At 64.9% G+C, this 115,343-nt stretch carries 90 protein-coding genes and 9 tRNA genes (1 of these 99 running past the window's edge); 60 read left to right on the top strand and 39 right to left on the bottom strand.

All coding sequences use genetic code 11. The features are described from left to right. The 10 genes from hisB to EPB08_RS06550 all read left to right on the top strand — a co-directional run. Positions 1 to 495: the 3' end of a bifunctional histidinol-phosphatase/imidazoleglycerol-phosphate dehydratase HisB gene (gene hisB / locus EPB08_RS06595; RefSeq protein WP_130618268.1), read on the top strand. It extends 570 nt beyond the left edge of the window; 495 of the gene's 1,065 nt are visible here — the last part of the coding sequence; its start codon lies beyond the left edge, outside the window; the stop codon is at positions 493 to 495. After that, the gene (gene hisH, locus EPB08_RS06590) at positions 495 to 1,085 is read left to right on the top strand and encodes an imidazole glycerol phosphate synthase subunit HisH (RefSeq protein ID WP_130618267.1); all 591 of its coding nucleotides are present in this window, start codon (positions 495 to 497) and stop codon (positions 1,083 to 1,085) included. The genes hisB and hisH overlap by 1 nt, the downstream gene beginning before the upstream one ends. Continuing rightward, the gene (hisA, locus tag EPB08_RS06585; protein WP_130618266.1) at positions 1,082 to 1,810 is read left to right on the top strand and encodes a 1-(5-phosphoribosyl)-5-[(5-phosphoribosylamino)methylideneamino]imidazole-4-carboxamide isomerase; all 729 of its coding nucleotides are present in this window, start codon (positions 1,082 to 1,084) and stop codon (positions 1,808 to 1,810) included. Before hisH ends, hisA begins: the two co-directional genes overlap by 4 nt. Continuing rightward, positions 1,804 to 2,574, top strand: coding sequence for an imidazole glycerol phosphate synthase subunit HisF (gene hisF, locus EPB08_RS06580; protein ID WP_130618265.1), 771 nt, complete (start codon positions 1,804 to 1,806; stop codon positions 2,572 to 2,574). Before hisA ends, hisF begins: the two co-directional genes overlap by 7 nt. Positions 2,575 to 2,637: 63 nt before the next feature. Continuing rightward, on the top strand, positions 2,638 to 3,270 hold the full coding sequence (hisIE, locus tag EPB08_RS06575) for a bifunctional phosphoribosyl-AMP cyclohydrolase/phosphoribosyl-ATP diphosphatase HisIE (protein WP_130618264.1): 633 nt from the start codon (positions 2,638 to 2,640) through the stop codon (positions 3,268 to 3,270). Between the two features lie 297 nt (positions 3,271 to 3,567). Beyond that, positions 3,568 to 4,971 carry an FAD/NAD(P)-binding protein gene (locus tag EPB08_RS06570; RefSeq protein WP_130618263.1) on the top strand — a complete coding sequence of 468 codons (1,404 nt, stop codon included), beginning with the start codon at positions 3,568 to 3,570 and terminating at the stop codon, positions 4,969 to 4,971. 125 nt (positions 4,972 to 5,096) lie between these two features. Next, positions 5,097 to 6,098 (top strand): sulfate ABC transporter substrate-binding protein, encoded by a 1,002-nt coding sequence (locus tag EPB08_RS06565; protein WP_130618262.1) that lies wholly within the window; start codon positions 5,097 to 5,099, stop codon positions 6,096 to 6,098. A 4-nt stretch (positions 6,099 to 6,102) separates the two neighbouring features. After that, positions 6,103 to 6,927, top strand: coding sequence for a sulfate ABC transporter permease subunit CysT (gene cysT / locus EPB08_RS06560; protein WP_130618261.1), 825 nt, complete (start codon positions 6,103 to 6,105; stop codon positions 6,925 to 6,927). Beyond that, positions 6,924 to 7,787: a sulfate ABC transporter permease subunit CysW gene (cysW, locus tag EPB08_RS06555; protein WP_130618260.1), complete on the top strand. Its 864-nt coding sequence runs from the start codon at positions 6,924 to 6,926 to the stop codon at positions 7,785 to 7,787. The genes cysT and cysW overlap by 4 nt, the downstream gene beginning before the upstream one ends. A 9-nt stretch (positions 7,788 to 7,796) precedes the next feature. After that, positions 7,797 to 8,915, top strand: coding sequence for a sulfate/molybdate ABC transporter ATP-binding protein (locus EPB08_RS06550; RefSeq protein WP_130618259.1), 1,119 nt, complete (start codon positions 7,797 to 7,799; stop codon positions 8,913 to 8,915). A 12-nt stretch (positions 8,916 to 8,927) separates the two neighbouring features. On the opposite strand, the gene EPB08_RS06545 is transcribed toward EPB08_RS06550, so the two are convergent. From EPB08_RS06545 to EPB08_RS06530, 4 genes are all read right to left on the bottom strand, one after another. After that, positions 8,928 to 9,950, bottom strand: a complete 1,023-nt coding sequence (locus EPB08_RS06545; protein ID WP_130618258.1) for a C13 family peptidase — start codon at positions 9,948 to 9,950, stop codon at positions 8,928 to 8,930. Positions 9,951 to 9,968: 18 nt separating this feature from the next. Next, on the bottom strand, positions 9,969 to 10,655 hold the full coding sequence (mtnC, locus tag EPB08_RS06540; protein WP_130618257.1) for an acireductone synthase: 687 nt from the start codon (positions 10,653 to 10,655) through the stop codon (positions 9,969 to 9,971). Positions 10,656 to 10,818: 163 nt separating this feature from the next. Continuing rightward, positions 10,819 to 11,385 (bottom strand): 1,2-dihydroxy-3-keto-5-methylthiopentene dioxygenase, encoded by a 567-nt coding sequence (locus tag EPB08_RS06535; RefSeq protein WP_130618256.1) that lies wholly within the window; start codon positions 11,383 to 11,385, stop codon positions 10,819 to 10,821. After that, the gene (locus EPB08_RS06530; protein ID WP_130618255.1) at positions 11,382 to 12,029 is read right to left on the bottom strand and encodes a methylthioribulose 1-phosphate dehydratase; all 648 of its coding nucleotides are present in this window, start codon (positions 12,027 to 12,029) and stop codon (positions 11,382 to 11,384) included. The genes EPB08_RS06535 and EPB08_RS06530 overlap by 4 nt, the downstream gene beginning before the upstream one ends. 158 nt (positions 12,030 to 12,187) lie before the next feature. Here EPB08_RS06530 and EPB08_RS06525 point away from each other — a divergent pair, with 158 nt between their 5' ends. After that, positions 12,188 to 12,523 carry a high-potential iron-sulfur protein gene (locus EPB08_RS06525; RefSeq protein WP_130618254.1) on the top strand — a complete coding sequence of 112 codons (336 nt, stop codon included), beginning with the start codon at positions 12,188 to 12,190 and terminating at the stop codon, positions 12,521 to 12,523. A 532-nt stretch (positions 12,524 to 13,055) separates the two neighbouring features. Here EPB08_RS06525 and EPB08_RS06520 read toward each other — a convergent pair. Beyond that, a complete protein-coding gene (locus EPB08_RS06520; protein ID WP_130618253.1) occupies positions 13,056 to 14,513 on the bottom strand; it encodes an amino acid permease in 1,458 nt (485 codons plus the stop codon). An 84-nt stretch (positions 14,514 to 14,597) separates the two neighbouring features. Continuing rightward, a complete protein-coding gene (locus EPB08_RS06515; RefSeq protein WP_130618252.1) occupies positions 14,598 to 16,148 on the bottom strand; it encodes an amino acid permease in 1,551 nt (516 codons plus the stop codon). Between the two features lie 244 nt (positions 16,149 to 16,392). Here EPB08_RS06515 and EPB08_RS06510 point away from each other — a divergent pair, with 244 nt between their 5' ends. Further along, positions 16,393 to 16,923 carry an NUDIX hydrolase gene (locus EPB08_RS06510; RefSeq protein WP_130618251.1) on the top strand — a complete coding sequence of 177 codons (531 nt, stop codon included), beginning with the start codon at positions 16,393 to 16,395 and terminating at the stop codon, positions 16,921 to 16,923. Between the two features lie 249 nt (positions 16,924 to 17,172). On the opposite strand, the gene EPB08_RS06505 is transcribed toward EPB08_RS06510, so the two are convergent. From EPB08_RS06505 to EPB08_RS06490, 4 genes are all read right to left on the bottom strand, one after another. Next, positions 17,173 to 17,694 (bottom strand): 3-hydroxyanthranilate 3,4-dioxygenase, encoded by a 522-nt coding sequence (locus tag EPB08_RS06505; RefSeq protein WP_130618250.1) that lies wholly within the window; start codon positions 17,692 to 17,694, stop codon positions 17,173 to 17,175. A gap of 62 nt (positions 17,695 to 17,756) precedes the next feature. Next, on the bottom strand, positions 17,757 to 18,827 hold the full coding sequence (locus EPB08_RS06500) for a PLP-dependent cysteine synthase family protein (protein ID WP_130618249.1): 1,071 nt from the start codon (positions 18,825 to 18,827) through the stop codon (positions 17,757 to 17,759). Between the two features lie 209 nt (positions 18,828 to 19,036). Then, positions 19,037 to 20,926 carry a DNA topoisomerase IV subunit B gene (gene parE, locus EPB08_RS06495; RefSeq protein ID WP_130618248.1) on the bottom strand — a complete coding sequence of 630 codons (1,890 nt, stop codon included), beginning with the start codon at positions 20,924 to 20,926 and terminating at the stop codon, positions 19,037 to 19,039. 186 nt (positions 20,927 to 21,112) lie between these two features. Beyond that, positions 21,113 to 22,915 (bottom strand): aminopeptidase P family protein, encoded by a 1,803-nt coding sequence (locus tag EPB08_RS06490; protein WP_130618247.1) that lies wholly within the window; start codon positions 22,913 to 22,915, stop codon positions 21,113 to 21,115. Between the two features lie 224 nt (positions 22,916 to 23,139). Here EPB08_RS06490 and cyoA point away from each other — a divergent pair, with 224 nt between their 5' ends. The 12 genes from cyoA to truD all read left to right on the top strand — a co-directional run bounded on the left by cyoA (position 23,140) and on the right by truD (position 35,472). Then, positions 23,140 to 24,123, top strand: a complete 984-nt coding sequence (gene cyoA, locus EPB08_RS06485; protein WP_130618246.1) for a ubiquinol oxidase subunit II — start codon at positions 23,140 to 23,142, stop codon at positions 24,121 to 24,123. A gap of 3 nt (positions 24,124 to 24,126) precedes the next feature. Continuing rightward, a complete protein-coding gene (gene cyoB, locus EPB08_RS06480) occupies positions 24,127 to 26,151 on the top strand; it encodes a cytochrome o ubiquinol oxidase subunit I (RefSeq protein ID WP_130618245.1) in 2,025 nt (674 codons plus the stop codon). Between the two features lie 3 nt (positions 26,152 to 26,154). Beyond that, the gene (gene cyoC / locus EPB08_RS06475; protein WP_130618244.1) at positions 26,155 to 26,790 is read left to right on the top strand and encodes a cytochrome o ubiquinol oxidase subunit III; all 636 of its coding nucleotides are present in this window, start codon (positions 26,155 to 26,157) and stop codon (positions 26,788 to 26,790) included. Continuing rightward, positions 26,790 to 27,167: a cytochrome o ubiquinol oxidase subunit IV gene (gene cyoD / locus EPB08_RS06470; RefSeq protein WP_130618243.1), complete on the top strand. Its 378-nt coding sequence runs from the start codon at positions 26,790 to 26,792 to the stop codon at positions 27,165 to 27,167. Before cyoC ends, cyoD begins: the two co-directional genes overlap by 1 nt. Positions 27,168 to 27,556: 389 nt before the next feature. Next, on the top strand, positions 27,557 to 29,227 hold the full coding sequence (gene pyrG / locus EPB08_RS06465; protein WP_130618242.1) for a CTP synthase: 1,671 nt from the start codon (positions 27,557 to 27,559) through the stop codon (positions 29,225 to 29,227). Next, the gene (gene kdsA, locus EPB08_RS06460; RefSeq protein ID WP_130618241.1) at positions 29,224 to 30,057 is read left to right on the top strand and encodes a 3-deoxy-8-phosphooctulonate synthase; all 834 of its coding nucleotides are present in this window, start codon (positions 29,224 to 29,226) and stop codon (positions 30,055 to 30,057) included. The genes pyrG and kdsA overlap by 4 nt, the downstream gene beginning before the upstream one ends. Before the next feature lie 94 nt (positions 30,058 to 30,151). Further along, positions 30,152 to 31,465: a phosphopyruvate hydratase gene (gene eno, locus EPB08_RS06455; protein WP_130618240.1), complete on the top strand. Its 1,314-nt coding sequence runs from the start codon at positions 30,152 to 30,154 to the stop codon at positions 31,463 to 31,465. Positions 31,466 to 31,484: 19 nt separating this feature from the next. Further along, positions 31,485 to 31,808: a cell division protein FtsB gene (ftsB, locus tag EPB08_RS06450; RefSeq protein ID WP_130618239.1), complete on the top strand. Its 324-nt coding sequence runs from the start codon at positions 31,485 to 31,487 to the stop codon at positions 31,806 to 31,808. A 2-nt stretch (positions 31,809 to 31,810) separates the two neighbouring features. Then, positions 31,811 to 32,500, top strand: coding sequence for a 2-C-methyl-D-erythritol 4-phosphate cytidylyltransferase (gene ispD / locus EPB08_RS06445; RefSeq protein WP_425598241.1), 690 nt, complete (start codon positions 31,811 to 31,813; stop codon positions 32,498 to 32,500). A gap of 14 nt (positions 32,501 to 32,514) precedes the next feature. Then, on the top strand, positions 32,515 to 32,988 hold the full coding sequence (ispF, locus tag EPB08_RS06440) for a 2-C-methyl-D-erythritol 2,4-cyclodiphosphate synthase (RefSeq protein WP_130618636.1): 474 nt from the start codon (positions 32,515 to 32,517) through the stop codon (positions 32,986 to 32,988). Continuing rightward, entirely contained in the window at positions 32,985 to 34,403 is a 1,419-nt protein-coding gene (mgtE, locus tag EPB08_RS06435; protein WP_130618237.1) for a magnesium transporter, read from the top strand. The genes ispF and mgtE overlap by 4 nt, the downstream gene beginning before the upstream one ends. Positions 34,404 to 34,458: 55 nt before the next feature. Continuing rightward, positions 34,459 to 35,472, top strand: a complete 1,014-nt coding sequence (gene truD, locus EPB08_RS06430; protein ID WP_130618236.1) for a tRNA pseudouridine(13) synthase TruD — start codon at positions 34,459 to 34,461, stop codon at positions 35,470 to 35,472. Positions 35,473 to 36,071: 599 nt separating this feature from the next. On the opposite strand, the gene EPB08_RS06425 is transcribed toward truD, so the two are convergent. Beyond that, positions 36,072 to 36,617, bottom strand: coding sequence for a Smr/MutS family protein (locus EPB08_RS06425; protein WP_130618235.1), 546 nt, complete (start codon positions 36,615 to 36,617; stop codon positions 36,072 to 36,074). 187 nt (positions 36,618 to 36,804) lie between these two features. On the opposite strand from EPB08_RS06425, the gene surE reads away from it, so the two are divergent. From surE to EPB08_RS06405, 4 genes are all read left to right on the top strand, one after another. Then, entirely contained in the window at positions 36,805 to 37,596 is a 792-nt protein-coding gene (surE, locus tag EPB08_RS06420; protein ID WP_130618234.1) for a 5'/3'-nucleotidase SurE, read from the top strand. 4 nt (positions 37,597 to 37,600) lie between these two features. Beyond that, the gene (locus EPB08_RS06415) at positions 37,601 to 38,281 is read left to right on the top strand and encodes a protein-L-isoaspartate(D-aspartate) O-methyltransferase (RefSeq protein ID WP_130618233.1); all 681 of its coding nucleotides are present in this window, start codon (positions 37,601 to 37,603) and stop codon (positions 38,279 to 38,281) included. Between the two features lie 190 nt (positions 38,282 to 38,471). Continuing rightward, positions 38,472 to 39,080, top strand: a complete 609-nt coding sequence (locus tag EPB08_RS06410) for a YqaA family protein (protein ID WP_130618232.1) — start codon at positions 38,472 to 38,474, stop codon at positions 39,078 to 39,080. Positions 39,081 to 39,145: 65 nt separating this feature from the next. Continuing rightward, the gene (locus EPB08_RS06405; protein ID WP_130618635.1) at positions 39,146 to 40,132 is read left to right on the top strand and encodes a peptidoglycan DD-metalloendopeptidase family protein; all 987 of its coding nucleotides are present in this window, start codon (positions 39,146 to 39,148) and stop codon (positions 40,130 to 40,132) included. 117 nt (positions 40,133 to 40,249) lie between these two features. Here EPB08_RS06405 and EPB08_RS06400 read toward each other — a convergent pair whose 3' ends face one another. Together EPB08_RS06400 and yhbY are read right to left on the bottom strand one after the other, a co-directional pair. Further along, positions 40,250 to 40,624 (bottom strand): Mth938-like domain-containing protein, encoded by a 375-nt coding sequence (locus EPB08_RS06400; RefSeq protein WP_130618231.1) that lies wholly within the window; start codon positions 40,622 to 40,624, stop codon positions 40,250 to 40,252. Further along, positions 40,624 to 40,920, bottom strand: coding sequence for a ribosome assembly RNA-binding protein YhbY (gene yhbY, locus EPB08_RS06395; RefSeq protein WP_130618230.1), 297 nt, complete (start codon positions 40,918 to 40,920; stop codon positions 40,624 to 40,626). Before yhbY ends, EPB08_RS06400 begins: the two co-directional genes overlap by 1 nt. An 84-nt stretch (positions 40,921 to 41,004) precedes the next feature. Here yhbY and rlmE point away from each other — a divergent pair, with 84 nt between their 5' ends. The 7 genes from rlmE (at position 41,005) to EPB08_RS06360 (ending at position 44,616) form a co-directional block, all read left to right on the top strand. Continuing rightward, positions 41,005 to 41,655 carry a 23S rRNA (uridine(2552)-2'-O)-methyltransferase RlmE gene (gene rlmE / locus EPB08_RS06390; protein ID WP_130618229.1) on the top strand — a complete coding sequence of 217 codons (651 nt, stop codon included), beginning with the start codon at positions 41,005 to 41,007 and terminating at the stop codon, positions 41,653 to 41,655. Beyond that, positions 41,652 to 43,598: an ATP-dependent zinc metalloprotease FtsH gene (gene ftsH / locus EPB08_RS06385; RefSeq protein WP_205746295.1), complete on the top strand. Its 1,947-nt coding sequence runs from the start codon at positions 41,652 to 41,654 to the stop codon at positions 43,596 to 43,598. The genes rlmE and ftsH overlap by 4 nt, the downstream gene beginning before the upstream one ends. A gap of 390 nt (positions 43,599 to 43,988) precedes the next feature. Beyond that, positions 43,989 to 44,065: transfer RNA gene (locus EPB08_RS06380), tRNA-Arg, on the top strand. A 173-nt stretch (positions 44,066 to 44,238) separates the two neighbouring features. Further along, positions 44,239 to 44,315: transfer RNA gene (locus tag EPB08_RS06375), tRNA-Pro, on the top strand. A 26-nt stretch (positions 44,316 to 44,341) separates the two neighbouring features. Continuing rightward, positions 44,342 to 44,418: transfer RNA gene (locus tag EPB08_RS06370), tRNA-Arg, on the top strand. A 15-nt stretch (positions 44,419 to 44,433) separates the two neighbouring features. Next, a tRNA-His gene (locus EPB08_RS06365) sits at positions 44,434 to 44,510 on the top strand. Between the two features lie 30 nt (positions 44,511 to 44,540). Then, a tRNA-Lys gene (locus tag EPB08_RS06360) sits at positions 44,541 to 44,616 on the top strand. 114 nt (positions 44,617 to 44,730) lie between these two features. On the opposite strand, the gene EPB08_RS06355 is transcribed toward EPB08_RS06360, so the two are convergent. Further along, positions 44,731 to 45,033, bottom strand: coding sequence for a hypothetical protein (locus EPB08_RS06355; protein ID WP_130618228.1), 303 nt, complete (start codon positions 45,031 to 45,033; stop codon positions 44,731 to 44,733). Positions 45,034 to 45,257: 224 nt separating this feature from the next. Continuing rightward, on the bottom strand, positions 45,258 to 46,058 hold the full coding sequence (locus EPB08_RS06350) for a glucose 1-dehydrogenase (RefSeq protein ID WP_130618227.1): 801 nt from the start codon (positions 46,056 to 46,058) through the stop codon (positions 45,258 to 45,260). 360 nt (positions 46,059 to 46,418) lie between these two features. Between EPB08_RS06350 and EPB08_RS06345 the strand changes: the two genes are divergently transcribed. The 9 genes from EPB08_RS06345 (at position 46,419) to EPB08_RS06305 (ending at position 56,768) form a co-directional block, all read left to right on the top strand. After that, positions 46,419 to 47,042 (top strand): XrtA/PEP-CTERM system exopolysaccharide export protein, encoded by a 624-nt coding sequence (locus EPB08_RS06345; protein WP_130618226.1) that lies wholly within the window; start codon positions 46,419 to 46,421, stop codon positions 47,040 to 47,042. 37 nt (positions 47,043 to 47,079) lie between these two features. Continuing rightward, positions 47,080 to 48,624, top strand: coding sequence for an XrtA system polysaccharide chain length determinant (locus EPB08_RS06340; protein ID WP_229238237.1), 1,545 nt, complete (start codon positions 47,080 to 47,082; stop codon positions 48,622 to 48,624). 2 nt (positions 48,625 to 48,626) lie between these two features. After that, positions 48,627 to 49,406, top strand: a complete 780-nt coding sequence (locus EPB08_RS06335; RefSeq protein WP_229238236.1) for a P-loop NTPase family protein — start codon at positions 48,627 to 48,629, stop codon at positions 49,404 to 49,406. Between the two features lie 63 nt (positions 49,407 to 49,469). Next, the gene (locus EPB08_RS06330) at positions 49,470 to 50,813 is read left to right on the top strand and encodes an outer membrane beta-barrel protein (RefSeq protein WP_130618224.1); all 1,344 of its coding nucleotides are present in this window, start codon (positions 49,470 to 49,472) and stop codon (positions 50,811 to 50,813) included. Beyond that, positions 50,810 to 51,583: a serine aminopeptidase domain-containing protein gene (locus EPB08_RS06325; protein ID WP_165418423.1), complete on the top strand. Its 774-nt coding sequence runs from the start codon at positions 50,810 to 50,812 to the stop codon at positions 51,581 to 51,583. The genes EPB08_RS06330 and EPB08_RS06325 overlap by 4 nt, the downstream gene beginning before the upstream one ends. Continuing rightward, complete coding sequence (locus EPB08_RS06320; RefSeq protein ID WP_130618222.1) at positions 51,583 to 52,401, top strand: alpha/beta hydrolase family protein; 819 nt, start codon at positions 51,583 to 51,585, stop codon at positions 52,399 to 52,401. The genes EPB08_RS06325 and EPB08_RS06320 overlap by 1 nt, the downstream gene beginning before the upstream one ends. 5 nt (positions 52,402 to 52,406) lie before the next feature. Next, complete coding sequence (gene galE, locus EPB08_RS06315) at positions 52,407 to 53,411, top strand: UDP-glucose 4-epimerase GalE (RefSeq protein ID WP_130618221.1); 1,005 nt, start codon at positions 52,407 to 52,409, stop codon at positions 53,409 to 53,411. A gap of 62 nt (positions 53,412 to 53,473) precedes the next feature. Beyond that, the gene (locus EPB08_RS06310; protein WP_205746294.1) at positions 53,474 to 55,174 is read left to right on the top strand and encodes an AGE family epimerase/isomerase; all 1,701 of its coding nucleotides are present in this window, start codon (positions 53,474 to 53,476) and stop codon (positions 55,172 to 55,174) included. Positions 55,175 to 55,220: 46 nt separating this feature from the next. Next, on the top strand, positions 55,221 to 56,768 hold the full coding sequence (locus tag EPB08_RS06305) for an oligosaccharide flippase family protein (protein WP_130618220.1): 1,548 nt from the start codon (positions 55,221 to 55,223) through the stop codon (positions 56,766 to 56,768). Here EPB08_RS06305 and EPB08_RS06300 read toward each other — a convergent pair. Genes EPB08_RS06300 through EPB08_RS06285 form a run of 4 tightly spaced genes read right to left on the bottom strand, consistent with a single transcriptional unit; the run spans position 56,765 to position 60,363 of the window. Continuing rightward, positions 56,765 to 57,517: a glycosyltransferase family 2 protein gene (locus tag EPB08_RS06300; protein WP_130618219.1), complete on the bottom strand. Its 753-nt coding sequence runs from the start codon at positions 57,515 to 57,517 to the stop codon at positions 56,765 to 56,767. The genes EPB08_RS06305 and EPB08_RS06300 overlap by 4 nt on opposite strands. After that, positions 57,514 to 58,455 (bottom strand): class I SAM-dependent methyltransferase, encoded by a 942-nt coding sequence (locus tag EPB08_RS06295; protein ID WP_130618218.1) that lies wholly within the window; start codon positions 58,453 to 58,455, stop codon positions 57,514 to 57,516. The genes EPB08_RS06300 and EPB08_RS06295 overlap by 4 nt, the downstream gene beginning before the upstream one ends. A gap of 5 nt (positions 58,456 to 58,460) precedes the next feature. Then, positions 58,461 to 59,702, bottom strand: coding sequence for a hypothetical protein (locus tag EPB08_RS06290; RefSeq protein ID WP_229238235.1), 1,242 nt, complete (start codon positions 59,700 to 59,702; stop codon positions 58,461 to 58,463). Positions 59,703 to 59,730: 28 nt separating this feature from the next. Beyond that, positions 59,731 to 60,363, bottom strand: a complete 633-nt coding sequence (locus EPB08_RS06285; RefSeq protein WP_130618217.1) for a polysaccharide deacetylase family protein — start codon at positions 60,361 to 60,363, stop codon at positions 59,731 to 59,733. A 448-nt stretch (positions 60,364 to 60,811) separates the two neighbouring features. On the opposite strand from EPB08_RS06285, the gene EPB08_RS06280 reads away from it, so the two are divergent. Both EPB08_RS06280 and EPB08_RS06275 read left to right on the top strand, forming a co-directional pair. Next, positions 60,812 to 62,002 carry a glycosyltransferase gene (locus tag EPB08_RS06280; RefSeq protein WP_130618216.1) on the top strand — a complete coding sequence of 397 codons (1,191 nt, stop codon included), beginning with the start codon at positions 60,812 to 60,814 and terminating at the stop codon, positions 62,000 to 62,002. Then, entirely contained in the window at positions 61,999 to 64,104 is a 2,106-nt protein-coding gene (locus tag EPB08_RS06275) for an NAD-dependent epimerase/dehydratase family protein (RefSeq protein ID WP_130618215.1), read from the top strand. The genes EPB08_RS06280 and EPB08_RS06275 overlap by 4 nt, the downstream gene beginning before the upstream one ends. Before the next feature lie 7 nt (positions 64,105 to 64,111). Here the strand turns inward: EPB08_RS06275 and EPB08_RS06270 are convergent, their stop codons facing one another. The 10 genes from EPB08_RS06270 to EPB08_RS06225 form a co-directional block, all read right to left on the bottom strand. Continuing rightward, the gene (locus EPB08_RS06270) at positions 64,112 to 65,293 is read right to left on the bottom strand and encodes a glycosyltransferase family 4 protein (RefSeq protein ID WP_130618214.1); all 1,182 of its coding nucleotides are present in this window, start codon (positions 65,291 to 65,293) and stop codon (positions 64,112 to 64,114) included. Continuing rightward, positions 65,284 to 66,405, bottom strand: a complete 1,122-nt coding sequence (gene pelF, locus EPB08_RS06265; protein WP_130618213.1) for a GT4 family glycosyltransferase PelF — start codon at positions 66,403 to 66,405, stop codon at positions 65,284 to 65,286. The genes EPB08_RS06270 and pelF overlap by 10 nt, the downstream gene beginning before the upstream one ends. Further along, positions 66,405 to 67,763 carry a phenylacetate--CoA ligase family protein gene (locus EPB08_RS06260; protein ID WP_130618212.1) on the bottom strand — a complete coding sequence of 453 codons (1,359 nt, stop codon included), beginning with the start codon at positions 67,761 to 67,763 and terminating at the stop codon, positions 66,405 to 66,407. Before EPB08_RS06260 ends, pelF begins: the two co-directional genes overlap by 1 nt. A gap of 58 nt (positions 67,764 to 67,821) precedes the next feature. Further along, positions 67,822 to 69,087, bottom strand: a complete 1,266-nt coding sequence (locus EPB08_RS06255; RefSeq protein WP_130618211.1) for an O-antigen ligase family protein — start codon at positions 69,085 to 69,087, stop codon at positions 67,822 to 67,824. Continuing rightward, positions 69,075 to 70,187, bottom strand: coding sequence for a polysaccharide deacetylase family protein (locus EPB08_RS06250; RefSeq protein ID WP_130618210.1), 1,113 nt, complete (start codon positions 70,185 to 70,187; stop codon positions 69,075 to 69,077). Before EPB08_RS06250 ends, EPB08_RS06255 begins: the two co-directional genes overlap by 13 nt. Then, a complete protein-coding gene (locus tag EPB08_RS06245; RefSeq protein ID WP_229238234.1) occupies positions 70,181 to 71,311 on the bottom strand; it encodes a glycosyltransferase family 2 protein in 1,131 nt (376 codons plus the stop codon). Before EPB08_RS06245 ends, EPB08_RS06250 begins: the two co-directional genes overlap by 7 nt. A 24-nt stretch (positions 71,312 to 71,335) precedes the next feature. Next, complete coding sequence (locus EPB08_RS06240) at positions 71,336 to 77,788, bottom strand: non-ribosomal peptide synthetase (RefSeq protein WP_130618209.1); 6,453 nt, start codon at positions 77,786 to 77,788, stop codon at positions 71,336 to 71,338. Beyond that, positions 77,785 to 85,056 carry a hybrid non-ribosomal peptide synthetase/type I polyketide synthase gene (locus EPB08_RS06235; protein ID WP_130618208.1) on the bottom strand — a complete coding sequence of 2,424 codons (7,272 nt, stop codon included), beginning with the start codon at positions 85,054 to 85,056 and terminating at the stop codon, positions 77,785 to 77,787. Before EPB08_RS06235 ends, EPB08_RS06240 begins: the two co-directional genes overlap by 4 nt. A gap of 35 nt (positions 85,057 to 85,091) precedes the next feature. After that, entirely contained in the window at positions 85,092 to 86,006 is a 915-nt protein-coding gene (locus EPB08_RS06230; protein ID WP_130618207.1) for a cupin-like domain-containing protein, read from the bottom strand. A gap of 407 nt (positions 86,007 to 86,413) precedes the next feature. After that, a complete protein-coding gene (locus EPB08_RS06225) occupies positions 86,414 to 87,280 on the bottom strand; it encodes a hypothetical protein (RefSeq protein WP_130618206.1) in 867 nt (288 codons plus the stop codon). 184 nt (positions 87,281 to 87,464) lie between these two features. Here EPB08_RS06225 and EPB08_RS06220 point away from each other — a divergent pair, with 184 nt between their 5' ends. Next, positions 87,465 to 88,184, top strand: a complete 720-nt coding sequence (locus tag EPB08_RS06220) for a J domain-containing protein (protein WP_165418422.1) — start codon at positions 87,465 to 87,467, stop codon at positions 88,182 to 88,184. 111 nt (positions 88,185 to 88,295) lie between these two features. Here the strand turns inward: EPB08_RS06220 and EPB08_RS06215 are convergent, their stop codons facing one another. From EPB08_RS06215 to tviB, 5 genes are all read right to left on the bottom strand, one after another. Next, complete coding sequence (locus EPB08_RS06215) at positions 88,296 to 89,696, bottom strand: TIGR03013 family XrtA/PEP-CTERM system glycosyltransferase (protein WP_130618204.1); 1,401 nt, start codon at positions 89,694 to 89,696, stop codon at positions 88,296 to 88,298. A gap of 127 nt (positions 89,697 to 89,823) precedes the next feature. Continuing rightward, complete coding sequence (locus tag EPB08_RS06210) at positions 89,824 to 90,642, bottom strand: 4'-phosphopantetheinyl transferase family protein (protein WP_130618203.1); 819 nt, start codon at positions 90,640 to 90,642, stop codon at positions 89,824 to 89,826. A 12-nt stretch (positions 90,643 to 90,654) separates the two neighbouring features. After that, on the bottom strand, positions 90,655 to 92,328 hold the full coding sequence (locus EPB08_RS06205) for a GMC oxidoreductase (protein ID WP_130618202.1): 1,674 nt from the start codon (positions 92,326 to 92,328) through the stop codon (positions 90,655 to 90,657). Between the two features lie 104 nt (positions 92,329 to 92,432). Then, positions 92,433 to 93,443, bottom strand: coding sequence for an NAD-dependent epimerase (locus EPB08_RS06200; protein ID WP_130618201.1), 1,011 nt, complete (start codon positions 93,441 to 93,443; stop codon positions 92,433 to 92,435). Between the two features lie 16 nt (positions 93,444 to 93,459). Then, a complete protein-coding gene (tviB, locus tag EPB08_RS06195; RefSeq protein ID WP_130618200.1) occupies positions 93,460 to 94,737 on the bottom strand; it encodes a Vi polysaccharide biosynthesis UDP-N-acetylglucosamine C-6 dehydrogenase TviB in 1,278 nt (425 codons plus the stop codon). A 514-nt stretch (positions 94,738 to 95,251) separates the two neighbouring features. Here tviB and EPB08_RS06190 point away from each other — a divergent pair. The 3 genes from EPB08_RS06190 to EPB08_RS06180 are packed head-to-tail and all read left to right on the top strand — an operon-like array spanning position 95,252 to position 99,009. Beyond that, positions 95,252 to 97,555 (top strand): TonB-dependent receptor, encoded by a 2,304-nt coding sequence (locus tag EPB08_RS06190; RefSeq protein ID WP_130618199.1) that lies wholly within the window; start codon positions 95,252 to 95,254, stop codon positions 97,553 to 97,555. Between the two features lie 54 nt (positions 97,556 to 97,609). Further along, on the top strand, positions 97,610 to 98,296 hold the full coding sequence (locus tag EPB08_RS06185) for a Fe2+-dependent dioxygenase (RefSeq protein WP_130618198.1): 687 nt from the start codon (positions 97,610 to 97,612) through the stop codon (positions 98,294 to 98,296). Further along, positions 98,293 to 99,009 (top strand): tetratricopeptide repeat protein, encoded by a 717-nt coding sequence (locus EPB08_RS06180; RefSeq protein ID WP_130618197.1) that lies wholly within the window; start codon positions 98,293 to 98,295, stop codon positions 99,007 to 99,009. The genes EPB08_RS06185 and EPB08_RS06180 overlap by 4 nt, the downstream gene beginning before the upstream one ends. Positions 99,010 to 99,075: 66 nt before the next feature. Here EPB08_RS06180 and EPB08_RS06175 read toward each other — a convergent pair whose 3' ends face one another. The 3 genes from EPB08_RS06175 to rnd all read right to left on the bottom strand — a co-directional run bounded on the left by EPB08_RS06175 (position 99,076) and on the right by rnd (position 101,339). Further along, positions 99,076 to 99,708, bottom strand: a complete 633-nt coding sequence (locus EPB08_RS06175) for a DUF2076 domain-containing protein (RefSeq protein WP_130618196.1) — start codon at positions 99,706 to 99,708, stop codon at positions 99,076 to 99,078. 378 nt (positions 99,709 to 100,086) lie between these two features. Continuing rightward, a tRNA-Ala gene (locus tag EPB08_RS06170) sits at positions 100,087 to 100,162 on the bottom strand. A gap of 58 nt (positions 100,163 to 100,220) precedes the next feature. Then, positions 100,221 to 101,339: a ribonuclease D gene (gene rnd, locus EPB08_RS06165; RefSeq protein WP_130618195.1), complete on the bottom strand. Its 1,119-nt coding sequence runs from the start codon at positions 101,337 to 101,339 to the stop codon at positions 100,221 to 100,223. Positions 101,340 to 101,461: 122 nt separating this feature from the next. Between rnd and EPB08_RS06160 the strand changes: the two genes are divergently transcribed. From EPB08_RS06160 to EPB08_RS06115, 10 genes are all read left to right on the top strand, one after another. After that, positions 101,462 to 103,405 carry an SUMF1/EgtB/PvdO family nonheme iron enzyme gene (locus EPB08_RS06160; RefSeq protein WP_130618194.1) on the top strand — a complete coding sequence of 648 codons (1,944 nt, stop codon included), beginning with the start codon at positions 101,462 to 101,464 and terminating at the stop codon, positions 103,403 to 103,405. Between the two features lie 326 nt (positions 103,406 to 103,731). Further along, positions 103,732 to 103,816, top strand: a tRNA-Leu gene (locus EPB08_RS06155). Between the two features lie 85 nt (positions 103,817 to 103,901). Then, on the top strand, positions 103,902 to 105,194 hold the full coding sequence (gene tig / locus EPB08_RS06150; protein WP_130618193.1) for a trigger factor: 1,293 nt from the start codon (positions 103,902 to 103,904) through the stop codon (positions 105,192 to 105,194). Between the two features lie 38 nt (positions 105,195 to 105,232). Further along, positions 105,233 to 105,862 carry an ATP-dependent Clp endopeptidase proteolytic subunit ClpP gene (gene clpP, locus EPB08_RS06145; RefSeq protein ID WP_130618192.1) on the top strand — a complete coding sequence of 210 codons (630 nt, stop codon included), beginning with the start codon at positions 105,233 to 105,235 and terminating at the stop codon, positions 105,860 to 105,862. Positions 105,863 to 105,968: 106 nt separating this feature from the next. Beyond that, positions 105,969 to 107,258 (top strand): ATP-dependent Clp protease ATP-binding subunit ClpX, encoded by a 1,290-nt coding sequence (gene clpX, locus EPB08_RS06140; protein WP_130618191.1) that lies wholly within the window; start codon positions 105,969 to 105,971, stop codon positions 107,256 to 107,258. A gap of 178 nt (positions 107,259 to 107,436) precedes the next feature. Then, the gene (gene lon / locus EPB08_RS06135; protein ID WP_130618190.1) at positions 107,437 to 109,947 is read left to right on the top strand and encodes an endopeptidase La; all 2,511 of its coding nucleotides are present in this window, start codon (positions 107,437 to 107,439) and stop codon (positions 109,945 to 109,947) included. 327 nt (positions 109,948 to 110,274) lie between these two features. Next, positions 110,275 to 110,547, top strand: coding sequence for an HU family DNA-binding protein (locus EPB08_RS06130; protein WP_019465590.1), 273 nt, complete (start codon positions 110,275 to 110,277; stop codon positions 110,545 to 110,547). Between the two features lie 20 nt (positions 110,548 to 110,567). Next, positions 110,568 to 110,642, top strand: a tRNA-Val gene (locus EPB08_RS06125). Between the two features lie 9 nt (positions 110,643 to 110,651). Further along, positions 110,652 to 110,728, top strand: a tRNA-Asp gene (locus tag EPB08_RS06120). Positions 110,729 to 110,816: 88 nt separating this feature from the next. Continuing rightward, positions 110,817 to 112,721, top strand: a complete 1,905-nt coding sequence (locus EPB08_RS06115; protein WP_130618189.1) for a SurA N-terminal domain-containing protein — start codon at positions 110,817 to 110,819, stop codon at positions 112,719 to 112,721. A gap of 452 nt (positions 112,722 to 113,173) precedes the next feature. Here EPB08_RS06115 and EPB08_RS06110 read toward each other — a convergent pair whose 3' ends face one another. Continuing rightward, entirely contained in the window at positions 113,174 to 114,418 is a 1,245-nt protein-coding gene (locus EPB08_RS06110; protein ID WP_324615172.1) for a LysM peptidoglycan-binding domain-containing protein, read from the bottom strand. After that, entirely contained in the window at positions 114,415 to 115,179 is a 765-nt protein-coding gene (gloB, locus tag EPB08_RS06105) for a hydroxyacylglutathione hydrolase (RefSeq protein WP_130618188.1), read from the bottom strand. The genes EPB08_RS06110 and gloB overlap by 4 nt, the downstream gene beginning before the upstream one ends. Between the last annotated feature and the right edge of the window lie 164 nt (positions 115,180 to 115,343).

The raw sequence follows: 115,343 nt of genomic DNA, 5'->3' as shown, positions 1-115,343 counted from the left end.
CCGCAGATCCACACCGGCCTGGGCTTTTTCGACCACATGCTGGAGCAGATCGGCAAGCATGGCGGTTTCGCACTGGCCCTTGGATGCGACGGCGATACGCATATCGACGAACACCACACAATCGAGGATTGCGCGCTCGCGCTCGGGCAGGCCTTACGCCAGGCACTGGGTGACAAGCGTGGCATCGGCCGCTACGGATTCGTGCTGCCCATGGACGAGTCGCAGGCCAGCGCCGCGCTCGATCTTTCAGGTCGCCCTTATTTCGTCTTCGAAGGGCAGTTCCCGCGTGAGCGCGTGGGCGACATACCCACGGAGCTTGTGCCGCACTTCTTCCGCTCGCTGTGCGAGACGCTGGGTGCCAACCTGCACTTGAGCGTGCAGGGCGACAACGCGCATCACATGGTGGAGGCCTGCTTCAAGGTGGTCGCGCGTGCGTTGCGCCAGGCGATCCGGCGCGAAGGCAGCGAACTGCCGAGCACCAAGGGAGCGCTGTAATGGGCGTCGTGCTGGTCGATGCGGGTGGCACGAACATCGGTTCGGTGCGTTACGCCTTGCGGCGACTCGGTGCGGATGCGGCGCTGACCTCCGACGCCGAGACCATCCGAACTGCCGACAAGGTGATTCTTCCGGGCGTCGGCGCGGCCGGTCCCGGCATGGCGCGGTTGCGTGAGTTGGGCCTGGTCGAGCTGATGCGGTCGCTCACCCAGCCGGTGCTCGGTGTATGCCTGGGCATGCAGTTGCTGTGCGAGCGTTCGGAAGAGGGCGATACCGCCTGCCTCGGCGTGGTACCTGCCACGGTGAGCCGCTTTGTGGAGCAGCCGGACCTGCGCGTGCCTCACATGGGGTGGAACCGCGTGCGCCGCCAGCGCGAGCATCCGCTGCTCGATGGCCTGGGCGACGACGACTGGGCGTATTTCGTGCACAGCTATGCGGTGCCCATGGGCGACTACGCGCTGGCCTCCACCGATTACGGCGACGAGTTCGCCTGCGTGATCTCGCAGGGCAACTTCCATGGCATGCAGTTCCATCCGGAGCGCTCCGCCAAGGTCGGTGCCCGTCTACTCAAGAATTTTCTCGAGCTATGAACTTCACCGTCATTCCCGCCATCGATCTGCGCAGTGGCCGCGTAGTGCGCCTGAAGCAGGGCGACTATGCGCAGCAGACCACCTATGAGTTCGACCCGCGTGCGCTGGCGGGCAGCTATGCACAGGCCGGCGCCGAATGGCTGCATATGGTCGACCTGGATGGTGCTCGCGGTGGCAGCCTGGAGAACCTCGCCGTGATCGAATCGATCGCCCGCGATGGCATGAGCATCCAGGCGGGCGGAGGCGTGCGCTCCGAAGCGGACATGCAGCGTTTGTTCGATGCGGGCGTATCGCGCGTCGTGGTCGGCAGTTTGGCCATTCGCGAACCGGAGCTTGTGGCCGGATGGCTTTCCGTCCGCGGCGCCGAGCGCATCACCCTGGCACTGGATACCCTGCAGCAGGATGGCGCATGGCGCCTTCCCAGCGCAGGCTGGACCGAAACGGAAGCGCGCACGCTGGACGAGCTGGCACCGTGGTACGCAACCCAGGGTGCGCAACACCTGTTGTGCACGGACATTCACCGCGACGGCATGCTTGCCGGTTTCAACCTGGACTTGTATCGCCACCTAGCCGCGACAGTGCCGAGCCTGGCGGTGCAGGCGTCCGGCGGCGTGCGTTCGCTGGAAGACATTCGTGCGGCGCGAGAAGCCGGCGCGAAAGGCGTGATCCTCGGTCGCGCACTGCTCGAAGGGCGCTTTACCGTGCAGGAGGCCCTGGCATGCTGAGTCGTCGCATCATTCCCTGCCTGGACGTGCGTGACGGCCAGGTCGTGAAAGGCGTCCGGTTTCGCGACCACGTCGTGATGGGCGAGATCGTGGATCTCGCGCTGCGCTATCGCGACGAAGGCGCGGACGAACTGGTGTTCTACGACATCACCGCCAGCCCCGAAGGGCGTAGCGTTGATCGTGGCTGGGTGGAGCGCGTGGCGCGCGTCATCGATATTCCGTTCTGCGTCGCGGGTGGCATCCGCAGCGTCGATGAGGCTCGTGCCGTGTTGCATGCGGGCGCCGACAAGATTTCGGTCAACTCGCCCGCGCTGGAGCGTCCCGAGCTGATCGGTGAACTCGCGGCCGCCTTCGGCGTGCAGTGCGTGGTGGTGGGTGTGGACAGCCTGCGTGATGCCGACGGCGAATGGCGTGTGCGCCAGTACACCGGCGATCCGACCCGCACGCAGGCGTTGCCGCGCCGCACGCTGGACTGGGTGGTGGAGGCGCAACAGCGCGGAGCAGGTGAGATCGTGCTCAACTGCATGGGCAGCGATGGCGTGCGGCAAGGTTACGACCTGGAGCAGCTGTCGGTCGTGCGCGCGCTGTGCAATGTGCCGCTGATCGCTTCGGGCGGCGCCGGTGCCCCGGAGCACTTCCGCGATGCCTTCACGCAATCCGACGTCGACGGTGCGCTGGCAGCCAGCGTCTTTCATTCCGGTGCCATCGCCATCCCCGCCTTGAAGCAGTCGCTCACGGCGTGGGGCGTGACCGTTCGACCCTAGCAGCGACGCTTCGCACATCGCTTCACGCGAGCCGACAACATCTTTCGATTCCGGACATTCAAGATGACTTCGACCCTCCTCGATCCGATCCAGCTCGACTGGTCCAAAGGTGCCGGACTGCTCCCTGCCGTCGTGCAGCACTGGCTCACCGGCGAGGTGTTGATGCTGGGCTACATGAATGCCAATGCGCTGGTGACGACGCAGGCCACAGGCCATGTGACGTTTTACAGCCGCAGCAAGCAGCGCCTGTGGACCAAGGGTGAATCATCGGGCAACGTGCTCGCGCTCAAGTCGATCCGCGTCGACTGCGATGCCGATACCTTGCTGGTGCAGGCCGACCCGCATGGCCCCACCTGCCACAAAGGCACCAGCAGTTGCTTTGGTGACGACGTACGCCCGGCGGCGGGGTTTCTTGCCGAGCTGGATGCACTGGTGGCACGCCGGTATGCGGAGCGTCCCGAGGGCAGTTACACGACGCGCCTGTTCGAGGACGGTATCCGCCGCATGGCGCAGAAGGTGGGCGAGGAGGGGGTCGAGACAGCGCTCGCCGCAGTGGCGCAGGATGATGCCGCCCTGCTGGGTGAAGCCGCTGATCTCGTGTTCCACCTGCTGGTGACCTTGCGCGCCCGCGGCCTCGGCCTCGACGATGTCGCCGCCGTGCTGGCACAGCGACATGCAGAGCGCAGCGCACACTGATTCCGCACGCCTCATAACCTCCCGGGAATGTGGGCCGCTGCTAGTCGACGAAGGGCTAGCGCCACCTTAACGGCTTCTGTGTTTGATTCTGCATCACGCAGGCGAATGCATCGGGATGGCCCGATATCGATGGCACTGGTGCCGTCCGCACGGGGTTCGGCAGGACGAAACATGGTCCCGCCGGGTCGATGACGTGAAGGCCGTTTTCACCTGCGGGTTCGAGCGAGGGGAAAGTCACCGGTTGATCCGTTATCCACGGATAGCCGAGTTTTGTGCCCGCAGTCCGAGGAGCGAGTGATGGCTGATATCGCGGTGATCGGTGGAGGAGCAGCGGGCGCGGCCGCCTTTGGCGAGCTGCTTGCGCGCTATGACGCGGGAACGGTGCATTGGATCGTCGGCCAGCAGGCGCCCGGGCGTGGCGTGGCCTATGCCACCGGCGACGATCGTCATCTGCTGAATGTGCGCGCGGCCGGCATGGGCGTGTTTCACGAGCATGGCGATGATTTCATCCAGCACGCATCGCGCCAGCTGGGTCAGGTGAAAGGCACGGATTTCCTGCCGCGCCGCCTCTTCGGCGATTTCATCCAGGCGCAGGTGGGCGCGCGCATCGACGCGGCCCGGCGAGCGGGGCGCAGTTTTCGGATCCATCCCGGCAGCGCGCGCGAAGTGATGGCGCGCGCCGAGGGCGGTTACGCCGTGCGCGTTGGCGCCGATCGTTGGCTCGATGTATCGCAGGTGGTGCTGGCGATCGGTTCGCTGTCGCAGCGTCCATTGCGCACGGTATCGACCACGGCGCTGGCCGGCGGCGCCTACGAACTGGATCCGTGGCGGCTGGATCGGTACCCGAGGCCGCCGCGGCGCGTCGTGGTGATCGGCACCGGGCTTACGGCGGTGGATACCTTGCTGTCGGCTGCCGCGCGCTGGCCGCATGCCGAGCTGCTGGCCGTTTCGCGGCATGGCTTGTGGCCCTTCAGGCACTCCGCGCTGCCGCTTGGTCCGTATGCGCAGCAGGACGAACTCAACCAGGCGTTGCTGGCCAGCGACGGTCCGGCGGCCATGTTGCGGCTGGTGCGTCGGGCCATCGCGAATGCATCCGAAACAGACTGGCGCAGCATCATCGACGGCATGCGTCCGATCAATGCCTTGCTGTGGCAACGCCTGACGCATACGCAGCGTCGCCAGTTCCTGCGCCATGCGCGCTGGATCTGGGAGGCCGCGCGGCATCGCTTGGCACCCGCTTCCGGCGAGGCGATCTACCAGCTGCAGGAAGAGGGCAGGTTGCAGGTGCTCGCGTCACGGGTACTCGACGTGGACGGTACGTCGCCGTTGCAACTCACGCTGCGTGAACGAGCGACCCAGCTGGTGGCCACGATCGAGGCGGACCTGGTGATCCAGGCGACCGGGCTGGACACGGCCGTCGCGTATGGCGCCCACGAGCTACTCGCCCAGTTGCTGCGTGATGGATTGGCGGTGGCCGATCCGCTCCAGCTGGGGGTATCGGCTGGCGCGGATGGCCAGTTGCTCGATGCCGATGGCGCAGCGCGGCGCGGCCTGTATGCGATCGGCTCGCTGCTTCGCGGCAACCTGTGGGAATGTACGGCCATGCCGGAAATCCGGGCTGCGGCCCATCGCCTGGCGACGCAACTGGTCGAGGTGGGTACGACGGATGCATCCTGCGACAGCGCCAGCGAAGGTTCCTGAGCCGGTGGCCCCGGATATTGCGCTGATTTCGCGCATGGCGCAGCCATGAGGATATGCCATATTGCGATTTCGCAATCGCACATGGGCCCGATACGCTGGTCGTTCGTGCCGTCGCAGGAGAGGCCATGAGGAAGTTCATCCCGTTCTTGATCGCAGTGGCCGGCACCGTGCTGGCCGCTACGGTGATGGCCAAGGACGTCACCCTGCTCAATGCCTCCTACGATCCGACGCGCGAGCTGTATCGCGACATCAACAGCGCCTTCGCCGCGCAGTGGAAGGCCCAGCACGGCGACAGCGTAACCATCCAGATGTCACACGGTGGCTCCGGCAAGCAGGCGCGCTCTGTGGTCGACGGTCTGCCGGCCGACGTGGTGACGCTCGCGCTGGCCTACGACATCGATGCGCTGGCCGATCGTGGCCTGGTGGCCAGGGACTGGCAGAAGCGTCTGCCAGAAAACGCGTCGCCTTACACCTCCGCCATCGTGTTCCTGGTGCGCAAGGGCAATCCCAAGGGCATCAAGGACTGGGCCGACCTGGTACGTCCCGGCGTGCAGGTGGTGACGCCCAATCCGAAATCGTCCGGTGGCGCACGCTGGAATTTCCTGGCCGCCTGGGGCTACGCGTTGAAGCAGCCGGGCGGTAACGAAGCCAAGGCAAAGGCGTACGTGCAGGAGTTGTACAAGCACGTGCCAGTGCTCGACACCGGTGCGCGCGGCGCCACCAATACCTTCGCGCAGCGCGGCATCGGCGATGTGCTGATCGCGTGGGAAAACGAGGCGCTGCTCGCTCAGCGACAGCTGGGCAAGGACAAGTTCGAGATCGTGGTGCCGTCGGTGACCATCCTCGCCGAGCCACCGGTGTCCGTGGTCGATGCGAATGCAGAGAAGCACGGCACGCGCGCCGTCGCGGACGCCTATGTGCAGTTCCTCTATTCGCCGCAGGGCCAGGAGATCGCGGCGAAGAACTACTACCGCCCGCGCGCGCAGGATGTCGCCGCGCGTTACGCGAGCCAGTTCCCCGCGACGCATACGTTCACCATCAACGAAGTGTTTGGAGACTGGCGCCAGGCCCAGGCGAAGTTCTTTGCCGAGGGCGCGATCTTCGACCAGCTGGGCGCAGGAAACTGATCTGATGCGACGGCGGGTGCTACCAGGTTTCGGCATCAGCTTCGGCTATGCGTTGACCTATCTGGGATTGATCGTCCTGCTGCCGCTGGCGGCACTGGCATGGAAAGCCACCGGAATCGGCCTGCACGGACTGATCCATCTGCTGTCTGGTCCGCGGACGCTGGCTGCCTTGCGGCTCAGCCTGCTCGGCGCGGTGATGGCGGCATCCATCAATGCGGTGGTGGGACTGCTGGTTGGTTGGGTACTGGTGCGCTATCGCTTCCCGGGCCGGCGTCTGTTCGATGCCCTGGTCGATCTGCCATTCGCCTTGCCCACGGCCGTGGCGGGTATCGCGCTCACCACGCTGTATGCGCCCAACGGATGGTTGGGCCGATGGCTGGAGCCGCTGGGCATCAAGGTCGCCTATACGCCCGTCGGTGTGTTGGTGGCGATGGTGTTCGTCGGCTTCCCGTTCGTGGTGCGCACGCTGCAACCGGTGCTGGCCTCGCTCGAGCGCGACGTGGAAGAGGCGGCCGAGAGCCTGGGCGCGCAGCGCTGGCAGACCTTCTTCCGCGTGATTCTGCCGATGCTCGCGCCCACACTGCTCACCGGTTTCGCCCTGGCGCTCGCGCGTGCGGTGGGCGAATACGGTTCGGTGATCTTCATCGCCGGCAATATTCCGATGAAGTCGGAAATCGCGCCGCTGCTGATCGTGCAGAAACTGGAACAGTTCGACTACGCCGGTGCCGCCGCGCTGGGCGTGGCGCTGCTGCTGCTTTCCTTCGTGTTGCTGGTGATCGTTTCCTTGCTCCAGCGCTGGAGCAATCGCTGGGCGGAGCGTGCCGCATGAGCGGACGCAAGCGCTCGCGCTCCGCCCGCTGGCCGCGCCGCCTCGCGCATGTCGCGTTGATCCTGCTGGCGCTGGCCTTCCTGGTCGCGTTCCTGCTGCTGCCGTTGGCCACCGTGTTTGCGGAAGCATTTCGCGAGGGTCTGACGCCTTACCTCGAAGCCATTCGGCAGCCGGAAGCACGTTCCGCGATCAGGCTGACTCTGCTGGTGGCGGTGATCGCGGTGCCGCTCAACGTGGTCTTCGGCATCGCCGCCGCTTGGGCGATGACGCGATTCGAGTTCCGCGGCAAGACCCTGCTCGGCGCCTTCATCGACCTGCCGTTTTCGGTGTCCCCGGTGATTTCGGGCCTGGTCTATGTGCTGTTGTTCGGTGCGCAGGGCTGGTTCGGTCCGTGGATGGAGGCGCACGGCATCAAGGTCATCTATGCGGTGCCGGGCCTGGTGCTGGCGACGATCTTCATCACGCTGCCATTCGTGGCGCGCGAGCTTATTCCCTTGATGGAAGCGCAGGGCAGCGAGGAGGAAGAGGCGGCGCGCGTGCTGGGCGCCAGCGGCTGGCAGATGTTCTTCCGCGTCACCTTGCCCAATATCCGCTGGGCGCTGCTCTACGGCGTGCTGCTGTGCAATGCGCGCGCGATGGGCGAATTCGGCGCCGTCTCCGTGGTATCCGGCCATATCCGTGGACTCACCACCACGATGCCGCTGGAAGTGGAGATGCGCTACAACGAATACGATTATGTGGGTGCGTTCGCCGTAGCTTCGCTGCTGGCCTTGCTCGCCCTGCTTACGCTGGCCGTGAAAACCCTGCTGGAATGGCGCTATGGTGACGAAATCGCCGCGCACGCACCTGGCGGGCATTGAGGACACCGGATGACACTCGAGTTGTCCCATCTGAATCGACGTTTCGCCGAGTACCAGGCGCTGGACGATGTCAGCCTGAGCATCGCGCCAGGGGAATTCCTGGCACTGCTGGGTCCGTCAGGCTCGGGCAAGACGACCCTGTTGCGCATCCTTGCCGGACTGGACTATCCCGACACGGGCAGCGTGCTGAAGGACGGCAAGGATTTCCTCGCCACCACCGCACGTGAGCGCAACATTGGCATGGTGTTCCAGCACTACGCGCTGTTTCGCCACCTCACCGTGCTCGAGAACATCGCCTTCGGCCTGCGCGTGCGCCCCTGGCGCAAGCGGCCATCCCGAGCGGTGATTCGCGAGCGCGTGGAGCGCCTGCTCAAGCGCGTGCAACTGGATGACCTCGGCCGCCGTTATCCCGCGCAGCTGTCGGGCGGCCAGCGTCAGCGCGTGGCGCTGGCGCGTGCGCTGGCAGTGGAGCCCGACATGCTGCTGCTGGACGAGCCATTCGGCGCGCTGGATGCGCAGGTCCGCGTCACGTTGCGTCGCTGGTTGCGCGAGTTGCACGAGGAGCTGGAGCTGACTACGGTTTTCGTCACCCACGACCAGGAAGAGGCACTGGAGCTGGCCGATCGCGTGGCCGTGATGAACAACGGTCGCGTGGAGCAGGTCGGTTCGCCGGAAGTGATCTACCAGCAACCGGCGACGCCGTTCGTGTGCGAGTTCATCGGCAAGGTCAATCGCTTCCTCGTCCGGCGCAACGGCGATCGTCTCTCCGCTGGCGGCTGGATGCCGGATGGCGATCCGTGGCAGGGGCGGTTCACCGAAGCGGTGGCCTATGTGCGACCAGAGCAGCTGCGCCTGGCCGTGCCCTCATCGCAACCGGCCTGGGAGGCGAAGCTTCGCCATATCTATCTTGCCGGCAGCGTCGCGCACCTGGAATTGCATGTCGACGCGCTGGACCAGACGCTGGAAGCCGATATCGCCAGCGAGGACTTGTCGCGGCGTGGCCTGCACGCGGGCATGGAGTTGCGCGTGGCGCCCCGCAGCGCCGTGCTGTTTCCTCGCGAAGGACAGGGGGCGACGCTCAACCAGGAGCGCTGGATCTGGCACGCGCGCAGCCCCGTGCCCGCATAAGCGGCAATCGTTTCAGTGCAGGCTGGCGGCGTGGGCCGATGGGGCGGCCTTGAACGCAACGGTCGGTCCCGGCACGACATGGCGGCGCCATTGCGCCAGCTGATCGGCGATACCCGAACCCACGCTCATCTGCGGTTCGGACGGCGTCAGCTTGTCCTTGGTTTCCCATTGCGCGATTTCATCGGAAGCCTGGCGGAAGGCTTCCATGAAATCCGGTGTGCGGTTGAGTCCGTCGACCAGCCACGCTCGTCCGAAATAGGTGATGTCCGAATCGCTGCCGCAGCCGAACGAACTGCGGTCGGCGCGTGCAGCGGTGATCACCAGGGTGCCGGCGCCCTTGAGCGTGGGTACGAATCCGCCCGAATAGCAGGCGTTGACGACCACCACCTTCCATTTGAACGGGCGCTTGTCGAGGATGTCGGCGAGGTCCTGCGCGCCGATCTGGTCCAGCGGCAGCGGATCCATGTCGACCAGCAGGTTGTGGTCTTCGTCGCCGTGCGTGGTCATGTACAGCAGCAGGATGTCTTCGTCCGGCTTCATCGTGCCGGCGAGACCGTCGAGCGTCGCCTCGAGATTGCTCCAGGAGGCCAGCGGGCGCTGTTCCAGCGAGGCCGGATTGTTCTCCAGCACCAGCACATGGGCGGCCGTCCCGAAGTGCTGCGGGAAAAACCTGGCGGCGTACTCGGCCTCGTTGCGGAACACATCCTCGCCACCGTCGCCGCCGAAGGCGACCACGTAGAGGTTGGGTTGGCCGGCAACACGTGGGCTCAGCCCGTCCAGCGCCTTGCGCACCATGCCGTGCTGGGCATAGATCACCTGTTCCGGCGAAGGAGCGTGCGATGGCCAGTTGTCGGCGGCGCCACCCGGTTCTTCATCGGTGGTGTTGTCGGGGGGAACCAGGGCGGTGGAGCTCGTCGCAGGATGGCTGGCGACGGCGGCGGGTTCGTTGGCCGGTGACGTGGCATGCCGCGTGAGTCCCACCATGAGCAGCACGCCAGCCGCGAAGGCGAGCAGGGCAGTAAAGGCGATACGCATGGCGGGAGCTCGGGCGGGTCAGAGAACGATGGCGTCAAAGTCGCGGTAGGCGGGGTGGCGCGGCGCATCGGGCAGCGCGAGCGGCTCGCGCAACAGCCAGCCCGTATGCAGGCCTGCTGCCTGGGCGGCGTCCAGCTCTTCCACGATGTCGGAGAGGAACAGGATATGCGCCGGCAGCTCGCCGATGGCCTCGGCGATCTTCTCGTAAGAGGCGCGCTCGCGCTTGGGACCCGTCTCGGTGTCGAAGTAACCGGAGAACAGTGGCGTGAGGTCGCCTGCCTCGCTGTAGCGGAAGAACAGCTTCTGCGCGGGGACGGAGCCGGAGGAGTAGACGTAGAGGTGCAATCCATCGGCGCGCCAGGCGTGCAGCCGGGCGGACACTTCCGGGTACATGTGCGCCTGGTAGTCGCCGTTCTCGTAGCCGTCCTTCCAGATCATGCCCTGCAGGGCCTTGAGCGCCGTGGACTTGCGGTCCTCGTCGATCCAGCGCAGCAGCATCTCGATCACTTCCTGCCGAGGTGCCTCGACGATGCCGGCTTCCTTGGCCGCTTCATGCAGCCAGTGCTGCACCTCGGGCGTGTCGCCATGGGTTTCTACGAAGGCGGGCAGCCGCTCACGGGCATACGGGAACAGCACATCCTTGACGAAACGGATCGAGCTGGTCGTGCCCTCGATATCGGTGACGATGGCGCGGATGGTGGTCATGCGGGGAAGCCGGTCTGCAGGGCAGCCAAGCTTAACCTCGGCCGGGGCGGCGGGCGAGGGCCGATGCCCGCTTTACCGTAGGAGCGCATCCAGTGCGCGATCGGCCTCGCAACAGGAGGTGCCGATCGCGCACTGGGTGCGCTCCTACAGGGGCTGGATGGGCTCAGGCCGCCTTCGCGGATCCGTGGGGCGTCATGCGCGGGAAGTGCTGGGCGATGTCCTCACCGGTGAACTGCGCGACCCAGCCGTCCTTGTTGGTGAACAGGCGGATCGCCACGAAGTAGGGCGACTCGCTCATGTCGAACCAGTGCCGGGTACCGTCAGGCACGCCGATCAGGTCGCCCTGTTCGCACAGGATGTCGTAGACCTTGTCGCCAAGGTGCAGTGTGAACTGGCCAGCGCCGGCGACAAAGAACCGCACCTCGTCTTCGCTGTGCGTGTGCTCGCTGAGGAACTTCTGGCGAAGCGTTGCGCGATCCGGATGGTCCGGCTTGAGGCTGATGACATCCACGGCCTGATAGCCCTCCTCGGACATCAGGCGATCGATGTCGGCGCGATAGGCCGCAATCACTTCTTCCTGGCTGGCGCCCGGCGCGATCGGCTGGCTCGCCTCCCACTGTTCGAAGCGCACGCCGGCCTTCGCCAGTTCGGTGGAGATCTCGGCGTGGTCGGTGTACACGCTCAGCGGCGCGTCGGGGCGGGTGTCCTGGAAAATGCGCAGACGGCTCATGCGGAGAGTCTCCTCAGATCAAGTTCGCAACCGAGCAGGAATTCCAGCGCCTCGAGATGGCGACGGGTCTCGGCCATGTCCCGGCCCCAGGTATAGATGCCGTGACCGTTGATGAGATAGGCATGCAGCGGCTTGCCTGAGTCGAGCCAGGCATCGACCTGCGCAACCAGCTCGGGCATATGCTGCGTGTTGGGGAACACCGGGATCGAAAGCTCGGCGTCGTGGGTGGTTTGACCCGCAATGGCTTTCTGCAGTTCCCAGCCCTCGAGCTTCACCACGCCTTCGCGTGCGAACAGGCGCGACGATACGCTCTGCGTGCGTGAATGGGTGTGCAGCACCACGTTCATCTCGGGCATGCGACGGTAGATCTGCGTGTGCAGTTCCGTCTCCGCACTGGGGCGCGCCGACGTGCCGACGGCCTTGCCCTGCATGTCGATGATCATGATGTCGTCGCGACCCAGCTTGCCCTTGTCGCGCCCGGAGATTGTGATGGCGGCGTGTTCGCCGTCCAGCCGCATGGAGAAGTTGCTGCTGGTGGCGGGCGTCCACCCGGCCACGGCCAGTTCACGCGCAGCATCGGCAATGGCGTCGGCACGCTGCGCGAACAGCTCCGGTGTAATCGTGGCGGGGAGGCTCTGAGTCATGGGTTATGGACGTCCAAATGAACTGCAACTATACCACGTCGATTTTACGTCAACGCCGAAAATGCGATTCGTTCTCACGACTTATCTCCGAGGCGAGTAGCATTCACCAGGATCTGCCACGGGCGTGGCGGATATGTTTCCAGACGGAGGTAGGACCAATGTCGCACGAAAAAGATATCGAATCGCGTCGTCGCTTTCTCAAGGCCGCGGCTGGGACTGCTGCGGCTGCGGTGGTGATCGGTGGTGGCCTGCCTCGCTTTGCTCGCGCGGCGGATCTGCCCCATGTGGCGGAATCGGATCCGACGGCCAAGGCCCTCGGCTACGTCGAAGACGCCAGCAAGACGACCGATGCGAAGCACAAGGCCGGCGACGATTGCGCCAACTGCCAGTTCTACACCGGCGGCCCATCGGGCTATGGTCCTTGCCAGTTGTTCCCGGGCAAGTCGGTCAACGCCAAGGGCTGGTGCGTGTCGCACGCTCCGAAGAAAGCCTGAAGCTTCATCGACTCTGCAGACGAGAAGGCCGGCATTGCCGGCCTTCTTGTTTTTGCAGCGGCGTCATCGGCGCACGAGCGACGCTTCATCGCGGCGACGCTTTCCGCGAGCACATCAGTCGCTGACGTCGACGCACACGCACGCAACACGACATCACGCTGACCCGATCTTCGCGTGATCTTTATGCAAGTGAAGAAGAACTCGAACCGAAGAACTCGGTGAGTAGAAGATGCTGCCCAGACGCGTCAGGCCGAGGAGCTGACCCGCCTGACGCGCCGGGCGGCAATCCGGGGCCCACTGCCAAGTGATCAACCCACGGAGCACAGATGATACTCCTGGAGGGTGGTTTTGGGGCCGGGCGGCCCCAAAATTTTATCGAAAAAGTCTCGTTAAAATGAACAAAAACAATGAGTTATTGTTACATTCAAGACTCGCCCTCACGAATGTTCCGCAGGAAGCTTTCATTCGTTACGCCAGGTGAGGCATGGCCCATCTGGCGATTTCGAAGAAATTCGACTCAGATCGCCGAAAATTAAGCTTTTTTGCTGACAGGTTGACGATGTAGGCGACTGTGGCGAATGCCATAGCCGAAGTAGATCGCCAGGCCGATCACGGTCCAGATGATCATCAGGAGCCAGTTGAACCAGCTCATGAAGGCCAGCAGGGCCAGGCAGCTGAGCACGCCAGCGGGGCAGATCACCCAGGCCCACGGCACGCGGAAGCCGCGATGCAGTTCCGGTGCGGTGTAGCGAAGGATCAGCACGCCAGCGCACACCGCGACGAACGCGATCAGCGTGCCCATCGAGGTGAGGTCCGCGAGCAGATCCAGCGGGAATACCGCAGCAAGGATCGCGATACCCACACCGGTGATCACGGTGTTGATGTGCGGCGTGCGGTGCTTGGGATGAATGCGGTTGAAGACCTTCGGCAGCAGGCCGTCCCGCGACATGATCATGAAGATGCGCGGCTGCGCGATGATCATCACCAGGATCACCGAGGACAGGCCGATCAGCGCCCCGATTTCCACCACGGTGCGCAGCCAGCCCAGCTCCGGATGGCCCTTGATGGCAGTGACGACCGGTTCGCTGGTGCCGAGATCGGTATACGAGGCCAGGCCCGTCAGCACGGCAGCCATCGCGAGATAGAGAATGGTGCAGATGACCAGCGAGACCAGCGTCCCGAAGGGAAGGTCGCGTTGCGGGTTCTTGCATTCCTGTGCCGCGGTGGATGTCGCCTCGAAGCCGATATAGGCGAAGAACACCATCGCCGCGCCGCGCATGATGCCCGACCAGCCGTACTTGCCCGGCCCCTGGTTTTCCGGGATGAACGGGTGCCAGTTCGACGGATCGACGTAGCGATAACCGGCGACCACCACGATGATGATCAGGCCGACCTTGAGCGCGACCATCAGCACGTTAAGGCCCGCCGACTCGCGGATGCCGACATAGCAAAGCCAGGTGAGCGCCAGCACGATCGCCACCGCCGGCAGGTTCATCAGGTGCCCGGTGGGCACGAGATGCCCATCCGTGAAGGCGAGCGGCGCTTCCGTGAGGGACTGCGGCAGATGGATGCCGAGCTGGTCGAGCATGCTGGTGAAATAGCCCGTCCAGCTGGCTGCGACGGCCGAGGCGGAGATGCCGTACTCGAGCACCATGTTCCAGCCGATGAACCACGCGACCAGCTCACCCAGCGTGGCATAGGCATAGGAATAGGAGCTGCCCGAGATCGGGATCAGCGTGGCGAATTCGGCGTAGCACAGCGCGGTGAAGCCGCTGCAGATCGCCGCGAGGATGAAGGAGATCAGCACCGCAGGGCCGGCATGTTCGGCGGCGGCCTGGCCGGTGACCACGAAGATGCCGGTGCCGATCACGGCGCCGATACCCAGGGCGGTTATGCCCCAGGGGCCGAGCGTGCGACGCAGCGCCGGGCCGTGGGAGGCGTCGTCGGCGTCGGAGAAATCGGTCTTGCGGGCGAGTAGCTGTTTGAGCATGCGTCAACCTGGTGAAGCTGGGGGCCGTGGTTCGCCCTAGGTCATAACGAGAGGGCCGGCACTGGGCCGGCCCTTCGTGTCGGATCAGGAGTTTTGCTTGCGGAGCTTGCTATGGGAATACCCGTAGAAGGCATAGATCAGCATGCCGAACGTGGTCCAGCCCACCATCAGCGGCCAGTTCGCGCGGAACGACTGCCAGAACAGGTACAGGCAGATCACCGAGCCCAGCACGCTCACCACCCAGATGCCCGGCACGCGGAAGGTGCGCGGCAGTTCGGGACGGGTGTAGCGCAGGATGAGCACGCCGATGCAGACGGTGGTGAAGGCGAGCAGGGTGCCCATCGACACCAGTTCACCCAGGATGCTCACCGGGAACAGGCCGGCGAGCACCAGCGCCGAAACGCCGGCAATGATGGTGGCCACGTGCGGCGTACGGTGCTTGGGATGCACGCGCGAGATGCCCTTACCCAGCAGGCCGTCCTTCGCCATGCTGAAGAAGATGCGCGAGGTACCCAGCAGCATGACCAGGATCACCGAGCTCAGGCCGGCCAGGGCACCAAACGAAACGATCGCCTTCAGCCAGTTGAGTTCCGGATGGATGCTCAGAGCGGTGGCGACCGGTTCGGGCGTGCCCAGCATCCGGTAGGGGGCGATGCCGGTGAGGGTCAGCGCCATCGCGATGTAGAGCACGGTGCAGATGGCCAGCGAGCCGAGAATGCCGATCGGCATGTCGCGCTGCGGGTTCTTGGCTTCGCCAGCGGCAGTCGACACCGCGTCGAAGCCGACATAGGAGAAGAACACCAGCACCGCGGCGCGGAAGATACCGCTGGTGCCGAAGCGGCCCGGACCTTCTTCCGGCGGAATGAACGGATGCCAGTTCGACGGATCGATGAAGCGGAAGGCGAACACCAGGAACAGCAGGATCACGATGACCTTGATGGCCACGATGATCGAGTTGACGAAGGTCGACTGCGTGATGCCGCGATAGCACAGCATCGTCAGCGCGGTCACGATCAGAATGGCCGGCAGATTGATGATGGTGTTGGTGCTGACCAGGTAGAAGTGCTCGGAGAACTTGGCGAGCACGTGCTGGCCGGCTTTCAGCTGTTCGATCTGGCTGCCGTCCATGAATGCGAGCGGCGCAGAGGCGAGGCTCTCGGGCAGCGACAACGACAACCCGGTCCAGTGACTGAGGATGGAGAGGCACTCGTTGAAATAACCCGACCAGCCGGCAGCCACGGTGGCAACGGCGAAGAGGTATTCGAGGACGAGGTTCCAGCCGATGAACCAGGCGACGATTTCGCCCAGCGTGGCATAGGAATAAGCGTAGGCGCTGCCGGAGACCGGGATCATCGCGGCGAACTCGGCGTAGCAGAGGCCCGCGAAGGCGCAGGCGATGCCGGCGACGATGAAGCTGATGATCAGGGCGGGGCCGGCGTGTTCGGCAGCAGCCTGGCCGGTGATGACGAAAATACCTGCGCCAATCACGGCGCCAATGCCGAGCATGATCAGGTGGCGCGCCGTGAGCACTCGCTTGAGGCTCGCCTCACCGTGCAGGCTGTCGTGCGGCAACTCACCCGCGTCGACGTGTGGCGACGCCTGGATCGGATGCGTCGCGAACAGGTTTTTCAGCATGTTTCTCCCCTACAGCCTTGTGGTCGTTCTTACCGCTTATAACCGTGCCAAACGTCACGGTCGGTTCGTCGCTACCCCGGCAACGACGGGGAACCATAGCCCAGCGGGGTGCGGGCGTACAAGTTGCAGTGCGGTCAGCCCCAGGCGGGCCACGAAGGCCGATGCGTGACCGGGAAAGCTCTGAAATAATCGCGATTTGCCGCCCCCACGGAGGCGGTGGTTGATGGTCGGTCGGGAAGTATCCATGCACATGTTGTCAGAGCAGTTCCTGCAATACGGCCGGCACTGGCCGGAGGAAAAGGACGTATCGCATTTCATCGGGTTGCTCGATGGCGGTGAACATCGATTCCGTCGCGAATCGCTGGAGGCGCATTTCACTGGTTCCGCCTGGCTGGTGAGCGCCGACGGACTGCGCGTGCTGCTCACGCATCACCGCAAGCTGGGCCGCTGGCTGCAGCTGGGCGGTCACGCGGATGGCGACACGGATCTCGCCCGCGTGGCGCTGCGCGAGGCCGAAGAGGAATCGGGAATCGCCGGCCTGGAGGTCGAGGCGGAGCCTTTCGATCTCGATCGCCACCGTATCCCCGCGCGTGGCGCGGAGCCGGAGCATTGGCATTACGACGTGCGCTATGTCGTGCGCGCGGTTGCCAGCGAGGACTTCGTGGTCAGCGACGAGTCCCACGCACTCGCATGGCGCTCCATCCGCGAGATCGCTGACGACCCGCAGAGCGATAAATCGTTGCGGCGCATGGCGTGGAAGTGGCTGCAGCGCTGAGCAAGTTCCGAGCGTCGCCCTTGTAGGGGCGCACCCAGTGCGCGATCAACACTCCCTCTGAGACAGGCGCGTCTTTTGTGGGAGCGCCACCCTGTGCGCGACGGCGTCAAGGCGAAACACTGCCGCTATGGGATGCATCCGCCTCCATTGCGATCGTCAAACATTTGGGCACTAGCATGGACTGCGGCTTCGCCTGTCGCGCACAGGGTGCGCTCCCACAAGGGAGGCGAATCTAGGGAACGCACAGATTCAGGCGTACTTGGCAGGCGCCGAGTTGAGGTGTCCGCACTGCTCGCAGGTGCGCGCATCGATCGAACGATAGAAACGTTCGAACACCGGCGGGAAATCATGCTCGATGCTGCCGAGGGTGAAGTACTCCTCGTACAGCTTGTGGTTGCAGCGCTCGCAGAACCACAGCAGGCCGTCCTTCTCTCCCGCCAGCCGCTGGCGCTCGATCACCAGCCCGATCGAGTCGGGCATGCGTTGCGGTGAATGCGGTACGCAGGGCGGCAGGTAGAACAGTTCGCCGGCGCGGATGGGGATGTCGCGTGCGGTGCCCTCGTCCTGCACCTTCAGCACCATCTCGCCTTCGATCTGATAGAAGAACTCGGGGCCTTCGTCGTAGTGATAGTCGGTGCGCGCGTTGGGGCCACCCACGATCATGATGATGAAATCGCCATCGACGATGCACTTGTTGCCCACCGGCGGCTTCAGCAGGTGGCGGTGCTCGTCGATCCAGCGCTTCAAGTCGATGGGTGGCAGCAGGGACATGGGACCGTCCGGCGAAGAGGAGCCATCAAGATAGCGCTACGGCGGGGCGTGGGGAATGCCGGTCAGTCGATCCAGTGGCCGTGGCGGACGATGGCCTCCAGGCGTTCGAGCTGGGGCGTGAGGTCCAGCCCCTCGGCGGCAATCCAGTCGTCGTTGTAGTAAGAACAGCGGTAACGCTCACCGCCGTCGCAGATCAGGGTGACCACGGGGCCGCGCTCGCCGGCGGCACGCAGCTCGCTCATCAGCTGCAGGGCGCCGACCAGATTGGTGCCGGTGGAGCCGCCGCAGCACCGACCCAGCAGTTGTTCGAGCAGGCGCAGCGCGGCAATCGACGCGGCATCGGGCACGCGCATCATGCGGTCGATGACGCTGGGCAGGAACGAGGGTTCGACACGCGGGCGGCCGATACCTTCGATGCGCGATCCGCGGGTCAGCTGCAGGCTGGCGTCGCGGCACGCGTAGTAGTCGTAGAACACCGAATGTTCCGGATCGACCACGGCAAGGCGCACAGGCGCGTGTTGCGCGGAGCGATAGCGGATGTAGCGGCCGATGGTGGCCGAGGTGCCACCCGTGCCGGCGGGTACGACGATCCAGCGGGGATCCGGATCGGGCTCGCGTTGCATCTGACGGAAGATGGACTCGGCGATGTTGTTGTTGCCGCGCCAGTCGGTAGCGCGTTCGGCGTAGGTGAACTGGTCCATGTAGTGGCCACCCAGTTCCGCGGCGAGACGCTGTGCGGCGCCGTAGACGTCGGTGTCGTCGATGAAGTGGCAATGCCCGCCGAAGAATTCGATCTGCGCGACCTTGTCACGCGACGTGCTGCGCGGCATCACCGCAAAGAAGGGCAGGCCAAGCAGGCGGGCGAAGTACGCCTCGGAAATCGCGGTGCTGCCGCTGGAGGCCTCCACCACAGGTTGGTCGGCCTGCAGCCAGCCGTTGCAGATGGCGTACAGGAACAGCGAGCGCGCCAGGCGATGCTTGAGGCTGCCGGTGGGATGGACGGATTCGTCCTTGAGATACAGCGGTATGCCGGGGAAGGCGGGGAGATCCAGCCGGATCAGATGCGTGTCGGCCGAGCGGTTTGCTTCGGACTCGAGGACTTGGACGGCTTGGCGGGTCCAGGCGGTGTGCATGGAAGCAGTCTAGCGCCCGGGTGTGAGTGGGGCGTTGACGTGAGTCAGTGCGGGATTTCTTCCTCTCCCCTCCGGGGAGAGGATTGAGGTGAGGGGTGGGTGCTTGCGGCGGACTTCAAAAGAAACCAGCTCGAACGGGCCTTATCGCAAGACTGGCCCCTCACCCCAGCCCTCTCCCCGGAGGGGAGAGGGAGCTAAAGCGGCGGCGCTCAGACCTCCAGCGTCGCCAGGTCGCCCTTTTCTTCCAGCCATGCCTTGCGGTCGCTGGCGCGCTTCTTGGCCAGCAGCATGTCCATCAACTTGGTGGTGCCGTCGTCATGGTCGACGGTGAGCTGCACCAGGCGACGCGTGTCCGGATGGATGGTCGATTCGCGCAGCTGCCCCGGATTCATCTCGCCCAGGCCCTTGAAGCGGGTGGTGCTGACCGCGCCCTTCATCTTCTCTCGCTGCACACGCTCGAGCATCGCGTTCTTTTCGTTCTCGTCCAGGCAATAGAACACCTGCTTGCCCACGTCGACGCGGAACAGCGGCGGCATCGCGACGAACACGTGGCCTTCACGCACCAGCGAGGGGAAGTGCTTCAGGAACAGCGCGCTCAGCAGGGTGGCGATGTGCAGGCCGTCGGAGTCGGCGTCGGCGAGGATGACGACCTTGCCGTAGCGCAGGCCGCTGAGGTCGTCCTTGCCCGGGTCGCAGCCGATGGCCACGGCGAGGTTGTGCACTTCTTCCGAAGCGAGCACCGAGCCCGATTCCACTTCCCAGGTGTTGAGGATCTTGCCGCGCAGCGGAAGGATCGCCTGGAATTCCTTGTCGCGTGCCTGCTTGGCGCTGCCGCCGGCCGAGTCGCCTTCCACCAGGAACAGTTCGGTGCGGGTCAGGTCGGTGGCGGTGCAGTCGGCCAGCTTGCCGGGGAGGGCGGGGCCCTGGGTGATCTTCTTGCGCACCACCTGCTTGGCAGCCTTCAGGCGCGCGCTGGCGCGCTCGATGGCAAGCTGGGCGATGCGCTCGCCGAGATCCACGTGCTGGTTGAGCCACAGGCTGAAGGCGTCGTGGATGACGCCCTCCACCATGCCCGCGGCGTTGCGCGAGGACAGGCGTTCCTTGGTCTGGCCAGCGAACTGCGGATCCTGCAGCTTGGCCGACAGCACGAAGGCCAGGCGCTCCCACACGTCTTCCGGTGCCAGCTTCACGCCGCGTGGCAGCAGGTTGCGGATGTCGCAGAACTCGCGGATGGCATTGGTGAGGCCGGAACGCAGGCCGTTCACATGGGTGCCGCCCTGGGCGGTGGGAATCAGGTTGACGTAGCTTTCCTGCACCAGTTCGCCTTCGGGCAACCAGGCCAGGGCCACGTCGAGGCCATCGGCCTCGCGCTGCACGTGGTGCACGAATAGCTCGGCCGGGATTGCCTCGGCGCTGGACAGCTCGTCGCGCAGGTAGTCGCGCAGGCCGTCCTCGTAGTACCACTCGTTGGTGTCGCCGGTGGCTTCGTCGACCAGCTTCACGTTGAGGCCGGCGCACAGCACCGCCTTGGCGCGCAGCAGGTGGCGCAGCTTGCCCAGCGAGATCTTCGGCGAGTCGAAGTACTTCGGGTCGGCCCAGAAGCGCACGGTGGTGCCGGTCTTCTTCTTCGGCACCGTGCCGATCACTTCGAGTTCGCTGGCGCGGTCGCCATTCTCGAAGGCCATGAGGTATTCGTTGCCATCGCGGCGGATGGTGACTTCCACGCGGTTGGACAGCGCATTCACCACCGACACGCCCACGCCGTGCAGGCCGCCGGAGAAGTTGTAGTTCTTGCCCGAGAACTTGCCGCCCGCATGCAGGCGCGTGAGGATCAGCTCGACGCCCGGCACGCCTTCTTCCGGGTGGATGTCCACCGGCATGCCGCGGCCGTCGTCGGATACCTCGACCGAGCCGTCGGTGTGCACGATCACTTCGATCGCCTTGGCGTGGCCAGCCAGGGCCTCGTCCACCGAGTTGTCGATCACTTCCTGCGCCAGATGGTTCGGGCGGGAGGTGTCCGTGTACATGCCGGGGCGGCGCTTGACCGGGTCTAGGCCCGAGAGGACTTCAATGTCGGCGGCGTTGTAGCGACTGCTCATGCGGGAAGGTTCGGCTCAGGTCAGGCGCGGGAGGATGGGTTGCCCGGGCGGGGAGGTCAAGGGTTGGGATGGCTGGGTCTTATTACATATGTGGGAGCGCACCCTGTGCGCGACAGCCTGACGAAGCGGCAACCATCCGCTCCGCGGTCGCGCACAGGGTGCGCTCCCACAACGGCATGAACCGGCTCAAGCCAGCGGCGCGCAATGCCGCTCCAGCCAGGCCAGGTCCGCATCCTCCAGCAAGGGTGCCAGGGCGGCCCGGACGGTGGCGTGATAGTCGTCCAGCCAGGCGCGCTCCTCGGGATTGAGCAGGCCCGGCTCCAGCGCGCGGCGGTCGAACGGGCACAGGGTCAGCGTCTCAAAGGCGTAGTACTCGCCAAACTCGGTCTTGTCGGCCTCGACCACCACCGCGAGGTTCTCGTGGCGGATGCCGTGGCGGCCCGGCTTGTACAGGCCCGGCTCGATCGAGGTGATCATGCCCGGCTCCAGCGGAACCAGCGTGGCGCCGGAGACCGGCGGGCGGATGCCGTGCGGGCCTTCGTGCACATTAAGGAAGTAGCCCACGCCATGGCCGGTGCCGTGGCCGTAGTCCATGCCGCTGGCCCACAGCGGCGCGCGAGCGAGGGCATCGAGCTGCGGGCCGCTGGCGCCCCGGGGGAACCGGGCGCGGCTCAACGCGATCATGCCCTTCATCACCAGGGTGCTGTCGCGACGCTGCTCGGCGGTGGTTTCCCCGAGTGCGAGTACGCGGGTGACATCGGTAGTGCCGCCTAGGTACTGGCCACCGGAGTCCACCAGCAGCAGGCCCTGCGGCTTCAGCGTGCTGTGCGATTCGGGTGTGGCCCGGTAATGGGGCAGCGCACCGTTCGCCTGGTAGCCGGCAATGGTGGAGAAGCTTTCGCCGACAAAGTCCGGTTGCGCCGTGCGTTCCTCGCGGAGCAGGGCGTCCACGTCCAGCTCGGTCTGGCGCATGCCGGCGTTGACGCGCTCTTCCAGTCGGCGGAACGCGCGTGCCAGCGCGGCACCGTCGCGACGCATCGCATCGCGGATGTGGTCAAGCTCGGCTTCGGTCTTGCGAGCCTTGAACAAGGTGGTGGGGTTGGCGGCCTCGATAAGCCGCACGCTCGGCAAAATGGCCGAGGCCACTGACACGACGACGCGGCCGCTATCCAGCAGCAGGCGATCGTTGGCACCCAGCTCGGACAAGGCGTCGGTGATCGTGGCGTAGTCGGCCATGCGCACGCCGTCCGCTGCCAGCGACTGCACCAGCGCGTCGGTGAACTTGCCGCGCCCCACGAACAGCGTGGCGTAACCTTCCGCCTGCACCAGCAGGTGCGCGAGGAAGACCGGGTTGCACTCCACGTCGCTGCCGCGCAGGTTGGTGAGCCAGGCGATGTCATCCAGGCTCGACACCAGGTGATGCGTAGCGCCGAGCTTGCGCATGGCGGTACGCAGGCGGGCCAGCTTGCCGCTGCGTGGCTGCGTGGCGAAACGCGGCGGGTGCTCGTTGACGGGGGCCGTGGGCAGGGTCGGGCGGTTGGGCCAGATCTGGCCGGGCAGGTCCAGGTCGGTGCGCAAAGTGGCGTCGGTGGCCTGCAGTCGACGCTCGAGGTTGCGCGCCGTGGCGAGCGCCACGCTGTCGCCCGCGACGGCCAGCACCTGGCCGGGTTTCAGCGTTTGCAGCAGCCACTCGACGTGTTCGGGGGCGTGCGCCACGCGCTGCTTCATCAGCTCGACGCCGCTGCCGGCCAGCTGTTGGGCGGCCTGGGCGAAGTAGCGTGAGTCGGTCCACAGCCCGGCGTGATCCGGCGTCACCACCAGCGTGCCCGCCGATCCGGTGAAGCCAGACAACCAGGCGCGGGCTTCCCAATGGGCCGGCAGGTACTCGGAAAGGTGTGGGTCGGCGCTGGGAATCAGGCAGGCGGCGACGCCTTGCTGTTGCATCGCCAGGCGCAGGGCAGCCAGTTTCGAGGGTGCGGTGGTTTCCATCGCCGCATGGTAGCAGGGCGCTGAACGGCCGAGATTTGCGGCGTCTTTTTGATGTTTTCCTGGCCGAAAAGCGGGTGCTGGCTCTTGCATTCTTGTGTCAAGTCGCCGCAGTCGTCTGCGCAAGAATTTTCTGCTGCGACATTGTGTCTCGGAGGCGTTTCAACCTGCACGGCATGCCGTTAGCATGCCGCGTCCCCACGCTGTGCCCCAGGTTGTACGTGAACATGCATCCCCTCCTTTCGCGCTTGCGCTACGCAAGCGTTGGCGTAGCCGTGCTGCTCAGCGGCTGCAACATGGAAGTGCTGGCCCCCAAAGGGGACATCGGCGCCCATGAGAAGTCCCTCATCCTGATCGCGCTGGGCCTGATGGCCATCGTGGCGATTCCGGTGATCGCGATGACCCTGTGGTTCCCCTGGCGCTACCGCTCCGGCAACAAGAAGGCCACCTACGCGCCGAACTGGTCGCACTCGACCAAGATCGAGCTGGTGGTGTGGACCATTCCCGCCATCATCATCGTCATCCTCGCCGCCATCACCTGGACCAGCACGCACGCGCTGGACCCGTACAAGCCGCTGCAGTCCGATGCCAAGCCGGTGACGGTGCAGGTCGTGTCGCTCGACTGGAAGTGGCTGTTCGTCTATCCCGAGTACGGCGTGGCCTCGGTCAACGAGCTGGCATTCCCGGTCGATCGCCCGGTGAATTTCGAGATCACCTCCGACTCGGTGATGAATGCCTTCTTCATCCCGCAGCTGGGCAGCCAGATCTACGCCATGGCCGGCATGGAGACCAAGCTGCATCTGATCGCGCGCGAGCCGGGCAGCTACGAGGGCCTGTCGTCCAACTTCAGTGGCGAAGGTTTCTCGGACATGCACTTCAAGGCCATCGCCACCTCCGAGGACGGCTTCAAGGACTGGATCGCCCAGGCCAAGGCTGCTCCGGTGGCGCTGGACGGCGACAGCTTCAAGGCGCTGGCCCAGCCCAGCCAGAAGGTGCCGGTGTCGTACTACGGCCAGGTGACGCCGGGCCTGTTCGCCAGTGTGGTCAACAAGCACATGGGTGACATGCCGCACGACGCCGCTTCGCACGGCGAGATGCCGATGGATTCGCACCACGACATGCCGATGGACATGCAGCACCACGAGGGCGGGGACGCGCTGCCGTCAGACGGCATCTCCTCGATCACCACCCCGACTCAGGCAGAGAAGTAAGCCATGTTTGGAAAGCTCACCCTTGACGCGATCCCGTATCACGAGCCGATCGTGATGGGCACGCTCGCCGCCGTCATCCTCGGTGGCCTGGCGTTGTTCGCCGTCATCACCAAGTACCGTCTGTGGGGCTACCTGTGGAAGGAGTGGTTCACCTCGGTGGACCACAAGAAGATCGGCATCATGTACATCATCGTGGCGCTGGTGATGCTGCTTCGCGGCTTCTCCGACGCCATCATGATGCGCCTGCAGCAGGCCATGGCCGCCTCCGATGCCGCCGGCTATCTGCCGCCGCATCACTTCGATCAGGTGTTCACCGCCCACGGCGTGATCATGATCTTCTTCGTGGCGATGCCGTTCATCACGGGTCTCATGAACCTGGTGGTGCCGCTGCAGATCGGTGCGCGCGACGTTGCCTATCCCTTCCTGAACTCGCTCAGCTTCTGGCTGTTCATGTCGGGCGTGGTGCTGGTGATGGTGTCGCTGTTCGTCGGCGACTTCGCCGCCACCGGCTGGCTGGCCTATCCGCCGCTGTCGGGCATTCAGTACAGCCCAACGGTCGGCGTGGACTACTACATCTGGTCACTGCAGTTGTCCGGCCTCGGCACCACGCTGAGCGGCATCAACTTCATCGTGACCATCATGAAGATGCGCACGCCCGGCATGAAGCTGATGCAGATGCCGGTGTTCACGTGGACCTCGCTGGTCACCAACATCCTGATCGTGGCTGCCTTCCCGATCCTGACGGTGACGCTGGCGCTGCTCACGGCCGACCGTTATCTCGACATGCACTTCTTCACGAACGAGCTTGGCGGCAACGCCATGATGTACGTGAACATGATCTGGATCTGGGGCCACCCGGAGGTCTACATCCTGATCCTGCCGTGCTTCGGTGCGTACTCGGAAATCGTCGCCACGTTCTCCAAGAAGCCGCTGTTCGGCTACAAGTCGATGGTGTACGCCACCTCGTGCATCGGCGTGCTGTCGTTCGTGGTGTGGCTGCACCACTTCTTCACCATGGGCTCGGGTGCCAGCGTGAATGCCTTCTTCGGCATCACGACGATGATCATCTCGGTGCCTACCGGTGCGAAGCTGTTCAACTGGCTGTTCACCATGTTCCGCGGCCGCGTCGAGTACAACGTGCCGATGCTGTGGACGGTGGGCTTCATGGTCACCTTCGTGATCGGCGGCGTCACCGGCGTGCTGCTGGCCGTGCCGGGTGCGGACTTCGTCCTGCACAACAGCGTGTTCCTGATCGCGCACTTCCATAACGTGATCATCGGCGGCGTGGTGTTCGGCGTGTTCGCGGCGATCAACTACTGGTTCCCGAAGGCCTTCGGCTTCCGCCTCAACGAGTTCTGGGGCAAGGCATCGTTCTGGTGCTGGCTGGTGGGTTTCTGGCTGGCCTTCGCGCCGCTGTACGTGCTTGGCCTGAAGGGCATGACGCGTCGCATGAACCACTACGCGAACCCGGACTGGCAGCCGTACCTGATCGTCGCCGCGCTCGGCGCGGCCATCATCGCGGTGGGCATCTTCTGCACCCTCGTGCAGTTCTACGTGTCCATCCGTGACCGCAAGAAGCTCACCGATCCCAGTGGCGACCCGTGGGGTGGCCGCACGCTCGAATGGTCCATCAGTTCTCCCGCCCCGTTCTACAACTTCGCCACGCTTCCGCAGGTGCGTGAGTTGGATCAGTTCTGGGAAGACAAACAAAACGGAGTCGCTTACGTGCAACCTGCCAAGTACGAAGACATTCATATGCCCCGCAACACCGGCGTCGGTGTGGTGATGGGCGCGTTCGGTACGGTCCTGGGCTTTGCGCTCGTGTGGCACATCTGGTGGATGGCTGCCGTGGGCCTCGTGGGCATGGTCGCCGCGTTCATCGTGCGCGCTTACGACCGCGACATCGATTACTGGGTGCCGGCGGCCGAGGTCGAGAAGATCGAGCGTTCGCGCCACGCCAAGCTGCAGCAGATCCAGACCACGCAGGTGGCTCCGGTGGCGGCGCCCCAGCGTCAGAAGGTGGCGTAACCCATGAGCAGTGCCGCAGTAAGCGTCTCCCATGGCGCACTCGACGACGTCCACGGTGGCGGCGTCGATCATCACCACCACGACGATGGATCCAAGACCCTGCTGGGGTTCTGGATCTATCTGATGAGCGACTGCCTGATTTTCTCGGGCCTGTTCGCCACGTTTGCCGTGCTGTGCAACAGCACGGCGGGCGGTCCCACCGGCAAGGAATTGTTCGAGCTGCCCTACGTGCTCGGCGAGACCATGCTGCTGCTGATCTCCTCGGTCACCTTCGGCATGGCCATGCTCAACATGCATGCCGGCCACAAGGGCAAGCTGCTGGCATGGCTGGCGGCGACCTTCGTGTTCGGTGCCGGCTTCATCGGCATGGAAGTCTACGAGTTCGCCAAGCTCGTCCATGAGGGCGCGGGCCCGAGCACCAGTGCCTTCCTGTCCAGCTACTTCACCCTGGTGGGCACGCACGGCCTGCACGTCACCTGCGGCCTGATCTGGCTGGTGGTGATGATGGATCAGATGCGCCGCTTCGGCCTCAACGACGACACCCGTCGCCGCCTGTCGTGCCTGAGCCTGTTCTGGCACTTCCTGGATATCGTCTGGATCTGCGTGTTCACCTTCGTCTACTTGCGGGGGGCCATCTGATGTCCGGTGCTCACGATTCCCACGACGCGGCCCATCACGATGCCGCCCATGCCGACCATGGCAGCACCAAGTCCTACCTGATCGGCTTCGCGCTGTCGGTGGTGCTGACCCTCGCCTCGTTCGGCGTGGTCATGAGCGGCCTGGTGCCACATGACCTGATGATGCCGGGCATCATCGTGTTCGGCGTGGCGCAGCTGGTCGTCCAGCTGGTCTGCTTCCTGCACATGGGCACGTCGCCGTCGCAGCGCAGCAACCTCGCCATCATGCTGTTCACCCTGCTGATCCTGGCCATCGTGGTGGTCGGCTCGCTGTGGGTGCTGCACAACATGAATGTGAACATGATGCACCCGACGTCCCACATGATGCCGGTGGAATAAGGCCGGCTTCGGGAGTCATCGCAAAGGCGCCTTCGGGCGCCTTTGTTTTTGGAGGGCAGGGAACGACGGCGCGACCGGGTTTCGGTCCACCCTCCATGACCGTCATTCCGGCGCAGGCCGGAATCCAGCGCCGCTTGGTTCGGTTGTCGAGAAACCGTCCAGCCCCTGCCGCGACAACCAAGCGTGACCGCCACTGGATGACCAGCCCTTAGGCTGTTGAAGAGCGTCTCCGGCCTGCGCCGGAATGACGGTCAAAAGCCGGAGAGCCGGGCCCTGTCGAGGGGCGCCGCGCCCCGAACTTGAACACCCCAGTCATTTACCCACCCGCAAGCCCTCGCGGCGGGACCGTTCTTCCTCTAAAATACAAATTTCCAGCACGGCTGCATCCCATGACCCCCCTGATTTTCGTCACCGGCGGTGTGGTGTCCTCGCTTGGCAAGGGCATCGCCGCGGCGTCGCTGGCTTCCATCCTGGAAGCGCGTGGCCTCTCGGTCACCATGATGAAGCTCGATCCGTACATCAACGTGGATCCGGGCACCATGAGTCCCTTCCAGCACGGCGAGGTCTATGTGACCGACGACGGCGCCGAGACCGACCTGGACCTGGGCCACTACGAGCGCTTCGTCCATACCCGTCTCACGGGCAAGAATTCCATCACCACGGGCAAGATCTACGAGTCGGTGATCCGCAAGGAGCGCCGCGGCGACTACCTGGGCGCCACCGTGCAGGTCATCCCGCACATCACCGACGAGATCAAGCACTGCATCCACGAGGCCACCCGCGGCTTCGACGTGGCGCTGGTCGAGATCGGCGGCACGGTGGGCGACATCGAGTCGCTGCCGTTCCTGGAAGCCATCCGCCAGCTGCGCATCGAGCATGGCCCGGAGAAGTGCCTGTTCATGCACCTGACCCTGGTGCCGTACATCAAGGCCGCCGGCGAGATCAAAACCAAACCGACCCAGCATTCGGTGAAGGAGCTGCGCTCCATCGGTATCCAGCCGGACGTGCTGCTGTGCCGCTGCGAGCAGCCGCTGCCGGACGGTGAGCGCCGCAAGATCGCGCTGTTCACCAACGTGCCCGAGAACGCCGTGATCAGCGCGGCGGACGTGGACATCATCTACAAGCAGCCGCTGTGGCTGCACAAGCAGGGCCTCGACGAGATCGTGGTCAAGCGCTTCGGCCTGCAGGCCGGCCCGGCCGACCTGTCCTCGTGGCAGCGCACGGTCGACGCCGTGGAGAACCCGAAGGACGAGGTCACCGTCGCCATCGTCGGCAAGTACGTCGAGCACAAGGACGCCTACAAGTCCCTGGGCGAGGCGCTGCGCCACGGCGGCATCAAGCAGCAGACCCGCGTCAATCTCAACTGGGTTGATTCGGAGCAGGTCGAGGCCGAGGGCGCCGCCAAGGTACTCGGCAGCGCCGACGCCGTGCTGGTGCCGGGCGGTTTCGGCAAGCGCGGTTTCGAAGGCAAGGTGCTGGCGGCCAAGTACGCCCGCGAAAAGGGCGTGCCGTACTTCGGCATCTGCTACGGCATGCATGCGGCGGTGGTGGATTTCGCCCGTCATGTCGGCGGTCTCACCGACGCCGATTCCAGCGAGAACGATCGCAACACGCCGAACCCGGTCATCGGTCTCATCACCGAATGGACCACGGCGACCGGCGAAGTCGAGCAGCGCAACGAGCGCTCGGACCTGGGCGGCACCATGCGCCTGGGTGCCCAGGAGTGCCGTCTCAAGACCGGTACGCTGGCCCGCCAGCTGTACGGCCAGGACGTGGTGCGCGAGCGCCATCGTCATCGCTACGAGTTCAACAACCGCTACCGCCAGCCGTTCGAGGATCTGGGCCTGGTGATCTCCGGCAAGTCGATGGACGACCTGCTGGTGGAGATCGTCGAGCTGCCGCAGCAGAAGCACCCGTGGTTCCTCGGCTGCCAGGCACATCCGGAATTCACCTCCACCCCGCGCGATGGCCACCCGCTGTTCATCGGTTTCGTGCAGGCCGCCCGCGAGTTCAAGGCGGTGCGCGAGGGTGAGCGTCTTGCCAAGGAGTCCGTTGCATGAAGTTGTGCGGCTTTGAAGTCGGCCTGGACCAGCCCCTGTTCCTGATCGCCGGCCCCTGCGTGGTCGAGTCCGAGCAGCTGCAGATGGATACCGCCGGCAAGCTCAAGGAAATCACCGCCAAGCTCGGCATCCACTTCATCTTCAAGTCCAGCTTCGACAAGGCCAACCGTTCCTCCGGCACCAGCTTTCGCGGTCCGGGCATGGAAGCGGGCCTGAAGATCCTGGCCGAGGTGAAGCGCCAGCTCGGTGTACCGGTGCTCACGGACGTGCACGAATACACGCCGATGAACGAAGTGGCCGCCGTGGTCGACGTGCTGCAGACGCCGGCCTTCCTGTGCCGCCAGACCGACTTCATCCAGAACGTGGCGCGCGCCGGCAAGCCGGTGAACATCAAGAAGGGCCAGTTCCTCGCGCCGTGGGACATGAAGAACGTGGTCGAGAAGGCCAAGGCCGTCGGCAACGACGACATCATGGTCTGCGAGCGCGGCGCGAGCTTTGGCTACAACAACCTGGTGTCGGACATGCGCTCGCTGAGCGTGATGCGCGACACCGGTTGCCCGGTCGTGTTCGACGCCACCCACTCGGTGCAGCTGCCGGGGGGGCAGGGCACCAGCTCGGGCGGCCAGCGCGAGTTCGTGCCGGTACTGGCGCGTGCGGCGGTGGCAGTGGGCGTGTCGGGCCTGTTCGCGGAAACGCATCCCAACCCGGAAAAAGCCCTGAGCGACGGCCCCAACGCCTGGCCGCTCGGCAAGATGGAAGCGCTGCTGGAAACCCTGCTCGAACTCGACCAGGTGACCAAGCGCCACACGTTCCTGGAACACACGCTCTGATTCGCCACAGGGAGGCGCGAATGAAGCGAATCCCCCGCAAATCAGGCAGGATGGTTCCCCCTCGCTTCATTCACCTCATCAAGCTACGGACCCCATGAGCACAGAAATCACCCGCATCCACGCACGTGAAATCCTCGATTCCCGCGGCAACCCCACGCTTGAAGCGGAAGTGACCCTGGCCGGTGGCGGCTTTGGCCGTGCGGCGGTGCCGAGTGGTGCGTCGACGGGTTCGCGCGAGGCGGTGGAGCTGCGCGACGGTGACAAGGCCCGTTACCTGGGCAAGGGCGTGAAGAACGCCGTGCTCAACGTCAACAACTCAATTGCCAGCGAGCTCAAGGGTTTCGACGCCGCCAACCAGGGTGGCCTCGACGCCAAGCTGATCAACCTCGACGGCACCCCGAACAAGGGCAAGCTGGGCGCCAACGCCATCCTCGGCGTGTCCATGGCCGCCGCTCACGCCGTTGCCGCGCAGAACCGCCAGCCGCTGTGGCAGTACCTGGCCACCATCAATGGCACCACCGGCAAGCCGGGCGCGTTGCCGGTGCCGATGATGAACATCATCAACGGCGGTGCGCATGCCGACAACAACGTCGACGTGCAGGAATTCATGGTGTTGCCGGTCGGCCTGCCGACCTTCGCCGAGGCGCTGCGCGCCGGCACCGAGATCTTCCACGCGCTCAAGAGCGTGCTGAAGGGCAAGGGCCTCAACACCGCCGTGGGTGACGAAGGCGGCTTCGCACCGAACCTGCGTTCCAACATCGAAGCGCTGGACACCATCCTCGAAGCGGTCGGCAAGACCGGCTACAAGGTGGGCAGTGACATCCTGCTTGGCCTCGACGTGGCCAGCTCGGAGTTCTTCAAGGACGGCAAGTACGACCTGGAAGGCGAGGGCAAGGTCTACACGCCGGAGCAGTGGGTGGACGTGCTGGCCAGCTGGGCCAAGCAGTACCCGATCGTCACCATCGAAGACGGCATGGCCGAAGGCGACTGGGCCGGCTGGAAGCACCTCACGGATGCCATCGGCAAGAGCACGCAGCTGGTCGGCGACGACCTGTTCGTGACCAACCCGGCCATCTTCCAGGAAGGCATCGACAAGAAGATCGCCAATGCCATCCTGATCAAGGTCAACCAGGTTGGCACGCTGTCCGAGACGCTGGAAGCGATCGCCATGGCCGATGCGGCCAAGTACGCCGCGATCGTGTCCCACCGCTCGGGCGAGACGGAAGACACCACCATCGCCGATATCGCCGTGGCGACCACCGCGACCCAGATCAAGACCGGTTCGCTGTGCCGCACCGATCGCGTGGCCAAGTACAACCAGCTGCTGCGCATCGAAGAGGCACTGGGTTCGGCTGCGACCTACGCCGGTCGCAACGCGTTCCCGAACCTCGCCCACCTGCCGGGCTGACAGGGAGCACAGATCGCCCATGGTGCGTTGGGTCGCCCTGATCCTTATCGTCCTGCTGATCGCGCTGCAGATGAAACTGTGGCACGGCAATGGCGGCGTGCGCGAGGTGGAAACCTTGCGCGCGGCCGTTAAAAAGCAGGGCGAGGACAACGACAAGCTGCAGCAGCGCAACCAGGCGCTGGGCGCGGACGTGGACGACCTCAAGCACGGCGAACAGGCCGTCGAGGCGCGTGCACGTGCCGAGCTGGGCCTGATCAAGCCGGGCGAGACGTTCTACCAGGTGGTTGAAAAGCCGGGCGCCAACCAGGCGCCCGCGCCGGCCGCTTCCACCGGCGGCCGCTGATCATGGCGGCCCTGTGGTGCGTGGTGCCGGCGGCGGGTCGCGGCACCCGGGTCGGTGGCGATCTTCCCAAGCAATACCTGCCGCTCGCAGGGCGTCCGTTGATCCTGCACACGCTGGATCGGCTGGCCGCCCATCCGTTGATTGCCGGCCTGATGGTGGTGCTCGGCGCGGGCGACGAACTCTGGCCGTCCATCGCCCAGCTCGGCGGCAAGCCGGTGCTGACGGCCATCGGCGGCGCCGAGCGCTGCGATTCCGTGCTCGCTGGACTCAATGCACTTCCTGCGGAAGTCTCTGAAGACGCATTCGTGCTGGTGCACGACGCTGCGCGTCCTTGCGTGCGCGAAGCCGACATCGCCCGGCTGATCGAGAAGGGTGTGCCGGCCGGCGGCGGCCTGCTTGGCGCCCCGCTGCGCGATACGCTCAAGCGTGCGGGTGGCGACGGGCGCAGCCATGAAACCGAGCCGCGCGACCATCGCTGGCGCGCCTTCACGCCGCAGATGTTCCGTCGCGGCGATCTTTCATGGGCGCTGCAAGCGGCATCGGCTGCGGGCATCACGGTGAGCGACGAGGCGATGGCGATGGAGCGTGCAGGCTTTGCACCTTTGCTGGTCGAAGGCGCCGAAGACAACATCAAGGTGACGACGGCCGCGGATTTCGCGCTGGCCGAATTTCTGTTGCCGCGTACGAAGTAAGGAGCAACTCGATGATGCGGATCGGCCAGGGCTTCGATGTCCACGTCTTTGGCGAGGGCGACCACGTGATGCTCGGCGGCGTGCGTGTGCCGCATAACCGCGGCGTGGTGGCGCATTCCGATGGCGACGTGGTGATTCATGCCCTGTGCGACGCGATCTTCGGTGCGCTGGCGCTGGGCGATATCGGTCGTCATTTCCCGCCGAGCCAGGAGCAATGGCGCAACGCGGACAGCCGGATCTTCCTGCGCCACGCCGCAAAGCTGATGCGCGAGCAGGGCTACGCCCTGGGCAATGCCGACGTCACGGTGATCTGCGAGGCGCCGAAGGTGGGGCCGCACTCCCTGGCCATGCGCGAAGCAGTGGCCGAAGAGTTGGGATGTGATATCGGCCGCGTGAGCATCAAGGCCACCACCACCGAGAAGCTCGGCTTCACCGGTCGCGGCGAAGGCATCGCCGCCCAGGCCTGCGTGTTGCTGGTCATGGCATGAGTGAGGCCGGCGCCCGCGGCTCGGCTTCGCGGTTGCACGAGCAGCTTGATCTCATCAGCGAGTTGCTGCGCAAGCTGCACGGGCTGGGGCAACTCCCGGAACCCGATACCGACCAGGGTTTTCGCGAAAGCCAGACGGAATTGCAGCGCCTGCTCGACGCACTGCATCCGGCCGATATCGCCTATGTGCTGGAAGCGTTGCCGCTGGAAAGCCGCCTGGCCGTCTGGCAACGGGTGAAGGCAGATCGCGACGGCGAAATCCTGCTGGAAGTGTCGGACGCGGTGCGAGAAACGCTCATCGCGGACATGGACGAGCAGGAGATCCTCGCTGCTGTCGAGCCGCTGGACGCGGACGAACTGGCCGATCTCGTCGAAGACCTGCCCACCGGGGTACTGCCCGAACTGATGGCCAGCCTCGACGCGCAGCAGCGCGAGCGCGTGCAGGCCGCGTTGTCCTATCCGGACGACCAGATCGGTGCGTTGATGGACTTCGAGATGGTCACCATCCGCGAAGACATCACACTGGAAACCGTGCTGCGCTACCTGCGCCGCTTCGACGAATTGCCCGAGCAGACCGACAAGCTGTTCGTGGTCAACCAGGAAAACCTGCTGACTGGCGTGCTGCCGCTGCACTGGCTGCTGGTCAATTCGCCGGACAAGACGGTCAGCGCCGTGATGGCGCCAGACGTCAACACATTTCACCCCACCGACGACGCCTACGCAGCCGCGCAGGCCTTCGAGCGCTACGACCTCGTCACCGCGCCGGTGGTCGATGGCAGCGGCCACCTGATCGGCCGCATCACCATCGATGCGATGGTGGACGTGCTGCGCGAAGAGAGCGAAAGCGAAGCGTTGAGCCGTGGCGGTCTACGCGAAGAGGAAGACATCTTCGCCTCGGCCTGGAAGTCCGTGCGCAATCGCTGGGCGTGGCTGGCGGTCAACCTTGTCACAGCCTTCATCGCCTCGCGCGTGATCGGCCTGTTCGAAGGTTCCATCCAGCATCTGGTGGCGCTGGCGGCCTTGATGCCCATCGTCGCCGGCATCGGCGGCAACTCGGGCAACCAGACCATCACCATGATCGTGCGCGCGTTGGCACTGGACCAGATCTCACCGGCGAGCGCCCGGCGCTTGTGGCTGAAGGAGATCATCGTGGCGCTGGTCAACGGCCTTGTCTGGGGCAGCGTGATCGGCGTGGTGGCGTGGATGCTCTACGACAACCTGCCGCTGGGCGTCGTGATGACCGCCGCGATGACGCTCAACCTGGTGCTTGCGGCATTCTGCGGCGTGGCCATTCCCATGCTGATGACGAAGCTGGGCCGCGATCCGGCGCTGGGATCCAGCGTAATGATCACCGCCATGACCGACTCAGGCGGCTTCTTCATCTTTCTCGGCCTCGCCACGCTGTTCCTGATGTAATGCGCCTTTGGCGCGTCTGACCTTCTGTTGATGCCGGCATGACCGGTGGAGTCCCATGTCCGATCTTGAATTGCCCTATGCCTATGGCAACCCGTCGCTGACTGCCGTGGTGCGCGCCAGCCCCGAGGATTTCCAGGTCGAGGAAATCCTTGGCTATGACGCCGACGGTGAAGGCGAACACGCGCTGCTGTGGGTAGAGAAGCGCGGCTCCAATACCGACTGGGTGGCGAAAGAGCTCGCGCGTTTCGCCGAAGTGCCGCCGCTCAATGTGGGTTACGCGGGCCTCAAGGACCGCCATGCGGTCACGCGCCAGACCTTCTCGGTGCAACTGGCAGGCAAGCCCGATCCCGACTGGTCTACCTTTCCGCACGCGGAAGTGAAGGTGCTGGCCGCGACGCGCCATAAGCGCAAGCTCAAGCGCGGCGCCTTGCGCGGCAACCGGTTCGTGCTCGTGCTGCGAGAAGTGCAGGGTGATCGTGACGTGGCAGAGCAGGTGCTCGCCCAGATCAAGCAGCGTGGCGTGCCCAACTATTTCGGCGAGCAGCGCTTCGGTCGCGAAGGCGGCAACGTGGCGCAGGCGAGAGCGATGTTCGCCGGGCGTCGTGTCGATCGCGACAAGCGACATTTCCTGCTCTCCGCAGCACGCTCGCACATCTTCAATGGCGTGCTGGCCGCACGCGTCGAGCAGGGCTGCTGGGACTCGCCGATGGATGGCGAGATCTGGTCGCTGGATGGCTCACGATCGTGGTTCGGTCCGGAGCACTTCGATGCCGTGCTTTCCGAGCGGTTGGCGAAAGGCGACATCCATCCCTCGGGTCCGCTGTGGGGTCGTGGCGAGCCGCCGACCCAGGCGGAGGTGGCTGCGCTGGAGCATGCGGTTGCAGCGGCGAACGCCGATCTTTCCGACGGCCTGGTCGCCGCCAAGATGGACCAGGAACGCCGCGCGCTGCGCATGATTCCGCGCAATCTCAGCTGGCGCTGGCTGGAAGGCGATGCGCTGGAGCTGAGCTTTGAGCTGCCGGCGGGCGCGTATGCGACGACGGTTGTTAGAGAGTTGGCGAGGACTTGAACTTCAGTGATCCTTGCGGCGGAGCAGCTGCGCAGCTTTAAGCTCCCACCGCCACGGCGCGTTGCGGTGTAGCCGCGCCCTATGAGGTAGGACGTTCGTAATTCGGCTTGCACCGGTCATCTGACGCTTCTATCCCCCATACCGCTATGAGCCCTGGCTCTTAGGGCCATTTTCTTTGGGTTACTTTTCTTTGACTCCGGGCATTCGCCCTCCGCCCTTCGGGCCGGCTTCGCCGTTCGCACGCAAAGAGCGCGTGCGTGGGCCAGCAAAAGAAAAGTGACTCGAGCGCCGGCAGGGGATCGAAACGCCCGCCGCGTAGGCGGCACGCTGGCGGCCACGCATCGAATGGAAAAAAGGCTCTAGACCTCAACAATGGGACCTGGGGCAAGAGTCGCACCCTCTCCCCAGCCCTCTCTCCCACAGGGACTACCTTCGGGTCGCCGGAGGGAGAGGGAGTAAAAGCTCGCCTCACGAAACGAGCGCATCTCCTGCTCCTTTCCGAGTGCACCTGAAACGGCATATGGGAAATCGCGGCAGGCCGGTCGCGCGCCGGGCGCGCTCCCGCAACAGAAGATTCGCGATGAAGGGCGAGCGAACACTCACCCCTTCAAAAGCACCACCACCGCCCCCGTCCCTCCCTGCATCGGCCTAGCCGAAGCAAACGCCACCACGTCATCACGCCGCCGCAACATCCGGTCCGTCAGCGCCTTCAGCACCGGCCCGGCCGCGCGCGAACGCAGTCCCTTTCCGTGCACGATGCGCACACAGTGAATGTCTCGTCGCTTGGCTTCGGCGAGAAAGTCGTTGATGCAGGCCTGAGCCGCGGCGGCATTCATGTGGTGGAGGTCGATGTCGTCCTGCACGCTGAACTGGCCGCGTTTGAGCTGGCGCAGCAGCTTGGGCGAATAACCGTCCCGGAGGTAACTCAGCTCCTCGCCCACCTCGAGCAGGGTGGGATCGAATGCCATGTCCAGCAATTCGCCAGGCACCGCGGCCTCATCCGCCTCGAACATCCGTGGCTCGGGCTCAGGTTTGGGTGCGGCGGGTGCGGGGGCCACCGGATCGAGGCGCTTCACGTCACCGATGGCCTCGCGAAACAGGCGTGCATCGTCGTCAGTGACCGGGGCGGGAGGACGGTGTTTCATGCCCGACATCGTAATGCAGTCGAAGGGATTCGGCGTCGCGCCGGGAGTGAGCGGGGCTCGTGAGACGGGCGACTCAGCCGGGCTTTCGGGCAATGTGAAACCGCGGCCCCGGTCCGGTAGACTTCAGGCTTCACCCGGCGCGTTTCGTCGAGACGGAACCGCCGCGACAGGCTTTGAACGGATCATCATGCGAGTTCTGGTTTCAAACGACGACGGCGTGGACGCACCTGGCATCCGCGTGCTCGCCGAGCGCCTTGGCGTGGTCGGCCAGGTTACGGTGGTAGCGCCGGACCGTGACCGCTCCGGCGCCAGCAATTCCCTCACCCTGGACGCCCCCATCCGCGTGTTGCAGATGGACAACGGCTATTTCCGCGTCGCCGGTACGCCGACGGACTGCGTGCATCTGGCACTGGCCGGCATGCTCGACTACGAGCCGGATATCGTTGTTTCCGGCATCAACAACTCCGCCAATCTTGGCGACGACGTGATCTATTCCGGCACCGTGTCGGCGGCGATGGAAGGGCGCTTTCTCGGCCTGCCTGCCATCGCGGTGTCGCTGGTGAGCAAGGACCACACCGGCATCCATTACGAGTCGGCGGCCAACGCCGTGCTGCGCCTGATGGAGCGCCTGCTGGTCGATCCGCTGCCCGCGGACACCATCCTCAACGTCAACGTGCCGGATCTCCCCTGGGAAGAAATCCGCGGCTTCGAGGTCACCCGCCTGGGCAAGCGCCATCGCTCGGCGCCGTGCATCAAGCAGACCGATCCGCGCGGCAAGACCATCTGGTGGATCGGTCCTGCCGGTGACGTCGATGACGCCGGTCCGGGCACCGACTTCAATGCGGTGCGCCGCGGCTATGTTTCGGTGACGCCCATCCATGTGGATCTCACGCGGTTCCAGGCGCTGGAAAAAGTCAGCAGCTGGGTGGGTGCGTTGAACGAAGGCGTCGGCGGCAAGAACGCCGAAGAGGCGGCGTGAGGGCATGAACGTGCATCCTTTGCCGCCATCCGCATTGAAAGGCGAGGGTATGACCTCGCAGCGCGCGCGTGATCGCCTGGCGACCAAGCTCAAGGAAGATGGCATCCGCGACCAGCGCGTCATTGACGTGATCCGCAATACGCCGCGCCATCATTTCATCGACCAGGCGCTGCATTCACGCGCCTATGAAAACACCGCATTGCCGATCGGCCATGGTCAGACCATCTCCCAGCCGTGGGTAGTGGCGCGCATGACCGAGGCCCTGCTGGAGTTTGGCGTGCCTCAGAAGGTGTTGGAGATCGGCACCGGATCGGGTTATCAGGCGGTGGTGCTGGCGCAGGTGGTGCCGCAGATCTATACGGTGGAGCGCATCGAGGAGCTGCTGCGCCAGGCGCGTCGTCGCTTCCGCCAGCTGGGCCTGACCAACATCCGCTCGCGTCATGACGACGGCAAGCTCGGTTGGGCCGACGAGGCGCCGTTCGACGCCATCATCCTCACCGCGGCCGGCGATGCAATCCCGCACGCCGTGCTCGACCAGCTCAGCCCTACGGGCGTGCTGGTGGCGCCGGTCGGCTCGCCCAGCAACCAGATGCTGATCCGCATGCGTGGCGACGGGCAGGGTGACTTCATTCAAGAGGAACTGGGCGCGGTCAGCTTCGTGCCCTTGCTGGGCGGCATCGGTTGATGCGCTCAAGAGCCTGTTTGACGGCTCCGCGCAGCCCGGGCCGGGTCTGTTTGCCCGCATGCCAGCGTCATCACTCGGTTGTGTATCGACATACACGCCCTCACTCTTCCTTGGCCTGCGCGCAAACCGATCCCGGCGCGAGCCACGCGGAGCCATCAAACAGGCCCTACCTACAAGGAAATTCCTGAGCATGCGTCTGTTCGGACCGCTGTATGCGCGCGCCCTGACGTGGGCGCGCCACCCCAGGGCTGTGTATTACCTGTGCGGGCTGAGCTTCGTCGAGGCTTTTATCTTCCCGATCATGCCGGAAGTGATGCTGGCGCCGATGATGCTCGGCAAGCGTCACAAGGCTTTCTTCTACGCCAACCTCAGCCTGCTGTTCTCGTTGCTGGGTTCGCTAGTGGGTTACGCGCTGGGTCACTGGGCGTTCCACGCGTTGTCGCCGCTGCTCGATACCTTTCACCTGTTGGCGCCAATCGAGAAGGGCGTCGACAACCTGCGCCTGCAGATGAAAGAGCATTGGCTCGGCCTGCTGGTGGTGCTCGCGCTCGCGGCGCTGCAGCCGGTCGTGCCGATGAAGTTCGTCACCTGGGCGTCGGGCATCGTCGGCGTGCCGGTGATTCCGTTCCTGGTCTGCATGGCCGTGGGACGTGGCAAGCGCGTGTGGTTGCTGGCGCTGCTGATCCGCATTTTTGGCGAGCGCGCCGAGCGCATCCTGCACAAGCACATCGAGCGGATCGGCTGGGCGGCGCTGGTGATTCTGGCGGCCCTGCTGGGCTGGTGGCTCTGGTCGCGCTGAACGATGGCCGGCGCGCTGACGCACCACGGATGGCCACACGCATGAAAAAGCCGTGCCGCCTCGGTATGCTGCCCGCCATGAATGGATATCTCCGGTCAGTCGCCCTGGCCTCTGCCATCCTGGCTTTGGCTGCCTGCGGAACGCAGCGCTCGGTCGTGGTCGAGCCTTCAGCGGGAGCAACTTCATCGCACGCCACTACCGTGGCACCGGCGACGGTGATCAGGTCCGCGCCGGGCGGAAGCTACAAGGTCGCCAAGGGCGATACGCTCTATTCGATCGCGTTCCGCAACGGCGTCGACTTCCGCGACCTGGCGAGCTGGAACAACATCGACGCGCCGTACACCATCTGGCCGGGGCAGGAGCTGAAGCTGGCGCCGGTCAACGGCAAGCCGGCAACGGCGAGCGCATCGGCGCATGTTGCTCCTGCCGTGGCCGCCTCCACGGGCAAGCCGGCGACGACCCCGCCTCCTGCGGCCCCCCATCCGGGAAACCCTGCGGGCACGTCATCCGTGGCCACCACGGCGGCGCCTGCGCAGACGCCGCCACCAGCCCCGACACCAGAGCCGGCTGCGAGCACCACGCCCGTGGTGCCGGTCGCAGGTGGCCCCGCCGCGACGGCCGCCAATACGCCGCCGCCGACACCGCCGGCAGCCATCGCTCCTGGCGCCACCCGTGCGAATGGTGGCGTCACCTGGCGCTGGCCCGCTGATGGTTCGCTGATCAAGCGCTTCCAGTCTGGCGATGCGATCCCAGGCATCGAGATCGCCGGCAAATCGGGCGATCCGGTTCGTGCCGCCGCCGATGGCGTGGTGGTCTACAGCGGCAATGGCCTCGTGGGCTACGGCGAGCTGGTCATCGTCAAGCACAACGACAGCTACCTGTCGGCCTATGGCCACAACAGCAAGCGACTGGTGAAGGAAGGTCAGCGCGTCACGGCAGGCCAGCAGATCGCCGAGATGGGTTCCACCGGCGCTGCGCGTGACGAGCTGCAGTTCCAGATCCGCAAGGACGGCAACCCGGTCGATCCGATGGGTTATCTGCCCTCGCGCTGACATGTTGCTGTTGTAGGAGCGCACCCAGTGCGCGATAAACCTGCGACTAGGCCACGCTAAGGCACGGCCATCGCGCACTGGGTGCGCTCCTACAGAAATAGGGAAGGCCGGCCGGGATCAGGCCGGCAGAATGAAAGCCACGACTACGCGGCGATGCTCGCCGGCCAGCAGGTCGTAGGTGCGTGCCGCCGCCGCGTTGTCCATCACTTCCACGCCCACGCCCTTGCGCAACAGGCCGGCCATGAAGGCGGGGGCAGGAAATACCTGGTGCTCGCCAGTACCCAGCAGGACGACTTCGGGCTTCAGTTCGAGGATGGCGTCCACGTGGCTGGCATCCAGCTCGCTCGAGGCGGTCACCGGCCAGTTTTCCACGGCGCGCTCGGGCGACAGCAGGAAGCTGGAGGTGAGTTCGCGATCGACCACGGTGACGCTGCGCGCACCGACGCGGCGCACGAACAGATAAGTGCCGGGGCGATCGAGCGAAAGATCCATCAGCGGGGCAGGGCGAGCTTCGGCTCGTCTTCGTTGCGGCGGAACAGCACCACGATATGGCCGATCTGCTGCACGCTTTCCGACTTCGTGCCTTCGGTCAGAAAATCGATCTGCTGCTGGCGCTCTTCCTTGTCGCCACCGGAAAGCTTCACCTTGACCAGTTCGTGATGGGAGAGAGCCAGGTCCAGTTCCTTCACCACGGCCTCGGTCGCGCCCTTGGCGCCGAGGAGGATCACGGGGTGGAGGTCATGGGCAAGGCTGCGCAGATAGCGACGCTGCGAGGGGGAAAGTGCCATGCGTTCAGTCTCGGATTCGCTGCGATAGGACCGGTAAGGTTATCATGGGGCCATCTCCCCCGTATCTGTGGCAGTTGCCGACCCATGTCTCGCAGCAAAAGCAGTTCCCGCTGGCTGCGGGAGCATTTCGATGACGTTTATGTGAAGAAGGCCCAGGCTGAGGGGGCGCGTTCGCGTGCCGTCTACAAACTGGAAGAGCTGATCGACAAGGATCGCCTGCTCAAGCCCGGTATGCGGGTGGTCGACCTGGGCGCGGCGCCTGGCGGCTGGTCCCAGTTGGTGCGGCAGCGCCTGGGCGACACGGGAACCGTGATCGCCATGGACATCCTGCCCATGCAGGGCATAGGCGGGGTGGACTTCCTCCAGGGCGATTTCCGCGAGGAATCGGTCCTGCGCGAGCTGGAAAGCCGCCTGCAGGGCCAGCAGGTCGATCTTGTGCTGTCGGATATGGCCCCCAATATGAGTGGCGTGGCCCTGGCTGACCAGATCCGGGCGATGGACCTGGCCGAGCTGGCGCTGGATTTCAGCCGCCAGTGGCTTAAACCGGGTGGGTCCTTCCTGATCAAGTTGTTCCAGGGGACAGGCTTTGACGAATACGTACGCAGCTTGCGCGCAGACTTCACCCGCGTAACGATGCGTAAACCTAAGGCTTCCCGTGCGCGTTCGCGGGAAGTGTATGCATTAGCCATGGGGCGCAAGATCCATGGCGGGCAATCGGGCGAGAACCGTGCATGAATGAAATGGCGAAAAACCTGCTGCTCTGGCTGATCATCGCAGTCGTGTTACTGACGGTGTTCCAGAGCTTCAATCCGCATGGCGCGTCCTCCTCGGATCTGCCTTACAGCAGCTTCGTGCAGAGCGTGGACAACGGCAATGTGGCTGCGGCCACCATCAGCGCGGACCAGCCGGCCACCATCAGCGGCAAGCTGAAGGACGGCAGCTCGTTCCGCACCGTCGCGCCGGTCCTGGGCTGGTCCACCAACTCGGTGGTCAAGCAGATGCAGGACAAGGGCGTGGAGGTCCGCCAGGAGCCGTCCAACAACGGCTTCTCGCTGCTCGGCCTGTTGCTCAACTGGCTGCCGATCATCTTGATCGTGGGCGTGTTCATCTGGTTCATGCGCCAGATGCAGGCCGGCGCAGGCGGCCGGGGCGCCATGAGCTTTGGCCGTTCGCGCGCCAAGCTGCAGGGTGAGGACCAGATCAAGGTCAATTTCAGCGACGTCGCAGGCTGCGACGAAGCCAAGGAAGAAGTGGGCGAGCTGGTCGAGTTCCTGCGCGACCCGGGCAAGTTCCAGAAGCTGGGCGGCAAGATCCCCCGCGGCGTGCTGATGGTGGGCCCGCCGGGTACCGGCAAGACCCTGCTGGCCAAGGCCATCGCGGGCGAAGCCAAGGTGCCGTTCTTCTCCATCTCCGGTTCCGACTTCGTCGAAATGTTCGTGGGCGTCGGTGCCAGCCGCGTGCGCGACATGTTCGAGCAGGCCAAGAAGCACGCGCCGTGCATCATTTTCATCGACGAAATCGACGCGGTCGGCCGCCATCGCGGCGCCGGCCTGGGCGGCGGTCACGACGAGCGCGAGCAGACCCTCAACCAGCTGCTGGTCGAGATGGACGGTTTCGAAGGCACCGAGGGTGTCATCGTTATCGCCGCCACCAACCGTCCGGACGTGCTGGACCCGGCGCTGCTGCGTCCGGGCCGTTTCGACCGCCAGGTCGTGGTCGGCCTGCCGGACGTGAAGGGCCGCGAGCAGATCCTCAAGGTGCATATGCGCCGTGTGCCGACCGCTTCCGACGTCGATGCGATGACCATCGCGCGCGGTACGCCGGGTTTCTCCGGCGCCGATCTCGCCAACCTGGTCAATGAGGCCGCGCTGTTCGCTGCGCGCGAGAATGCACGCGAAGTGCGCATGACGCACATGGACAAGGCGCGCGACAAGATCCTGATGGGCACCGAGCGCCGCTCGATGGCCATGAGCGAAGACGAGAAGAAGCTGACGGCGTATCACGAGGCGGGTCATGCCATCGTCGGTCGCCTGGTGCCTGAGCACGATCCGGTCTACAAGGTCACGATCATCCCGCGCGGTCGCGCGCTGGGTGTGACCATGTACCTGCCGGAAGGCGACAAGTACAGCATGAATCGCGTGGCGATCCAGTCGCAGCTGTGCTCGTTGTACGGCGGTCGCGTTGCCGAGGCGCTGATCTTCGGCGAGGACAAGGTCACCACGGGTGCCTCCAACGACATCGAGCGCGCCACCAAGATGGCCCGCAACATGGCGACCAAGTGGGGTCTGTCCGACAACCTCGGCCCGGTGACCTACGGCGAGGAAGAGGACGAAGTGTTCCTGGGTCGCGCGGTGACGCAGCACAAGAACGTTTCCGACGAGACCGCGCGCAAGATCGACGAGGAAGTGCGCGCCATTCTGGATCGTGCCTACTCGCGCACGAAGCAGCTGCTCACCGAGAACATCGACAAGCTGCATGTGATGGCTGATGCCCTGCTGCAGTACGAAACGATCGATGCGCACCAGATCGACGACATCATGTCCGGGCGTACGCCTGGTCCGCCGGCTGACTGGTCGAAGAACTCCACCAGCAGCTCCACGCCGCCTCCGCCGCCGCCGCGCAGCGACACTGGCAAGGTGGGCGATCCCGCGACGCAGAGCCGCATCGCCGATCAGTGATCGAAGCCTGGTAGACGATGGAAAAGGCGGCCTTGGCCGCCTTTTCTTTTGCGTGCGATCTGGTTTGGCGTGGGAGTATCGGCGTCGCCAGCGTGTCTCGTGCAAGGCGATGTGGTGCAGCTGGAACCCTATATTTCGTGGTTGCACACGTGTTGCGCACCTATAGGCGAGGTTTTTTTTGCGCAAGGGCCTAGCCGAATATGGAGAGGGCGGTTAAGATAGGCGGCTCGAGTGAAGTGCATTCATCGCTGTAGTTGAAGTTTGTTTGGCGGCGATGAAAAAAATATGAAAAAAAGTGTTGACGCACACGCCTCGAATCTGAATAATTCCGCTTCTCGCTTCGGCGCTTTCCACTAAGATGGTTAAGCGACAAAGCAAAAGTTTAAAAACGCGCCCGTAGCTCAGTTGGATAGAGTACCAGGCTACGAACTTGGTGGTCGGGAGTTCGAATCTCTCCGGGCGCGCCATTTAAGGCAAGACGAGGTGGTAACACCACGGATTGCACCGCAAGGCAGGAAATCGCCAAACGGGCCGGACAAGAGTTGGAAGTTCGGTGTGCTTTGATACGGATTGACTAGGCGAAGCGTCACCCGTAGCATTTCAAAGCTTCAGCCCGCGAAAGCGGTTGAGGGTTCGAAATCGGGGTATAGCTCAGCCTGGTAGAGCGCCAGCTTTGGGAGCTGGATGTCGTGGGTTCGAATCCCTCTGCCCCGACCAGCAGATGCTATGCACAATGTGCACAAGCGCCTGTAGCTCAACCGGATAGAGCATCGGCCTTCTAAGCCGACGGTTGCAGGTTCGATTCCTGTCGGGCGCGCCAACTCAAGGTTTTGTGGTGGATGTAGCTCAGCTGGTTAGAGCATCGGATTGTGATTCCGAGGGTCGTGGGTTCGAGTCCCATCTTCCACCCCAGTTGACCTATGTAAGTTAAAACAGTTTCATGGGCCGTTAGCTCAGTTGGTAGAGCAGTTGACTCTTAATCAATTGGTCGAAAGTTCGAATCTTTCACGGCCCACCAATTGGAACAGGCGCTTGGAGAAATCTAAGCGCCTTTTTCTTGTCCGCGATTTGGCTGTGTACTCCTGACGTACTTTCCGGTTCGGTCAGCAACTCGATCGGCGCCGTGCGCTAGCTAATCCAACTTCAACGAAACGAGTGCGAACCGTGGGCCTATCGACTGAGCAGCGGTCGTCGGGTACGTGGACGGCACGATTTTGTCGATCCGATACCCGGCATTGATGTAGTGCTGGAGTGTTGTATAGCCAGGCACCGCTCCCTGCATATTGCTGATTACGCCCCACGTCACGTGGTTCTGATCCACGACGTTCCCAAACTCCACCTCGACGAGAGCGTCGGTCGACACGAGTGGGTTGCTGCCGGGCGCCGTGTCCGCAGGTTTTGATTTTGCGCTTCGACTTTGCTCTTTGGCTGCCATGGCTCTGCTCCTCAAGCCGGGTGGATACCTTCGTCTGGGTGTTAGCGGCTAACAATCAGCCAGAAATTTGATAGCCGGAAACATGCCAATGACGTTGCGTGTGCGCAGGAGGCATGCTTTGAGCAGCCTTCGTCACCGAACGCTGATCTCGCGTAAGCGGTAGTGATATGCGCCATGTCGCTCGTACATGCGATCTCGGCGACTGTCGAGCTGGATGTGTCGCGCTAGGCGTATTGCATCTTGATCGTCATGCCGCCGTCCACGACGAACGATTGGCCGGTGATAAAACTCGATGGCTCCGAGAGCAGATAGACGGCCAGCGCACCGATGTCTTCGGGCGTGCCCACTCGACCTGCCGGATGCTGAGCGTGATCGCGCCGACTGAGTGATGGCTTGCTTCGCTCCGACGGCTTGCGCCACGCATCCGTTGCAATCCAGCCAGGGAGAATCACGTTGGCGCGCACGTTTGGTCCTGCGCTTACAGCCAATGCGTGAGTGAAGGCAACGAGTCCTCCTTTGCTTGCCGCATAGGCTTCCGTATCCGGTTCTGATTGCAGTGCGCGTGTGGATGCAATGTTCACGATCGCGCCGTGATGCTTTTTCAGTTCTGGCATGGCGTGCTTGCAGCACAGGAATGCTCCGGTGAGATTGGTGGCGAGGTAGCGGTTCCAATCGGACAGCGCGAGTTCGCTGAGTGGTGCGACGTGCGGATGGGCGATGCCGGCGTTGTTCACCAGGCCATCGATGCGACCGAAGCGCTTGAGTGCGGCGGCGATCCAGCGTTGGATGCTGGCTTCGCGCGCCACGTCGACGGCGATGAAGTGGGCGCGTGTTCCAGCCTGCCATTCGTCGATGCAGGCCTTGCCCGCTTCGACATCGCGATCACCGATGCATACACACCCGCCTGCGCCGAGTATGGCCTGCGCGATGCCGCGTCCTATGCCTTGTGCGCCACCGGTGACAAGGACGGTCTTTCCCGTGAGCGGGCTGGCGTCATGGGCGGCGATATCGGGAGCCTTGGGCATGGTGGTTCCTGGATGGCTGTCGATGCGGGTAGGGACGGCTTCATGCCGGCCATATCAACCGGAAGCAGGAGGTGCATGGCTTCGCGCATCGACGCGCGGGTGTCATGCGTGGCCTCATCGGCCAAATGGTCTAAACCCGGTGCTGTCTTGTGGCTGATGGACGGCGCGGTAACGGGCTGTTGGGCGTTCGCATTCAGTATCGCCGACGCCACCGTGCGAATCATGTCGAAAGCGTGCGCGGCTTTCTTGCGAATCCATGTGCGGCAAGTCATAGAACTAATGGTTTTGTCAAGTTCTGTTGGGGCGTGGATATACTCCTAGGTGACGCAGTTCACATTTTGTATGCGCAGGGGGCCCGCCATGAAATGTCTACGTTTGTTCGTTGTTTTGTGCCTTACCGCGATGCTGGCCGCGTGTGCCACGGGCCGCGGTTCGACCGATGCGCCCAAGATCGACCCGCAGGCGCAAGCCGTTGGAACCTACCTTATTGGCGTTGACGATCAGCTGCAGGTCACGGTGTGGCAGAACCCCGACCTCAGTGTCAGCGTGCCGGTGCGACCTGACGGCAAGATCACCGTCCCGCTGATCGGCGACGTGATGGCTGGCGGAAAGACGCCGGAGGAAGTCGCGGTCGAGATCAAGGGCAAGCTGCAATCCTACGTGCGTGATCCGCAGGTGGCGGTGATCCTTACCGCGCTGCGCAGCCACGAATATCTTTCGCGCGTGCGCGTCACCGGCGCCGTGCGCACGCCGGTTTCGCTGCCTTATCGCCAGGGCATGACGGTGCTCGATGCCGTGCTGGCGGCGGGTGGCACCACCGAATTCGCCGCGCCGGATCGCACTGAATTGTTCCGCGAAGGCAAGGATGGCGTGACCACGCCTTACGCCATTCGCCTGGACAAGGTGCTGCAACAGGGCGATCTCGCTACCAACTATCCGGTACAGCCCGGAGACGTCGTTACGGTGCCGATGCGGGCGTTCTGACGCCGCGCCAGGGGACTAGGGAAAGGGAGGTGCTGCCATGAGTGGAGAACTCAGGCCGATGTCGAGCCTCGTGCCGTCATTGATCAACGAAGCGCGTCGCCGCCGTCTGGCGCTCGGTGTGGGCTTTGCAGTGATTGCACTGGTGGCGCTGGCGGTGGGCATGCTGTGGCCGCGCAAGTACGTCGCGTCTACGACGATTCTTGCGCAGGAAAGCACCATCATCACCCCGTTGATGGAAGGTGCCGCGGCGCCGACGGGCAACAAGAACCGCGCCAGCATGGCGCGTGACGTGATCTTCGGGCGGAAGGTGATGTCGCGCATCCTGGAGGTCGGCGGCTGGATGGCGAGCAACCCGTCGCCGCTCGAGCAGGACCGCATCATCGAGGGCATCAAGTCGCGCACCGTGGTGCTGATTGCCCGGGACAACCTGATCACCATCACCTACAGCGACAACAACGCGCGCCGCAGCTACGAGGTGACGCGGGCGTTCGCGCAGTTGTTCATCAGCGAGAGCCTGGCTTCGAAGCAGCGCGAAAGCCGCGAGGCGTACGAGTTCATCAATAGCCAGGTCGAGGCGTATCGCAAGAAGCTCACCGACGCCGAGGACAAGCTGAAGCTGTATCGCGACGAGAATGCCGATGCGCGTCCCGGCAACGAGGCCGACACGGCGGCGCGCATCAGCCAGCTGCGCACTCAGATCGAGTCGTCGCGGATGGACCTGATGGAGCGCCGGTCGCAGGAAGCATCGTTGGCGGCGCAGCTCAACGGGGAATCCGAGGTCAACACCGTACAGACCGCGGATGGCGCATTGCGGGCCCAGTTGGGCGAGCTGCAGGCGCAGCTAAGCAGGTTGCAGCTCACCTACACCGATTCGTATCCCGATGTGGTGCGCATCAGGCACCAGATGGACGACCTGAAGCAGCAGCTGGCGACGGCCGAGCAGCACCAGGCGGCCGCAAAGATGGCGGGGACGCCGACCGCCCTGGACAGCAGCGTGACATTCAATCCCGCGTATCAGCAGATCAAGACGCAGCTGGCCTCGACGCGTGCCTCCACGGCTGCCGCGGCGGCGCGCATGAGCGCGAGCGAATCGATGCTGCAGACGGAACTGCAGCGCAGCACGCGCATCGCCAATTCCGAGAACGTCACGGCAGAGCTGACGCGTGACTACAACGTCAACCGCGATGTCTACCAGGACCTGCTGAAGCGCCGCGAGAACGCGCGAGTGTCGATGAATCTCGATGCCGAGCAGCGTGGCCTCAACTTCCTTATCCAGAATCCAGCGGTCATGCCGCTGACGCCGTCCGGCCTGCGCTTCATGCATTTCGGCCTGGCGGGTATCGCATTGTCCATCGCCCTGCCGCTGGGGCTGCTGTTCGCACTGGTGTGGTTCGATCCGCGTGTCCGTTCGATATGGCAAGTCGAACACGCCATCGGTGTGCCGGTGCTGGCCTCGATTCCGTTCTACCCGACGCCAAGGGACCGCCGGCGCGACCACCTGCGGAACATGATCTTGACGCTGATCGTGCTCGGCGTTGCCGTCGTCTATCTGATCGCCGTCTGGGTGCGACTGAAGGGATGACCATGAACAACATTGACGACGACGACATGTCCGACCGTATCAGCGAAGTGCTCTCGGCTGCCGCACACAGTATGGAAATGCGCAAGTCCTCGAGCCAGTCCATCGCGCGCATGCACGAGCACGGAGGTGCGCTTGCACCCGTCCAGCTCGAGCAGCGGCGGATGATCCATCGCGAAGAGTCCGTGCGGCAGCAGGCGGATGCGTTCCGCGAGATCCGCACGCGCCTGCTGGCCATGGCCGGGCAGCACAATTTCGTGACGCTGGTGGTGGCGGTCAGCCCGCGCTCCGGTGGCAGCTTCGTGGCACGCAACCTGGCGGCTGCGTTCGCCTTCGACGAGGCGAAGACGAGCCTGCTGATCGATTGCAACGTGCGTTATCCAAGCCAGCACAAGGCGATGGGCATCGAGCCAACGCGCGGTGGGCTCACCGATCTGATGGATCACCCGGCGATCGGGGTGGAGTCCATCCTCTATCAAACCGGCGTGCCGCACCTGCGCTTCATTCCAGCCGGTAGCGCGCGAGAGAGTGGCAGTGAGTACTTCACGTCCTTCCGCATGCGCACCGTGATCGATTCGCTGCGCTCGCGCTATGCGGATCGTTATCTGTTCCTCGATGGCCCGGCCATCAAGGGCGCGCCGGACGCGAGGATTCTCGCTGACCTCGCCGATTTCGTGGTGGTGGTGGCCGGCTACGGCAAGGACACGCCGGGGGCGATCAGTCAGGCCCTCACGCATTTCGAACCGAGCAAGCTCGCAGGTGTCGTGTTCAACCAGTCGCAGTAGGTAGGGACAGCGCGCCGGGCCGATGGCCTGGCGTCATTGGGGATCAGGGCCAGAGGACTGCACATGCCGGCTTTCAGCAAGCTCGCTCGCGCCACCATGCTCGCGTTCGTTGCCGTGCCCGGCATGTCCTTTGCGGGGACGTTCGGTTATTCCCTGTTCGGCAGCTTCGAGCACAGCGACAACATCGCGCTTACTACCAGCAATCCCACCAGTACCAACATCTTCATTCCTGGAGTCAACTTCGCCTACCAGGAGCTGGGTTCTACGCTGCAGGCCAACGTGGTCGGCACGCTGGAGTACCTCGACTACACCAACAGCCAATACGACAGCCAGACGCGAACGACGCTCACGGCACAGGCGAACTGGTCGATCATGCCGCAGCGCCTGGACTTCACGATCGAGGACGACGCCGGCATTCAACCGGTGGACACCCTGGCCAGCAACGCGCCGGACAACCAGCAGCAGACCAACGTGCTGGCGCTGGGCCCCGTGCTTCGCTTCCACTTCAACGAAGCCACGCGCGGCGAGGCCGAGCTCAAGTACTTCAACAGCTATGCGTCCAAGGTGGACGACTTCGACTCGTCGCGCGGGCTCGGTGCGTTCCGCGTGATCCGTGACGTGAGCCCGACCACGCAGGTTTCGCTGAACGCGGAAGCCCAGCGAGTGGATTTCCGGAACAACACGACCGGGTCCGATTACACGCGAAGCTCGCTCTACGGGCACTACGTGCACACGCTTCGCGACTTCGACGTGGATGCGCTGCTCGGCTGGACGTATATCGACTTCAGCAACGAACCCGGCGCATCCAAGCCGATGGCGCGCGTCACGTTGGGCTGGCGGCCGAGCGTCGACAACAGTTTCAGCGTGACCGGTGTCTACCAGTATTCGGATGCCGCACAGGACATGCTGTTGCAGCCGGGTCAGCAGATCGTCGACAGCATGACCAATGTGCCGAGCAATCCGCTCGATCTGATCAATGACCCGACGCGTGGCATCAATACGGGATCGATGGTCATCGATTCGCAGGTTTACCTGGATCGCAGCGTTGAGGCGACCTACAGCTATCACGCCGACCGCCTGTCGGTGACCATCGCGCCGCTGTATCGCGAGTTGTCTTATCTCAATGGTCCGACGTTCGACCAGACCGAGCGTAGCGGCGCTTTCAGCCTGGACTACAAGCTCCGTCCCACCCTGTTCCTGTCGGGATTCCTCAATGTCGACCATATCGACTACCACTCGATTGATCGCACGGACAGGGACTACCGCTTCGGCGCCGCCCTGAGCCATCAGTTCACTCAGCAATGGAGCTGGCGCCTGTCGTATACGCGGCAGCTTCGCAACAGCAGCGTCGTGGACCAGAGCTATCACGAGAACGAGTACATGCTGGCCGTGGTATTCCACAGATGAAAGCCCGCATCGAAGCCGACCTGCCGTTCTACTTCGGCCCCGGAAGGGAGCTGTTCGGCTTCTATCACCCGGCGCCCGCATACAACGGCACGGCGGTCGTGTTGTGCCCTCCTTTGGGAGCGGAGCAGATCCGCTGTCATCGCCTCTATCGGCAAATGGCCCATGGCCTGGCCGACGGCGGATTCCCGGTGCTGCGTTTCGATTACTACGGCACGGGTGATTCGGCGGGGGGCAGCCGCGACGTCGACTGGCAGCGCTGCGTCATGGATGTGGCGACGGCGGCGACGGAATTGCGTGCGCGCAGCGGGGCGCAGCGCATCCTGGCATTTGGCGCGCGGCTCGGCGCGAATGCGGCGCTGGAGTCCATCACGGCAGGGCTTGCCGGCGTGGTGGTATGGGACGTGGTTCACGATGGCGGCGCGCTCGTACGCGATCTCGATCGCATGCAGGAAGCATTGAAGGTCGACCTGAATCGATTCGACCGCGCGCGCCCCGAGCTGGACGTACGCATGGAGTGGCAGGGCTTCGAAACCACCGAGCGCCTGCGCGCGCAGCTGGCCGGCCTGCGTCTTGCCGGAGCCCAGGGGACGGTGGCCTGGCTCGCTTCGGCGGGTTCCGCGGCGGAGGCGGGCCAGGCCGCCTGGCTGGGGCATTCGGTGGAATCGGTCGACGTAGCGCCTGGCTGGGACGATCTGGACCGACTGGAGATGGCGATTCTCTCGCACCCCCTGATCGATGCCGCGAAACGTCACCTGCGGGAGATGGCGTGATGCACGAGCAGGCTTTCCGTTTTGGCGGCGCGCGACACCTGGTCGGTGTCGTCGGATTGCCGCAAGTGATCGACAACCGCGTGGGCGTGATCCTGCTCAACGCGGGCATGGTGTATCGCATCGGTCCGTTCCGCCTCCATGTGGACCTGGCTCGCCGACTCAATGAACTGGGCTATCCGACACTGCGCTTCGACCAGTCCACCGTGGGCGACAGCGGTGCGAGCGGCAAGTTGCTGGCGCGTCCCGAGCAAGTGGTGGCGGACGTTCGTGATGCGATGGATTTGCTGCATCAGCAGACCGGTTGCCAAAGATTCGTGCTGTTCGGGCTCTGCTCGGGGGCGCAGAACGCGCACTCGGCCGCCTATGCCGAGCCGCGCGTGGTCGGTGCGTTCTTTCTCGATGGCTACGGCCATCGCACGTTGGGCCAGCGCCTGCGCCATTACCTGCCGCGCCTGGCGAAAGCGTCGGTGTGGAAGCAGTGGATCACCCGCAAGCGCGGGCCGGCCGGACCACGGGCGCCTGAGCCGGCGTTCGTCGTCGAGCCGTTGCCGGGCAAGGTGGTTGGCAGCCAGCTCGCCAGCATGCTGGCGCGTGGACTCAAGCTCGATTTTGTCTACAGCGGCGGGGTATCGCGTTACTTCAACCACATCCGCCAGTTCCGGGAGTGCTTCGGTCGACTGGCCGACGATCCCGGCGTGAGCGTCAGCTACTTCCAGGAAGCCGATCACACCTACGTACTCAGCGGCGACCGCCAGCGACTGCTCGATCACGTCGCGCAGTGGATGGGGCGCCACTTTCCCGTTACTCGACCAGGGTAGTGCTTATGCGCAAGGTACTCGTCACCGGCGGCGCCGGTTACATAGGGAGTCATGTCGTGCAGCAGCTGGCGGCGCGCGGCGAGTCGGTGGTGGTGATCGACAACCTCAGCACGGGCTTCCGCGAGGCGGTGCAGGACGCCGAACTCGTGGTGGGCAACGTCGGCGACATGAGCCTGGTGACGTCCGTGCTGCGCGGCTGCGGCATCGATGCGGTCATGCATTTCGCGGCGCACACCGTGGTGCCGGAGTCGGTGAGCGATCCGCTCAAGTACTACGGCAACAACACCTGCAACACGCGCAACCTGCTGGCAGCCTGCGCCGAGGCGGGCGTCGGCCAGTTCATCTTCTCCTCGACGGCGGCGGTCTATGGCCTGACCGAGCACGGCGTGGCCGATGAAGACACGCCAACACACCCGGTCAATCCGTACGGCACGTCCAAGCTGATGTCGGAGAACATGCTCACCGACTACTGCGCCACGGGGCGCATGCGGCACGTGATCCTGCGCTACTTCAACGTGGCAGGCTGCGATCCCCGGGGGCGTATTGGCCACTCCGCTCCCACGGCGACCCTGCTGATCAAGGCCGCCTGCGAGCATGCGGTGGGCAAGCGGGAGTCGCTGGCGATCTACGGCACTGACTATGACACCCCGGATGGCACCGGCATTCGGGATTACATCCATGTGGACGACCTGGCGGCCGCCCATCTGCGCGCGCTAGACCACCTGCGTTTCGGCGGTGCCTCACTGACACTCAATTGTGGCTATGGCCACGGCTACAGCGTGCGCGAAGTGCTGGACTCGGTGGAGCGTGTTGGTGGGCAACCGCTCAACATCGTCGAGATGCCGCGCCGCGAGGGCGACCTTGCCAAGCTCATCGCGTGCAGCGATCGCCTCAAGCAGGTGCTGGACTGGCATCCGCAGTACGACGACCTCGACTTCATCGTGCGCACGGCCCTGTTGTGGGAGCGGAAGCTCGTGAGCCAGCGCATGCCGTTGTCGTCGGTGGCGTGATGAAAGCGCAGGCATCAGGTGTTTCCCTGGTCCGGAGTATCCCGGATGGGAGAGGGTCCTTTATGCGAACCATGCTGGTCATGCTCGGATGGGTATGCGTGGCCTGCGTGGCGCATGGCATGCCCCGTCATCCGCAAGCCAGCGCGGCCGCGCCCAAGCAGTCGAGCCAGCCGGCGGCCTCCGCGGCGCCGGCGGATACGAGCGCCGAGCAGCGCATCGTCGTGCACCGTAATGTCGGCGATGGCCCGGAGGTACGCGTGTCGGTCGGCATTCCGTTCCCGCCCTCGGGACTGGGTGACGCAAAGCTGTTGCGGATCCTCGACGCGAAGGGCGAAGAAGTACCCTCGCACGTTCAGGTGACCTTGCGCTGGTATGCGCGGGATCAGAGCATCCGCGCCGTGCGGGTCCAGTTCGTCGCCCAATTGCAGGGCGGCGAGGGGACATACTATTTCTCGGTGGGAAAGCCTCGCACACGCGACGCCGACGGGTGGCCGTATACGCAGGAACTGGTCACCGACGCCCAGGGCGTCAAGGTGGCGGCGGCGCTCGCTGCGCTGGAGCCGGCGTGGATGTGCGCATCACTTATCGCCGGGCCACAGGTGCCGGCAGCGAGTGACGAAGCGTATGCGCGCTACGTGTCGACCCAGTTCGAGTGGGCGAAAAAGTTGCCGGTGGACGATTTCTCTGCGTGGCTGTTCGACCGCCCGTCGACGCTGTTCAAGGCCTACGTACGCACGGGCCGCTTCGACTACCTGCAGGCCGCAGACCAGAGCTACCACTTCTACATGCGCTACATAAAGCGCGACGGCCTGCCATTCAGCCCGTTCTGCGCGGGTGGCTGGACGTACGACAAGAAGCCGTGCGACGTGAAGTACGTCTACACCGAGTCGATCCTGCTGGCGCTGGCCTTGACGGGGGACGATAGCGAGCACGATGCCGCGCTGGTCGACAAGATGGTGACGCTGTGGCAGCACGGCGGCTGGGCCGGTACGCCTGGACCGTATGCGAGTCCCGGCGATTTCTTTACCGAGCGGCAGGCGGGCCTTGGATTGCTGGCGACGGTCAACGCGTACGAGCTGACTGGCGATCTCCGCTATCTACGCGACACCCGCGAACGCGTGGACTGGCTCTATGACCACCAACGGGCCAATCCGGACAAACTGGGCGACGACGGCTCCTGGCGCAACAGCTGGAATCTCCACGAGAACGACGACTGGCATCCCGAGACCGACGTGCGCGGAGCCTCGCCATGGATGAGCGAGAACATCATCGATGGCCTGTGGCACACCTGGCTCGCCACGGGCGACAAGCGCATTCCCGGGATGATCACCGCTTTCGGCCGCTACATGGAGCGCTACGGCTGGATCGACGTGAAGGCCATCAAGGATAACCGCGACTGGCGCAATCCGTGCTCGGGACCTAACGGCCAGATCGCCTGGTACTGGTCGTCTTCGCAGGCTTCGTTCGCGAAACTGGCCGACATCGAGGATTCGGACGGCTGGTACAGCGACGCACACAACGTGGAGCTCGCCATGCCGGTCGCGGCGGCCTACTACTTCGAGACCGACCCCGCACAGAGCGCAGCGTTGAAGCGTCGCCTCGATGCGCTGGAGTCGTCCTACAGCGTCGAGTGCGGGCAGGTCACCGGCACCTTGCGGCGGTTCAACTGGAACAACCGGGGCGCGGGCGTGGCGATGTGGTTTCGCCAGCAACCCGCGGGCAGTGGCGCCACGGCGTCGATGGCGGGCCATGCCATGCCATGAGGCTTGGCGTGAGTGAGGGCAACGGGATGGTCAGGGGCAGGTTTGCATGAGTCGTCGCTTGGCAGCATTACGGAGCATGGCGCTGGTGTCGGCATCCACCTATGTGGAGTACGCGCTGGGCCTGGTCATCAGCGTATGGATCGCGCGTAGCCTCGGACCGGCGGATTTTGGCCGGTACGCCTTCACGGTGTGGCTCTGCGGCTGGTTGCTGACCTGCAGCAACCACGCCTTGACCACGTCGTCCACGAAGTTCATCGCCGAGGCATATGGGGCCGAGACGCCGGAGGTTGCCGCCCATCTGTCGGCGCGACTGATGCGCTACCAGTCACTGAGCTCGGCCATCGTCATCGCGCTGTTCATCGTTGGGGTCGCCATCATCCAGCCCTCCGAATGGAAGGGGCTGACCGTGCCGATCACCGCGCTGGTGTCGATCGCGGTCGTGGCCAAGGCGAACTACAGCCTGCTGGTGGCGATTTCCAAAGGGCAGGAGCACTTCGAGCCGGTGTCGATCGCCACGGTGCTCACCGGTGCGGTGACGTTGACGCTGGTCGCCGTGGCCTCCTGGTTTCATCTCGGGTTGCTGGATTTCATCGCGATCTTCGCCATTTCCTGCCTGACGCTGGGACTGATCAATCGCATCGCCTACCGTCGCTATTGCCTGCCGTTTGCGCCGGGCCCGATTCCCCAGGAGATGGAGTCGCGCATGTCGCGGCACCTGCGGCTGACGGCGGTGCTGATCCTGATCATCGGCCTGAAAACCAATACGGTCGAAGTCTTTCTGCTCAACACCTATGCCAACTCGACGGCGGTCGGTTTCTTCGCGATTGCCGGCACGCTCACCCGCGGTGCGGTGGAGCTGTTTTCGGTGGGCCTGACTTCGACCTTGCTGCCCTACATGGCGCGTGCGTTTGGCCAGAACGGGCAGTCGCAGGCTACGCGGGTGTTGTCCGAGGCCACGCGATTCTATTGGGCGACCGGGTTGATGATCGCAGGTCTGGGCTTCGTCACGACGCCGGGGCTGGTGACCCTGATGTATGGCAACCGCTACGTCGACGCCATTCCCGCCATCGAGGTCACGCTGGTGCTGGCCGGGCTGCTGCTGATCACCAACAGCATCGCCGCCTTCCAGGTGGTAACCGACCGGCAGGGCGACCGGTTGCGTATATCCGGCAGCGCGTTGGTGATCAACGTGGTGCTGGGTTTCGCGCTCATCCCGCATTTCGGCCTGCTCGGCGCCGTGCTGTGCTATGCCGGCACGCGACTGGCGGAACTGCTCATCTGCACGTTCTACATCCGTCGCGTTGCCAGCGCGGGCCTGCCGGTGGTGCCCATGGCGCGCTTGCTGGTGGTTGGACTTGCAGCCACGGGCGCCGGTTGGCTGGTGGCGGATGTGACGCCCGGGCACTTCGCCTTCCTCACGGGCGCCATCGCGTTTTCGGTGGTATTCGTGCCGGCCAGCTTCCTAGTGCGCTACTGGAGCGACGAGGACTTCCGGCTGATGGGCATGATTACCGACAAGCTGGGTCCGCTGGGGCGTGTACTGATGCGTGTGCTCGGCCATCTGCAGGGGCCGGTGCCGCGGGTCAGTCCCTAGACCACGCGCTTCATCACGGCCTGCCACGCGTAGTGGCACATGTGCTGGGACGACGACAGCCAGCCCAGACGGGCCACGTCCCGGTAGATGCGCCACTGCCAGCGCGCGGCGCGCCATTTGTCCGCCGAGACCGAGCCGTCGCGCACCAGGTAGTAGGCGAGGGCGTGGTCGCTGGGCACGCAGGTGGCGCCCCCTGCACGGCGCACCATTTCCAGCCAGAACACATAGTCTTCGTGACCCACCCGGCGGAAGGCTGCGTCGCCGAGGCAGCGGTCGTAGATGCCGGTGAGATTGCCGATGTGGTTGCTGCGAAGCATCTGTTCGTAGCTCACCGCGGCCGGCGGGCGGACATGCGAAAGCAGCCGGCCGTCTTCCGCCACGCGGTCATAGGGGGCGTAGCAGACCAGCGCGCGGCTCTCTTCCATGTGCTGCATCTGCCGTTCGAGCTTGTCCGGATGCCACCCGTCGTCGCTGTCGAGAAAGGCGATATGGGAGCCGCGTGCCGCCGCGACCGCCAGGTTGCGTGCAGCGGCCACGCCGCTGTTCGTTCCGGCGTGGATGACGCGGATGCGTTCGTCGACCGCGGCCAGCGAGTCGACCAGCCCGGCCGTGCCGTCGGTGGAGCAGTCGTCCACGATGACCAGTTCCCACGATGGGTAACTCTGCGACAGCACCGAAAGCACCGCGCTGCGGATGGTTTGGCCGGCGTTGTATGCCGGCATGATGACGCTGACGAGCGACGTGGTCATGTCGCCCACAGCGGCTGCTTGCGCCCGATGAAATCGATCGACGTCACGCACAGTTTTTCGGGTGGGATGTGCGCGAACTGGGGGTGGACGTTCATCTGTGCCAGTTCGGCCAGTCGTTTTTCGCGCGCACACTCGGTGTTGAGCACGATGTCGAAGCCGAGCGCGACGGCGCGCTCGACGAATTCGAAGGCACGCATGCGGTTCTGGTAAAGGAAGGCGTTGTCCCAGCGTCGCCACTCGCGGTCCGAATACTGCAGGTAGTTGAGCTGGTTGATGCGCCGGTCGACATAGGCGTAGTGGTCGCCGCAGTTGACCGAATGGAACATCATGCCCCCTGGCGCGAGTATGCGCAGTGCCTCGCGATAGATGCCGTCCACCGCTTCCGGCAACACGTGTTCCAGCACGCTGTTGGAGAACACGCAATCCAGCTGCTGCGCAGGCAGCGAGGTGCGCGAGGCATCGGCGGGCGCGTCGTAGACCACCACGCCATCCGTTGCGAATCCCACGTCGTCGCTCTCGCGCAGACGGCGCGCCAGTTGTTCCTGCCGATTTCTCACCTCGTCCTCGGGCACGCCGCAGCTGGTCGCGATCAGGCCGACGTGGCGCGCGAGGTTGTCGGCGCAGTCGCGCACCAGTTCAGGCTTGATGTGCCGATTCAGATCGACCGTGATGACCTGTCGTGCGCCACCGAGATAACAGGCGAAGGGGAAAGTGGGGTACCAGCCGCTGCCGATCTCGAACAACCGGGCCCCTGGGACGGGACGGCCGGCCTGATGCAGGTGGCCGACCATCAGGCGCCAATCGTCCATCTTGATATCGAACTCACGGGTGAACCCGCGCAGGCCGCCGAAACGGCGTTGCAGCAGGTAATGCGCGCGCTCCCCGCCGGGTATGTGACCGAGCACTTTCTGCACCAGGCCCTTTGTGCGCCAATGCATCGCAGTCACTCCCGCCCGGCATTGCCGGCGATGGCTTCAGTGAGGGATGGGTCCGGCGCTGTCTGGGCATTCCACTTCGTCACGCCGGGTGGCGGTGGCAGCTCGAAGTCGCGGTAGCGCGCAGGATTGCCTTCCAGGCCGGCTTCGGCTGCCTTGATGATGTTGTACATCTCGCGGGCGGTGACGTAGTGGAGCACGTGGCGCTCGCCGTCGTTGTAGTGGCGCTCCAGGTGCGCATGCATGGCGTGGGCCGGGGCGCCCAGCAAGGTGTCCATGTCGCGCTCCTGGGTGCCGTGCGTGTGGATCTTCACGAAGACCCAATCCGGGCGGCCTTCGACATGGATGCCGGTACGTATCCATGCATCCACCCGCTCGGGCGTCGGCGGGCAGCTGTGCCGCACATCGGCGTTCTCGATGCGCGGCATGATGCCCTTGCGCCGGCGCTTCCAGTCCAGTCCCAGCGGTCCCTGCACGATCATCAGGTCGCCACTGGCCTGGCCGCCGACCGTTACCGCTACGCCGGTGTCGTGCGACTTGGGGCAGCAGGGGTCGTCGGTGGCGTAGTAGATCGCGTTGATCGTGCGCGTCTGAGTCTCGCTGGGCGCGGAGGGCAGGGTGAAGTCCGCATAGCAGCCCAGTTCGCGCAGCAGGATCAGTTCGTTGTTGAGTCCGCACCAGCGGCCATCGGCGCGCGAGTTGTCCAGCGACCAGTTGCCGTGGATGAAGCCGAAGCGGAGTTGTCCCGTGCGCGGATCGCGGGACAGCGCACCATGCCGCGCATGCAGCAGTTCGTTGAAGCGCGAGATGGTGGCGCGGAAGTTTTCGGGCGTGTCGTTGTCGTGGTGCAGGTGGATCTCGATCTCGCCATAGCCCTTGGCGCAGAGGTCGGCGATCTTTTCCAGATGCTCGGGCAGGTATTCCTCTTCCGGGTAGAAGAAGCTGTGCTGCGGTGGGCGGCCGTCCGCGTCCTGATGCTGCGACGCCATGGCGGGGTAGTCGCGGTGCCAGCGATCGACCCGGCGCCGCTGTGTTTCCAGGTCGACGCGACCCCAGGCGGGTTCGTAATGGTCGACGAAGCAGAACATCACGTGCACCGGGCCGGCAACCGCGGGCGGCCTGCGGCGTCGCAGGTAGCTGCCCAGCCATACCTGCATGTTGCGCGAGCGGATGGCCAGCCAGGCCACTGTGCACAGCGCCGCCGCAAGCGTGGCAGCGACTAGCAGCGCGATAAGCATGGGCTGGATCATGAAGGTACCCCTGTGGCTGCCGCGTCGTTCATGCGGGCAGCGCAGGAAAGGTGAAGCCGTTTTGCTTCCATTCGGGCAGCAGCTCCTCGAGCATGTGGCGCGAGCAATCGCTGTCGTCGTGCATCAGCATTACGTCACCGGCGCGTGGCGGTTCGGCGCGCAGGCGTGCGGCCAGTTCTTCCGGCTTGCGACCCTGGTAGTCCAGCGTGTCGTACGACCAGTAGGCGAGGTTTCGGCGATTCAGCGCGAAGCGCAGCGCCAGTGCGGGTGAGAACACCCCGCGCGGCGGACGGAAGCGGTGATGGCGACGCCCGTCGAAGCCGTGCAGTACCTGGTCGGTGCGCTGGACTTCATGCCATTGCTCGCGGTGCGAGAGCGCGTGGAACTGGGGATGCGTGTACGAATGATTGCCCAGGCTGTGGCCGTCCTCGACGATGCGCCATACCAGGGACGGATGCCGTTCTGCTTCGCGACCGATCAGGAAGAACGTGGCCTTGGCGCCATGTTGCTTCAGCAGCTCGAGCAGGGCCGGCGTGTGCGCGGGGTTCGGGCCATCGTCGAAAGTCAGGTACAACGCTTTCGCGGAATGCGGACCGCGGGTGGAAATCACCGCGTCCGGAAACCATTCCAGCATTCGCATCTTCTTGGGTCGAAAAGTCATGATGACGGCTCGCGCGAAGGACGCCTGGCGCGACGGATCCATTCCGAGTTCCCCCTGATCCGTCTTCGGACGGCGCATTCGTTCACGCGTCGTCCGTCACATGCTCACTGTGTCCTGTTGCGCGCCCGATATCCATTGGCACATAGGCAGTGTGGGCATGCCACCGACAGGCTATGACAAACGGCCGATGTGCCGGTGAATATGCGCGCCGTGTCACGGGATTTGGCAGGTCTGGTTCCGGATTCGCGGCGAGTGCCTTGGCAATTCGACGGATGGGAGCGCCCTGGCCGTTCCGATAGGCTCGTTGTGCCTGCTTACAGGCAGCGAGAACCCCGGACGAAGCACCGATGGGCCTGCCGCGCAGCGCGGCAGCCAGTGCTTCCCGGGACAAACCGGACAGGGGACGGAACATGGTGGTTCCGCATCGGCCCCTCGCGCGGGAGGGGGCATGCTAGGGCAGTACGGGGTCGTCTATTTCGGCAATGACTGGTATGCGGAAAACCGCACCAGCAGCCATCACGTGGCCATTCGCCTGGCGGCCACCATGCCGGTGCTCTACGTGGACTCGCCGGGCATGCGTGCGCCTCAAGCGAGCGGGCGGGATGTGCGCCGCGCCTTCCGCAAGATTCGCGAGGCCTTGCGCACGCCGCGCCGCGTCGACGACAACCTGTGGCACTGCACCGTGCCGCAGCTGCCGTTCCGACGGATTCCCGGGGTCAGCCTGTTCAACCGCCTGTTCGGGCAGTGGGCACTGCGTCGTGCGATGCGCGTGCTCGGCGCGAGGCAGCGCATATCCTGGTTCGTGACGCCGCATCCGGGGTTCCTCGCCAAGCGACTCGGCGAAGCCTTCTGCGTGTACTACTGCATCGACGACTATGCAGCGCATCCTGGTGTCGATGCCGAAGTCATCGCGGCCAGCGATCTGGCACTGACGCGCAAGGCCGACATGGTGTTCGTGGCGCCGCCGTCGCTGCTGGCGGCCAAGCGGGCGTTGAATGCCAATACGCATTTTTCGCCGCATGGCGTGGATGCGAAGATGTTTGCGCAGGCCTCCGAGGCGGCGACCGTCATTCCGGCTGCGGGGCGCGACCTTCCTCATCCGGTCGTGGGCTACTTCGGCTCGATCCACGAATGGATCGACGTGGAACTGATCGCCTGGCTGGCACACGCGCGACCGCAATGGACGTTCCTGCTCGTGGGGTACGCGGCGATCAAGGTGCCCGAACTCGCTGCACTGCCGAATGTCGTGCTCGCCGGAGCGCAGCCCTACGCTTCGCTTCCTGCGTGGGCCAAGGCATTCGATGCGGCGATCATTCCCTACCGGCGCAACCGCCAGGTGGAGAACGCCAACCCGCTCAAGCTGCGCGAGTATCTTGCGACGGGCAAGCCGATCGTCGCGGTGGGCAATGCGGAAATCGCGCGCTTCGCGTCGGTGGTACGTATTGCCGAGGGACGTGAGGACTTCCTGGCCGGCCTGGAACAGGTCCTGGCCGATGGTCCGGAACAAGGCGCCGCCGAGCGCATGGCGGCCGTGGCCGACCAGACCTGGGACCGTCGCGTCGAGGACGTGCTGAGCGAAGTTGCCACATCCATCGCCGCGGCGGACATGACTTTTGCTGATCGTCGGGTATCGGAATGAACGCACCTGTAAGAGGCAAGCTGCGCATCGGCATCGTGGGTGCCGGTTATGTGGCGCGCTATCACATCGAAGCATTGCAGCGGCTGGACTTCGTGGAGATCGTAGGCATCTGCGACCTCGACCTGGAGGCGGCGCGCAAGCTGGCGGCGAGCTTCAAGCTCGATCTCGCCACCGCGGACATGGACGAACTGGGCGCGCGCAAGCCGCACGCGATCCATGTGCTCACGCCGCCGTCCAGCCATTGCGCGTTGAGCCTGCGTGCGCTGGACATGGGCTGCCATGTATTCGTCGAGAAGCCGATGGCGGAATCCGTTGCCGAATGCGACGCGATGATTGCCCGAGCACAGGAACGCGGGCTGGTGCTGTCGGTCGACCATTCGGACCTGTTCGACCCGATGGTGATGCGTGCGCGCGAGCTGGTGAAGTCCGGTGCCTGCGGTGACGTCGTTGCCGTGGACATCTGGCGCAGTTCCGACTACGCGCCCTACGGCGGCGGCCCGCTGCCGGCGATGGTGGCGCAGGGTTCCTACCCGTTCCGCGATCTTGGCGTGCATGGCCTTTACACGCTGGAAGCCTTCCTGGGCGACCTGCAGCGCGTGGACATCCGCTTTCGCTCTACGGGCCGATCCAGCACCTTGAAGTTCGACGAGTGGCAGGCCACCGCAGAAGGCGAGCGCGGCACAGGTCGCGTGATGCTGTCGTGGAACGTGCGGCCAATGATGAATCGGCTGGTGGTGCAGGGGACGCGCGGCGTGATCGAGGCCGATCGTTTCCTGCAGGTTTGCCACGTGCGGCGCGTACGGCCCGGGCCGAAGTTCATCGGCATCGTGGCTGGCGCATTCTTCGGCGCCTTGCGCGACGTGTTCCGGGTTCCGTGGAACGTCGTGCGATTTGCGACGGGCATGCTGCGTCCTTCGCCGGGCATCCAGGCGGGCGCGGAGGCTTTCGCGCGCGCGCTGCACGAGGGCACGCCGCCGCCGGTCAGCGCGGAAGACGGACGTCGTCCCATTGCATGGATGGAAGAGGCTTGCCAGCGGGCGGACGCGGAACGGAAGCAGGAGTTGGCCGATCGGTTCGGTACCCTGGAGCCGGTCGATGCCCTGGTGACGGGCGCATCCGGTTTCCTCGGGCGCGCATTGCTGGCGGCGTTGCGGCGCAGCGGGCAGCGCGTGCGGGTGCTGGTGCGTCGACCCGATCCGAGGCTGGCATCGTTGGTGCAGCAAGTGGTGATCGGCGACCTGGGCGATCCACGCATCGTGGACCAAGCCGTGCAGGGCGCGCGCACGGTTTATCACGTGGGCGCCGCGATGAGCGGTGGTCCGCGCGAATTCGAGGCAGCAACGGTGTGGGGCACGCGCAACGTGGTCGATGCCTGCCTGCGGCACGGCACCCAGCGCCTGGTGTATGTCAGTTCGATGAGCGTGCTCGATCACGCGGGGCGCGACCCATGGATGGCGATCCACGAGAGTTCGGCGCTGGAGCCCTATCCGGAGCGGCGCGGCAGCTATACGCAGACCAAGCTGGTCGCGGAGAACTACGTGCGCGACGCCATTCGCGAACGGGGACTGCCTGCGGTGGTGGTCCGTCCCGGCCAGATCGTGGGGCCGGGCTCGGAAATCACCACGCCCAACGGCACCCTGGCGATTGCCGGCCGCTGGATCGCGGTTGGTTCGGCCTCGCAGACCTTGCCGCTGGTGTACCTGGACGACGTGGTGGATGCCCTGTTGCTGGCAGCCTGCGCGCCGGCCGCGAGTGGCCGGCTGGTGCACGTCGTTGATCCCGCCATCGTGACGCAGGGTGAATACCTCGCCCGCGTGTCGCGCAAGCGCGGCAAAGAACTGCGCCTGACACGCTGGCCCAAGAGTTTGCTGCTGGCCTTGGCGCTGGGTGTGGAAGCGCTGGGCAAGCTGCTTGGTCGCAACGTTCCTTTGACCCGCTACCGCGTGAATTCGCTGCGCCCGCTGGCCAACTTCGACCAGAGCGTGGTTCGCGATGTGCTGGGCTGGGAGCCGCGCGTAGGCCTGAAGCGCGGCATGGACATCATGTTCGCCGACCAGGCCCTCGCGCCCGGCGTCATCGTGTCACCGACGCCGGACAAATAGGCGGGGCTCAGGGCGAGGAGTAGTCCACCACGTCTGCGCGCGTCATCGCCGCGGCCTGGAGGATGCCACCCAGTTGACGGATGTTTTCATCCCAGCGGAACCGGCTGGCATGGGCGGCGATGCGCTCGGCGTCCCACGACTCGGCCAGGGCCGCGACCAGCGCGGAGCGCAGTGCGACGCGGTCGCGGACCGGGACCAGGATGCCGGCATGATCGGGCAGGACTTCGGGAATGCCTCCCACGCGCGTGGCCACCACCGGCGTACCGCAGGCCATCGCTTCCAGTACCACGTTGGGTACGCCCTCGTTGTGGCTGGGCAGGCAGAGCAGGTCCGCCGCGCGGAACCAGTCGCCCAGGGCGAAGTGCTCGATGGCGCCGAGCAGTTGCACGCGGTCGGCACAGCCCAGCGCGGCCGCTCGCTGCAACAGGGCATCCTTGCAGGGACCGGTGCCGATGAAGAGCAGGCGCGTATCGGGACGGGTCGACAGCACGTGGGGGAAGGTCTCGATCAGGTCGAGGCAACCCTTGCTGTCCTTGAGATTGCCCACGTAGAGCAGCAGGCGTTCGTTCTGTGGAAGCTTCAGCCGCTCGCGCGCCTCGCTTCGTGGGCCGGGCGAGAACAGGTTCTGCTCCACGCCGTTGTAGAGCACATGCACGCGCGACGGCTCCGCGCCCAGCGCCACGGCCTTGTCGGCCAATGCCTGGCTGACCGCCACCACGGCCTGTGCGCCCTGCAGCGCGTAGCGGATCTGTGGGCGCAGCAATGCTTGTTCCGCCTTCACGTTGAGGTCGGTGCCATGCACCTTTACGACATAGGGGACGCCCAGTCGTCGCGCCAGCCAGCTTGCCGCCGCCGCATCGGGATAAGCCCAGCTCACCAGCATGCAGTCGGGGTTGGCGTGGCGCAGCCGGCGGAACTTCTGGGCCAGCAGCGACAGCAGCCAGCACACGCCATGCAGCGAACGGCCGATCAAAGGGGGGTAGAAGAATATGAAGTGATCGGTGCGCAGGTCGGATAGCCGCAGCGGCGAGCGTTCGCGCGTGAAGCGCTCACGGAAATCCACGGCGGTCAGCACATCCACGTCGTGATGCTTGCCGAGCCGCTCGAACTGCTGGCGATTGAACGCACTGCGCAACGGATCCCACGGTGTGGGAAACAGGTTGGTCAGCACGAGAATCTTCAGGCGCATGCGTGCTGCTCCGCGTCCTGGTAAAGGCGTTGATAGCGATCGGCCATGGCCTCGATGGAAGCGTGGTGCTCCACCCAGGCGCGGGCTGCCTGTCCGAAGGCGCTGGCGCGTTGCGGGTCCTGCAATAACGAAAGCATGCGCTGTGCCAGGGCGTCCGGATTGCCCGCCTCCACCAGCAGGCCGGTGTGGCCGTCGCGAATGATCTCGCCGTTGCCGCCGACGTCGGTGGCGACGATGGGCAGTGCCACGGCGCATGCTTCCAGCAGGGCCATGGAATAGCCTTCGCTCACCGAGGAAAGCACGAACAGGTCCAACCCCCGCAGCAGTTCGCGCACATCGTTGCGGTCGCCCAGGAAATGCACGGCGTCGCGTACGCCTTCGGCGAGCGCGCAGTGTTCGAGATCGTTGCGCAGCTCGCCATCGCCGATGAGCACCAGCGCGGCTTCGGGGTGTTGCCGGTACACCTGGCGGAATGCGCGGATGAGCCCGGCCTGGTCCTTGGTCCAGTTGAGACGGCCGACATTGCCGATCAGCCGGGCGCGGCGATCCAGTCCCAGCAGGGTCAGCAGGCGCTCGCGCATGTCCGTCGAGGCGGGCGTGAAGCGGTCCACCGCGATGCCGTTGGGCACCACGCGCGTGATGGAGGAGGGCAGCATGCCTTTCTCCACGCCGTTTCGCCGCGCGGCTTCGCAGACGGTAACCACCATGTCCGTGCGTAGCAGCGAGCGTCGATACAGCCACTCCTTGCGTCCGGTACGCTGCCCCGCACCCATGCCGTGGCGCGTATTGAGCACGCGCAGCACGTCCAGGCCGCAGGCGGCGAGCACGGACTGATAGTGCGCCACCGCGTTGTGCGTGTGCAGGATGTCGGTGTCGTGCCGATCGATGGCGCGGCGCGCTCGGGCCAGCGCGCGCAGGTCCAGCCCTGGTCCCTTGTTGCAGGCCACCACGGGAATCCCTACCGCATCGAGCTCATGCGCCAATGCGCCGGCTTCGTACAGGCAAACCACCTGGCAATGATGGCCCTGGCGCTGCTGCAGGCGCACCAGGTCGAGCACCATGCGCTCCAGGCCGCCGCGATTGAGATTCTCCACGACGTGCGTGATGTTCATCAGGCCAGTTCCGACAGCGTGACGCGGTGCTTGCCGCTACGGGTAAGCGGGATGTCGTCGACGAAGTGGCACTCCAGCGCGACCTGATGGCCCAGCACCCTGGCCGTTTCGCGGCGGATGTAGGCCAGCGAGTCGTCGTTGAAGTCTTCCCCGCGAACGATGGACAGCTCCAGTCGGTCGAGCTGGCGCTGCACCAGCTGGAAGCGCGAAAGCCCGCGCACATCCTTGAGCATGTGCGGAAAGAATTCGCCCGGAAGGATGCGGCCGTCCGACGTGCGGATGGCATCCAGTACGCGCCCGTCGATACGGCCCAGCAACGGCAAGCCACGGCCGCAGGGGCAGCTGTGTTCCGATGGACTGCTGGCCAGGTCGCCGTTGAGGTAGCGGATGAAGGGCATGCCGTAATTCGACAGATCAGTGATGGCGACCTCTCCGGTGCCGTGCCTTACCGGCGCGCCATGCGCGCCAAGCAGTTCGACCACGAGATGGTCGGCATTCACGTGCAGGCGATGGTGATGGTCGCATTCGGAGGCGACCAGCATGAATTCGCGGCAGCCGTAGGTGTTGTACACCGGGCAACCGAATGCCTGGCTGATCACATCGCGCTGGAACGGATGCAGCGCCTCGGCGGCGCCGATCACCGATTCGGGGCGATACACGCGGCGACCGGTCTCCACCATCCACTGAGCCAGCTGTACCAACGCCCCAACGTAGCCCACGATGATGTCCGGCCGATAGCGGTCGATGGTGTCCGCATAGTCCGCGAGGTTGGACTCGGTCATCTCGAAGCTGTTGAGCATCCGGCGCGCGAACATCGCGTTGTAGAGACGATCCTTGAGCTGGTGCGTCGCCCCCGGGTTGCCCACGGCGCCGGCCCACAGATAGATCGTGCGACGTCCGGGCCGCGAACCGGCCCAGCCGTAACCCCGCCACATCACCGCCATGCGGCGGTTGTAGCTATCGCGCGTATAGCCGAGTTCCAGTGGCTCGCCGGTGGAGCCGCCGGTGCGCTTGAACAGCAGCCGGTTGCGCCACGACGAAGCCTGCAGGTCCTGGAAATTCTCGCGGATGTCGGCCTTGGTCAGGGTCGGCAGGCGCGCGTAGTCGTCGAGGTTGCGGATATCGCCGGGCGTGATGCCAAGCTCGCGCCAGCGCCGCTGGTAATAGGGCACCTCGCGATAGCAATGCTCGAGCAGCGACTTGAGACGGCTGAACTGCAACTCGGCGATGGCGCCGGGCGACATCCATTGGTCCCGTTCGTACCTGGCCTGCCAGGACAGCGTGTCCCGTCGCCTCAGGCCGCTTTCATAGGCGGGATACAGTACCTTGCGAAAAGCCGATTCGTACCAGCCACTCATGACACAACATCGCTGTGGGGAACGCCGGTACGGCGCATTGCGATGGAACGGCACTTCGTCATCCTGACGTCCTCAATAATATGGTTACCAGCACGAACAAGCCTGCAATGCTGCCGATGGCGGCGGGAATCCAGCGACCGCCACTTTCGGAAACAGCGAGCGAAGGCAGGCCATCGATTCGCTGGCGGGCGCCGACGTAGAAGCCGGTGACGATGGCCAGCACGAAATACAGCACGATCATGTAGCTGCGGCTCAGGAAGAACGCGCAGACGAACATGCCGCACAGCGAGAGCAGCAAGGTGAGCGCGAGCGGGCGCTCCTCCTGCCAGAGCTCGAACCGCTCGGGATCGGCGACGGCATCGGGCTTCAGGCGCAGCACCGCGGCAACCATCCAGAAGCTGTAGCCGATCAGCGCGAGCCAAACCAGGTACCCGATGAAGCCGGTTTCGGCCAGCACCAGCACGAACGAGTTGTGCGCGGTGAGCGGGTTGTAGTCGGTGAAGTTGCCCGGGCCGACACCCAGCAGCGGATGCGAGGTGAACATGTGCAGGCCTTCGTACCATGCATCGACGCGGCCGTTCGCCGACTCCTCGCCCGCATCGAGTTCCTGCATGCGCGACGACAGCATCTTCATCACGGTCAGGCCGAGGAGGCCGAGGATGCCGGCAACCACCATGCCGCGCCGATACCAGATATAGGCACCGATCACCACGAGCACGCCGAGCATCGCGCCGCGGGAGTTGGTGAGATACACGCCGTACAACAGCAGGCCGATGCACCCCAACCAGAAAAGCTTGCCCAGCGCGCGGGCGCGGTGGCACAGCAGGCCGGCCATCGGAAACACCGACACGAACAACATGCCCAGGTCGTTGGGATCGTTGAAGATGCCGACGTACTGGATGCGGCCGTCCTCGCCGATGGGTATGCCACTCCAGCCGATGCCGGTACGCGCCTGGCCGACGCCGTGCAATGCGAGGATGGTCGCGCAGACCACCATCACCCCCATCAGGATGCGGATGCGCCGTTGCGTGGTGCATGCCGAGGCGATGATGAAGAACGCCAGCACGATGGGGCCGAACTTGCCGAGCTGGTCCTTGATGCCGCCGAACCAGCCGTTGGCGACCTCCGAGATCATCATCACCACGAAAAATGCCGGCAGCAGCAGGAACTGGGGCGCGGACGGCACGCGCGCACCCGACGCCAGCCACGCGGCGAAGGAGAGCGCCAGCGAGATGGGAAGCACGGGCACGCCCATCAGCGCCGGAAAATATTCCTGTGGCCTGACGATCACCAGCACCACATAGACGATGATCAGTGGGAACATGACGGCGCGTCTTCCGGCGAGGCCAGATGGGCCGGCGTGGGGTGGTTGATCAGGCCAGGCATGGTCAGCATGGCGGCAAACCAGCGCTTGCCGATGTAGCGCTCCACCGCCAGGCGATAGAGCCAGTAGCGGTTCTCCGCGGGCTGCGGGTTGGTGCCGCTGATGTAGCTGCAGGCGACGTCGAAGCCGGCGTTGCGGGTGACGTCGATCACCTGGCGGTCGAACGCACGATTGCTGCCCACCGGGTAGGACATCAGCAGCGGCATCGGACCCAGTTCGCGCAGGAGCGCGTACTTCGATTCGTTCACTTCCCGCTCCAGCTCCGCCAGCGGCAGCTTGGACAGCATCCAGTGGTTCACGCCATGCGAGCCGATCTCCAGGCCCGCGGCATGCATCTCACGCAGCTGGTCCCAGGTCATCGGGCGGCAATCCGCGGGCACGGCGGCATCCGACGGCATGTTCCATTCCCTTTCCAGGCGTCGGATCATGTCGGCCTGGGCGAGCGCGCTGATCTCCTTCATGTGATTGAGCACGCTGGTCGCCAGGGCGCGACGGGCCGCACGCCCCACCGGCATGGGCAGGTCCATGCCCAGCTCCGGCAGCTCGAGTCGTGCCGCGTTGGTCATCAGGATCATGTGCACCAGCCAGTCGTAGGCGTAGGGGCGCCCGCTGTCGATGTGGCCGGTGGATACGAAGAACGTCGCCGGAATGCCCAGTTCCTGCAGGATCGGAAAAGCGATGTGGTAGTTGTCGTCGTAGCCGTCGTCGAAGGTGATCACCACCGCGTCCGGCGGCAGCGCGTGGCCCGCGTTGATGGCCGCGGCGACGTCGGTGAGCCGCATGGGGCGGTAGCGTTCCTTCACCAGCAGCATCTGTTCGCGGAAGCCTTCCGGCGTCGCGCTGATCAGCTCCAGATCGAAGTCGTAGCTGTCGGGATCCGGCAGCGGCATCACCCGGTGGTAGGCAAGGATGCGCAGGTCCTTCTGCAGCCACGAACGTACGCGCTGAAGCGGGCTGAGCAGTCCGGTGCTGTAGCAGAACTCGCCCAGTTTCTCGCGGATGCCGGTGGGCTTCGCGTCGTGCGGCAACTCGCTCACCATGGATGCTCCCCTCGGCTGCGGGCGAAGGCGATCGAAGCCTGCGCCGCGTATAGATTGAAATAGAAGAACGCCAGCATCAGGCGCACCGGCAGCCAGCGTCCGGCATGCGGACGGATGCGCTCCATCGGCACCGCTGCCAGGCTCAGCAGCAACGCCGCCAGCACGGCCGCATAGGCCTGGTGGTAACGCGCCAGGTAGGCGGACGACAGCAACAGCGACAACAGCAGCCAGGGCGCCAGCAACCTCAGCGCCTTGTGGCTGACGAACTGGAACCACAGCGGGTTGCGCGCGGGCGACAGCAGCCACGGCGCCAGTTCCATCAACTGGAAGCAGCCGATGCTGGCGTGCAGGCGCCGGGGTTGTTCGGCCGAGGGCTCCTGGGCGGGCTCGCCCCACATCACCGCGTGCGGTTCGAGCACGACCCGATGGCCTGCCGCCGCGACGCGCATGGGCACCAGCACGTCATCGAGGAGCGTGTCAGGTGGCAGGGGCTGGAACAGTTCCCTGCGCATGACATACAGCGCGCTGCTCGCGCCGATGGTTGAGGCGCAGCGGCTCTCCTGTTCGCGGATGAACTTTTCGTAGCGCCAGTAGGCGCTCACGCCGTGCGCGAAGGCACTGCGCACGTTCTCCAGCTCCAGGCCACCGCTGGCGACGCCTACGCGTGGATCACCCAGGTTCGCTACCAGCTCGCGCAAAGCCAGCGGCGAAAGCTTGTGCTGCACGTCGGTCATCAACAGCACTTCGCCACGTGCCGTGGCGATGGCGTCGTTGAGGCACAAGGCCTTGCCGCGCGGGACGGGAAACTCCAGGACTCGCGCGCGAGGGTCGTGCGAATGGCGGACCAGTGCGGCCGTGCGGTCCTTGCAGCCATCGCAGGCGACGATGATCTCGATGTACTCCGGCGGATAGTCCAGTACGCGCAGGTTCTTCAGTTTGGAACGGATGTGCCGCACGCCATCGCGGACCACGATGATCACGGAGACCGTCGGAAGGTAGGACTGCTTGCGCACCGGCTTCGGCAGCACGTGCGCCCACAGCCACATCAGAAGCGGATAGCCCACGAAGATGTAGAGCAGCGTCCAGAAGCTGCCCCAGCACACGAGGTAGGCAATCGTAGTCATGCTGGCGTCCCCCGAGTGCTCATGTCACCTCCGCCCGAACAGCTGGCGAAGGCGGCCACCCAGCGAGGCGGTCTTGCCGGGTTCAGTGAGGTCGCCCTCGGGCAGCGCGGCAGCGAGCGAAGCCAGCGGGCTGGTCGCCACGTCCAGCAGGTTGAGCTTGATGCCGGTCTCCCGCTTCACGCGCGTGACCATCTCGATGGCGAGCAGCGAATGGCCACCGATATCGAAGAAGTTGTCACTGGCGCGCACGTCGTCGGTACCGACCAGCTCGCACCACACGGCACCCAGGTAGCGCTCGCGCGCATCCTCGCTGGCGGTGACGCCGGGTTCGGCGTCGTCGGCGTGCGGCAGGGCGTTGAGGGACGGTGCGGGCAAGGCCTTGCGGTCGGTCTTGCCGTTCGGCGTGCGTGGCAGCGCGGTGAGCTTCACGAAGTGCTGCGGCTGCATGTAGGCGGGCAGACGTGCGGCAAGCTGCGAGCGCAGTCTCGGCCACAGGGTTTCCTCGTCCTCGTTGCATACCGCATAGAGCACCAGGCGCTCGTCGTTTGGCGCGATCTCGCGCACCACGACCACGCAGTCGGTCACGGCCGGTTCCGTGCGGGCGACGGCTTCGATTTCGCCAGGCTCGATGCGGAAGCCGCGCAGCTTCACCTGGAAGTCCAGTCGACCCAGGTGTTCCAGCGTGCCGTTCGCCAGCCAGCGGCCACGGTCACCGGTGCGATAGATGCGAGCGTCCTGCATGGCGCTGAAGGGATCCCGCGGAAAGCGTTCCGCCGTGAGCTCGTCGCGATGCAGGTAACCCAAGGCGACGCCGTCGCCGCCGATCCAGATTTCCCCCGGCACGCCGATCGGACAGGGCTGCCCCTGTTCGTCGACGATCCACACGGTGGTGTTGGCGATGGGCGCGCCGATGGAAATACCGCGGCCCGGATGCTCCACGCGCCAGCAGGTGGACCACACCGTGGTTTCGGTGGGGCCATACATGTTCCACAGCTCGCAGTCGCGAGCCGTCAGGAGGGCTGCGAGGTCAGCTGACAGCGGCTCGCCACCGCACAACGCGCGGAAGCCCATGGGCGGTTGCCACGGCGTCTGCAACAGCATGCGCCAGCTCACCGGGGTAGCCTGCATGATGGTGACGGCATGCGAGCTCAGCAGCTGGTTCAGCGTGTCGCCGTCCACCGCTTCATCGCGCGTGGCGAGGACGATCTGCGCGCCGACGCTGAGCGGGCCGAACAGCTCCAGTACCGCGATATCGAACGAGAGCGTGGTGACGGCCAGCAGGCGATCGTCCGCCTGGAGTCCGGGGCGTGCCGCCATGCCCGCAAGGAAGTTCACCACTGCGCGATGCGGAATGGCCACGCCCTTGGGACGGCCGGTCGAGCCGGAGGTGTAGATCACGTAGGCGATCGACTGACCATCGAAGGCCGCATCCATGGGCAGGCGGGTATCGGGTGCCGCATCCAGTTCGGCAGCGCATTCGTCGAGATTCAGCCCGGGGCATGCGCCTTCGCTGAAGCGGCCGGCGGTGGCGGTTTCCACCACCAGCACCGCGAGATTCGCATCCTCGGCCATGTAGGCGAGACGATCCGGCGGGAACTCGGGATCGAGCGGCACGTAGCCCGCGCCAGTCTTGAGCACCGCGAGCAGCGTAGCCACCATGTCGGTGCTGCGGGTCAGCGAGACGCCGACCAGGGCGCCGTGGCCTACGCCACGCGCACGCAGCGCATGCGCGATGCGGTTGGCACGCGCATCGAGCTGGCGATAGTCGAGCGCCTTGTTGCCACAGTGGATCGCGGTACGCGTCGGGGCCCGGTCGCACTGGGCCTCGATCAGCGCATGCAGCGCCGTCGCAGGCACATCGAGCCGGGTGTCGTTCCACTGCTGCAACGCTTCGCGCTGTGCGGCGGGCAGCATGTCGAGACGGGCCACCGATGCCGATGGTTCGAGCAGGGCCGATGCGAGCAGCGTTTCATAGCAGTCGCGGAAGCGCGCGGCCGTGGCGGCGTCGAGGATGTCGGTGTTGTAGGTGATGCCGCCGAGCAGACCCTGTTCCTGTTCGAGGAACCACAGGCCGATATCGTCTGCCGCGCCGCGCTGGAACACGGGCAGGTGTTCATGCGCGAGATCGCCCCACGACAGGATGCGGCGGCGCGCGTCCTGGAAGGAGAACATCGCCTGGTAGATAGGCGGACGGCTTTCATCGCGGGCCACGCCGAGCGAGAACACCAGCTGCTCGAACGGCACCTCGGGATGGGCAAACGCATCGAGCACCACCTGGCGCACCTGTTTCACCACATCAATGAAGGGTGCCGCGGGGTCCACCGTCACGCGCAGCGGCAGCGCATTGACGAACAGGCCCATGATGTTTTCGGTTTCCACGCGGTCGCGGCCACGTACCGGCGTACCGACGACCAGGTCGCGCTGGCCGCTGAGGCGATGCAACAGCACGTAGTACGTTGCCAGCAGCACCATGAAGGGCGTGGCTTCCGCCTGTTGTGCCAGCGCGTGCACGGCGGCCGCGCGCTCGGCGGGAATGCGCACCCATTCTGTGGCGCCGGCGCCGGACATGCGTGCCGGACGCGGACGATCGCCAGGCAATTCCAGCGGTTCCAGCGCGCCGTCCAGCGCCTTCATCCAGTGTGCCAGTTGCTCCTGCACGGTGGTGCTGCGCATGCGGTCGCGATGCCAGGCGGAGAAGTCGGCGTATTCGACCGGCAGCGACGGCAGGGGAGACAACGACTCGCCCTTGCTGCGCGCCACGTAGGCGCGCGACAGGTCTTCATAGAGCAGGTCGAACGACCAGCCGTCCCAGATGATGTGGTGGGCCATGAAGTACAGCACGTGGTCCTGTTCATCGATACGGAACAGGCGTGCACGGAACAGTGGCGGGCATGACAGGTCGAACGGCCTGGCGATGTCGGCCTCGAGTTCGCGCATCAGAGCCGGTAGGCGTTCTTGGGCGGGCAAGGTGGAGAGATCTTCGACGGGCAGCGTCAGCGCGATGTCTGCATGGATGCGCTGCATGCCCGCGGCTTCACCCGCCTCGATCGACGTACGCAGCACCGGCTGGCGCTGCACCACGTCGCTCAGGGCCTGCTGGAAGGCCGCGACGTTCATCGCGCCGCGCAGACGATGTGCCGATGGCGTGTTGTAGACCACCCGGCCCGGATGGAGCTGTTCCATGTACCACAGGCGTTGTTGCATCGAGGACAGCGGCGCCAGCTCGCGGTTCGCGAGGCGGGGGATATCGTCTGTCGGCACGGACTCGGCGGGGCCGCGAAGGCTGTCGATGGCTTCGGCCAGCCCCTCGATGGTCGGTGCATCGAACAGGGTGCGGAACGACAGGGTGATACCGAACTCGCGATTGAGTCGCGCGGTGAGCTGCGCCGCGAGCAGGGAATGACCACCAAGCGCGAAGAAGTTGTCGCGCACGTCCAGGTCCGGCAGCGCGAGCACGGCTTCCATGGTGGTGGCGACGCGCTGCTCGGTCCCGGTCTGCGGTGCGCGGCGTTCGCGGTGCGCAGGGGCAGTCGGCTGCGACGGTGCGGGCAGCGACTTGCGATCGATCTTGCCGTTCGGCAACAGCGGGATCGCGTCCATCGCCACGAAGTGCTGCGGAACCATGTAGTCGGGCAGGCGCTGGCGCAGGCGCGGGCACAGGTCCACGTGTTCGAGCTCGGCGCCTTCGCTGGGCACGACATAGGCGACCAGGCGCACGTCGCCCGGACGGTCCTCGCGCGCCATCACCACGGCGCGTGCCACCTCGGGCAAGTCGGCCAGCGCGGTTTCGATTTCGCCCAGTTCGATACGGTAGCCACGGATCTTCACCTGGAAGTCGAGGCGGCCGAGATGCTCCAGTTCGGCGTTCGCCAGCCAACGACCGCGATCGCCGGTGCGATACAGGCGCGCCTCGGCGCGGCGTTCGAACGGGTCGGGCAGGAAGCGCTCCGCGTTGAGTTCCGGTCGGTTGAGGTAACCGAGCGTTACGCCATCGCCGCCGATATGGATTTCGCCAGGTACGCCCATCGGGCAGGGCGCACCGCGTTCGTCCAGGATGTATACCGTGGTATTGGCGATCGGGCGACCGATGGTGATGCCGTTGCGCGGGTCGTGTGCACGCCACAGCGTGGACCACACCGTCGTCTCGGTGGGGCCGTAGGCATTCCACAGTTCGCCGCAGCAGGCCAGCAGCGATTCGGCGAGGTCCAGCGGCAGCGGTTCGCCGCCTGCAATGGCCTTGAAGCCGGCACGTCCCGGCCAGCCCGATTCCAGCAGCACGCGCCAGCCGGCCGGCGTGGCCTGCATCATGGTGGCGCCGCTTTGCTCGACCAGATGGCGCAGGGCGGTGCCGTCGCGCGCATCGTCATGGGTTGCCAGCACGATGGCCGCACCGACGCTGAGTGGCAGCATCAGCTCGAGGAAGGCGATGTCGAAGGACAGCGTAGTGACTGCGACGAGGCGGTCTTCTTCGGTGATGCCCGGCTCGCGCTGCATGCTGGCGATGAAGTTGGAGGTGGCGCGATGCGGCACGCGCACGCCCTTGGGCTTGCCAGTGGAGCCGGAGGTATAGATGACGTAGGCCACCGACTCCGGGGTGGCGGAACGGTCGTCGCGAAGCAGTCGCGCCTCGCTGGCCGCGTCGATCAGCGCGGCATCGCGAGCCAGCGAGAGCACCTGCGCGGCCGGGAGGTCGAACACCGAGGCGGCCTCGTCACCGACGATGAGCGCGGCCAGCGCGGCGTCCTGCGCCATGAAGGCAAGACGCTCCGCCGGAAAGCCGGGGTCGAGCGGTACATAACCCGCGCCCGATTTCAGTACGGCCAGCAGGGAGGCCAGCATGTCGGGACTGCGTGCCAGCGACAGGCCGACCAGGTCGCCCTGGCCGACGCCGCGCTCGCGCAGCACGTGGGCGATGCGATTCGCACGCGCTTCGAGTTGGGCATAGGACTGCGGCACCGCGCCGGCGAGTGCTGTGCGCGACGGCACACGATCCACCTGTGCCTCGAAGTACTCGTGGGCGAGCCGGTCTGACGCATAGGGCGTGCGCTGCGGCTGCAAGGCGTGCAGGGTAGCGAGCGCGCTGTCCGAAACGAGGCCGAGCGCAGCACCCGCTGCATCCGGCGTCTCTGCGGCGTTCCTCAGCAGCGTGGCATACGCATCGAGCCAGGCGTGCACGGTGGCCGCATCGAACAGGTCCGAGTTGTACTGGCATTCCAGCCGCAGGCCGTGCGGCAACTGCACCGCATTGACGAACAGCTCGAAGTTCTCGAACGCGCGCGGCACGCCGGCGAATTCGAACGAGAGACCGGGAAAACTGAGCGTGCGCTCGTCGAGAGCCTGGTCGAGATTGAACAGCACGCTCGCCAGCGGCAGGCGACCCGGATCGCGCGGCAGGGCGAGGCGGGCGAGCAGGCTGCCGATGGTGTATTGCTGGTGATCGAAGGCATCGAGCAGATCGCCGCGCACTTTGGCGAGGCTCTCAGCGAACGGTGCAGCCTTGTCCAGCGATACGCGCAACGGCAGCACGTTCACGCAATGGCCTACCAGTCCGTGCTGGCCACCAGCGGCCTGGCCGGCGGAAGGAATACCGATGACCACGTCGTCCTGGCCGCTCAGCCGTTGCAGAAGCAGGCCGAACGCCGCCAGCAGCGTGGCATACAGGCTGGCGCCGCGCTGGGCGCCGGCGCGTTTCACCGAAGCGACCAGCGTGGCGTCGAGAAGGAGGTCTTCGCGACGCGACGCGAACGTGCGCTGGCGAGGACGGGGATGATCCGTCGGCAGGTCGAGCGACGGCGCCGCATGGGCGTAGCGCTTGAGCCAATAGCCCTCCGCGTCGCGGCCTTGCTGGCTTTGGGCATGATCCGCTTCGGCCAGTGCATAGTCGGCAAACGGGTCGACCGGCGGCAGTTCGCCGCCCAGGCCGAGCTGTTGCGTATACAGCGCTGCAAGGTCGCGCACGATCACGCCGAACGACCAGCCATCGCAGACGATGTGATGTGCCGTGAAGACCAGCAGGTGTTCCGCATCGGACAGGCGCAGCAGTTCCGTGCGCACCAGCGGTCCGGTTTCCAGGTCGAACGGCTCGGTGACCACGTGCGCGAGCGTCGCGTCAATATCCGCCTGCTGCTCGTCGGGGCCGAGCCAGGAAAGATCGCGCACCAGGCAAACCAGCGACTGCTGCGCGGCGATGCACAGCTCGCTGCCGTCCTTGCCGAAGGTGGCGCGCAGTGCCTCGTGGCGATCCATCAACTGTTGCAGCGCCGCCTGCAGCGCGGCCGTATTCAGCTCGCCATGCAGGCGCAGCGTGGCCGATTCGTTGTAGGCCAGCGAAGCCTGCGGTTCCAGCGTGGAAGCCAGCCACACCTCGCGCTGCGGCGCGGTCGCGGGCACCACGCGCTCCAGTGCGGCGCCGGCAAACGGATCGTAGTCGACGGCTACCGCCTCGGCACCGCCGATGGCCGGCTCGTTCGGGTTCATGCGTTGACCCTCATGTACTTCCCGGGCGCGTCGGGGTTCGGCACGAACCACGCGGGATTGCCTTCCGGGTCCTTGCCCAGGCGTGCGCCGACTACCGGCGGGCGGCTGGCGTCGAAGGCGAGCGTCTCCACTTTCTTGTTGCGTGGCAGAAATTCCGCCTCCTGCATTTCAAGCACGGAATCCTTGTAGGCCTTGGCAATGGCCTGGAAATCCTGCTCGGTGTGCGAGGTGGTGAAGAAGCAGGGGAAGTTGTCCAGGAGGTGGATGCCGCGGCTGCGGATCATCGCGAACAGCAGGTCCTGCAGCGGGTGGTCCTCGGTGAAGTTGGTCTTCCACACCGAGGAGAAGTGCACCAGCTGGATCGGTGCGCCGACGCTGGCGCAGAACGCATTGAGTTCGTCCATCAGCAGGCTGGTGCGGGCATTGAGGCGCTCCTGCAGCGCCGCGCCATTCGCCTTGAGATGGTTGAGTACGGCATGCGCAGCAGCCAGGGCCAGCGGATGGCGCACGAAGGTGCCGGCGAAATAGGTGACGCCCACGGTGGGAATCGACGCATCGCCGTACTGCCAGCCGCCGCCATCCAGTGCGTCCATGTAGCGGCGCTTGCCGGCGATCACGCCGATCGGGAAGCCACCGCCCACCACCTTGCCGTAGGAGGCGAGGTCGGCATCGATGCCCAGCACGTGCTGCGCGCCACGCGGGTGCGAACGGAAGCCGGTGACCACCTCGTCGAAGATCAGCAGCGCGCCGGCATCGGCGGTGATCGCACGCAGCTCCTTGAGGAAGTCCCGCGGCTGGAAGTCGGGGCGACGGCTCTGCACCGGTTCGACCAGCACCGCGGCGATGCTGGAAGCACGCTCGCGGATGATTTGCAGCGACTCGGGTGTGCCGTAGTCGAGCACCAGCACGTTCTCGGAGGTATTGCGCAGGATGCCCGGCGCGGCGGGCACCGAGCGCAGCTTCTTGGTGCCGCGCACGATCACTTCATCGAAGATGCCGTGGTAGGAGCCGGTGAAGATCACCAGCGTGTCGCGACCCGTAACGGTGCGGGCGATGCGGATGGCGCCCATCACCGCTTCGGAACCCGTATTGCACAGGCCCGCACGGTCGAACCCGGTGAGCTCGCAGACTTGTTCGGCCACTTCGCCGGCCAGCGGATGCTGCGGGCCGATCTCATAACCGGCGTCGAGCTGGCGACGCACGGCTTCGACCACGAAGTCCGGCTGCCAGCCGAACAGGTTCATGCCGAAGCCATTGAGTGCATCGACGTACTCGTTGCCGTCCAGGTCCCACACCTTGGAACCCTTCGAACGGTTCACCACGATCTGGTAGATCATTTCCTTCAGCAGCGGGCGGAAGCCGTTCACCACGCGCGGATCGGCGAGATGGTCGCGATGACGCGTGGTGTATTCCTTGGAAGCGCGCGTCCGCTCGATGTAGCGGCGCATGAACGCTTCCAGGCGGGCGCGCTGGCGCTCCGTCAGTTCGGTCTGGGTGGAATGGATGCGCGCGATGGCGCCGAAGGCCTTCTTGACGTCGTAGCTGGTGTGCGCGAGCGCGGCTTCCTCGTCCGGTGCGGGCTGGGTCGCAGCCGGTGCGGGCGCAGCTGCCGCGGTGGCGGGCGCGGGCTGCGCTACCGGTGCGGGCTGTAACACGGGTGCCGGAGCCGTCACCGCAGGCGCGGCGCCCATCGATGCGGCGGCCAGCAGCGCCAGTTGCTGCTGCATGATCTGCATCTGCTGCTGGATCAGGTCCTGCACCACGTTGCCGGTTGCGGCGACGGCCATCGCCGGCATGGCGACCGCGGCCTGCAGCGGCGCGACGGGGGCGACCGCAGCAACGGCGGCGGGCGTGGCTGGCGTGGCTTCCGGCGGCAGCATCTGGTCGATATGCATGGCAAGGCGCTCGAAGGAGGAGAACGACTCCATCAGCTCGCGGAAGGTGATCTTCAGCGAGAAGGTCTTCTGCAGTTGCAGCGCAACCTGGGTGAGGGCGAGCGAGTCGAGCCCGAGCTCGACGAAACCGGTGGCGGGATCCACGCCCTCCAACTCGGTGCCGGCGACGTCCTCGAACAGCTCGACCAGCTGGTTGACGAGGCGGGTTTGACGGGCCGAGCCGGCGTTGGCGCCGGTGACGTTGGCTTCCATGGCGGGCTCCACGACAGGTGCAGTAGTAGGTGTGAAAAGCGGAACGACGTTGTCCGGCGCACTGGCGGGCAAGGTGACCGGTGCACTGGCGGCCAAGGCGGCCTCGACCCAGTGGCGTTTGCGCTCGAACGGATAGGTGGGCAGGCGCACGTGCCGGCGACGATGGCGACGGTCCAGCGAACACACGGCGACCGGCAGGCCGGCGCACCAGAGTTGTCCCATCGCCGCGACCCATGCCGCGCGTTCGGATGCGGGTGCATCGGCCACGCTTGCCACCATCAGGTGCGGACGGCTGCCGGCGTGCTGGCGTGCCAGCGTAGTGAGCGCATTGCGCGGGCCCACTTCCAGGAATACATGGGAGGGCTCGTCGAGCAGGCGTTGCAGCGCGGGAGAGAAGCGCACGGCTCCGCGCAGGTGGCGCGTCCAGTAGTCGGCGGAGATCGCTTCGTCGTCGCGCAGCGCTTCGCCGGTGAGGGTGGAGATGATGGGGATGGCCGGCGTCGACAGTGCCACGCGCGTCACTTCGGCGCGGAACGGTTCGAGCACCGGGTCCATCATCGCGGAATGGAAGGCATGCGACGTCTGCAGCAGGCGGCAGGCGACGCCTTCGGCTTCGAGCTGCGCACGGAACGCCTCCACACGCGCCGTCTCGCCGCTGACCACGCTGGCGGTCGGGCTGTTTTCAGCGGCGAGCTGCAGGTCGGCGGGCAGGCGCGGCAGCAACTGTTCCGCAGGGAGGCGGACCGACAGCATCGCGCCGGCCGGCATCGCCTGCATCAGACGGCCCCGGCGGGCTACCAGTCGCGCGCCATCGGCCAGGCTCATCACGCCGGCGATCACGGCGGCGACGAATTCGCCGACGCTGTGGCCGATCATCGCCACCGGCGTTACGTCCATCGCCATCCACAGCTTCGCCAGTGCGTATTCGATGGCGAACGTGGCCGGCTGGGTCAGTGAGGTTTCGCGCAGGGCGTCGGCATTGCCGGCAAACAGGCGCTCGCGCAGGTCGAAGCCGAGTTCCGCACGCAGCACCTCGGCGCAATCATCGAGCGCCGCCTGAAACACCGGCTCGCTGTCGTACAGCGCCTTGCCCATGCCCGCGTACTGCGATCCCTGGCCCGGAAACAGGAACACCACGCCCGGGCCTGGCAGCTTGGCCTCACGCACCGATGCCGTGGTCAGTTCACGCAAGCGTGCGATGGCCTCGTCCACATTCGCTGCGACCACCTGGGTGCGATGCGTGAAGGCCTTGCGCCCGTGCAGCAGGGTGCTGCCTGCATCGGCGAGATTGATCAACGGGTGCGCAGCGAGGTGGCCGGCGAGGCGTGCCGCAGCGGCCATCGCGGCGGTCGGCGTGCGACCCGACAGCACCAGCAGTTGCGGTCCTTCGGCGGCGTCGGAGGGTTCCCGGGCCGGTGCCTGCTCCATGATCACATGCGCGTTGGTACCGCCCACGCCGAACGAACTGACGCCCGCGCGCAAAGGCTGGCCATCCGTGGCCCATGGGCGAAGCGTGTCGTTGACGACGAAGGGCGAACCCGCGAAGTCGATCTTGGGGTTGGTGGCCTGCACATGCAGCGACGGCGGCAACAGCTGTTCGTGCAGCGACAGTGCCGTCTTGATCACGCCAGTGGCACCGGCGGCGATCACGGTATGACCGATGTTGCTCTTCACCGAGCCGATGGCGCAGAAGCCGCGGTCGTCGGTGTGTTGGCGAAACGCACTGGTGAGGCCTTCGATCTCGATCGGGTCGCCCAGCGGCGTGGCCGTGCCGTGCGCTTCGACATAGGAGATCGAGCGCGCGTCGACACCGGCATCCGCCAGCGCCATCGCGATCACGGCCGCCTGGCCGTCGCTGCTGGGCGCGGTGTAGCTGGCCTTGCCGCCGCCGTCATTGTTGATGGCAATGCCGCGGATCAGTGCGAGCACCTCGTCGCCGTCGCGCTGCGCGTCCGACCAGCGCTTGAGCAGCACCACGGCGGCGCCATCGCTGAACACCGTGCCCTGCGCATTCGCATCGAAGGTGCGCGTGTACCCATCGGGCGACAGCATCGAACCTTCCTGCGAGAGATAGCCGCTGCGCGGCGGGCAGGTGATCGATGCACCGCCCGCGATCGCCATCTCGCACTGCCCGGCGCGCAACGCCGCCACGGCCTGGCAGATCGCGACCAGCGAGGTGGAGCAGGCGGTGTTGACGCTGAGCGCAGGCCCGGTGAGGTTGAGCTTGTGCGACACGCGCGTGGCGAGAAAGTCCTTCTCGTTGGCCAGCGACACCTGGAAGGCGCCCAGCTTGTCGATCAGGTCCGGGCGCTGCACCAGGTGATGCTGGAAATAGGTGGCGTGGTACATACCGCCGAACACGCCGACCGGCACCTCGTGGCGATCGGGCGTATAGCCGCCGCGCTCCAGGCACTCCCAGCACAGTTCCAGGAAGATGCGCTGCTGCGGGTCCATCAGCTCCGCTTCGCGCGGCGACATGCCGAAGAAGGCGGCGTCGAAGTCCTCCACGCCGTCGACGATGCCGCGGGCGGCGACATAGTCGGGATCGTTGCGCAGAATCGCGGGAATCGACGGGTCCAGCTCATCGCTCGCAAAGCGCGTGATCGTCTCGCGGCCTTCGCACAGGTTGGACCAGAACGACTCCACGTCGGCTGCGCCGGGGAAGCGGCCCGCCGCCGCGATGATGGCGACCGGTTCGTGGGCGTCGCCCTGTCGGCCCCGCGACAGCCGCGAGGCGAGCGCGGAACGCGGGTTGCGCCCCTCGATCAGCGCGGCCAGTGCCGCAGGCGTCGGCTCGGCAAAGAAGGCGGGAATGGTCGGCGAGGTGGATACGCTAGCGTGGATGCGTTCCATCAGCCGCACGGCGAGCAACGAGTTGCCGCCGAGATCGAAGAAATGATCGAGCCGCCCGACCTGGTCGATTTCCAGCACATCGGAGAACAGCGTGCAGAGCGTCTGCTCGAGCTGACCGATGGGCGGCACGTACTGATCGGCGAGTTCAGGGCGGCGACGGCCAGGAGCGGGCAGGGCGCGCCGATCCAGCTTGCCGTTCGGCGTCACCGGCAGGCTGTCCAGCCGCAGATAGGCGACCGGCACCATGTACTCGGGCAGGCTTTGCGCCAGCTGCGCGCGCAGCGAGCGTGCGGTGACCGCATTGTCCTCAGCCACGAAATAGACGACCAGGCGCTTTTGTCCGGGCTGATCCTCGCGGGCCAGCACCGCGGCGGAACGCACGCCTGCCAGACGCTGCAGCGCGGCCTCGATCTCGCCGGTCTCGATGCGGAAGCCGCGGATCTTTACCTGCGTATCGGCGCGGCCGACGAACTCGATCACACCCTCCGGCAACCAGCGCACCAGATCGCCGGTGCGATACAGGTGTGTACTCTCTCCACCGAAGCGATTCGGCACGAAGCGTTCGGCGGTGAGTTCAGGGCGCCCGAGGTAGCCGCGTGCCACGCCGGGACCGCCGATGAAGAGCTCACCGATGACGCCGACAGGCACCGACTCACCGCGCGCGTTCAGTACGTAAAGCGTGGTGTCGGCAATCGGGCGGCCGATCGGGATCGAGCGGATTGTCGCGTCCAGTTCGCGGGGAATGCGGTAGGTGGCCGCAAACGTCGTGCATTCGGTGGGGCCGTAACCGTTGATCAGCTGTGTGCCGGGCAACAGAGCCTGTGCCTTGCGCACGTGGGACACCGATAGCGCTTCGCCCCCGGTGAGCAGCTGTTCCAGCCTGCGTAGCGGAGTGATGTCCTGGTCGACGATGGCGTTGAACAGCGCCGCCGTCAGCCATGCGATGCGAGCGTCGTGGCGCGCGATGGTGGCGGCAAGGCCGGCACCGCTGGGGACGCGCTCCTCGTGCACGATGCAGGTGCCACCATGGAGAAGGGCGCCCCAGATCTCGAACGTCGCCGCGTCGAAGCCGAGCGGAGCGGCGTGCAGCACGCGCGGGCTGTCGCCGAACGTCACGTAGTCGACGTCGCGTACCAGCCTGATGATCGAGCGGTGGCGGATTTCCACACCCTTGGGTGTGCCCGTCGAGCCCGAGGTATACATCACGTAGGCCAGCGATGCTCCGTCGGGTGCCGGCGAAGCGGGTGCAGGGGTGCTGGCGGCGAGTTGCACGTATGAGAGCGTGGACGCACGCACGTTCGCTACAGGAGGGGTGCCCTCGGGAGCGACGATGACCGATACATCCGCGTCATTGAGTGCAAACGCCAGGCGTTCTTCGGGATAGGTGCGATCGAGCGGCAGGTAGGCGGCGCCGGCCTTGAGAATGCCCAGGATCGTCGCGACCGCTTCGCAGGAGCGATCCAGCAACATGCCGACCAGCGCGCCGGGCCTGGCGCCAGCTTCCACGAGACCTGCAGCGATACGGTCGCTGACCTCATCCAGTTCGCGGTAGGTCATACCTCCCTGCGTACCCTCCAGCGCCGTGGCATCGGGGTGCGCGGCGGCGACCGTGCGGAACAACCCGTGTACGGTGTCCTGCGGGTTGCGCTCAATGGCCGTAGCGTTCCAATCCGCCAGCGTGCGCTGCTGCGATGCCGCGTCGAACGCAACGACGTCCTCCAGATGCTGCGAATGCGCCAAACCCTGGCACACGTGCGTCAAGCCCTTGCCCAGCATCAACAGCATGGCTTCGTCGAAGACGTTGGTATCGAAATCCATGGCGACGTGCCTGCCGTCGGCGCCCAGCGACCAGCTCAACGGCATGTCGGTGATCGGTGAGGTCGACGACGTGTCACGCCAGCCGCCGATCAGGCTGGGCACTGCGTCGTTCGTCGTGGCCGGACAGGGGGACGTGGCCAGCCACTCATCGACAAGGCCATGAAGCGGGATGTCATAGCAGACGATCGCATCGGCGACAGTCAGTGCAATCCGGCTTCGGCCGGTCAGGCGCGACTCGAGCAAGGCAAGCGCTGCCGTCAGCAGCGCGTGGAGCGAGAGCTCATGGCGTTCCGCGCGCCGGGTGAGCGCATCGAGGACCTCCCGGTCCAACACCATTTCCAGCCGTTCCCTCGGTATGGCAGCGGTCGGCGAGGACTGCCGTACCAGCACGTCGAGCAACGAAAGCTCCTGGCTCGCCGGTGTCGCTTGCGCGTTGTTTGGCTGCGTCATGGGACATCCCCTGCACCCTTGCGGGTGTTTACTACTCAAGCGATGGCGTAGGCCGAGCGATCCGTGTTCGGCTGCTTGCCAAGCGAGCGGCGCAACCACTCGCGCGAATCGATGGTGGAGCGGAAGCCCGCGTGCAACAGCGCGTCGAGCAGCGGGTTCTTGCCCACGGCGGGTGGTGCGATACCCCAGCCGCGCAGGCGCTCGTGCGCGCTGTGCAGCAGGCTGTCGCGGCGCGTGGACTCGGTGTAGTAGGTGAAGCTGATGGTGACCGAGGCGTTGTCGCCGTTCTCCACCATGTGCGGGCTGGTCGATGGCATGTACGCACCCTGGCCGGGTTCCAGGTGGAACACGGTGGCGCGCTCGCGCAGGCTGTCATCCCAGTGCAGGCGATCGCGCTCGTGAGAGGCGTGAAAGCGATCGCGCGCCTCTTCGCTGGCGGCGACGGTATCGCGGTGATCCCATACGTAGAGCGTCTTGCGACCGCTCACCTGCATGATGAAGTTGTGTTCCTTGTCGAAGTGGAACGGCGTCACCGCGTTCGGGGAGGTGATGAAGATCCAGCCGCCGCGATAGCTCATGCCGGGATCGACACGGTCGACGGCCGGCCTGATGCTGTCCAGCACGTCATCCACCAGCGAGCGGTAGAGGTCGTCGGTCTGCACGTTGAGCAGCGACATCCAGGCCTTGGCCTGGGCGATGTCCTGCAGCGTGGTCGCCGCCGACTTCGCGTTGGGATGCATCCGCGGCGCGTTGTTGAACGGCGTGCCGGCGGTGGCGTCGTCGCTGTGCGTGCGCACGCGCCCGCGGGCTTCCAGGCGCTTGCCAAGCTCCACCAGTTGGGGGAGTTGCAGCAGTGGATGATCGGTCAGGTGATGGCGCGCGGGCTGGATGCGCCATGGATCGAAATTGTCCCAATCCAGATCGATGAGCCGAGCGACATCGGCGTTCATGGTTCTCCCCCTGAACTTTCGTGGTTCGCACTGCCGCGATGTCGTTTACCGATCCCTGGCTGGCTTCGATGCTGGGTCGACGTGAACCACCTTGGCTCTGTCGCGTGTCGAAGACACCTTCCCCCGAAGCCGTGTCCTGAAGATCGGTGTAGACGCCGCGCAACGCAGGTCATGTACCGGAACGCCTGTAGTCTCCGTCGCCGCCATTTTTGTGTGAATACGCCCTAAGCAGCAGGAGGCTGCGATGTCGCTTGAGCGACCTCTCCGACGGAATAGGCTTTAAGGGGTAGCGATCGTGTCGCGCCCTGGCGCAGCGGACGCGGGGCCTCGCTCGAGCGGCGGCACGAGGTTGGTGGTGCGATGGAAAGTGATACACACCTGTTACAGGTGTGGTGCTCGAGCTGGGGTCAGGGAGCGGCCTGGAAGGCGAACAACCACAGGATGGCGCCTTGGGCGGGCGTGCCATGCCAGGTGACGGAATAGGTGCCCGCGGTATCGACCTGCCGCACGGCAACAGCGGCCTGCACGCCGCTGTTGGACGGCAGTTGCAGGTAGCTGTCGATCACCTTGAAGCCATCGCCGGGAACGGCGGACATCGAGTAGACGTAGGCATCGCCGAGCCATACCGCGACCAGCGTCGCCGGGCCCGTGGTGGTCACCGTGCCACTGGTGAGCGCGGTGTTGGTGGAATCGGGTTCGCCGTTGAAGCCCTGCCATGCGCGCCTCAGCCGATTGGTGGCTCGCTCGGCAACGCCAGGCGTCGGATAGTTCTGTGCGACGTCCTGCAGCTTGCCCGCGTGGGCGATCTCGATGAAGGGTATGGTGATCTCGCCTTCGGGCGCCCCGTCCTTCACCACCTGCACGGTATGCCCCTTGCCTCCGTGCGCGTCGATGGCGAGGTAGGCGCGCGCGTTGAAGCGCTCGTCGTAGCCGTTGTAGACGACGGGCTCCCCGACCGGCTTCCACTGGTTGCCGTAGCTGTCGGTGGGGGTATCGGGATTCTTCGCGTAACCGGCGATCAGCACCAGCAGCGAACTGCCGCTTTCCTGCGTATTCACCGCGGACGTGACGGCTGGCGTGCTGCCCTGACCGTCCGACTGGTTCAGCATGGTGTGCGCGCCGAGCGTGGGTGGCTTGGGCATGGCGGAAGGCACCGGGTCGTCGATGGTGCCGGCTAGCAGGGTAGGGGCAGTTGCCATCAGCAGGCAGAGCAGCAACCACGACGCGCGCGCGCGGGACGCACGGGCAGCAAGCAGAGAGGTGATACCTCGCATACGTGTCTTTTCCTGTCGCGTTGGTCCGATATTGTGATTGGCATTACATCGTGTCAAGCTCGAAACGGACGTCGTATGGACGGCCAAACCGGGTGGGTTGGGTGCATGGCCTCCGAGTCTTCGGAGGCGATGACAGGCCGATTCCCTCCCACCACGGTTCAACGCCACGGGTAGGGGGATGCCGGTGACGCGGGAGACCGATTTTCTGGATCTGTACCGGCAGCTCGGGCTGAGCCCCGGGTGCGATCTTGCGGAGCTGAAGCAGGCCTACCGTCGTCGCGTGGCCATGCTGCATCCCGATCGCCGGCCCAACCTTGCCATCGACGCCAGGGCCTCGGCGCGGCTGCAGCGGCTTACGGCGCAATACGGTGCGGCGATGGACTTCCATCGCCGCCATGGACGGTTGCCTGGGGCGCCCGTGACGCGTGATGCGACGAGCGATGTATTCCCCGCGGTGGCCGATCCTTTCGCCGCTTCGCGGACTGCACCGCCTCTGGCCGGCACTCCGTTTCATCCGGTGAGCGAGGTCGCGGCCGCCAAACGACGCACGCGCGGGCGAGTTGCCGTAGTGCTGGTGGTGGTGGCACTCGGCGTGTTTGCCTGGAACCTCTATTCGGCGTCGTTCGGGGCAGGGGCCGGCAGCGTCTCCGAGGACGATACGCAGTCTTCGGACGCCGCCACCGTCGCGCAGGACGATGCTCCCGATGCACCCGCGTTGCGCCTGGGCATGTCCGCCGACGAAGTGCGGGCGATCGAGGGCGATCCAGTATCGACGCATGGCGACCTCTGGGAGTACGGGCCGTCCTGGGTCCGCTTTGATCGTGATCAGGTGGTGGACTGGCATAGCTCGCCGTTGCGCGCCTTGCATACGGGCGACAGGCCGGCGCAGATCACTGGGCACTGAGGTACGCAACCAGTCACACTGGTCGCCAGGCGGCTGCCGTGCACGGTCCGTTGGCCAAACGGATCGACCTGCACGCCCCCACCACCCGGCGGCCACTGTGACCGGCAACGCTCAACGAGCGCCGCGGCCGAACAACACCACTTCCACGGTCTGGATCAGGATCAGCAGATCCAGCAGCAGGTTGTGGTTCTTCACATAGAACAGGTCGTACTTGAGCTTTTCCGCGGCTTCCTCGACGGTCGCCCCGTACGGGTAGCTGAGCTGCGCCCAACCCGCGAGTCCTGGTTTGAGGCAATGGCGCAGGCTGTAGTAGCGGATCTTGGTATCGAGGTCGGCCACGAATTGCGGACGTTCCGGGCGTGGCCCGACGACGCTCATGTCGCCCTTGAGTACGTTCCACAATTGCGGCAATTCGTCGATGCGAAGCTTGCGGCTGATACGACCCACGCGCGTCACGCGGTCATCGTTCTTGCTGGCCCAGCGTGCGACGCCGTCGCGTTCAGCATCCGTGCGCATGCTGCGGAACTTAAGCAACTGGAAGGTGCAGCCATGGGCGCCGACGCGCTCCTGCCGATAGAGGATCGGCTGGCCGCCGCCCGATTCAATGCGGATGGCCAGCACCTCAATCAGCATCAACGGCCAGCACAGCAGCAACAGCATGGACGCCGCCACGAGATCGAAACAGCGTTTGCTCAGCTGGCGCAACGGCGTGCCATTGAAGCCGCCGGAGAACACCAGCCACGACGGATCGAGGAACGACAGCTGCAGGCGGCCGGACTCGCGCTCGAAGAACGAAGTGAGGTCGGTCATGGTGACGCCCATCTGCCGGCATTCCAGAAGATCATCCATGGGCAGGTGGCCGCGGCGGTCATCCACGCCTACCACCACTTCGTCGATCTGCTCGCGCAGGACAATGGCGCGCAAGGACAGGGTGGTGCGGATCAGCTGTTCCTCAGGCACCGCCACGACCTCGCTCGCGTGCGGCACGTAGCCCACCACGCAGAAGCCGCGGCGGTCGGTGCGCCGGCGCATCTGGTTATGGATCTGCGCGGCTCGGTTGCCCGCGCCGAGAATCAACACGCGGCGCTTGAGTGATTCCACCTCGACCAGCCGCAGGAACACGATGCGTATGCTGAGCACGAGGATGAAGCCAAGGATCAGGGCGATGGCCAGCACGCCGCGGCCCACGTAGGCCTGCGGCAGCACGTAATAGCCGATCACCAGCATCACGCCACCCAGCACGAACGCCACCGCCTGGCGCGCGAGCAACCCGAAGCGCGTCATGCGCATATGGGTCTGGTATTGCCCGAGCGCCACCATGCCGAACACGATCGCAGCGGCGAATACCATCGCGCGCTCCGGAAGGTGCACGGTGAACTCCGCGAGTTCATCCGCGTTCGAGGCGTAACGAACGTAAGTGGCGATGACCAGCGAGGCGGCGAGCAACAGGAACTCGCACAGACCAAGCAGCATGAGCCAGCGCACCGATTGCCGACGCAGGAAACGTAGCATCCGATCCCCCTTGCCCCCTACAAGCCGCATCCATTTAGCGAGACATGAGGCTAACGTGGACCTTTCATCCGCGTCGATGCAACTTAGGACAGATCGCCACTGCACCCGTTCGGCTGTCTCACGGCTGTTACAGCACTGGCCAATGTTCCGATCCATCCGTATGGACGGCTGTCGTATGCATCGGCAGCCAATGCACGCGCAGTTCGCTGATGTGCCCTGGTGCAGCCAGCGCACCCACCCAACCCTTGGGGAGCGTCAGCGAATGCACGATGCATGCGGGCATGTCGGCAGCCAATGCAGGAGGTGCTATCGGCATTCCGGCATCCGCGCGAATGGTCGATGGCGTCGCCAGCAGTCCCACGCCAAACGCCTTCAGCAGTGCTTCCTTGCGCGTCCATAGAGCAAGCAACGCTGCATCCTGCTCGTGCGCTGCGAAGGCGCCGATGGTATCGGCCTCCTCTGGAGTACATACGACTTTGAGCAGATCACGCATGCCGGTGCGTGGCGGCGCCTGCTCGACATCGATGCCGATGCATTCGGCGCGCGCGACCGCGATGGCGACATGGTTGCCGCTATGGCTGAGGCTGGTCGCGTAACCGGTGCCAGGCAGGCAGGGCTGACCGTGTGCCGTGCTTGCAAGCGCCACGTCTTCGGGCGCCATGCCAAGCACATCCCCAAGTACGAGGCGCCACACCGCGTGGGCCATCACATACGCGTCCCGGTGCTGCTCCTGGCGAAAGCGGAGCGAGCGCTCTCGCTCCTGGCTAGGAAGCACGCGGCTGGCTTCGCTGCGGAATCCCGTCCATTGGCTGCTGTCGAACAACACCACCAAGGCTTCGTGCTCGGCAGCCTCAGGTCGACGGTTGTGGCGCAACCATGGCCCGACGATGTCACGCAGCGAGGGCGTGGCGTCCTGCATGGCTCGCATGGCGGCGACGGGCGTCATGATGGGCTGTCGTCACAACAGGCCGGTACTGGCGCAGGTGGTGAGCAGGTCACGCAATTCATCGGCCAGGCGCATGCTCAACGCCACGATGGTGAAGGTGGGGAACGCCCATCCTCCCGTCGGGAAGACCGAGCTTCCGGCGATATGCAGGTTGTCCATGCCGTGCACTTTGCAACGGGAGTCCACCACGCCCGTCAGCGGGTTGTCCGACATGCGCGTGGTGCCCATGTGGTGCGCGGTGCCATGCACTTCGGGCTTGGCGGCGTCGTCATGCGCAAGCCATGGTTCGAGTTCGAAGTGTCCCTCGCCCGCGCTTGCGATTTCTTCGCCGAACATCCGCGCGGACGAGCGATAGGTTTCGCGATCGAGCGAGGTAAGGCGCCAGTCGACTTCGACCTTGCGCTGGCCGAACGCATCCATCTCCGCGCCCAGCGTCACGCGGCTGTCCGGATTGGGCGCCTGTTCGAAATAGCCGACCAGGTCCACGTGGCTGTTGGCCACCGTGGGCCGATCTGTCAGCCTGTGCACGCAGGCACGGGCAAGGTCGCCGATGCCCAGTCCAAGTTTCAGTGCGGTGAGACCGAGGTTGTCGGGCGCGGTGATGACGTGTCCCGCCGGGGCGTTGCGCAAGGCCTCCGATAACCTGGCCTCGAGTAGCGCGCTTTCATTTTGAACCGGATTGCGCAATGCGGTCTTCAGTTCGCGCAAGGCGCGGATGCCGCGCGGCAGCGGGCCTTCCACGCCGAACGGATGCACGCGACCGTTGAGCACGCGGTGCTTGCGTTGGAACTGGGGTGAGAGCGCGATTTCGGGGAAGGCCGGCGGCGCACCCTTGATGTGCCTTCGCTCGTAGGGCCGCGTGATGCGATGATTGCCTTTCGCCGTCAACGTGCCCAGCTTTCCGCTGGGATGATCCATGAAGTAGCGGCCGACCACGTCATGCCGGTTGCCCAGCCCTTCGGGCACGACGGAATTGGAAAGCAGCAACAGACGCGCATTCTCGATGCCGCCACAGGCAAGCACGTAGTGACGGGCCCGCACCACGCCGCGTGCGCCGTTGAGCGCGCCGATATGGGCCTCGCGCACGTGCCGGCCATCGGCGCTCGCCTTCAGTTCCAGCAGGTTGCCGTGCAACAACACCGTGACATTGTCGGCGTGCTCGAGTTCGGTGCGATAGGCATCGCCGAACAGGATCGGACTGCGCGCGAAGAACTGGTTGACCAGCTTCTCCTGGTCGAATGGAAGCGTGCTGCGGAAGGGTGATTCGGCGAAGGAGCCATCAGTGAAGTCCAGTGCACCGATCTGGCAATACTCCCGGGCCCGCAGATAGAACGGCTCGAGGTCGGCGTAGCCGATGGGCCATCCGCTGTGCGGCACCCATTCCCGTCGCTCCAGGTCCTGTTTGCCCAGGGGAATGCAGCCGCCGCCCCAAAGATTGCAGCTGCCGCCGAACACTCGCATGCGCGACATGCTTGGATTGAATTCGACATCGCCGGCTGAACTGCCTTCGTAAAGCGCCTGGTTGCGGTCTTCGCCCGCCAGTCCGCCGCTTTCGATCAGACACACGTTGAAACGCGTACCCAGGAACGAGCGGGCAATGGCAATGCCGGCGGCTCCGCCGCCGACTATGCACACATCCGCTTCCACATCGGCGGGATGCTCCCCGCCCAGGTAGTCGATGATCACACCCGTCCCCTTGGAATCCCCGTTGACCAACATCCTGTGGTGACGTGGATTGGGTCGGTGGCGTATCGGTCAGTCGCGCCGCCCCGATGTCGGGCCTTCACCAATCACACGCGGTAGTACTCGCGATACCAGCGTACAAAGTTGGCTACCCCCGTTTCTACCGACACCTGCGGCCTATAGCCAACGGCCTGTATCAGGTCGGTTACATCGGCTTCGGTATCGGGCACGTCGCCCGCCTGCAATGGAAGGAGCTCCATCGTGGCCTTCTTGCCCAGGCACTGCTCGAGCACTTCGATGTACTGCAACAGTTCGACCGGGCGCTCGTTGCCAATGTTGAAGAGACGGAAGGGCGCAACGCCACTGCGTGCGGGATCAGGCATGTTGCTGTCCCAGGCCGCATCGATGGATGGCACCTTGTCGAGCGTACGAATCACGCCTTCGACGATGTCGTCCACATAGGTGAAGCTGCGCTTGTGCCTGCCATGATTGAACACGCGGATGGGCTCGCCGGCCAGGATCGCCTTGGTGAACAGGAACAGCGCCATATCCGGGCGACCCCACGGGCCGTACACCGTGAAGAAGCGCAGGCCGGTGCATGGAATGCCGTAGAGGTGCGCGTAGCTGTGCGCCATCTGCTCATTGGCTTTCTTTGTTGCCGCGTAGAGCGTGAGCGGGTGCTCCGCCGGCTTGTGCTCGGAGAACGGCATCGCGGTATTCGCGCCGTATACCGAGCTGGTCGAAGCGAACACGAGGTGCTCGACGCCGTGCTGCCGGCAGCCTTCCAGCACATGCAGGAAGCCGGTCACGTTGCTGCTGGTGTAGACGTGCGGATTCTCAGCGGCGTAGCGGACGCCAGCCTGCGCGGCGAGGTTGACCACGCGTTGCGGCCGATGCTCGGCGAACGCGCGCTCCATGGCGGCGCGGTCGGCGAGATCGGCGTGGATGTGCGTGTAGCCCGGGCGATCGGCGAATCGCGCCAGTCGCGCCTTCTTCAGGTTGACGTCGTAGTAATCGCTGAGGTTGTCGAGGCCTACCACTTCGTCGCCGCGCGCCAGCAGGCGCTCGGCGACATGGGAGCCGATGAATCCGGCAGTGCCGGTAACCAACACTTTCATGGCGTGTTCCTGAAGTTCAGAGTCGACCGTCGACGGCGTCGCGCGGAAGCACGTATTTTACGTCGTACACCACCGAAGCCGGCTTGCCGTAACCGCGGATGCCATCAACGCCAAGCTCGACGAACTGGCGATGGCCCACGGCCACGATGACGGCGTCATAGTCGCCAGGGGAGGGGGCTGCCACCGGGGTCAGCTCGTACTCGTGTTCGGCCTCGGCGGCATTGACCCACGGGTCATGCACGTCCACCTGCGCGTTGTAGGCGTGCAGCGCATGCACGATGTCCACCACGCGGGTATTGCGCAGATCGGGGCAGTTTTCCTTGAAGGCGAGGCCCAGCACCAGCACGCGTGCGCGCACCGGGTTGATGCCCTTGCACACCATCAACCGGATCACTTCGTTGGCAACGTACAAGCCCATGCCGTCGTTGGTGCGACGGCCCGCCAGGATCACGTCCGGGTGATGCCCGACCTCCTGGGCCTTGTGGGTCAGGTAATAGGGATCCACGCCAATGCAGTGGCCACCCACCAGTCCCGGACGGAAGGGCAGGAAGTTCCACTTGGTGCCCGCCGCCTGCAGCACTTCCAGCGTGTCGATGCCGAGCTTGTTGAACAGGATCGAGAGATCGTTCACCAGTGCGATGTTGAGGTCGCGCTGCGTGTTCTCGATCACCTTGGCCGCTTCGGCCACCTTCAGCGAGCTGGCCTTGTGCGTGCCGGCGGTTATGATGGAGCCGTACAGGCGATCCACGAAGTCGGCCGCTTCGGGCGTCGAGCCGGAAGTGACCTTCAGGATGCTGGTGACGCGATGCTGCTTGTCGCCCGGGTTGATGCGCTCGGGGCTGTAACCGGCGAAGAAGTCGCGATTGAACACCAGGCCCGAACCCTTCTCGAGGATGGGCACGCACACTTCTTCCGTGCAACCGGGATAGACCGTGGATTCGTACACCACGGTATCGCCGCGCTTGAGCACCTTGGAAAGTGCTTCGCTGGCGCGCATGAGCGGGGTGAGGTCGGGGCGCTTGGCCGAATCGATCGGCGTGGGCACCGTGACGATATAGACGTTTCGGTCGGCAATATCCGCCAGTTCGCTGCTGAAACGCAGGCGCTTGGCCTCGGCAAGTTCTTCGCTGTTCACTTCCAGCGTGCTGTCACGCCCCCCACGCAACTCCTCGATGCGGCCGCGGTTGATGTCGAAGCCGACCGTGTCGTAACGCCTGCCAAACTCGACAGCCAGTGGGAGTCCGACGTAGCCGAGACCGATGATGGCGAGCTTGGTGTCTTCCAGATTCTGCATGCGGGGTTCCTGCTGTCTGGTGTGAAGAGGCACAGAGCCGGCCCGCAGGCTATCCGTTGGATCGCCCGATTGGATGACGAGAGCTCCGTGCCCTTGCGCTTCACAGGCCTCAGTGCCTGTCGAAGAGGCCTGCGCATGTCGAGTGCGCGGGCGACGCAAGGCTAGCAGGGTCGTCTTCCTTTTCAGCTAGGCCAGAGGTTGCTTACCAGATGGAGGATGCCGGGCAATGAGCGTGTGGGGATGAACGGGGCCTGCATGTGGTCGCTCGCTGCTCGGTAGTGCAGTGAGGAATGCGGCGCGCACTAAGGGTTAGGGGCGCCCCTGTGGCTGAGCCGCGGTCAGTCGCTCGAAAGTAAGATATTGCGAATCATTCTCACTTCCGTTATCGTCTTGTGACGCAGCCGGGCTCGAGGCTTCACCTCGCCACGGCGAACGCAACCCATCCCCACCCACCAGCAGGCCATGCGGCTCCCATACCGGAGAAGCCGGTGTATGCCTGCGCGAAGGATCGAGCATGACTTGCAAAGCGTTTGTGTCTTCCGCGGCGAACCCTCCCATCCGTCTGGCCGTCAGCGCACTGGGCCTGGCCCTGGCTTCGACTTCTGCACTGGCTGCCACCGAGGCGGTGGCGGACAACCGCGACACGACGCCCGATCCCCAGGACGCACAGAACCTGGAGGGCGTGAAGGTCCGTTCGACGGTGGTCAACACCACCTCGCCGAAGTTCACCGCGCCGCTGCTCGATACGCCGCGCTCGGTCACCGTCATTCCGCAGGAGATCATCCAGCAGACGGCGGCGACCTCCTTGCTCGACGTGCTGCGCCAGGTGCCGGGCATTACCTTCGGTGCCGGTGAAGGCGGCAATCCCAACGGCGACCGCCCGATCATCCGTGGCTTCAATTCGGAGAGCTCGATCTTCATCGACGGCATCCGCAGCTCCGGTTCGCAGAGCCGCGAGATCTTCGATGTCGATCAGGTCGAAGTCCTCAAGGGACCGAGCTCGGCCTATACCGGCCGTGGCGGCGTGGGCGGCAGCGTCAACCTGGTGACCAAGGCGCCCAAGGCCGAGGACTTCGTGCGTGGCACGGCGGGCGTCGGCACGGACAACTACTACCGCGGCACGGTGGACTGGAACCAGCGGTTCGGCAGCGATTCCGCCTTCCGTCTCAATGTGATGGGGCACAGCAACGATATCCCGGGTCGCGATGGCCCCGATTTCTCTCGTTGGGGCATTGCACCGTCAGTGACCTTCGGCCTGCATTCGGCTACCAGCGTAACGCTGAGCTACTACCACCTGCAGAGCGACGACACGCCCGACAGCGGCATTCCCTACAACAATCCGTTCGCGGCCACGAGTCCGTACGCCTACCTCAACGGCGACGGTCGCCCGTACTCGGTGCCGCGCGGTACCTACTACGGCTGGCTGGATCGCGACTTCCAGAAGCAGAGCGACGATGTCGGCACGGTGCTGGTGAAGCACGACTTCGGCGACGGCTGGCTGCTGCGCAATACCACGTTGTACGGTCGCTCGACCAACAACTACATCTGGACGCAGCCGGACGACAGCCAGGGCAACTTCCTGTTGAACGGTGGCGTCTGGCGCCGCAACAACAACCGCGACAGCAGCACCACCAACCTCACCAACCAGACCGATCTTACCGGCGAGTTCGAGACGGGTAGCCTGAAGCACAGTGTCGCCGCCGGCCTGGAGCTGAGCAGCGAGAAGACCCAGCGCACCAGCTATCTGGTCGATCCCGCGAAGAACGCCGCCGACACCCACAACACCGGTTCCATCGTCAACGGCGCGTGCAGTCCGAAGTACGGCATCGGCGCACCGTCCAATTACTGGTGCACGGATGCACAGCATCCGACGCCGAACGATCCGTTCAATGGCGCGATCACCGGCGGACAGAATCCTACGCGCATCGTCACCGATACGCGTTCGGCGTGGGCATTCGATACGGTGACCTTCAACCCGCAGTGGTCGGTGAACGGCGGCGTGCGCTTCGACAGCTTCAGCACCCGGTCCACCGCGACGACGACCACCACGGGCGCCGTCACGCGCCTCAGCAACGATTCCAGCTTCTGGAACTACCAGCTCGGCGTGGTCTACAAGCCGGCGCAGAACGGCAGCATCTACCTGTCCTGGGGTACCTCGTCCAATCCGCCGGGTGTGGATGCGGGCGATGGCGCGGACGGTCTCGCGGTAACCAATGCGGAACTGAAGCCGGAAAGCAGCCGCAACCTGGAACTGGGCACCAAGTGGGACGTGCTGGACCAGCGGCTCTCGCTCACCGCGGCGGTTTTCCGCAGCGAAAAGACCAATGCACGCGTCGCCACCGGCGGTCGCGGCAGCGCGCAGATCAACGTCGGCGAGCAGCGTGTCGACGGCGTGGAGCTCGGCTTCAGTGGTGCGATCACCGAGCGCTGGAGCGTATATGGCGGCTATACCTATCTGGACAGCGAGCTGGTCAAGGTCGGTCCGGGCGAGCCGGCGAACAAGGGCAACCAGTTTCCCAACACGCCGAAAAACAGCTTCACGCTGTGGACCACGGTGGCGATTACCTCGAAGTGGTCCGTCGGTGGCGGCGCGTATTACCAGGACAAGGTGTACGGCGATACGGCCAATCTGAAATGGGTGCCTTCGTACACGCGTTTTGACGCGATGGCGTCCTACGAGGTCAATCCGCACCTCACCCTGCAGCTCAACGTGCAGAACTTGACCAACAAGTACTACTTCGACAAGGCCTATGCCTCGCACTACGCCTCGGTGGCACCGGGCCGCGCGGGCATCCTGACCGCGAACTTCAGCTTCTGATACTGTCAAGGACTGGCCGCAGGATGCGGCCAGTCCGTTTTCGTAGGAACGACCATGCTTCTGCACATCCCCGAAGTCCTTAACGCCGATGAATTGGCCTATTGCCGGCAGCGTCTCCAGCAGGCGCCGTGGGCCGATGGAAAGGTGACGGCCGGGCACCAGTCGGCGCTCGCCAAGGACAACCTGCAGCTTCCCGAGGATGCCGCCGAGGCCAGGGAGCTGGGGCAGGTCTTGCTCGATGCGCTGGCGCGCAATACCACCTTTTTTGCCAGCGCGTTGCCGCGCCATATCTTTCCGCCGTTGTTCAACTGCTATCGCGGTGGGCAGTCATTTGGCTTCCATGTGGATAACGCCATCCGTTATGACCGGCGGCACGGCGCAGGTACGCCGATCCGCACGGATCTTTCGGCCACGCTGTTCTTCAATGATCCCGACGAATACGAAGGCGGCGGCCTGGTGATCGAAGACACCTACGGCACGCACTCGGTGAAGCTGCCGGCGGGCGACATGGTGCTGTATCCCTCCTGCAGCCTGCATCGCGTCGAGCCGGTGACGGCTGGGGCGCGGATGGCCTCGTTCTTCTGGATCCAGAGCCTGGTACGCGACGAACACCAGCGCCGCCTGCTGCTGGAGCTGGATGTTTCCATCCAGAGCCTCACCCAGGCCGAGGCGCCGCAGGCGGACATGCTTCGCCTCACCGGCGTGTATCACAACCTGCTGCGAACCTGGTCCGAGACATGAGTGGTGCGTCGGTCGCGGGTCGAGTGGACGAGTTTCTCCATCTGCTGAGGACGGAGCCGTCGCGGGTGCATTCGACGCTGTTGGCGCAGGCGCTGGCCGGCGATCCGGGATCGCAGCTGGGCGTGGCCCAGATGTATCTCGAAGGCATTGGCTGCGAGCGCAACATGGCGGAAGCGCTGTACTGGTTCCAGCATGCGGCGCACCAGGGCGACGCCATGTCGATGAACATGCTCGGCCGCATCCACGAGAATGGATGGGGTGTGCCGGTCAATTACGAACTCGCGGCCGTCTGGTATCGCGAGGCCGCCGAGCATGGATCGGACTGGGGCATGTACAACTACGCCCATGTGCTGGCTAACGGCCGTGGCATGAAGCCCAATCGCACCGAGGCCTTTCACTGGTTCGGGCGTGCTGCCGACGCGGGCCATGCGCGCGCGATGCATTTCCTGGGGCAGTACTACGAATACGGCTGGGAAACCGCGCAGGACATCGACAGGGCATGTGAGCTCTATCGCATGTCGGCGGAAAAGGGTGATTACCGGGGCAAGTGCAGTTGGGCTTCGGTACTGACCGAACGCGGGCGCATCGACGAGGCTTGCGCGTTGCTGCGCTCTGCCATCGATGCGGCGCCGGCTTATTTTGTCGAAGCGTTGCGCAACGATCTTCGCGAGTCGCGCCATCCCGAGCTACGCGATCTCGCGGCTACGGCCTGATGCCGCGAGCGCACCCGGTCCTTCACCGGGTGCGCCCTGGACTGACTTGAAGATTGCGACGCGCGCTCAGCTCCAGCTGCTGTCGTCGAACCCGCCATCGCTGCTGTTGTCGAAATCGTCCGTCGACGCGAAGTCCTGGTCGTTGCGGTCCAGCGAACGATCGTTGTCGTAGTAGTTGTTGTTCTCGGTGATGTTTTCGATCACCGACGGTTGGCCGCCGCCGAGAAAGCCGCCGCCATGGTGGCCGCCCATCAGGCTCTCGATGCCTTCGAACAGGAACATGCCGCCGGCGACGCCTGCTGCAGTGGTCGCGGCCTGCGAGAGAAAGCTGGGCGCAGCTGCGGGAGGTTGTGCCGGTGCGCTGCCGAACAGGCGGTCACGCCAACTGGGCGCGGCAGCGGGTTGCTGGGGCGGGTAGGGCGGCGGCGTTGCGCCCCAGGCGGGCTGCTGTCCACCGAGGAAGCTGCCGCCGCCTTGCTGGGACGACACCTGCGACTGAAGCTGCGCAATCTGCGCCTTCGCGTTCTCGAGGGCCTGCTGCTGCAGCAGGCTGCGTTGCACCAGCAGATAAAGCGCGTCCGGCTGGCCGGCCAGGTGCTGGCGGATCAACGCGTCGGCCTGGGGGTCCTTCGCCACGCCGCCCGCATTGGCCAGGCGCTGGAGAAAATCTTCGAGTAGTTGTTGTTCCTGCGGTGTCATGACTAGCGGAATCTCCGGCATGGGTGATGGCGCCCACCATCGCGCGTAAAAAGCGCGGCGAGCAGTGCCGGAAGTGTGCCCGTGCGTGATGACATCAAGGGGTGAGACGATCCCGTTTGCCTGCCAGTCAGCCAGCGATGCATCGGGGCCGTCGCGCTGGTCGTGTTGGAACATCGGAACGTAGCGATTCTTGCGGCGGTGCCCGTCCTTGTACCGGTCCAGCTTGCCTGGGCGGCACCTCTCTGGAATGCCGTGGGGGGACAGGGAGTACCTGCATTGCGTACGCGGTGGTGACGCCGTGTCGAGGCCGGCTTTGGGCGCGCCCCATAACAAAACAGCGCCTGGTGCCGAAGGCAACAAGCGCTGTCTGGAATCAAGTGGTGGAGCCAGGGAGGATCGAACTCCCGACCTCGTCATTGCGAACGACGCGCTCTCCCAGCTGAGCTATGGCCCCACAAGAGCGAGCCATGTTAGCAGGCCGTTTTGGCTTTCGCCAAGCCCCCGCGCGGCGCTCAGGGCAGCAGGCGACTCAGGTCCTCATGCAGCACGCCGCGTCGCCAACCCTCGAGGAAATCCGGCCATTGCGCAGTGACCACGTATTCCTCCAGCACCTTGCGGGGGCATAGCAGGCCTGCGGGAAGGTCGAGGCTTTCAGCGCGTTGGTCGATCGCATCCTTCATCGCGGACAGGGCGCGCTTGGCTTCGCCCTGGGGAGATTCGGGAATGGCGGAGGTGGCTTCCACTTCTTCCGGCTCGATGGGCCGAAGCAGGGTTTCCAGTAGCTCCCGCTGCTGCGGCGCGCGCAGCGCGCGCTGGCCGCGCGTACGCTGCTCGAGGTTTCCAATGTTGCCAGGCAGTTGCTGCACCAGGCTCATCACCAGCGCGTCTTCGAGCAGCCACGGACGTGGGCGGTCCAGCGTGCGAGCCGTGTGATCGCGCCACAGCAGGATGCGGCGGAGCAGGGCGCGCTGTTCGGGGCGCCATTCCGCGGCGCTGCGGAACGTGCGCTGCGGTTGCGGATCACCGCCGCGATAGCAGGAGCGCTGTTTCAAGCGTTCGCAGTCTTCGGTGTGCCAGGCGGTGCGTTCGCGTTGGGCGAGGCGCTCGGCAAGCTGTTCGTGCACCGGCTTGAGGTAGACGACGTCCAGCGTGGCATAGCTGCGCTGGGAGTCGGTCAGCGGTCGCTGCAGCCAGTCGGAACGCGTCTCGCCCTTGTCCAGTTCCGCGCCGGCCAGTTCGGCCACCAGCGCCCGATAGCTGAGGCCCAATCCCATGCCCACAAAAGCGGCTGCGATCTGCGTGTCGAACAGATGGCGAGGTCCGTGCGGCAGCAGCGGCGAGAGCGATTCGAGATCCTCGCTGGCGCTGTGCATCACCGTGACTGCATCGCTGTCGCCCACCAGGGGGCGCAGGGCATCGCCGATATCGAAGGCCAGCGGATCGACCAGCGCGTAGCGACCATTCCAGCCGAGCTGGATCAGGGCGAGCTGCGGATAGAACGTATTGCGCCGCATGAACTCGGTGTCGAAGCCGAGCGAGGCGTCCTGCGGCACGGCGGCCAGCCATGCGTGCAGGGCATCGGGACGGTCGATCCAGGTGGCGTCGTGGGTGAGGGATGAATCGGGATGCATGCGTCTTCCTGGCCACGCAGGACGCGCACACGCGCATTGTCCTGACATCGGTTTGTGCCTATGGTTAAGGCAATACTGAGTAAGAATCGCCGCACGATAACAGGCTGCCCCGGAACCAAGCCATGCCGAGCAAGGAAACCGTACGACGACAACGCGCACTCGGTGGGGCCGTCGGCGTGGCTGTGCTCGGATTGGCGCTGGTCTATCACTTCTTTCCGCGGGTATTCCACGTCGAGCCGTCCTCGACCGCATCGCATCGGGCCATGAACATGGGCCCTTCGCCTTCCGCGGCGCCGATGCCTGCAGCCCCGCCTCCGGGGCTGGGGGAGGTCGATGCCGGACCGCCTGTGACCCTCGCGCCCACCGAGGTCATCGTGGCGCGGATGAGCAACAAGGACACCAACCTCCCACAACAGCTGAGCGCGGATACGCCCGAGGTCGAGGCCTTGCTGACGCGCGCCAACAAGGCGTTGCATGGAGGGCAGTTGGCGGGTGATGAAACCAGCGCTGCCGCGCTGTTCGAGCAGGCGTTGAAGTTGAAGGCGGACAGCCGCCGGGCGGCACAGGGATTGTTCGAGGTCCGGGCGCGTCTGGTGGCGGAGATCAACCAGGATCTGGTGGTCGGCGATGCCGACTCGGCCAGCGATCTGCTCGACACGCTCAAGACGATTCCCGACTCCGGTGACGACGTCACGCAGGCGCAGGCCAAATTGAAGACGCTGGCACAGGTGCGACCATTGCTCGCCAAGGCAGCGACGTTGCTGCAGCAAGGACATGCCGACCAGCCTGCCGGCGACAACGCACTCGAGCTGTATCGCCAGGTGCAGCAGCTGGATCCGGAAAACGCCGTGGCGGCCCAGGGCACTTTGCAGGTGCAACGCGCGGTGCTCGATCGCGCGCTTGCCGCAGTCGCCCAGAACGATTTCAAGGGTGCGGACGCGGCACTGGCTGAAGCCGCTCAGATCGCCCCCGATTCGCCTGCCCTCGGTGATGTCCACACGCGCGTGGACAACATGCGCCAGGCGCGTGCCAGCGGGCTGCTTGGCCAGGCGCGCTCGGCCCTCGATGGCGGCAACATGACGCTGGCTCAGCAACTGGCAGACCAGGCCAAGGCCATCAGCCCGGATCTGGCCGGGCTTTCGGATTTCAGCGAACGCCTGACCAATGCCCGCCTGTACGCAAGCTACAAGCCGGGTCAGGTATTCACTGATCGTTTCCTGGATATTCCGGGCCAGGCACCTTCGATGGTGGTGGTGCCCACCGGCAGCTTCCGCATGGGCGCGCCGGATAATGAAGAAGGGCGCCAGGACGACGAGACACCGCAACATGACGTGACCATCGCCAAAGGCTTTGCCATGGCGCGCACGGCCGTCACCGTGGGGCAGTTTCGCGAGTTCGTGAAGGCCAGCGGCTACCAGCCCGACTCCGTGAAGCTGGGCGGAGCCAGTGTCTACGACGAGGGCACGGGTGCCATGCGCGACGACGGGAATGCGGGATGGCAGGACGATTACGTCGGCAAGTTGGCCGACAGTCGGCTTCCGGTGGTCAATATCTCCTGGGCCGACGCCAAGGCCTACGCCGACTGGCTGAGCCAGCGGACCGGCAAGACTTATCGGTTGCCGAGTGAGGCCGAGTTCGAATATGCGCTGCGTGGCGGTACCACCACACGTTATTGGTGGGGTGATGGCGCTCCGACCAGCAAGGTGGAAAACCTTACGGGCTCCAGCGACCGCTCACCGAGCGGCCGGCGCTGGAGCAACGCCTTTGCAGGCTATCGCGATGGATTCTGGGGGCCGGCGCCGGTGATGAGCTTCTCGCCGAACCCGTATGGCCTCTACGACATGGGCGGCAACGTTTCCGAATGGGTGCAGGACTGCTGGCACGACAGCTATCTGCGCGCTCCCCGCGACGGTAGTGCCTGGATCAACCCGGGTTGCAGCGTGCGCGTGGTGCGCGGTGGTTCGTGGGGGAGCTCCCCGGATCAGGTGCGCTCGGCTTATCGCCAGGGCGCGGATGCGACCGTACGCAGTGGCCGCGTCGGCTTCCGGGTCATTCGCGAGCTCTGACCGTTGCCGGTGCGGTGGCGCCAGTCGTCGTGCCCGACTGCTCCGATTCGAGTTCGAAGATCGCGATTCTTCCCGCTGCCCTGCATCGAGCGCTTTTCGGCGGAAACCCGCGGCGTCGCAACGCCGCCGAGACTTTTCCTCGGTGACCATTGACCCGCTTGTGCTGGTCACTACACGACCCGTAAAATGACTCGCTTTCGTGTAAGGGAATCATCGACTTAGGGCGGAGTGTCCGGAGGCTGACGGGGTGGGGTGCGAGGAAACATTCTTTCGCTATTCCTTTGTAAATCCGGTGCTTGCGGTAATTTCCTCAGAGTTGTTCTGATGCGAAAGTGGCGGAATTGGTAGACGCACTGGATTTAGGTTCCAGCGGGTAACCCCGTGAGGGTTCGAGTCCCTCCTTTCGCACCATCCCTTTGGTTTTTCATAAGCAGGCGGCCCAGAGGTCGCCAAGCGCCTTTGACGGGCGCTCAGAATCGGTATTCCAGGAGACGTCATGCAGGTTTCGGTTGAAAACGTCGGCAAGCTCGAGCGCAAGCTCACCGTGAAGTTTCCCGCGGAGCGCTTCGAGTCGCAGGTCAGCGCGCGCATCGCCGAGATGGGCCGCACGGTGCGACTGAAGGGCTTCCGTCCGGGCAAGGTGCCGACGACGGTGATCCAGCAGCGTTTTGGCGACCAGGTCCGTGGCGAAGTGCTTTCCGACCTCATCGGCAGCACCCTGCGTGAAGCCGTGGCCCAGGAAAACCTGCGCCCGGTGGCCAACCCGTCGATCAACACCACGGGTCGCCCGGAAGAGGGCGAAATCGCCTACACCGCTACCTTCGAAATCATGCCGGAGTTCCCGGAAGTCGACGTGGCCAAGCTGGAAGTCAGCCGCCCGGTGGCCGAAGTGGGCGACGCCGACATCGAGAAGATGATCGAGACCCTGCGCCTGCAGCGCCGCAGCTTCGACGAGGTCGAGCGCGCCTCGGCCGAGGGCGACTTCGTGATGTTCGAATACTCGGCGCAGGCCGGCGATTACCGATTCCCGGCCGAAGGCCTGGAGCGCGCCGGCAGCGTGCTGGGTTCGGGCAACCTGTTCAAGGCGCTGGACGACGTTCTCACCGGCCGCAAGGCGGATGAGCAGTTCGACGCCGACGTCGAGTTCCCGGCCGATTTCCGCAACGAGAGCCTGGCCGGCAAGACCGCCCAGTGCCACTTCCAGATCATCAAGGTGCAGGAGCCGAAGCTGCCGGAAGTGGACGCCGAGTTCGCCCAGCTGTTCGGCATCGTCGACGGCGACCTGGAGCATTTCCGCAAGGAAGTGCGCGCCAACCTCGAGCGCGAGCTGAAGGCCACCCTGATGGCCCGCCTGAAGTCCGAAGTGGCCGAGAAGCTGGCCAATGCCTTCCCTGAGCTGGACGTACCGAACGTGATGGTGCAGTCCGAGGCCCATGGCCTGGCCCAGGGCAGCGTGCCGCGCGGCCAGCAGGTCCCACCGCAGCTGGTCGAGGCCGCCGCCCCGATCGCCCGCAAGCGCGTCATCGCCGGTCTGCTGATGGGTGAGATCGCCCGCAAGCAGGCGCTGGTCATCGACCGCAGCCGCGTCGCCGAGCAGCTCGCCGCGATCGCCTCGACCTACGAGGAGCCGGAGAAGGTCGTTGAACTTTACAACCGCGACCCCCAACTGATGTCCGGGCTGCAGAATCGCGTGATGGAAGACCAGGTGGCGGAATGGGTGGCAGATCACGCCACGACCACCGTCCAGAACCTGAGCTTCGACGAGGTGATGCGCCCGGTCAGCGCCTGAGGCATCCTTCAGGCCAATCAACCGGAGAGCGACAAAGCATGGCCATGGACCCGATCCAGAACCTCAACCTGGTACCGATCGTCGTCGAGCAGACCGCCCGCGGCGAGCGTTCGTACGACATCTATTCGCGCCTCCTCAAGGAGCGCGTGATCTTCCTCGTGGGCGAGGTGAACGATCAGGTCGCCAACCTGCTGGTCGCGCAGATGCTGTTCCTTGAATCGGAGAACCCGGACAAGGACATCCATCTGTACATCAACAGCCCGGGCGGTGCCGTCACCGCCGGGCTGGCGATCTACGACACCATGCAGTTCATCAAGCCCGACGTCAGCACCATGTGCATCGGCCAGGCCTGCAGTGCGGCCTCGCTGCTGCTGATGGCCGGCGCCAAGGGCAAGCGCTACTCGTTGCCCAACTCGCGCGTGATGATCCACCAGCCGTCGGGCGGTGCCCGCGGCCAGGCCACGGACATCGAGATCCAGGCCCAGGAAATCCTGTACCTGCGTCGCCGCCTGAACGACATCTACGTTCAGCACACCGGCCAGCCGCTGGACAAGATCGAGCGGGACATGGAGCGCGACCGCTTCATGAGCGCCGAGGCCGCCAAGGAATACGGCCTGATCGACCAGGTCCTCGATCGTCGCGCCATCGACACGGTGAAATCGAGCTGATTTCGGGTACCTGGTACCGGGTTTGCAAGCCGTTCCGCGTCTCGCTGCAGACGCGGAACGCTGTGCTATTCTCAAACCGCAATCGATTTACTAGCAGGATCCAGGCATGAGCGACGATCGGCAGGGCCGTTCCAACGACAGCGGCAAGATTCTTTACTGCTCCTTCTGCGGCAAGAGCCAGCACGAAGTGCGCAAGCTGATCGCGGGTCCGTCCGTGTTCATTTGCGACGAGTGCGTCGAGCTGTGCAACGACATCATTCGCGAGGAACTGGAAGAGAAGGCCGCCTCCGGGCGCAGCCAACTGCCCAAGCCCCGTGAAATCATGGAAACGCTCGACCAGTACGTGGTCGGCCAGACCCGCGCCAAGAAGGCGCTGGCGGTGGCCGTGTACAACCACTACAAGCGCATGGAGTCGCGTCAGAAGAGCGACGAAGTCGAGCTCGGCAAGTCCAACATCCTCCTGATCGGCCCCACCGGTTCGGGCAAGACGCTGCTGGCCGAAACGCTGGCGCGCCTGCTCAACGTGCCGTTCACCATCGCTGACGCGACCACGCTGACCGAAGCGGGCTATGTCGGCGAGGATGTGGAAAACATCATCCAGAAGCTGCTGCAGAAGTGCGACTACGACGTCGACAAGGCGCAGTCGGGCATCGTCTACATCGACGAAATCGACAAGATCTCGCGCAAGAGCGAGAACCCGTCGATCACCCGCGATGTCTCTGGCGAAGGCGTGCAGCAGGCGCTGCTCAAGCTCATCGAAGGCACGCTTGCCTCGGTGCCGCCGCAGGGCGGTCGCAAGCATCCGCAGCAGGAGTTCCTGCAGGTCGACACGAAGAACATCCTCTTCATCTGCGGCGGTGCGTTCGCCGGCCTGGAGAAGGTGATCCAGCAGCGTTCCGAAACCGTGGGCATCGGCTTCTCGGCCGAAGTGCGCAGCAAGGAGCGCAAGGAAAACCTGGGCAAGCTGCTCGCCGATGTCGAGCCGTCCGATCTGGTGCGTTACGGCCTGATTCCCGAGTTCGTGGGTCGCCTGCCGGTGGTCGCCACGCTCGACGAACTGGACGAGCCCGCGCTGGTGAAGATCCTCACCGAGCCGAAGAACGCCGTCACCAAGCAGTTCAAGAAACTGTTCGAGATGGAAGGCGTCGAGCTGGAATTCCGCCCGGAGGCCCTGCAGGCGATCGCCCGCAAGGCGCTCAAGCGCAAGACTGGTGCTCGTGGCCTGCGCACCATTCTCGAGCAGGTGCTGCTCGATACCATGTACGAACTGCCGTCGCTTGAGCACGTCAGCAAGGTCGTGGTGGATGACGCGGTGATCGAAGGGCAGGCTGAGCCTTATCTGATTTATCGCGGCAATCTCAAGCAGCCGCGTGCAGAGGGCGGTGACGCCGCCTGATCGCTGTTTTCACGCGATACCAACCGCATGATGGCCCCGGCAGATATGCCGGGGCCATTCTGTTTCTGTGGTTAGTCATGCACTTGTACGAGCTGCGGTTTGCCACCACTTGACGTACAGATGCCCCCGGCGCAGTGTCGGGGCAAAAGACGCTATTCATCCTGAGAGATTCTCTTCGATGGCAAAAAACGCACCTAATCCCCAGGTCTCCGGAGCCGCGCTCGATGCACTGCCTGTGCTGCCGCTGCGCGACGTGGTGGTCTATCCCCACATGGTCATTCCGCTGTTCGTCGGGCGCGACAAGTCCATGCGTGCGCTGGAGCGCGCGATGGAGGGTGAGCGCCAGATCCTGCTGGTAGCGCAGAAGAGCCCGGATATCGACGATCCCAAGATCAGCGATCTGCACGAGATCGGCACGCTGGCTGGCGTGCTGCAGTTGCTGAAGCTTCCCGACGGTACCGTGAAGGTGCTGGTCGAGGGGCAGGCGCGAGTTACGATCGACAAGTACGACGAAGACGGCGGCATGCTGACCGCCACCTCGCGCATCATCGAACCCGTGTATAGCGACAAGGAGCGTGAGCTCGACGTGGTGTCGCGCACGCTGGTGTCGTTGTTCGAGCAACTGGTCAAGCAGAGCCGCAAGCTTCCGCCGGAAGTGCTGGCCACGTTGTCGGGCATCGATGATCCCTCGCGTGTCGCCGACTCCATCGCCGCGCATCTTTCCGTGCGCATGGCCGACAAGCAGAGGGTGCTGGAAACCGCCGACGTGGGCCAGCGCCTCGAATTGCTGATTGGCCTGGTCGACGGCGAAATGGACCTGCAGCAGGTGGAAAAGCGCATCCGCGGCCGCGTGAAGTCGCAGATGGAGAAGAGCCAGCGCGAGTACTACCTCAACGAACAGATGAAGGCCATCCAGAAGGAGCTCGGCGAGGGCGAGGAGGGTGGCACGAACGAGATCGAGGAGCTGCAGAAGAAGATCGACAACGCCGGCATGCCCAAGCCCGTGCTGGCCAAGGCGCGCCAGGAGTTCGGCAAGCTGCGCCAGATGTCGCCGATGTCGGCCGAAGCCACGGTCGTGCGCAACTACCTGGACTGGCTGGTCGGCGTGCCGTGGAAGAAGCGCAGCAAGGTGCGCAAGGATCTGCAGCTGGCCCAGGAAGTGCTCGACGCCGATCACTTCGGCCTGGAGAAGGTCAAGGAACGCATTCTCGAATACCTCGCCGTGCAGCAGCGCGTGAACACCATGCGCGGCCCGATCCTGTGCCTTGTCGGTCCGCCGGGTGTGGGCAAGACCTCGCTGGGCCAGTCGATCGCCAAGGCAACCAACCGCAAGTTCGTCCGGATGAGCCTGGGTGGCGTACGCGACGAGGCCGAGATCCGTGGCCATCGCCGTACCTACATCGGTTCGATGCCTGGCCGCATCGTGCAGAACCTCAACAAGGTGGGCAGCAAGAATCCGCTGTTCGTGCTCGACGAAATCGACAAGATGTCCATGGATTTCCGTGGCGATCCGTCGTCGGCGTTGCTCGAGGTGCTGGATCCGGAACAGAACCACGCCTTCAACGACCACTACCTGGAGGTCGACCTCGACCTGTCCGAGGTGATGTGGATCGCTACGGCGAACTCGCTGAACATTCCGGGCCCCCTGCTGGACCGCATGGAGGTCATTCGCATCCCCGGCTACACCGAGGACGAGAAGCTCGGAATCGCGCAGAAATACCTGCTGCCGAAGCAGCTGAAGGCCAATGGCCTGAAGCCCGAGGAGCTGAGCGTGGACGGGGAGGCCATCCGCGACATCGTGCGTTACTACACCCGGGAATCGGGTGTGCGTAACCTCGAGCGCGAGATTTCCAAGATCTGCCGCAAGGTGGTGAAGGAGCTGACCCTGGCCCAGGCTGGCAAGAAGAAGGTCGAGGCGGCGAAGGCCAAGGCGGCCGTAAAGACGGCCAAGGCCAAGAAGGCGATCAAAGTCACCTCGGTCAACCTGGAGCAGTACCTCGGGGTTCGTCGCTTTGATTTCGGCCGTAAAGAGCTCCAGAACGAAGTCGGTCTGGTCACCGGCCTGGCCTGGACTCAGGTGGGCGGCGACCTGCTGAGCATCGAGGCCTCCGTGGTGCCGGGCAAGGGCCGCCTGGTGAACACGGGGCAGCTGGGCGATGTGATGAAGGAGTCCATCCAGGCGGCGCTTTCCGTGGTGCGTGCGCGTGCCGAGCGCCTGGGCATCGATCCGGAGTTCCACCAGAAGTTCGACATCCATATCCACGTGCCCGAGGGCGCGACCCCGAAGGACGGCCCGAGCGCAGGTATCGCCATGTGCACGGCGCTGGTGTCGGCGCTGACCAAGGTGCCGGTGCGCTCCGAAGTGGCGATGACGGGCGAGATCACCCTGCGTGGCCGCGTGCTGCCGATCGGTGGTCTCAAGGAGAAGCTGCTGGCGGCGCACCGCGGCGGCATCACGACGATCATCATTCCGGAAGAAAACAAGAAGGATCTGGCGGACATCCCGCAGAACATCACCGGCTCGCTGGATATCCATCCGGTGCGCTGGATCGATGAGGTGCTGGATATTGCGCTGGAACGCCCGCTGCAGCCGCTGCAGGCGACGGAGGGTGATAGCAAGCCCAAGGTCGAAGCCCCTCGCGACGACGTGCAGGACGAATCGCAGGAGCCGTACGCGCGGCCTCACTGATCCGTGATTCGCGTCACCGAAAAAACGGGCGGGGTTCCGCCCGTTTTTTCATGGGCTCGTCATAACCTGAAGTGCGTTTCGCATAGCGTTTCGACACGCACTTTGCAAGCGTTCGCGAAGCATGCTGAACCGTGCGAACCCTTGGAAAACCTTGTCATTGCGGACCCTAGGGGCCGCTGGTATAAAGGCGGCACCGCAGCCTGACGCCGAGCACGATGCGCAGTGATGCGGGGTTGCTTGGCGATGTCCCGGTGCCCTGGTCGCATAGACGTCGCCTGGTCCCAGAATGACCACGCGGGCTGCATAACCGTTTAAGGGAGTGTCTCAATGAATAAAACCGATCTGATCAATGCCATTGCCGAGAAGGCCGAACTCACCAAGGCTGACGCCGGCCGTGCTCTCGAGGCTTTCTTCGAGACCGTGCAGAAGGCGCTGAAGAAGGGTGACGACGTGTCGGTGGTCGGCTTTGGCACCTTCACCGTGCGCAAGCGCGCCGCTCGTACCGGCCGCAATCCGCGCACCAACGAGACGATCAAGATCAAGGCCTCGAAGGTTCCGGCATTCAAGGCTGGCAAGACCCTCAAGGATGCCCTAAACTAAGCGGCTACTTGCTTAGTTTCGGGTGCTTAGCTCAGCGGTAGAGCGTCGCCCTTACAAGGCGAGGGTCGTAGGTTCGATCCCTACAGCACCCACCAGAAATATGCGGAGCGGTAGTTCAGTCGGTTAGAATGCTGGCCTGTCACGCCGGAGGTCGCGGGTTCGAGTCCCGTCCGCTCCGCCATAGTTCGCAAGGGCGCCCGAGTGGCGCCCTTGCTTTTTAAGCACTGCGCACATGGTGCGCTGAACAACGATTTAGCCGGGACCAAACCATGCTTCAGGCACTGCGTAACAAGCTTCACGGATGGCCTTCGATTGTCATTCTGGGCATTTGCGTTTTCGCTATTTCGTTCTTCGGCATCGAGTCCTACTTCGCCTCGCACACGGAAACCTACGTGGCGATGGTGGGTAAGCACGAGATATCCCAGCGCGACTTCCAGGACCGCATGAACGAGGCCCGTCGCGACGCCATGGCGCGCATGGGCGACAGCTTCGACGCCGCGCAGTTCGAGCAGCCGGAAATGAAGCGTCGCATCCTGGACCAGCTGATCAACGAGCAGCTGCTTCGCCAGGCGAACGAGACGCTCGGCATGAAGGTGTCGGATCTCGCGCTGCGCGAGCGCATTGCCGGAGCGCCGCAGTTCCAGGTCAACGGTCAGTTCGACCCCACCACGTACCGCGCCATTCTCGCCGCGCAGAACATGTCGCCGGCGATGTTCGAGGCCAGCCAGCGCGCGTCGCTTGAGCCGGGCCTGGTGCCCCGCGCCATCATCGACAGCGCCGTCGTGACCGATGCGGACATGGACCGCTACCTGGGCCTGCTTTACCAGCGCCGTGACCTGCGCTGGTTCGCGGTTCCCCGTCCGGCGCTCGCCGACAACGCAGTCACCGACGCTCAGCTGGAGTCCTACTACAAGGACCACCAGGCGGATTTCATGAATCCGGAGCAGGTGTCGCTGAAGTACATCGAAGTGAATGGCAGCGACCTCAAGGTCGACGCCCAGCCGAGCGAGGACGAGCTCAAGAAGCGCTACGAGGAGCAGAAGCAGCGCTTCGTGCAGCCTGAGCAGCGTCTGGTGTCGCACATCCTGATCAATGTTCCGAAGAACGCGACGCCGGACCAGCAGAAGGCCGCGCTCGCCAAGGCTGAGAAGGTCGCCGGCGAAGCGAACCCGGAGAATTTCGCCAAGCTCGCCGATCAGGATTCGGAAGATCTGGGCTCCAAGCGCGCGGGCGGTGACCTGGGTTGGCTGGAGAAGGGCGTCACCAATCCGGCCTTCGATGCCGCGTTGTTCGCCATGCAGAAGGGCCAGATCTCCAAGCCGGTGCTGTCCGACGAGGGTTACCACGTGCTGTTCCTGCGCGACGTGCGCAGCGGTGAGGCCAAGCCGTTCGCCGAAGTGCGCGACCAGATCGCCAAGGATTACCTGAGCACCGAGCGTGATCGCCAGTACAGCGAACTGGCCGGCAAGCTCACCGACCAGACCTATCAGAATCCGTCTTCGCTCGAGGCGGCGTCGCAGGCGCTGAACCTGCCGATCCAGACCACGGCGCAGTTCTCGCGCAAGGGTGGCGAGGGCATTACGGCAAACCCCAAGCTGGTGCAGACCGCGTTCTCGGATGACGTGCTCGTGCAGGGCAACAACTCCGGCCTGATCGAACTCGGCCCGGACCATGCCGTCGTGGTCCGCGTGGACAAGCACGTGCCTGCCGCAGCCCGTCCGCTGGCGGAAGTGCGCGATCAGGTTCGCCAGAAGATTCTCGACGAGCGTATCGCCGCGGAAGCCCTGAAGAATGCCGATGGGCTGCTCGCCAAGGTGCAGAAGGGTGAGGACATGCAGGCGGTTGCCGTCGCGGCAGGTGCGACCGTACAGACCGTGCCGAACGCCATCCGCATGCAGCAGGGCGTGGCTCCGGAAGTGTTGGAGCAGGCGTTCCTGTTGCCGCACCCCACTGACGGCAAGTCGCAGTTCGCCCGTGTTTCCACGGCTGACGGCAACTATGCGCTGGTGGCGGTGGACAAGGTGCAGGAAGGCGATCTTTCCAAGGTGACGTTCGAGCAGCGCGACGCCTTGCGCAACCAGATGGCGCAGGCTTACGGCATCCTCGCTACGCAGGAATTCATCGACGCGCTGAAGGCGAAGACCGACATCAAGATCGCGGCGGATCGCATGTAAGCGAACTCGTTGCGACGAGTGAAAGAAAAGGGCGGCCTGGGCCGCCCTTTTTATTGGCTGGATTGCGGCTTCAGGTGCCCGCCATGCCGAGGATGTTGTATCCGGCATCCATGGTGCTGATTTCGCCCGTGATGACCAGGGTGAGATGCGAGCAAACGAAGGCGCCCTCGTTTCCCGCCTCTGACATGGCGACATCGCAGAGCATCCAATGTTGGCGCCGCACGCGTAGGCGGCCTTGTCGGCGTAGCCCTTGAGGCGATCGTTGCGGTAGGTGCGGTTGAGTTGAGCGCCTTCGCGATGCATGGCATCGGCGACGGAGCGATGGCGGGCAATGCCCACGATCAGCGCGCCTGCAGTGCGCGACTCCCTGCGACGTCTGCCTATCGAAGTGCGCGCGCGGTGGCGTGACGTAGGGCAGCCGGCCAATCCATGGTCTTGCGGCGCCGAGGATTTCAGCCCGGCGCGCTGAGCTTGAGTACCTGCCCGGGTTTCACACCAGCGCCCTGCAGGTGATTCCACTGCTGCAGTTGCTTGACGTCGATCGAGTACTGCCGGGAGATGCTCCAGAGGCTTTCGCCCGACTTCACGGTATGGGTCTGCCTTACCGACGAGCGCTTCTTCGATGCCGACGAGGCGTCGCTGTCCGTGCTGTTGGCGCCGGCGAGCGTTGCGCCCAGCGGAGGCAGAACGGCAGTGCCCGGTACATTGGCGTTGCTGTCGTCATTCGCGCTGAGCAGCGAGCTGCGAAACTGCTGCACGTGGTTGCTGGGCATGAGCAGGTAGGGCGATGCATGCGAATCGACCATGCCGTTGCGGAAGGCCGCATTGAGGTCTTTCAACTCGTCCGATGACATGCCGGCGTGATCGGCCGCATGTGCGATCGGCATGGAGTTGTCGATGCTGACCGCGACCAGCCGTTGCTCGGAAGGCAAGGAAGGCAGGCTGACGTTGAATCGCTCGGGTTCCCGGATGACGCATGAAATGGCGAGCAGCTTCACCAAGTGTTCGCGTGTCACTGCTTTCACCGGCATCTTGGGAATGACGGGGTTGTCAGGCGGTGTGCCGTGCTGACCCACCATGCGCTTCACGCCGAACTCGCCGGCGTTGAAGGCGTAGTCCACCAGGCGCCAGTCACCCAGATCGTCGTGGTAACGACTGAGCAGGGCCATGATGGCATCCGTCGCCGCCGGGACATCCAGGCGGCCATCGAAATTCTTGTCGACACGAATGCCCAGTGCGCTGGCCGTCGCCGGCATGATCTGCCACATGCCGGCAGGCGCGTTCTTGTTTCCAGGAACAGGCCGGTACTGGCTTTCCACCCAGGGCAGCAAGGCAAACTCGCCGGCGACGTTGTGCCGGGCTGCAATCTGCTGCACATAGGCCAGGCGCGGTGCCGCGGCAGCGAGCTGGCTCTCGAAACGGTCCGGGTTCTGCGTGTAGCGACGCGCCCACATGGCGATGCCCGGGTCGGCATCGCAATCGGCCATCTGAAAACTGCTGCGCAACTGATCCCATACGCCCGCATCGCTTGCGTTCGGCTTGGCGGGGCTCGCGAGGGGACGTGCAATATCGCGCACCGGCTGAGGTTTCGGTGCCTGTACGGACGGGCCTGAAGGCTTGGGCGTCGGCGTCGTTGCACAAGCGGCCAGCAGGACCGACATGGCCAAGGGCAACGGACGTAGGCGACGTGTACTCATCCGGCAAAACCATCTTTGTTGGCGCGCAGCGCTCCGAAACGCGCAACGCGATCGCCATCGATGCCGTGACGCTGGCTCCAGGCAATCACGCCTTCGCTGTCTGTGCGAAGGAAGGGATTGGTGGCTTGCTCGGTGGCGAGGCTGACCGGAAGGCTGGGCTGGTTACGAGCGCGTAACGCACTCACTTCCTGCTGCCGCGCCGCGAGTGCATGATTGGAAGGCTCGATCGTTTGCGCAAATCGTCCATTGGCTGCGGTGTACTCGTGCGAGCAGCAAACGAGGGTGTTGCCGGGCAGGGCAGCGAGGCGATCGAGCGAGGCCAGCATCTGTGCCGGCGTGCCTTCGAACAGGCGGCCACAGCCCATGCTGAAAAGCGTGTCTCCGCAAAGCAGGATGCCCTCGCCGGCATAGGCGATGTGTGTCGTGGTGTGGCCAGGAACCGCGATGACCTCGAAGCGCGAAGCCGGCACATCGATCGTGACGACATCTCCGTCGCCCACGCGATGGGTCGCATGGACGATCCGCTCGTCACGCGGCGCGTACACCGGGACACGGTGACGCGACAACAGGGCATCGACCCCACCGATGTGATCGTGGTGGTGATGGGTCAGCAGAATGGCGCGGAGATGAAGTCCGCGTGCTTCAAGGGCTGATTCAACCGGAGATGCGTCGCCTGGATCGACTACCAATGCCTGGCCGCCATCGTCATGAAGCAGCCAGATGTAGTTGTCGGCAAGCGCCGGTAACGGTACGACGTGCAAGGAGTTTCCCCTCCGCGTTATTCGTATCGACTGGCGCAGGCGTCCTTGGCTTGCGCGAGGTGCCCGACTATAAAGCGGCTAGCCGGCGCGCTCGTTAGTGAGACGTTAACCTTGCGTTTGCCTATTCAGCCTTGTGGCCCGGTTGGTAACCGACATGCAAACCA

This window comes from Dyella amyloliquefaciens, assembly GCF_004296575.1.
Classification (GTDB): Bacteria; Pseudomonadota; Gammaproteobacteria; order Xanthomonadales; family Rhodanobacteraceae; genus Dyella; species Dyella amyloliquefaciens.
The sequence above is the reverse complement of the archived record's forward strand: the minus strand, read 5'-3'. Positions and strand labels throughout refer to the sequence as shown.

Bases quoted from the DNA above. Each gene is read 5' to 3' on its own strand.
- cyoC (WP_130618244.1), top strand. From the start codon at position 26,155: ATGAGCAGTGCCGCAGTAAGCGTCTCCCATGGCGCACTCGACGACGTC.
- hisH (WP_130618267.1), top strand. From the start codon at position 495: ATGGGCGTCGTGCTGGTCGATGCGGGTGGCACGAACATCGGTTCGGTG.
- EPB08_RS06330 (WP_130618224.1), top strand. From the start codon at position 49,470: ATGCCGGCTTTCAGCAAGCTCGCTCGCGCCACCATGCTCGCGTTCGTT.
- mtnC (WP_130618257.1), bottom strand. From the start codon at position 10,655: ATGACCACCATCCGCGCCATCGTCACCGATATCGAGGGCACGACCAGC.
- EPB08_RS06295 (WP_130618218.1), bottom strand. From the start codon at position 58,455: ATGCATTGGCGCACAAAGGGCCTGGTGCAGAAAGTGCTCGGTCACATA.
- EPB08_RS06275 (WP_130618215.1), top strand. From the start codon at position 61,999: ATGAACGCACCTGTAAGAGGCAAGCTGCGCATCGGCATCGTGGGTGCC.
- hisIE (WP_130618264.1), top strand. From the start codon at position 2,638: ATGACTTCGACCCTCCTCGATCCGATCCAGCTCGACTGGTCCAAAGGT.
- EPB08_RS06350 (WP_130618227.1), bottom strand. From the start codon at position 46,058: ATGCCCAAGGCTCCCGATATCGCCGCCCATGACGCCAGCCCGCTCACG.
- EPB08_RS06515 (WP_130618252.1), bottom strand. From the start codon at position 16,148: ATGCTGAAAAACCTGTTCGCGACGCATCCGATCCAGGCGTCGCCACAC.
- kdsA (WP_130618241.1), top strand. From the start codon at position 29,224: ATGAAGTTGTGCGGCTTTGAAGTCGGCCTGGACCAGCCCCTGTTCCTG.
- cysW (WP_130618260.1), top strand. From the start codon at position 6,924: ATGAGCGGACGCAAGCGCTCGCGCTCCGCCCGCTGGCCGCGCCGCCTC.
- cyoA (WP_130618246.1), top strand. From the start codon at position 23,140: ATGCATCCCCTCCTTTCGCGCTTGCGCTACGCAAGCGTTGGCGTAGCC.
- EPB08_RS06235 (WP_130618208.1), bottom strand. From the start codon at position 85,056: ATGACGCAGCCAAACAACGCGCAAGCGACACCGGCGAGCCAGGAGCTT.
- tig (WP_130618193.1), top strand. From the start codon at position 103,902: ATGCAGGTTTCGGTTGAAAACGTCGGCAAGCTCGAGCGCAAGCTCACC.
- EPB08_RS06405 (WP_130618635.1), top strand. From the start codon at position 39,146: ATGCTGCCCGCCATGAATGGATATCTCCGGTCAGTCGCCCTGGCCTCT.
- EPB08_RS06215 (WP_130618204.1), bottom strand. From the start codon at position 89,696: ATGCTACGTTTCCTGCGTCGGCAATCGGTGCGCTGGCTCATGCTGCTT.
- EPB08_RS06300 (WP_130618219.1), bottom strand. From the start codon at position 57,517: ATGACCACGTCGCTCGTCAGCGTCATCATGCCGGCATACAACGCCGGC.
- clpX (WP_130618191.1), top strand. From the start codon at position 105,969: ATGAGCGACGATCGGCAGGGCCGTTCCAACGACAGCGGCAAGATTCTT.
- EPB08_RS06210 (WP_130618203.1), bottom strand. From the start codon at position 90,642: ATGACGCCCGTCGCCGCCATGCGAGCCATGCAGGACGCCACGCCCTCG.
- EPB08_RS06160 (WP_130618194.1), top strand. From the start codon at position 101,462: ATGCCGAGCAAGGAAACCGTACGACGACAACGCGCACTCGGTGGGGCC.
- EPB08_RS06260 (WP_130618212.1), bottom strand. From the start codon at position 67,763: ATGAGTGGCTGGTACGAATCGGCTTTTCGCAAGGTACTGTATCCCGCC.
- surE (WP_130618234.1), top strand. From the start codon at position 36,805: ATGCGAGTTCTGGTTTCAAACGACGACGGCGTGGACGCACCTGGCATC.
- EPB08_RS06505 (WP_130618250.1), bottom strand. From the start codon at position 17,694: ATGTCCCTGCTGCCACCCATCGACTTGAAGCGCTGGATCGACGAGCAC.
- EPB08_RS06335 (WP_229238236.1), top strand. From the start codon at position 48,627: ATGAACAACATTGACGACGACGACATGTCCGACCGTATCAGCGAAGTG.
- mgtE (WP_130618237.1), top strand. From the start codon at position 32,985: ATGAGTGAGGCCGGCGCCCGCGGCTCGGCTTCGCGGTTGCACGAGCAG.
- EPB08_RS06520 (WP_130618253.1), bottom strand. From the start codon at position 14,513: ATGCTCAAACAGCTACTCGCCCGCAAGACCGATTTCTCCGACGCCGAC.
- EPB08_RS06545 (WP_130618258.1), bottom strand. From the start codon at position 9,950: ATGCGTATCGCCTTTACTGCCCTGCTCGCCTTCGCGGCTGGCGTGCTG.
- EPB08_RS06110 (WP_324615172.1), bottom strand. From the start codon at position 114,418: ATGAGTACACGTCGCCTACGTCCGTTGCCCTTGGCCATGTCGGTCCTG.
- yhbY (WP_130618230.1), bottom strand. From the start codon at position 40,920: ATGGCACTTTCCCCCTCGCAGCGTCGCTATCTGCGCAGCCTTGCCCAT.
- EPB08_RS06255 (WP_130618211.1), bottom strand. From the start codon at position 69,087: ATGTTCCCACTGATCATCGTCTATGTGGTGCTGGTGATCGTCAGGCCA.
- EPB08_RS06355 (WP_130618228.1), bottom strand. From the start codon at position 45,033: ATGGCAGCCAAAGAGCAAAGTCGAAGCGCAAAATCAAAACCTGCGGAC.
- EPB08_RS06510 (WP_130618251.1), top strand. From the start codon at position 16,393: ATGCACATGTTGTCAGAGCAGTTCCTGCAATACGGCCGGCACTGGCCG.
- EPB08_RS06280 (WP_130618216.1), top strand. From the start codon at position 60,812: ATGCTAGGGCAGTACGGGGTCGTCTATTTCGGCAATGACTGGTATGCG.
- EPB08_RS06185 (WP_130618198.1), top strand. From the start codon at position 97,610: ATGCTTCTGCACATCCCCGAAGTCCTTAACGCCGATGAATTGGCCTAT.
- truD (WP_130618236.1), top strand. From the start codon at position 34,459: ATGTCCGATCTTGAATTGCCCTATGCCTATGGCAACCCGTCGCTGACT.
- cyoB (WP_130618245.1), top strand. From the start codon at position 24,127: ATGTTTGGAAAGCTCACCCTTGACGCGATCCCGTATCACGAGCCGATC.
- EPB08_RS06400 (WP_130618231.1), bottom strand. From the start codon at position 40,624: ATGGATCTTTCGCTCGATCGCCCCGGCACTTATCTGTTCGTGCGCCGC.
- EPB08_RS06325 (WP_165418423.1), top strand. From the start codon at position 50,810: ATGAAAGCCCGCATCGAAGCCGACCTGCCGTTCTACTTCGGCCCCGGA.
- EPB08_RS06320 (WP_130618222.1), top strand. From the start codon at position 51,583: ATGCACGAGCAGGCTTTCCGTTTTGGCGGCGCGCGACACCTGGTCGGT.
- EPB08_RS06200 (WP_130618201.1), bottom strand. From the start codon at position 93,443: ATGAAAGTGTTGGTTACCGGCACTGCCGGATTCATCGGCTCCCATGTC.
- EPB08_RS06340 (WP_229238237.1), top strand. From the start codon at position 47,080: ATGAGTGGAGAACTCAGGCCGATGTCGAGCCTCGTGCCGTCATTGATC.
- EPB08_RS06175 (WP_130618196.1), bottom strand. From the start codon at position 99,708: ATGACACCGCAGGAACAACAACTACTCGAAGATTTTCTCCAGCGCCTG.
- EPB08_RS06285 (WP_130618217.1), bottom strand. From the start codon at position 60,363: ATGACTTTTCGACCCAAGAAGATGCGAATGCTGGAATGGTTTCCGGAC.
- clpP (WP_130618192.1), top strand. From the start codon at position 105,233: ATGGCCATGGACCCGATCCAGAACCTCAACCTGGTACCGATCGTCGTC.
- parE (WP_130618248.1), bottom strand. From the start codon at position 20,926: ATGAGCAGTCGCTACAACGCCGCCGACATTGAAGTCCTCTCGGGCCTA.
- EPB08_RS06250 (WP_130618210.1), bottom strand. From the start codon at position 70,187: ATGGTGAGCGAGTTGCCGCACGACGCGAAGCCCACCGGCATCCGCGAG.
- lon (WP_130618190.1), top strand. From the start codon at position 107,437: ATGGCAAAAAACGCACCTAATCCCCAGGTCTCCGGAGCCGCGCTCGAT.
- ispF (WP_130618636.1), top strand. From the start codon at position 32,515: ATGCGGATCGGCCAGGGCTTCGATGTCCACGTCTTTGGCGAGGGCGAC.
- EPB08_RS06240 (WP_130618209.1), bottom strand. From the start codon at position 77,788: ATGAACCCGAACGAGCCGGCCATCGGCGGTGCCGAGGCGGTAGCCGTC.
- EPB08_RS06410 (WP_130618232.1), top strand. From the start codon at position 38,472: ATGCGTCTGTTCGGACCGCTGTATGCGCGCGCCCTGACGTGGGCGCGC.
- EPB08_RS06500 (WP_130618249.1), bottom strand. From the start codon at position 18,827: ATGCACACCGCCTGGACCCGCCAAGCCGTCCAAGTCCTCGAGTCCGAA.
- EPB08_RS06130 (WP_019465590.1), top strand. From the start codon at position 110,275: ATGAATAAAACCGATCTGATCAATGCCATTGCCGAGAAGGCCGAACTC.
- EPB08_RS06550 (WP_130618259.1), top strand. From the start codon at position 7,797: ATGACACTCGAGTTGTCCCATCTGAATCGACGTTTCGCCGAGTACCAG.
- EPB08_RS06180 (WP_130618197.1), top strand. From the start codon at position 98,293: ATGAGTGGTGCGTCGGTCGCGGGTCGAGTGGACGAGTTTCTCCATCTG.
- tviB (WP_130618200.1), bottom strand. From the start codon at position 94,737: ATGCAGAATCTGGAAGACACCAAGCTCGCCATCATCGGTCTCGGCTAC.
- EPB08_RS06565 (WP_130618262.1), top strand. From the start codon at position 5,097: ATGAGGAAGTTCATCCCGTTCTTGATCGCAGTGGCCGGCACCGTGCTG.
- EPB08_RS06305 (WP_130618220.1), top strand. From the start codon at position 55,221: ATGAGTCGTCGCTTGGCAGCATTACGGAGCATGGCGCTGGTGTCGGCA.
- EPB08_RS06490 (WP_130618247.1), bottom strand. From the start codon at position 22,915: ATGGAAACCACCGCACCCTCGAAACTGGCTGCCCTGCGCCTGGCGATG.
- ftsB (WP_130618239.1), top strand. From the start codon at position 31,485: ATGGTGCGTTGGGTCGCCCTGATCCTTATCGTCCTGCTGATCGCGCTG.
- EPB08_RS06415 (WP_130618233.1), top strand. From the start codon at position 37,601: ATGAACGTGCATCCTTTGCCGCCATCCGCATTGAAAGGCGAGGGTATG.
- EPB08_RS06530 (WP_130618255.1), bottom strand. From the start codon at position 12,029: ATGACTCAGAGCCTCCCCGCCACGATTACACCGGAGCTGTTCGCGCAG.
- EPB08_RS06230 (WP_130618207.1), bottom strand. From the start codon at position 86,006: ATGAACGCCGATGTCGCTCGGCTCATCGATCTGGATTGGGACAATTTC.
- EPB08_RS06225 (WP_130618206.1), bottom strand. From the start codon at position 87,280: ATGCGAGGTATCACCTCTCTGCTTGCTGCCCGTGCGTCCCGCGCGCGC.
- EPB08_RS06190 (WP_130618199.1), top strand. From the start codon at position 95,252: ATGACTTGCAAAGCGTTTGTGTCTTCCGCGGCGAACCCTCCCATCCGT.
- eno (WP_130618240.1), top strand. From the start codon at position 30,152: ATGAGCACAGAAATCACCCGCATCCACGCACGTGAAATCCTCGATTCC.
- hisA (WP_130618266.1), top strand. From the start codon at position 1,082: ATGAACTTCACCGTCATTCCCGCCATCGATCTGCGCAGTGGCCGCGTA.
- EPB08_RS06345 (WP_130618226.1), top strand. From the start codon at position 46,419: ATGAAATGTCTACGTTTGTTCGTTGTTTTGTGCCTTACCGCGATGCTG.
- EPB08_RS06290 (WP_229238235.1), bottom strand. From the start codon at position 59,702: ATGATCCAGCCCATGCTTATCGCGCTGCTAGTCGCTGCCACGCTTGCG.
- EPB08_RS06115 (WP_130618189.1), top strand. From the start codon at position 110,817: ATGCTTCAGGCACTGCGTAACAAGCTTCACGGATGGCCTTCGATTGTC.
- ispD (WP_425598241.1), top strand. From the start codon at position 31,811: ATGGCGGCCCTGTGGTGCGTGGTGCCGGCGGCGGGTCGCGGCACCCGG.
- EPB08_RS06270 (WP_130618214.1), bottom strand. From the start codon at position 65,293: ATGCGCCTGAAGATTCTCGTGCTGACCAACCTGTTTCCCACACCGTGG.
- EPB08_RS06245 (WP_229238234.1), bottom strand. From the start codon at position 71,311: ATGACTACGATTGCCTACCTCGTGTGCTGGGGCAGCTTCTGGACGCTG.
- rlmE (WP_130618229.1), top strand. From the start codon at position 41,005: ATGTCTCGCAGCAAAAGCAGTTCCCGCTGGCTGCGGGAGCATTTCGAT.
- EPB08_RS06535 (WP_130618256.1), bottom strand. From the start codon at position 11,385: ATGAGCCGTCTGCGCATTTTCCAGGACACCCGCCCCGACGCGCCGCTG.
- EPB08_RS06570 (WP_130618263.1), top strand. From the start codon at position 3,568: ATGGCTGATATCGCGGTGATCGGTGGAGGAGCAGCGGGCGCGGCCGCC.
- rnd (WP_130618195.1), bottom strand. From the start codon at position 101,339: ATGCATCCCGATTCATCCCTCACCCACGACGCCACCTGGATCGACCGT.
- ftsH (WP_205746295.1), top strand. From the start codon at position 41,652: ATGAATGAAATGGCGAAAAACCTGCTGCTCTGGCTGATCATCGCAGTC.
- EPB08_RS06310 (WP_205746294.1), top strand. From the start codon at position 53,474: ATGCGAACCATGCTGGTCATGCTCGGATGGGTATGCGTGGCCTGCGTG.
- pyrG (WP_130618242.1), top strand. From the start codon at position 27,557: ATGACCCCCCTGATTTTCGTCACCGGCGGTGTGGTGTCCTCGCTTGGC.
- hisF (WP_130618265.1), top strand. From the start codon at position 1,804: ATGCTGAGTCGTCGCATCATTCCCTGCCTGGACGTGCGTGACGGCCAG.
- EPB08_RS06425 (WP_130618235.1), bottom strand. From the start codon at position 36,617: ATGAAACACCGTCCTCCCGCCCCGGTCACTGACGACGATGCACGCCTG.
- EPB08_RS06525 (WP_130618254.1), top strand. From the start codon at position 12,188: ATGTCGCACGAAAAAGATATCGAATCGCGTCGTCGCTTTCTCAAGGCC.
- cysT (WP_130618261.1), top strand. From the start codon at position 6,103: ATGCGACGGCGGGTGCTACCAGGTTTCGGCATCAGCTTCGGCTATGCG.
- cyoD (WP_130618243.1), top strand. From the start codon at position 26,790: ATGTCCGGTGCTCACGATTCCCACGACGCGGCCCATCACGATGCCGCC.
- galE (WP_130618221.1), top strand. From the start codon at position 52,407: ATGCGCAAGGTACTCGTCACCGGCGGCGCCGGTTACATAGGGAGTCAT.
- pelF (WP_130618213.1), bottom strand. From the start codon at position 66,405: ATGAACATCACGCACGTCGTGGAGAATCTCAATCGCGGCGGCCTGGAG.